This window comes from Halapricum hydrolyticum, from assembly GCF_025517535.1.
GTDB lineage: Archaea > Halobacteriota > Halobacteria > Halobacteriales > Haloarculaceae > Halapricum > Halapricum hydrolyticum.
Window position 1 is genome coordinate 170,908 of sequence record NZ_JAOPKC010000001.1, and the last position, 111,334, is coordinate 282,241.

The window sequence follows — 111,334 nt, forward strand, 5'->3', positions numbered from 1 at the left end:
GAAGTACGACGATCTCGCCTAACGCGCGCGGGAAAATCAACTCACCGTCGAGGTGGCTAACTACGGTTCGGCAAACGGGGGACTGTATGATGCTCTAACTGCTGTCTGGTGTGATCTGGCACGGTGGGACGACTTCTCGCCCCAATGGGTTCCGCGAACAGTTTTTATACCAGCGAATCTAAGTGACTGGCAGTAATCCGCATACGGCAGGACCCGGTGTACCGCGACGGTACAGTTGAGATTGGGTTTGACGGGGCTATATCGGCCCGGTAATCGAGGGGGGTTCCGTAAAAAGAATCGCCCGCTGTCTGTCCAATCTACCGCGACGAAGGAGCGGTATGGACTCGCCGGGATTTGAACCCGGGGCCTCTCCCATGCCAAGGGAGTGATCTACCGCTGATCTACGAGCCCGCGACGCACCTCAACGTACCCGAGGGGATTTCTTAAACCCATCGAACCGCACCGCTGCTCGTCGACTGGTCGCACGCCAGGCATCAGTTTTGAGAATCGGCCACAACAGCTAAGCGTCTTCACAGTCCAATGTGGCCCACGCAACGCGAACTGGCGTTCGACACCGGGGAAACCACTATGAGAGCCACAGTAGGACGACCGCACGACGATGACGAGTGACAGGACGGTGAGCCGCGAGTCTGCCCGTGGACAGACGACGCTCGATTTCACGATCGGCGTCGTGATCTTTCTGACCGTACTCGCTGGCGTGTTCCTGTTCGTTCCCGGGACCTTACAGCCGTTCGAGGAAGGCGGTCAGGAGGATCTCGTGACCGCCAATCGTGTCGCCGATCAGCTGGCCGAACAGTCGCTCGGTGAGCCGACGACACCGCACGTGCTCTCGGACGACTGTACCGTCGCGTTTTTCAATACCAGCGTGACCCCGCCAGCGGAGTGTGGCTACGATGGGGCGACCCTCTCGGAGCGGCTCGGCCTTGGGGACCGGCAGTTCGTGAACGTCACCATCCGTGAAGGTGGAACGGACGGCTCGGGAACTAGCGAGCCGCTGTGCTGGAACGGATCGGAGTTACCCGGCGAGCGACTGGAGTCCGCTGACGACTGCGATAGCAACACGACGACGCTGGCGATCGGCAGCACGCCGGTCGAGAGCCAATCGACGGTGACCGCGCGACGAGTGGTCGAACTCGACGGTCAAGACGTGTTCTTGGTGGTGGTGCTATGGTGAACCGGGCACAGGCCCACACGCTCGAGGCCGTCATCGCGGCACTGCTGTTGCTCACGAGCCTCGTTTTCGCGCTCCAGATCACGGCGGTGACGCCACTCTCGGCCAGCACCTCCAACCAGCACATCGAAAACCAGCAACAGGCCAGCGCCGCCGGCGTACTGTCGATGAGCCTGGAGAACGGTGAACTCAAACAGTCACTCCTGTACTGGAACGCGAGCGGTGAGCGGTTCCACAACGGAACGGTCAATGGATATTACACCGAGACGATGCCGACAGCGTTCGGTCGAATCCTCGAGCGGTCGTTCGGCAACCGTGGGATCGCTTATAACGTCAATTTGATCTATGCCACCGGAGACGGCAGGCTACAGACAGAAGAACTGATCTATCGCGGCGTGCCCAGCGACAACGCCGTCGTGACCAGTCGGTCAGTTGTCCTGACTGACGACGACCGGATCCGGTACGCGAATATGACAGCCGGCGATCGAGTCAGTGAGAGTGACTTCTACGCTCCGGATGTCGGCGACGGCGGGTACTACAACACGGTCCGCGTGGAGGTGGTCGTATGGCGGATCTGAGACGCGACGGCAGACAGCTGTTCGGCGGAGACGCCGAGCGCGAGGTCAGTCGCGGACAGGTGATGCTGATCGCTGGGTTCGTACTGGCCGTGGCGTTTCTCGCCGTCGCAGTGATGCTGAACGCGGTCATCTACTCGGAGAACCTCGCTACTCGAGGCGAAGACGCCCGCGGATCCGAAGCGATCGCATACAGAGCCGACGTCGTCGACGGCGCGGAGCAGCTAATCGAGTATGTCAACGTCGAATACGCCAGCGGGAGCGGGACACCGTTCGAGAATCGTACTGCGGAGTTCAATCGATCAGTTCGATCGATGTACAACAGCACGGCCCTGATGCAGTCGACCGACGGGATCGCCACTGACGTCACTGTCATAGGTGTGACTCAAGGGACGTTCATCGGCCAGTTCAACGCCTCGCGGAACTTTACAAGTGCTAATGGGATCGAAGACTGGGAGCTGGCGAACGACACTTACGGAACCCGAGCGTTTCGAATCAATATTACGGAGCCAGGCGCTGATGACTTCGTCGTTAGCGTGACCAACGGCTCCGACACGTGGTCCGCAGAGATTGACGGGAACAGCACTAACACGACGATCGACATCGACGGGGCCGGATCGTGTACTGTCGGTCCAACTCCGGAGATCGACCTAACTGCCGGAACAGTCGATGGCTCCCCGTGTGAGGCGCTTTCGTTCGGCGAGAATGTCTCCGCGCCCTACTCGATCAAGTTCGAGGACGCGAATGAAGTCGTCGGGAACTTCTCGCTGGTCGTGAACTCGACCAGTTACGACGCGACGAATTACGACAGCGAGCGGGATTCGCCGTTTGCCGACGACGAGGCAGTCTACGCGGCCACGCTGTATCTCCGCCACGAATCGCCGGATCACGTGTACGCGACCGAAGCCAGCGTCGTTCCGGGTGAGAACGATGCGTGACGACCGTGCCGGAACGATGCGTGACGACCGCGCCGTTTCGACGACAGTGAACTACGTGCTTGGACTGTCGATCGCGTTCCTGTTGATCGCCGGCCTGTTTCTCGCCGGTGGGGACTTCGTTCAGGACCAGCGCGAGACGAGCGTCGAGACGGAGCTTCGGGTCATCGGCGAACAGTTCGCAGCGGACATGGAATCCGCGGATCGGCTGGCACAGACCACCGAGAACGGAACTGTCGTCGTCGAACGGTCGGCCCCCTCGCGGGTCAGCGGGACGGGCTACACGGTCGCCATCGAGGGCGGCGACGATCCCCGGCTCGTGTTGACTGCACACGATCCGGACGTCGAAGTCACGGCACAGTTCTCGAACCGAACTGCCGTCCAGCCGACGCGGATCTCTGGCGGTTCGATACAGGTGACCGAGACGGGTGGACAGCTCGTCCTCGAACGGAGGGATCAGTGATGGACCGACACACGACGAGCGAGACGGATCGGCGCGGAACGACCGAGGCGGATCAGCGTGGGCGACCTGCAATGGATCGACGCGCGATTAGCGAGGTCCTCGGGTTCGCGCTCGTGTTCGGTCTCATCGTCTCGCTCGTGATACTCGTTTCCGTGGTCGGATTCGACGAACTGGAGGACACCCGGGACAGAGAAGAACTGAACAACGCCGAACGGGCATTCGACGTGCTCGCGGACAACATGAGAGACATCCACGCCGAAGGTGCTCCGAGTCGTGCGACCGAGATTAACCTCGAATCGGCACGTCTCGAGGTGGGTGAGCCAATCTCGATCAACGTAACGGGAGTCAATCAAACCGGTGCGTCGTTCGATAACGTGTTCACGTCACAGCCGATCGTCTATGCCAGTGGTGATTCAACGCTCGTTTACGCGGGTGGTGCCGTCTTTCGGACGCAAGGTGATGGCGGCTTCGCCGTCAACGAACCGCCGTTTGTGCTTAATTCCAAGCGCGTCGTCTTGCCGATCGTCCAAACACGACACCAGGGCGAGGTCACGAGTACGAGCGGTTCGACGGTCCGCGTCAGGGCTGAAAACCGTCAGCGGCAGCTGGTCCGCGGTTTCAACGAATCACCGACGTCGTTCGATAAGATCATTATCAACATCACGTCACCGCGAAGCAATCTCTGGCGGGACTATCTGACATCACAGAACGGTGTGACAAACTGCACCCAGCCACGTCCAAATAACATCCGCTGTACGATTGACAACCCTCAGTCAGTGTTCGCAAGTCGAACGCTGGTCAACTACGCGTTCGAATCGTGATCCAGGATCCGCTCATTGTGGCTATTGTGAGCCGATTTCGCATCTGCCCCCGTCAAAAGACGGATCTCCCGAGCCCTATTTTGTTTCGCTGATGAGGACACTAGCAGGCGACCGTCCGGTACGTAGGTACAACGGCCACAATCACATAGATATAGGTATCCCGAGCAGTGACGGTCCGGCGAAATATCAGTCGAGTCTGATCTCGATTTCGTTCTTCGTAACATGGAGGTACGTAACGTACTTGCTTCCGGCACCTTCTTCGTAGAGGAGACGCCCTTGAGAATTTCCCTCAAGGACTGGACCACTCTCGCCTGGACCATCCTTGGCAACTAGGTCTACCTCAGTGCCCATCAATCCGAGGTAGTGATTAGTCACTTCATTGAGCGTTTCGGTGTCGGGATTGTCTGTGTCGTTCTGGTAGTACGTCTTTCCATCACCCATCTCGTATGTGATTGAATCGTGTTGGTCCCAGACGGTAGGAGTACGAAGACTGTACGTATCCATGTCCTTGTTGAACGCCCACTTGTTACCAAGCGTGGTCCCCGTCGAGTCTCCGTTGTCGGGATCATCTATTTTTGGGTCGAAGTTTCCGTCTTTCCCGATCTGATCGTACGTCATAGTAATGTCGTCTGAGACGAAATCGACGTGAAGTTTTAAATCACCATCGGCACACACCCACTCCATGCCATCAGTATCCGCGGGATTGAGAGCATCTGACTCCCAGGACTCGTATTGTCCGCCACTGCCGTTATAATAATAGACGCTCACGTGGGCTTCTTTATCCGAGGGAACACAATCATCATTTTTATTGACGTCAGAGTAGACGTGGATCTCAAAATCTTTTCCGTCTTCTTCAGCGTAAAACGAGAAATGTGGTTTCGTCTTGTTGATGTCAAGCGTCACGTCGAAGTCAGTGATTGGGTGCCCGCCGTGGATGGCTCCTGCATTGACACTGTCGCCAGCAGGTGGTATCCTGAACTCGCCGGGCGCCCCCTCTGTCGTCGCCAAGGTTAGTGTAACAGTGTTCTCACCCACTCGTGTCGTGTTCCCAGTCGTACGCTTGCGGAAATATGACTCCCACCCGTCGGCGTACTCACTGTGGACTGTGACGTTGACAGTCCCCGATCGGACAGGATTGATATAGTCGCTGTCTGTCTCGTCGTAGGGTGCACCGGTGCCGTTTTCCGTGGCGTCTGTCGCGTTCGGATAGACCAGTCGAGCCTGCTGGCGCGGCGTGACAGTCAGGTCGACGCTCCCGCTCGCGGCACCGTCGCCGGTCACCTGGATCGCCGGCAGAGTAAGTGTCGCCCCGCGGTAGTGGAACTCGGGGGGCGAGATCATCTGTGCTTGCCCGGCCTGCTCGAGCTTCCAGACGCCCCCGCCCTGATACGCGATCGTCCCCCTGTCGCTCTCGTAGACGACGCTTCCGAGCGTCTCGTTGAAGATCACTTCGGTATCGCCCGTGCCGGAGTAGTTCGCGTGGGTGATCCGCATCCAGCCGGTCTCTTCGCGGACGGAGATGTCTCCGTCGTCATGTCCGAGCGAGACCCGCTGGGCGTTAGCGTCACCGAGCGCGACCATCGCCGCTCGCGAATCGAACAGCGTCATCGAGTTCTCCGCACGCTGGTACTCGTTGCTGTCCTGTGTATCCGCGATTCCGGCCCCGCCGATCGCGACTGTCAATCCCGCACCCGCCAGTACGAGCGCAAAGATGAGCACGAACCCTATCGTTTCCGACTGGGCGCGGGAAAGACTCGACATTGCGGAAATGTGTGTGCCACAGAAACAAAGTTCTACTGGCCGCGTTCTCAGAACTGATTTCTCGGGGTCGACGACCGCGCGGTCACTCCCCGTGTTGCTGGATGAACGTCACGTCGGTCCGCCGCTGGCCGACTTCCGTCTCGAGATGGGCGGCGAACGTTTCGGGATCGACGTCGTTGAGCTCTTGCTCCTTGCGGTCGCGGACCGAGATCGTCCCGGCGTCCTCCTCGTTCGAGCCGAGGATGAGCATGTAGGGGACGCGATCCTCGTGGGCCTGCCGGATCTTGCGTTTGACCGTCCAGGAGCGGTCCTCGATGGTGACGCGGTAGTCGTCGAGATATCGGTTCTGAATCTGCTTGGCGTAGGGAATCTGATCGTCGCTGATCGGCAGAATCCGGACCTGTTCGGGAGCGAGCCAGGGCGGGAACTTTCCGTTGTAGTGCTCGGTCAGTACCATGAAGAACCGTTCGTAGGAGCCATACAGCGCCCGGTGGATCATGACGGGGCGGTGCTCCTCGTTGTCTTCGCCGACGTAGGAGAGGTCGAAACGCTCGGGCATGTTGAAGTCCAGCTGCACGGTCGGTCCGTCCCAGCTGCGGCCCAGCGCGTCCTCGAAGGCGAAGTCGATCTTCGGCCCGTAGAAGGCACCGTCGCCGTCTTCGATCTCGTAGGCGACGTCCTGAGCTTCGAGAACGGATTCGAGCTGGTTTTCGGCGCGCTCCCAGATCTCGTCGCTGCCGACGGATTTCTCCGGTCGGGTGGCGAACTGGACGTTGTAATCCAGATCGAACGTCTCCAGCGTGTCGAGGATGATGTCCATGATCGCCTCGACCTCGTCTTCGATCTGGTCGGGCCGGACGAACAGGTGGCCGTCGTCGATCGTGAACGCCCATACGCGCGAGAGCCCGGACAGCTCGCCGCGCTGTTCCTTCCGATAGACCTTGCCGTCCTCGAAGTACCGGACCGGGAGGTCGCGATACGACCACTGCTGCTGGTCGAAGATCGTCGCGTGACCCGGGCAGTTCATCGGCTTGAGCCCGTATTCCTCGTCGTTGACGTCCAGCAGGAACATGTCATCCCGGTAGTTGTCGTAGTGGCCGGACTTCTTCCACAGTTCCGTCCGGAAGACGTGTGGGGTCTCGACCTCGCGGTAGTCGGCCTCGCGGTTGAGGTTGCCGACGTACTCGGAGAGTTCGTTGAGGACGGTCTTGCCGTTGGGGTGATACAGCGGCAGTCCGGGGCCGGTCGTCTCGTCGATCGAGAACAGGTCCAGCTCCTGGCCGATCTTGCGGTGGTCGCGCTCTTTGGCCTTCCGGCGCTGTTCGAGGAACTCTTCGAGGTCCTCGTCGCTCTCGAAGGCGGTCCCGTAGACGCGAGTCAGCATCTCGTTTTCTTCCTCGCCGCGCCAGTACGCCGAGGAGATCTGCAAGAGCTTGAACGCGCCAATCTCGCCGGTCGACTGGACGTGTGGTCCCTTACAGAGGTCCTGCCAGTCGTCCTGGACGTAGAAGGAAACCGGATCTTCCCCGGCGGCTTCGGTTTCGAGGATGTCCTGCTTGTAGGGGTTGTCCTCGTAGATTTCGAGTGCTTGCTCGCGATCCCGGTGGACGCGGCCGATCTCGTAATCGGCCTCGACGATCGCGTCCATCTCGGCTTCGATCTCCTCGAAGTCGTCCTCGTCGATGTCGACGTTCGCGATGTCGTAATAAAAGCCCTCGTCGGTCCAGGGACCGATCGCCAGTTTCGCCTCGGGATAGATCCGCTGGAGCGCCTGTGCGAAGACGTGTGCCGTCGAGTGACGGATCAGATTGCGGTAGTCGTCGCTGCCGGGCGTGACGATTTCGATTTCGGCGTCGTCGGTGATCTCGTACTCCGGTGGGACCAGTTCGCCGTCGATCCGACCGGCACGACAGTCCTCTCCCAGACCTGGGCCGATCTCGTAAGCGACGTCCTCGACGGTAACCGGTTCCTCGAAATGCAGTTGTGAACCGTCTGGCAGTTCGACCGATACGGATCGCTCTTGTTCTGATTTAGCCATGATGAATCACACCGCCACCGGGGGCGGAAAATCGCGGACCTGACGGTCGGTGATCATTCGGACCGCGGTGTAAATCGATCACCGACGTACATCGTGAGCGAAACGACGGCGTTGGCACGAATAAACCTTTTGAGAGACTGCGTATCACATGATCTGTGTGGTATAGTACCAACCCACTCACGGTGTATCAATCCACGTCTGCGGACGGCAAGACCTATATCCGTCATCTGTTTACGTAGTGGCACTCGATGGCACTCGGACTCGTCAACGCACTCGAATGGGCCCACCAGTGGTGGGGTCCGCTTTCGTGGCTCGTCCTGCTCGTCTTTCTGTCCGGGACGGTGATCGAGCTGTACGACCGCCGCCTCGCCCGGTACGTCCTCGTCGGTGGCTGGGGCGTGCTGGCGCTGTTCTGGGTCTCGGCGATCTATCAGTTCGTCTTCGACCAGAAGAGTATCACAGAAGGGATTGCCGTCGTGCTCGCGATTCCGCTCTCGCTGTACGTCGGCTACCTGCTCGCCAGCGGTCGCGATCGGCTGATTGTCGTCTCCCGAGCCGTCGCGGTCGGTTGGTTGATCTACTTGCCGTTCTCGACGCTCCCGTTCCTCCGGAACCCGCTGATCGCGATCGTCACCGATCAGACCGCGACCGTCCTTTCGTTGATCGGTGCCGACTTCGAGGTCATCGCCGGCAACAACTTCCCGGCGGACCTCGGCCCCGCCGAACCGGTCGAACCGTACCAGAAGACGTTCTTCTTCCACGTACCCGACGTCCGCGCCATCTCGTATACGATCATGATGGCCTGTACCGGCATCGGGAGCATGGCCATCTTCGGTGGACTCATCGCGGCCGTCCGCGCGCCGCTCGCGCGCAAGCTGAAGGCGCTGGCCGTCGCGGTCGGGATCATCTGGGTGCTCAATATCGCCCGGAACGTCTTCATCGCCTACTCCTTTGGCTACCAGCGCTTGCAGATCTTCCCCGAGTTCGTCATGTCCGTGTTCGGCATCGACAGCCGCCTCGAGGTGTCTTACATCGTCGCCGACCGGATCCTCGCACAGTTCCTGTCGGTCTTCGCGCTGGTCGGGATCACCTACGTCGTAATAAAGATCCTCCCGGAAGTGCTGACGATCGTCGACGAAGCGCTGTACGTTCTCACGCGAAACGAATACGACCTCCAGGACGCACTCGACGTCGAAGCGCGGGCCGACGGCGGGAGCGAGCGCCGGGACGAGACGGTCTAGGCATTTCCCAGCCGATCTAGACGAGCAGGTCTTCGCCGGCGTCGGCAGGCAAGCCGGCCAGTTCCACCAGTGCGTCCCGTTCGACGTAGTGCAACTCGCCGGGGATCACGAGCAGGTGTAACGGGTCACCGAAGTCCTCCCCTGCAAGTTCAGTGAGACGGTCGCCACGGACGAGCGGCTCGGGACTGCCAGCCCGTGCGACCACCACGGCCGGTGCGGTCGCCTCCCAGTCGGCCGCCAGAAGCGACGCCGCTTCGCCGCCTGTCATGTAGTCTTCGCGATCGTCGTCGACCTTGATGTCAAGGAAGACCAGCGTGTGCAACCCTCGTTCGCGGTTCGCCTCGATCGTCTCGATCACGCTGCCGGGAACGCCGTCGCCGCCGTGTGAGGATTCGAACGGCAGCGTCGTCGCCTTCCCGAAGCGGTAGTTCTGCAGGCCGGTCAGCGAGCTCGCCGCTGCGGCCGCGGTCGTGCCGTGGACGATCCGGGTGTCGATCCCTCGCTCGTGGGCGCGCAGGCGAAGATCAACATGTGTCGTCGAGATCATCGGATCGCCCGCGGTACAGAAGACCGCGTCGCCGCGCTCGGCAGCCGCGAGAATCGGTTCGGGATCTTGCTCGACGCCCTCCCTGGTTCGGAGTTCGATCCCGACGCCGTGAGCGGCCTCGACGTCCTCGAAACTCGCGCCGACGAGTTTGCTGGTATACCGCTCGGCGAAGACCCGATCCGCCTCCTGGAGGGCGTCCCGGCCCTGGAGGGTGATCGAACGCTCGTCGTACAGTCCCAGTCCGACGAAAGTGAGCATACCCGTACTGCGCGTTCCGGGTGAATAAGCCAACCGACACGCTTACCGCCGGCGCTGGGCGAATGACCGGTATGGAACGTCCGTGCGTTCGCGTCGCCCGCGAGGACGGCGAGGAGACTCGCCAGCGGCTCGACGAAGCCGACCTGCTGGATCACGACCACGAGATCGTCCACGAGGACGGCGAACTCTTCCTGCCGGTCGCCGATCCCGCGGCCGTCCCCGAGGACCTGTCGGTCGTGACTCGCGACGTGCCCGTCCGCGAGGGGCAGACCCTGCCTGTCGACATCCTGGGGTTCGAGCCGACCTACGAGCGACTGGGTGACATTGTCATCGTCGACGAGGACGACGACGAGCGCGCCCGCGAGGTTGCCGCGGCGATCATGGAGTCGTCAATCCCCGCGGAGACGGTCCTCAACCGCGCGTCGAAAGTGAAAGGCGAGCAGCGCGTCCGCGAGTGGGACGTGCTGGCCGGCGACGGCACCGAGACCGTCCACCGGGAGTACGGCAGCGAGTTCCTGGTCGACGTCGCCGAAATGTACTTCTCGCCGCGGCTGGCGACCGAGCGCCATCGCGTCGTCGAGCAGGTCGAGTCGGGCGAGCACTTCTTCGACATGTTCGCCGGCGTCGGGCCGTTCGTGATCCCGGCTGCCAGGCGCGGTGCGACGGCGGTCGGCGTCGACATCAACGAGACCGCTATCGAGCACCTCCGGGCGAACGCAGAGCGCAACGACGTGGCCGAACGCGTGACCGCGATCGCCGGCGACGTCCGAGAAACGACCGACAAGTACGCCGGCTGGGCCGACCGACTGGTGATGAACTTGCCCCACAGTGCCGACGAGTTTCTGGAGACTGCGGTCGAACTGGCCGGCGAGGAGTGTGTACTCCACTATTACGACATCCAGCACGAGGACGACCCCTACGGGCCGGGCGAGGCGGCGATCCGCGAGGCCGCCGAGCCGGCCGGGTACGACGTCGCCGTCGAGACCCGCCACACTGTCCGGTCGTACGCCCCCCACGAGTTGAACGTCTGTCTGGACGTGCGACTGTCTCGCTAAGGGCATCCGATTCGCAACCCTTATTTTGGTATTCGCTCCAACGAGTAAGTGCACAGCGCAGTGCCGGTGTAGCTCAGACTGGGAGAGCGATTCCTTCGTAAGGAATAGGCCGAGGGTTCAAATCCCTCCACCGGCTTGGCCCTAAAAGGCTAAAGCCGCCGGTCTCAGGCCCGTTTTCGGCAGGATTCTCGACGAGCGACCTCGCCCCGCCCGGCGACGGCCAAACCGACAGACTGCACCGCCGTCTCCCACAGGAGCGCCGAGAACGCCCGTCACGCCGTTTTGCTCGACTCACGGCCGATCATACGCGGGTCCGTCCTCCGGCGGCACACGCGGCCTGTGGCGGGACGAGGGTCGCACCGAGAGCGAGGTGGTTGGCGTGAGTGTCGAGGACGCCGACGAGTCCTCATGTCGGGGTCCCGCCTTATTGGGTCCTCCCTCTGTCCCTGTCCGCGAGCGGTGGGCCGACTGCGACTACGCGAGCGAGTACGACCGACTCGCCCGTTACGTCGCCGAATCGCCCGACGGCGTCCCGGTCCCGGTCGCGGCCGCCGTCGGCGAGGTCGTCGACGACCCGAGCGAGACCGACCGCCGTCGCGCTCGTCGGTTCTATCGGGAGTTCGACGACCTGTTTCGGGTGTTCGAGCCGACGAGCATGGTCGCGGTCCCGGTGGCCGAATCCGACGACCCGGACAAGAAATACGACTATGAAAACCGCGAGACGGACCCCGATTTGGTGTGGGTCGAGCCGCAAGACGGCGCGTCGCCCTCGATAGCAAGTATTGGTAACTCCGACACCGCCGATTCGGACGGGGCCGAACCACCGTCTCACGACGACTTGCCACGCGAGCGGGCGGCGTCGTTTCTGTCGTCCATGCCATGGCTCACGTCGGACAGACAACGCGCCCTGCTACTGCGATATTTCGCGGACCACAATCGACTGCACGGCCGCGGTGACGGTGGGACCGACGAGGACGCGGGCCGTGTGGTCGAGACGGCGGCCGGAACGGTCACTGTCGGCGACCGATTCACGTCGTCGGCACAGGCCGCAGAGACGGTCGAGAGCCTCGACGAGAATCTCGCGGGTCTTCGGGCCGTCGCCGTCGACGACGGCGTCGAGACCCTGACGCACGTCTCGCTCACGCTCCCGCGGGAAGCGGTCGACTCACCGGTCGACTCGGTCGAGACGCTCGGCGCGGCGATTGAGGCGCTTCATGCGCGGTGGCGTCGCCCGAAACAGGACGGGTCGAGGAACCGACCGGGCGAGGTCCCACCACACGTTATCGTGGTCGAAGCGCAGGGCGACCTGACGGCCCACGCTCATATCGTCTACGCCGGCCGGCCCCAACCGGAGGACGACCTGAAAGCGGAGTGGGGCGAGATAGTCGACGCGCCACCGTGGAAACCGCCGCAGGTGTCGGTCGAGTCGGTCTCGGTGGACGACGCCGCCGCCGTCGAGCGACTGTTCGGCTATTTCGGTGAGACGGCTCGGGACCTCGAACGGCTCGCGGCGATGTCGGCCGACCGGCTCGAAGGCCACGCGGACGATCTCGTGGCGAGGACGGCACCCGACGAAGTGCGCCGCCTTGCTCGGCTCGCGCTCCTCTTTGCGACGGAGTCGCGGATAGTGCGGGCGACGCCGGGACTTCGGGACGCGGCGGACGCGGATCCGGACGGCGACGAGTCGGACGGGACGAGGACGAGCGAGAGCCTTGCTCGACCGCTCTCGACGGGTGAATACAACTGGAAATCCGCACGCTCGGGCGCGAGGGTCCCGCCGCAGTCGGGCGATTCGGGACCGGCGTCATTCACTGTGCCCTCGCCTCGTCGACCGAAAGGGGTTGCGACTCGTGACCGGCCGCCGCCTGTTCGGCAGGGACCCCCATGACTAAGCACCGAGAACGACAACTGTCGAATAGCGATACGGCAAATGACGACACCACACACGACCGATTCGACCCGAGGCGACTCGATCACGCGGGACCACGCGGCCCTGCGTCGAACTGCACCCGAGACCGCGAGGATGGGGCCATGAGTCCTGAAATCTCGCGGTCGGGGTCCGGCGAGGAGGACCGCGACGACCTCCCGCGCTGGTGGGGAGAAACCGACGAGTTCGACATCGTCGTGTTGACTGACAGGAAACTCCAACACGGCGGGAATCACCCAGCGGCCCCTGAGGAGGCCGCCGCCGAGGATATGATTCGGTATCGCCGGGGCGAGGCACTTCCCGACGAGTTAAAGAAACCGTCGACGTGGCGGGCGTTCTCGGATACGCTCGCCGCGGTCGACCCGGATTCGGGGGAACGGCTCGACAGGCGGAGTATCCATGAGCGTCAGGGCGTCATCGACGCGACGCCGGCGCTCGACACCTACCGCGAGGACCACGATCTTCACTTCGAGAGGCGGGAGGTGTGGACCTGTGAGGAGTGTGGTAAGAAGTTCCCCACACAGGCCGCGCTCCACGGGCACCGCGGTAGTCACGGTGCGTCCCGCGACGAGAACGGGGAGTACGACGGGAAGGCGGACGCCGACGAGAGCGACGAGGACGCCGCACAGGCCGCCGCGGGCGAGGACGCGGGTGAGATCCCGTTCACGACTGAGGCCGTCGAGGACGCCGACGAGGCGGCCCTACGCGAGTTGGCGCGAGTCCATACGGATCTCGACCCTGACGGCTTCGGGGCCGACCGCCTGCGGGCGGAACTCCTCGCTCGCGTCGAGGACGCGGGGACTGCCGGCGACGCCGGGACCGTCGACGAGGCCGACGAGGCCACCGCGACTGATGGAGGTGAACCATGAGCCGGCGCGATCCGCCGGCCCCACACCCGTCGGCGGACGAGTACGCAGGCAACGACGAGGCGTATCGCCGTGAGCAGGAGATCGAGGAACTCAAAGAGGCTATCGGCCTCTTGAAGGACAAAATCGAGGATCTCGGTGGGGATGTGGATCTGGACGGGAACGCGAGCGCGAGCCGGCGGCGCTCGACGGCGGACGCGGACCTCGGATTCGTCGAGTCGGCGGGCGCACTCAACACGCTCGACGAGCGCCGAGACGGAACGAGCGACGGCGATAGCGCCGCTAATCCGACGAGCAACCGCGAGGACGAGGACGGCGACCTCGGGTATGTCGCGTCGGCGGGCGCTCTGGATCAACTCGACGAGTAAGCAGGAAAACGGCAGGAAAGCGGCCCGTGTCGGGGCCGCGAGCGCGGCAACTGCACTATGAAATTCAGGGCTTCGGCGGCTCGAACGCCTCTCGCCCCGTGTGAGTGTTCGGTCTCGCGGCTTCTAAAGCCTCGGCAACACCTCGGTGAAAGTGTTATCGGGCGACGCCGTCTCCATAACGCCCCGCGTTATCCTATCAGTTGACAATCAAGACTAAGGTCCCTGCGGGCGTGGCTTCTCGTACAGGCGCTACTCGACAGGAAAACTGCGAGGACGGGGACGTGACCACGCCCCTGTCGAGAACGACGCACACTCGTTTATGGCCGGTTGGTGAAGGCCATTCGAGGGTTGGGTCGGAGGGGTCAAATCCTTTCCGACCCCTTCGGTGTGTGCGTCGGTCTCGGCGTCGACCTTCGACGCATGACCGACACACGGCGACCGAAACCGACGGACGGCGACCCGCCGAGCGACCGCGTCGAGCGGGGCCTATTCGTCGTCGGTGTCGTCGTCAATCGGCGAGCGGTAGGTCTGGAAGGTGTTTATCGGGCCGGACTCGGCCGCCCGCTCGGCCAAGGCGTCGACGAGTTGGGTTTGCGCTTCCTCGTTTTCGAGGAGTTGCTCGACGAGTTCTTCGGGGGTGGCGTCGCCGCTCTCGATACCGGCCTCGTAGGCTTCTTTCGGGTCGAACGGCAGGCGGCAGTTTGCACACCGGCCTTTGTTCCGCGGGGTTTTCTTGCCACACCGGACGCACTCGACGGGACGCGGATCCTCGGCAGGGTCGGCGTTCTGCTCGACGCCGTGCCCGCCGAGGTACTGTTCGTCGGATTCGCGTCCGAACCGCCCGATATACCGAGCGACGGCCTCGCTCCCGCGCTTGCGACCCTGTCGGTCCTCAATCAGCGCCGCGTTGAATCCGCGCCGAGCGAGGTCGTAGGCGTTCGATTTACGGAAGTTCGTGGGCGTCACCGTCTTCGAGACGCCGGCTCGTTTCGCGGCCCGCTTAAAGTATTTGAGGAACGTCTGGTAAGATGCTCGCTCGGGTGTCCCGAGTTTCGACCACAGGGGCGCGTCGCCGTTGGTCGGCGCGGGGTGTTCGTGTTCGAGCCAATCGGCGAGGTAGGCCACGGCGTCCCCGATACACAGTACGTCGCGGGTGCCGGTTTTCCCGTTGTCGACGTGGATATAGACACCGTTCTCGTCGTCGACAACGTCCCCGACGGTGAGGTCATAGAGTTCCTGTCCCCGCAGGCCTGCTTCGTACTGCGTGGCGAACAGGGCCTTTTCGCGGAAGTTGCGAGCGCCCTGTTCAATCATGGCGTCCACGTCCTCGTCGTCGAGCATATCGGCCCGGCTCGGGGTCGGGTCGTGGTTCTTCGGCAGACCGGTCTTTATCCACGCGAGCGAGTCGGGCGGCCCGTCCTCGTCGGGGTCACGCTTCAACACACGCGTCCCGAACATCCGCAGGGCGACGCGGTAGTCGCGTCGCGTCTCGACGCTCTTGTAGGAGTTGGCGTAGGCGACGAGTGGTTCGGCGGCCTCGCGGTCGGTGAGGGCCTCGGTGAGGCCGCCGACCTTCTCGGCCATGATTGTGCAGTGGCGGAGCAGTTTCACGCGCCGGGCCTCGCCGTATTCGGAGTCGAGCAGGGCGAGTTGTTGGTCGAACTTGAGCAGGTTCTCGCGGTCGTCGTCGGTGAGTTCCTCGTCACTCCGGTCCTTACCGCCGAGGTAATCACCGTTCTCGTCCCGATAGTAGTGAGCGGCCCCACCGGCTCGGATTCGTTCGCGGAGGTCTTTGAGTTCTGTCGCGTAGTCAGAAGCCATAGGTCCCTGAGGCGGTCACCGGCTTTAACCTTCGCGGTAATAGCCCTCCACCGGCTTTCTCCTGCGAGCAGTTCGTGAGTAACAAACGCTATGGAGAGATTTGAGCCGGACGAGACGCTAGCGAGCAGTCTCGGCGTGGTCACCATCTGCTCCACCGGTTCTTTCCGTGACGAGCAAAATAGCGAGGCACGACAGCGCGGTATTCGAACCGGATGGAGACGTGCTCGTTCGCTTCGCTCACTCCGCGCGACTCCCAGGGTTCGAATCCGCTGACGATTGCAGTCGCTCGCGAGTTTGCGAGCGACAGAAATGCGTGGGACCGGATTCGAACCGGCGGACCCCTACGGGACAGCGCCCTCAACGCTGCGCCGTTGGCCTGGCTTGGCTACCCACGCGCGCCTTGCGGTTTTCCGCACCTGTGTATTCCCGAGGGGGAGTAAAATGACTGTCGGTTCGGCTCGCCCCCGGGACTCGATGCCGTGCCGGCGGCACGACCCAAGCCCTGGGCCAAAACGGTTGTTTCAAGACAACCAATCCACAATACAGACGCATGGCAAAATACTCGACCGGTGGCGGTTCCGGCGACACCGGCGGGAGCTGCGAGCTCTGCGGTGCGACCGACGCCTCGCTCGAGACGGTCAATATCGCTGGCGCACGACTCCAGGTCTGTGCGAGTTGCGCCCAGCACCGTGACGACGCGAAAGGCACCTCCAGCGGGGGCTCCGACGACTCTGAGCCCAGCAGGGAGAAACGTGCCGCCCAGAACGCGGCTCGAATCCACGATGCACAGCAGGCCGACGCATCCCACTGGGAGGACGGCGCCGACTACGACGACGACCAGCTTCCGTACCTCGTCTCCGATTACGGCCGACGCGTCACCGAGGCACGGCAGGACGCTGGCCTCCAGCGCGAAGAGCTGGCCGAAGACCTCGGGATCGACGAATCGGACCTGCTCGCTGTCGAACAGGCCCGGGCGACCCAGGCCGGTATCGGAGGGTCCGTCATCACCGCCCTCGAAGACCGACTCGACATCGAACTGGCCGACACCTGATAGTGACCACTGTCAGTCACTACCGGATCGACCACCGTCACGCAGGCGGCCGTACTGGCTCATCGTTACAACGGTCACTATGAAACCCATGACCGACGCATACGACGCTGTCATCTACGATCTGGACGGGACGCTGGTGGAACTGGACGTCGACTGGGCGCAAGTCCGCCGACGGGTCGCGGCCGTGCTCGAAGCGAGAGGTGTCGAGACCGGCGAGGCCACCCTCTGGCAGCTCTTCGACCGCGCCAGGGAAGCCGAGCACTACCCGGCCGTCGAGAACCGGGTCGCGGAGTTCGAACGCGAAGGGGCGCGCACGTCCAGCAAGCTGCCGCTGGCCGAGGAACTCCCGTGGGACGGGCCCACCGGCGTCGTCTCGCTGAACGCTGAATCCGCCTGCCGGATCGCACTCGAAGTCCACGGCCTGGACAGCGCGGTCGACGTACTGATCGGGCGCGACACTGTCGAGGAATCGAAACCGCACCCCCAGCCGCTGCGTGCTGCGCTCTCCGCTCTCGACGTGTCCCCGGATAACGCGCTGTTCGTCGGTGATTCGGCGTCGGACGCCGAGACGGCACGACGAGCCGGCGTCGACTTTCAGTCGGTCGCGGACCGGCTCGATCGACGGCGCGCGTAGCCGTATACCGCCAGGGCCGTCACGAACCAGACGACTGCGCCCACCCTGATGGCAAACGAGGCGCGCGCTCCCCACGACGCGAGATCGACGGACACCGAGGCGACCGCGACGATCGGCGCACCGACGAGAATCGTCACGACGAACGTGATCTGCATGACCCAGCCGTAATCGATCCCGTCGGGATCGGTCGTTTCGACGCGCGCTGGCATGCCCGTCGCTCGGGTCTCGGAACTCGAATCGGTTTCGGTTGCCACCGAGAGGATTTTCCTTGCCGCGCTCGAAGCACGGCACATGCGCGCGAAGGACGTCCGGGAACGGAAGGGCGACGACGAGCCGCTGACGATGCTCACTGCCTACGACGCGCCGACGGCCGAGGTTCTCGAGGCCGCCGGCGTCGATCTGCTTCTCGTCGGCGACTCGGTCGGAAACCTCCGACTCGGCTACGACTCGACGCTGCCCGTTACTGTCGATCAGATCGCCAGTCACACGGCCGCCGTCGCACGAGCGACCGACGAGGCGATGGTCATCGCGGACATGCCTTTTCTCTCGTTCGGCGCCGACCCCGACGAGGCGGTCGAACACGCTGGCCGCATGCTCAAGGAAGCCGAAGCCGACGCCGTCAAGATCGAATCTGGCCCGCACACGGTCGAACTCACCGAGCGTCTCACGCAACTCGGTATCCCCGTCCAGGCCCACCTGGGGCTGACCCCACAGCACGAAAACGAGACGGGGCTCTTCCGGCAGGGGACCGACGAGTCCGCCGCCAAGCAGATCCTCGATCTGGCGCACAAACACGAGCGGGCGGGGGCGTTCTCGCTGGTACTCGAGCACGTCCCGGCGAACGTCGCCGCCCAGGTGACGGAGTCGATCTCGATCCCCACGATCGGGATCGGGGCCGGCCCCGACTGCGACGGCCAGGTGCTGACGATCGACGAAGTGATCGGCCTCTCTGAGTCGGTCGCACCGTTCTCGAAAGCGTTCGGCGACGTCCGCGGCGAGATGCGTTCGGCCGCCGAAGCCTACATTGACGCCGTCGGATCGGGCGAGTTCCCGGCCGACGATCACAGCCACTACGAGGACGACGTCGACGACATCTACTGACGCATATCGACGTCACTTCTCGCCCTGTCTGTTCTTCTTCCGACCCGTCTCGGCGACACGGCTCGACCGCGGTGGGTGTGAACCGCAATTCAGTCGATAATCCTAAAACCCACCCCCGTACCCCGTCAAATTAGAGAAGGGTTTATATAGAATGACTACTAACTTGGAGTTAGCATGACTGTAACGCAACGGTTGGACGAAGACGTGTCGGTGAGTCGCTACGAGTACGAGGACAGCGTGGTTCTCGCGGCTGATCTGGGCACGACCGAGGCCACGGCGGAGATCGTCGGCGACACGGTGATCGTCGTCGCCGAGCCCGAGCAGTACGATCTGACCCTGCCCGAAGGCGAGGACGCACGAGCGTTTATCAGAAACGGCGTTCTCACTGTCGAGGTGAGCCGATGAAACTCACTGTCAAACCACTCAAGCAGAAAGACGCCGGTCGGGGACTCGCCGCGATCGACCGGGTCGCGATGGACGAACTCGACCTGGAGAACGGCGATTACATCGTCCTTGAGGGGCGCCAGGGCGGGCGCGCAGTCGCGCGTGTCTGGCCGGGCTATCCCGAAGACAGCGGCGAAGGAATCATCCGGGTCGACGGGCGGCTCCGTCAGGAAGCGAACGTCGGGATCGACGACACCGTCGAGGTAGAGAAGGCCGACGTCAAGCCCGCTCGGTCGGTTACCGTCGCGCTCCCGCAGAACCTCCGCGTGCGCGGGAACATCGGCCCCCACGTCCGCAATAAGCTCAGCGGACAGGCCGTCACGCAGGGACAGACGGTGCCGTTCTCGCTCGGGCTGGGACCGATCTCGAACGTCGGTGGCCAGAAGATCCCGCTGAAGATCGCCGAGACCGACCCCCAGGGAACGGTCGTCGTGACCGACCAGACCGAGATCGAGATCAGCGAACAGCCCGCAGAGCAGATCACCGAAGGCGCGCCCCAGGACGAGCGCGAGACGCCAAACGTCACCTACGAGGACATCGGCGGGCTTGACGACGAACTCGAACAGGTCCGGGAGATGATCGAACTGCCGATGCGCCATCCCGAACTGTTCCAGCAGCTGGGCATCGAACCCCCGAAAGGCGTCCTGTTGCACGGCCCGCCGGGGACCGGCAAGACGCTGATGGCCAAGGCCGTCGCCAACGAGATCGACGCCTACTTCACGACGATCTCGGGGCCGGAGATCATGTCGAAGTTCTACGGCGAGAGCGAAGAGCAGCTGCGGGAGATCTTCGACGAGGCCGAGGAGAACGCGCCGGCGATCGTCTTCATCGACGAACTCGACTCGATCGCGCCCAAGCGCGGCGAGACCTCCGGCGACGTCGAGCGCCGCGTGGTCGCTCAGCTGCTGAGCCTGATGGACGGGCTCGAAGAGCGCGGCGACGTCATCGTCATCGGCGCGACCAACCGCGTCGACGCGATCGATCCCGCGCTGCGCCGCGGCGGTCGCTTCGACCGGGAGATCGAGATCGGCGTGCCCGACCGCGACGGTCGCAAGGAGATCCTGCAGGTCCACACCCGCGGAATGCCCCTTGTCGACGAGATCGACCTCGATCACTACGCCGAGAACACCCACGGCTTCGTCGGGGCCGACCTCGAACAGCTGAGCAAGGAGGCTGCGATGAACGCGCTCCGTCGGATCCGCCCGGAGATCGATCTGGAGGCCGACGAGATCGACGCCGAGATCCTCGAAGCGATGGAAGTCTCCGAAACCGACTTCAAGGAGGCCCTGAAGGGCATCGAACCCTCGGCGCTGCGGGAAGTCTTCGTCGAGGTCCCGGACATTACCTGGGAGGACGTTGGCGGCCTTGAGGACACCAAAGAGCGCCTGCGCGAGACGATCCAGTGGCCCCTGGAGTACCCGCAGGTCTTCGAGCAGATGGACATGCAGGCGGCCAAAGGCGTCCTGCTGTACGGCCCGCCGGGGACCGGGAAGACGCTGCTGGCGAAGGCCGTCGCTAACGAGGCACAGAGCAACTTCATCTCCGTGAAGGGGCCCGAACTGCTCAACAAGTACGTCGGCGAGTCCGAGAAGGGTGTCCGCGAGGTCTTCGAGAAGGCTCGTGCCAACGCGCCCACGGTCGTGTTCTTCGACGAGATCGACTCCATCGCCGGCGAACGCGGCCGGAGTATGGGTGACTCCGGCGTCGGCGAGCGCGTCGTCTCCCAGCTGCTGACCGAACTCGACGGAATCGAAGATCTGGAAGACGTGGTCGTCATCGCCACGACGAACCGGCCCGACCTGATCGATCCGGCGCTGTTGCGTCCGGGTCGGCTGGACCGGCACGTCCACGTGCCCGTCCCCGACGAGGAGGCGCGCCGGAAGATCTTCGAGGTCCACACCCAGGACAAGCCACTGGCCGAGGACGTCGATCTGGCCGAACTCGCGGCAGACACCGACGGCTACGTCGGTGCGGACATCGAGGCGCTGTGCCGAGAGGCCTCGATGGCTGCCAGCCGGGAGTTCATCAACAGCGTCTCACCCGAGGAAGTCGACGACAGCGTCAGCAACGTTCGGATCAGCCGCGAGCACTTCGAAGCCGCGATGGACGAGGTCGGTCCGAGCGTCGACGAGGAGACGCGCGAACGCTACGAGCAGATCGAAGAGCGCTTCGACACCAGCGAGCGCGAACTCGCAGACAGCCGCGAGGTCAGCCGGACCTTCCAGTGATCGCCCCTCGGTCCGGATAGGACAGCGCGGCCTCGGTGTTTCTCGACGTCGTCGGCAGCGAATGTGTCGCCCGTGGCGGTGACCGCCGCGAAGCGGGAAAATATTGCTACTTTTGGTCGTCACACCCGCATTGAGACAGTAATCTTCAAAGGGCGTCCGGTCGGAGTGACCGGTAGTATGGTGTATGAGACACTCGCTTTTGCGCTGTTTGCCCTCGTCACGCTCGGGTCGAGTCTGGGCGTCGTGCTGGTGCGTGACGTGTGGCATTCGGCGCTGCTGCTGGGTGTGGCGCTTCTGAGCGTCGCCGTCCACTTCGTACTGGCACAAGCGCCGTTCCTGGCAGTAATGCAGGTCCTCGTGTACGTCGGCGGGGTCCTCATCCTGATCACGTTCGCCGTGATGCTCACGCGCAGACAGACAGACGCGGACGACAGTGAGGTGGTCGCATGAATCGCCCGCGGCTGGCCGAAGACCTCGACCTGCTCCCGGGCGTGGCCGCGCTTGCGCTGTTCGGCGTGCTCGCGGCCGTCTTCCTGACCGCCGGGTTCGACGCTCCTGCGGGGTTCGAAGCGGGAGCCAGCGTCATGGAGGGGATCGGTTACGCGCTGTTCGATCTCGTCGATCAGTCGCCGCTCGTGACCGAGGGCTTCCTGTTCGCGTTCCTCGCGATCGCGATCGTGCTCGACGCGGCGCTCGACGGTGCGATCCTGCTGGCTCGACGCGAGGAGGGGGGTGACGAGTCGTGATCGAGACCCAGTGGTACCTGTTGCTGTCGGCCGGGGTCTTCTCGATCGGCCTGCTCGGCATCCTCGTTCGGGAGAACGCCCTGATCTATCTGATGTCCGTCGAGTTGATGCTCAACGCCGCGAACATCAACCTCGTCGCGTTCTCGCTCCAGCACGGCAACCTCACCGGCCAGGTGTTCGCACTGTTCGGGATGGCGCTGGCCGCGGCCGAGGTGGCCATCGGCCTGGGGATCATCCTCGTGCTGTATCGCAACTTCGAGACGATCGACGTGACCGTCCCAACGACGATGCGGTGGTAACATGACATGGATATACGACCTCGTTCCGGCGATCGCGCTCTTGCCGCTGGTATCGTTCGTCGTCGCGCTGTTCGCGGGCAAGTATCTGCCCAAGAAGGGCGCGCTGGCTGGAATCGCCGCGACCGGCGGTTCGCTGGTGCTGTCGCTGCTCGTGGCGCTGACGGTTGCGACCAGTGACGGCGCCGACACGGGCTACAACGAGACGCTGTACACGTTCCTCGAGGGAAGCAGTTCGGCCCCGTTCTCGCTCGAACTCGGCGTGCTGATCGACCCGCTCTCTGCGCTCATGCTGGTCGTCGTCTCGCTGATTTCGTTCCTCGTGCACGTCTTCTCGCTGGGCTACATGAACGACGAGGGCGAGACCGGTCTCCCGCGGTATTACGCCGGACTCGGCCTGTTTAGCTTCTCGATGCTCGCGTTCGTGTTCGCCAGCAACATTCTGATGGCGTTCATGTTCTTCGAGCTGGTCGGGCTCTGTTCGTACCTGCTGATCGGCTTCTGGTTCCGCGAGGCCGGCCCGCCCAGCGCGGCCAAGAAGGCGTTCCTCGTGACCCGGTTCGGGGACTACTTCTTCCTCGTCGGCGTCGTCGCGATCTTCGCGACGTTCGGGACCGGCGCGTTCGCCGGCAGCGAGAGCTTCCCGCACCTCGCCGAGCAGGCGCTGCACGGCGAGCACTCCGTCAACACGTTCCTCGGACTCGGGGAACAGGCGTGGTTCACCGTCGTCGGCCTGCTCGTGCTCGGCGGCGTGATCGGCAAGTCCGCGCAGTTCCCGCTGCACACGTGGCTGCCGGACGCGATGGAAGGTCCCACCCCTGTTTCGGCGCTGATCCACGCGGCGACGATGGTCGCGGCCGGCGTCTTCCTCGTCGCCCGGATGTACGGCTTCTACGCGCTCTCGCCGACCGCGCTCGGCGTGATCGCTTTCATCGGTGGATTCACTGCCCTGTTCGCGGCGACGATGGGCGTCGTCAAACAGGAGCTCAAGCAGGTGCTCGCTTACTCGACGATCTCCCAGTACGGGTACATGATGCTCGCGCTGGGCGGTGGCGGTTACGTCGCCGCCGTGTTCCACCTGACGACCCACGCCGTGTTCAAGGCGCTTCTGTTCCTCGGTGCCGGGTCGGTCATCATCGCCATGCACCACAACGAGAACATGTGGGACATGGGCGGGTTGAAAGAGAAGATGCCCGTCACCTACTGGACGTTCCTCGCCGGTTCGCTCGCGCTTGCGGGCATCTTCCCGTTCGCGGGCTTCTGGTCCAAAGACGAGGTGCTCTACGAGACGCTGATCCACGGACTGGGTGAGAGCCCGCTGCTTCTTGGCGGGTACGCCATGGGGCTGCTCGCGGTCGTGTTCACCGGCTTTTACACCTTCCGGATGGTGTTTCTCACTTTCCACGGCGAGCCCCGGACTGACGTCGCCGAAGACCCCGAGCCGGTCCGCTGGAACGTCAAAGGGCCGCTGGTCGTGCTCGGCGTGCTCGCGACGGTCCTGGGCGCGATCAACATGGTCCCGATCAAGAAACTGACCGACGCGGACATCGACTTCCTCCATCAGTTCCTCGACGAAGCACCCAGCGGGTTCCTGACGTCGGTTCACCACTACGCGGAACTGCTCGAAGTGGAAGCCGGCTACGGCGCGGCCGACATCGGCACGACCGGACTGCTGGCCTCGGCGGCGCTCTCGCTGGGGCTGGCGCTCGCGGGCGCCGGGCTCGCCTACCGGCTGTACAACGTGCCCGAGCCGGTCGAACACACGGACAAACTCGGTCGCGTGAAGACGCTTCTCATGCACAACTACTATCAGGACGAGTACCAGGTGTGGCTCGCGACGGGATTGACGGTCCCGGTCGCGAAAGCCGCCGATACGTTCGATCAAGGCATCATCGACGGCGTCGTCAACGGGATCAGCAGCGTGAGTCGCTTCGCCGGCCGTGGCGTGCGACGGATCCAGACCGGCGTCGTGCGTAATTACGCCGCCCTGCTGACGCTGGCGCTCGTGTTGCTCGTTGCCTTCTTCGGCGTCACAGGAGGGTGGTTCTGATGTTGATCGAAGCACTGCTGGTCGCGACGCTGCTGGCTGCCGGCGTGGTGTTTTTCGCCCCCGACCGGTACGCCGGCAAACTCGCTGCCGTGCTCAGCCTCCTGCCGCTCGTCGGCAGTCTCTGGCTGTGGCTGGACTTCGAGGGTAGCGGGAACGCCCTGCTCGACGGCAGCGAGATCGCCTACGAGACGACGATCGAGTGGATGGACATCGGATACACGCTCCAGTGGCACGTCGGGCTCGACGGCGTGAGCCTGCCGCTGATCGTGTTGACGACGATCCTGACGACTGCAGCGATCGTCAGCGCCTGGACGCCCATCGACGAGCGACAGTCGCAGTTCTACGGGCTCGTGCTCCTGCTGGAGTTCGGGCTGCTGGGCGTGTTCGCGGCGCTGGATTTCTTCGTGTGGTTCGTCTTCTGGGAGGTCGTCCTCGTGCCGATGTACTTCCTGATCGCCATCTGGGGCGGTCCGCGCCGCAAGTACGCGGCGATCAAGTTCTTCGTCTACACGAACGTCGCGAGCCTGATCATGTTCGTCGGGTTCCTGACGCTCGTCTTCGCGATGGGCGACAGCGTGACGACGCTCGGTCTGCCCGAGGTCGCACAGGCGCTGCAGGCCGGCGGTGCCGTCGGCTCGATCGCCGGCTTCGCCCCGGAGACGGTCAAGCTGTTCGCGTTCGCGCTGATGTTCTTCGGCTTCGCGGTGAAGGTACCGGTCGTCCCGGTCCACACGTGGCTTCCGGACGCCCACGTCGAGGCCCCGACACCGGTGTCGGTGCTGCTGGCGGGCGTCCTCCTAAAGATGGGAACCTACGCCCTGTTGCGGTTCAACTTCACGATGCTTCCGGACGTCGCGACCGACTACGCCGAACTCATCGCGGTGATCGCCGTGATCAGCGTGATCTACGGCGCGATGCTCGCGCTGGCTCAGCAGGACCTCAAGCGGATCGTCGCTTACTCCTCGATTTCCTCGATGGGCTACGTTATCCTCGGCCTGGTCGCGTACACGACCTACGGGGTCGGCGGCGCGACCTTCCAGATGATCTCCCATGGGTTCATCTCCGGGCTGATGTTCATGGTCGTCGGCGTCATCTACAACGAGACTCACACTCGGATGGTCGGCGACATGTCCGGAATGGCCGACCGGATGCCCTGGACGGTCGGGATCTTCGTCGCCGCCGCCTTCGGCTACATGGGGCTGCCGCTGATGAGCGGGTTCGCCGCCGAGGTGTTCGTCTTCCTCGGATCCTTCGACGCGCCGTATCTCTCGCTGGCCCCGCTGTTCACGGCCGCGGCGATGTTCGGCATCGTCATCGTCGCCGGCTACCTGCTGTGGGCCATGCAGCGGACGCTGTTCGGCGAGTTCGACCTCGGTACCGACTACGAGGTCGGCCGTGCGCCGCTGCACGACGTCGCGCCGCTTGCGGTGTTGCTCGCCTGCGTGATCGTCCTGGGGGTCAATCCCGACCTCTTCATGGGGATGATCCAGGACGCGATCAATCCCATCGTCAATAGTCTCGGAGGTGGTGCCTGATGGATCCACTCGTCAACCTGCCCGACTGGGCCGGGATGGCTCCGATGCTCGCCTTTGCCGTGACGGCGCTGGTGTTATTCCTGCTTGACAGTATCGAACCGGAATCGGACTCGCTGAGCCTGACAGTCCTGACGGGCGTCGGCCTGATCGGCTCGCTGGCCGCTGTGGTTCTCTCGGGCTGGTTCCTCCTCGAGGCCGGCCCGGTCGAGCTGTTCGCTGGCGCGTACGTCGTCGACGAGATGAGTCTGTTCTTCACGGCGCTGATCGGCAGCGTCACCGCCCTGGTCGTGCTCGGCAGTCACGATTACATCGCCGAGACGGACTATCGGGCCGAGTACTACTCGCTGGTCTTCCTGGCGGCGACCGGGATGGCGATGGTCGCCTCCGCGAACAGCCTGGCCGCCGCGTTCGTCGCCGTCGAACTCGTCTCGCTGCCGTCCTACGCGCTCGTGGCCTATCTCAAGCACAATCGTGGATCCGTCGAGGCCGGGCTGAAGTACTTCCTTGTCGGGGCGCTGTCCTCGGCGATCTTCGTCTACGGGATCAGCCTCGTCTACGGCGCGACCGGGGCGTTGCAGTTCGATATGATCGCCACGGCGATCGACGGCGACGCCCTCACCGGTGGCCCGGGCATTCTCGGGCTCGGCATCCTGATGGTCATCGGTGGAGTCGCGTTCAAGACCGCCGCCGTGCCGTTCCACTTCTGGGCACCCGAGGCGTACGAGGGTGCGCCTGCGCCGATCTCGGGCTTCCTCTCCTCTGCTTCCAAGGCCGCCGGGTTCGTGCTCGCGTTCCGCGTGTTCACCGTCGCGTTCCCGCTCGACGCAGTGTCGGGGACCTTCGACTGGACGCTGGCGTTCCTGATCCTGTCGATCGTCACGATGACGCTCGGGAACTTCGCGGCCGCGACCCAGGAGAAAGTCAAGCGCATGCTGGCGTACTCCTCGATCGGTCACGCCGGCTACGTGCTGATGGCGCTGGCCGCGTTCTCCGGCACCGGGGCGGAGAGCCTGCTCGCGGACGTGAGCAACGACAGCCTGCTGCTCGGTGCCGGGATGATGCACCTGCTGGTCTACGGCTTCATGAACACCGGTGCGTTCCTGTTCGTCGCGCTGGCCGAATACTGGGGCGTCGGCCGACGGTTCGAGGACTACAACGGCCTCTGGCGGGAAGCGCCGATTGCCTCCGCCGCGATGACCGTCTTCCTGTTCAGCCTGGCCGGGTTGCCCGTCGGCGCGGGCTTCCTCTCGAAGTACGTCCTCTTCATGGGCGTGATCGGGGCCGGCCTGTGGTGGCTGGTCGTCATCGCGCTTGTCAACAGCGCGCTGAGCCTGTACTACTACTCGCGGCTCGTCAAGGCGCTGTGGATCGAGACGCCCGAGACGCCACACGAGATCGACTCCTACCCGGCCGGCATCTACGCCGCGGTCGTCGCTGCGGCCGTCGTGACGGTCCTGCTGCTGCCCGGGTTCGGCGTCGTCGCGGAGGAAGCGATCGCTGCTGCCGGCGCACTGCTCTGATCGCGTGGCACCCAACGCTGATATCGACGAGGACGAACGGGAGGCTCTGCTCACGATATCTCACGGTGCCGTCGTCACTTCGGGTGCCGTTTCGGCGCAGCGAGCTCTGTCGACCGCGACCGAGTTCGTCCTCACTCGCGGTCTCGGTCCCGTCGCCTACGGGGTGTACGCGCTGGCCTGGCGGATCGCCCAGGTTCTGACGCGGCTGGTCACGTTCGGGAGCGTCCCCGCTCTCCAGCGGTTTCTCCCCGCAGCCGACGACACACAGCGATCACGCGTGGCCGGACTGGCCTACCTGACGACGCTCGGGTTCGGCAGCGCCATCGCGGTCGCCGTCTGGGTGCTCGCTCCGCTGATCAACGAGCGCACCGTCGCCGAACCGGCGTTCACGCCGGCGATGCGTCTATTTGGGCTTCTTGTCGGGCTCTTCGGGCTCGTGATGATCGTCGCGGCGACGTTCCGGGCGATCGGCTCCGCACGTGGGGAAGTGCTGTTCAACAAGCTCTTGCGACCGTCGGCCCGGCTCGTCGGTGCGTTGCTCGCGCTGGCGCTGGGCTATTCGGTCGTCGGCGTCGCGGGCGCGATCGTCGCCTGCACGCTCGCGCTGGTCGTCGTCGGCGTGCCCGCGTCGATCCGTTCGACCGGTATCGTGCCCCGAGTTCGTGGGATCCGTAGCGAGGCTGGACGGTTCTACAACCACGCCGGGCCGGTCGCGATGAGCAGCCTCGGGAAGGTGTTCCAGAACCGGATCGACATCCTGCTGGTCGGCGCGCTGCTGACGGCTGTCGACGCCGGGACGTACAACGTCGTGCTCGTGTTGATCTCGATCACCTGGATCCCGCTTCTGTCGTTCAACCAGCTGTTGCCACCGGTCGCCTCGGACCTGTACGCCGACGACCGCATGGCGACGCTGAACGCCGTCTACTCGTCGGTGACGCGACTCATCGTGACGACGGTCCTTCCCTTCCTCGCCGTGCTCGGCGTCTACGGGGAGCAGTTGCTCGGGGTCTTCGGCCCGACGTACGCACGCGGGTACGTTCCGCTGGTCGTGTATCTCGGCGGCGTGTTCGTCGGCAGCGCCGTCGGTGCGACCGGGTGGCTGTTGATGATGACCGACCACCAGTACGCCCGCATGGTCCTGGACTGGCTGCTCGCTGTCCTGAACGTGGCCCTGACGTACGCGTTTACCGTCAGATTTGGACTGGTCGGCGCGGCCCTGGGAACCTCGCTGGCGATCGCCACGCAGAACGGGCTCCAGGTGCTACTGCTCCGCCGGTTCGAGGGACTGTTCCCGTTCGACCGGACCTTCCTGAAGCCGCTGGTCGCCGGCGGCGGCATGATTGCGACGATGCTCGTCGTGCGGGCGTCGCTGTCCGGCCTGATTGCCGTCGGAGCCGGTACGGCCGTCGGCCTCGCGAGCTACTTGCTCGGTCTGGTCGTGCTCGGTATCGACCCACGTGATCGACTCGTCGTCGCAGAACTGTCGGCCCGATATCGCGAAACGATCGCGGAGACGCTAGTAGCCTACGCTTCGATCTTCTTGTAGTCGACGTACTCGCCGCCGCGGAAGTCCTCCAGCAGGTTGATCGCGGCGGTCGTGCCCTCGCCGACGGAGACGTTGACCTGGCGCTGGCCGCCAGTGAGGTCACCGGCAGCGTAGACCCGATCGACGCCCGTGAACTGGTCGTCGTCGACGTCGAGGTACGACCCGTCTCGCGGGATGCCCAGCATGTCGGCGATGTCCGCGCCACCGGCCGCGCCGAGCGCGACGAACAGCCCTTCGAGTTCGATGACGTCGCCGTCCTCGAGCTCGACGCCTTCGACCATCTCGTCGCCGACGATGTGATCGACGGGTTCGGTGATGATCTCGATGTTCTCCTCCTGGAGCTGTTCCTGCAGGACCTCGTCCATCTCGACGTCGTTGCCGTTGGTCAGCACGCGGACGTCGTCGGTGTAATCCAGCATCATCATCGCCTCTTTGGCGGCGTAGTTGCCAGCACCGACGATGCCGACCGGCGAGTCCTTGTAGAAGAACGCGTCACATTCGACGCAGTAAGAGACGCCCTTGCCCTCGTAGTCGTCGACGTGGGGGATCGCCGGCGACTCGTAGGACGCGCCCGTCGCGAGGATGACCCCGCGTACCTCGTACTCGTCGGCCTCGGTCTCGACGAGGTAGGTGTCGCCCTCCTGGGCGACGCGAACGACCTCTTCCTGGACGATCTCCGCGCCGAACTTCGTGGCCTGCTCGCGGCCGACATCGACGAGTTCCGGCCCGGTCGCGCCCTCCGGGAAACCGTAGACGTTCTCCATGAAATCGACGTTCTCCGTCGTCCCATCGCCCTTGTCGAAGACCAGGGTCTCCTGGTCCGCACGCGCCGTGTACACCGCTGCACTCAATCCAGCCGGTCCGCCACCGATGATCGCTACGTCCGTCATTGTACCTAAAACACAATTCCGTACACGGATAAATTGCTCGGTCCCTTCAGGCCCTTCCCGGTTATGTTCCCCATTTCGGACGGTATATTGCCTTGTTCATCGCCCACATACCACATTTATCGTGACCTATCCCACGCGAGTATTGTCTGAAATTGAATTTCTATCTATGGACGAACCGTCACAGCCGGTCGTGATCGTCGTCTGAGTGGGCGCGCACCCACAGTTGTCCGATGCGCGAGAGGCGGGTCCGGTAGGACTTGCCGTGTGATTCCTGTTCGATGTATCCCTTGCCGCCGGGCCCGAGCCGGTCGACGTTGTACAGCACCTTCGAGCGGAAGCTGTCGGTGTACTCTTCGCCGAGTTCCTTGGCCAGTTGCTGGGCCAACTCGGAGACCGACTCGAACTCGCCGTGTTCGCCCAGTGTGAAGAGGATGACTTCCTCGAAGGGCTTGACGTTCGAGAACGACGCCACCGGTAATTCGACGACGTAGCTGCCGTCGATCTCCTTGGCACCGATGGTCGTCCCGCGCTCGTCGAACTCTTCGAGCAGGTCCCGAGCGCTCGTGAGCCACTCCTCGATTCGGTCGTCGTCGATCTGTTCACCGAGGTCGGCCGCAAGGTCGATCCCCTCGCGCAACTCTTCGGCCAGTTCCGTTTCGAGGTACTTCTCGGGGGCCGTGTAGTAGGTGTGGATCCGGTCTCGATCGCCCTCGCGCTCGACCATGATCGAGTTGGCAGCCGTCGCGAAAGCAAAGGACACCGGCCGGGGCATCGCGGAGATATTGACCCAGACTTCCGCCTCGGGACTGTGATCGAGCTCGGCGTTGATCAGCGCGTAGGCTTCCTCGAAGGCCGCGTCGTAGTCGTAGACGTCTGCGAGTGAGATACGCTCGGTCTCCGCACCCAGCAAGTTCTGGAAATCGGTTTCCAGCTGGGCGGCCAGTTGCTGTGAGTACTCGACGTTGGCCTCGCTGCCGACCGCGCCTTCCAGTAGAATCGCCCGATCGACGTCGAGTTGCTCGCGCACCAGCGGCGCGATCAACCGGTCGTAGTCGAACCCGACCGGGACGATGTGGGTGTGCATACGCGACACAACGGCCGGACGCTTATATAAATCACCAGTTCTGCAGCCGGTACGGAGCATACCCCTCACGGGTATCGCGGGCCGCATCTCGGGCGATGTGAGCGAGCGGAACGAGGGACCCCTCTTCCTCGATGCCGGGTCCTGCGACGCGCTCGGCTACGGGACCGGCGAGTTCCCGCTCTGATGACCGCCGGACCGCTGCGCCACGCTCGATCCCGCGAGTGTCGCGTGATCATACTGGTGGCTATAACATTTCGAAATGATCCGGCACGACGGTGTGCCGGATATCTTACGAACTTATAGCCACCAGTATCAGGGAGTCTCGAACGGCTCCCGCTCTACCAGAGTGACGTTCGTCGCCGCGAGCGACGCCTCGGCAGTGTACGATCCCGGCGTGGGGTCGTCCCAGTTCGCCTCGAAGACGAGCGTCTCGCCCGGCGCGAGCGTCTGCGTTTCGATAGCCTGGGTGAACATCCGACCGTCGCTCCAGCGCCACACTTCAACGCCGTCCTGGTAGACTGCGACGTCAGCGACCATGCCGGTCCGGAACGTTAGGTCGATAGGTTCCGTGTCGGGGTTCGTGACGCCGAACGCGAACGTGACGCCGGCACGTTCGACCGTGATGTCGAGGGTGGAATCAAGAGACATGTCCGAAATCACCGTGAGTACGGGCAGCCGGGCGATATCGTCAGATCGACCGCGGGTCGCTAGTACTGTTGCCGGCTTCGTCGGTGACAGTCAGTCTGATATCGCTCGCGCTCCCTTTCGATCTAACGGAGTGGGTGCCGGAGGCGGAACTGCCGCTGACCGAACTCGAATCGGAGTCGAGCACGTTGCCGGAGGAGTCGAGCATCTCCGATGTGACGCCGGAGAGGTCACCGTCGTCGTCCGAGACGGCCCAGTCGACGCCGTACCGCGTCCAGGCCGGGTTGCTGTCGTCCGTCAGATCGAACTGGTCGATGACCGGCCCACTGTCGGTATTCTCGGTCTCACTAACCGCGGTCGTGTCCGAGCCGGTATTGCCGTTCGAGTCCGTGACAGTTGCTGCAACCGTGTAGTCGTTCCCCGAACCGTCGTCGCCAGCGGCGACCAGTCGGTTCGTTCCGCTGGCGCTGTCGCCGCTGACGTCGATTGTCGCCGTGTCCTCGGTCTCCCCGTCGGTGTCGTCGGTCAGCGTCAGGTCGACCGTATCGAGGTTGCCGTCGTCATCCGAGACCCCCCAGTCGACGTCGAACTCGGCGTCCGAATCGCTGGTCTCCACCTCGCTGGCCGAGAGGCTGTCGACCGTCGGTGCGCTCTCGGTGTTGTCCGTCGTGACCGTGATCGACGAGCGGCTCGTGTTGCCTGCCGAGTCCGTCGCCGTCGCTTCGAGGGTGTGATCGCCGTCTCCGACGCCCGTCGTGTCCCAGTCGTCCTCGTAGTACCCCGACGTGGAGTTGTAGGACGTCGAACGCTCTGAGCCCCCGTCGACAGTGTAGGTCACGTCCAGGCTGTCGTCGCTATCCTCGCTGTCGCTGGCGTCGATCCGGACAGTCATCGTCCCGCTGACGGTTTCGCCGTCGTTCGGGTCCACCCACGAGACGCTCGGTGTCGAGTCGCTCCCTCCGTCGAGCACTGCCGCTTCGGCGTCCAGCAGGCCGGCGCCTTGCTCGCTGACGCTGAGACCGAGATCCTCGGCCGTGTCCTGAAGTCGCTGCCGGGCCTCGGTGTTCGTGTAGCCGTTGGCCATCAACTGCCCGCCAGCGCCGGAGACGTGCGGGCAGGACATCGAGGTTCCCGAGAACGTGTCGTAGCCGCCGATGACCGTCGAGTAGATGCTCCCACCGGGTGCGGCGAGTTCGACCTCCGGCCCCGTCGAAGAGAAATTCGACAGCGAATCGTCCTGGTCGGTCGAACTGACGGCGACGACTTCCTCGTAGGCCGCGGGATAGCCGACGCAGTCCGAACAGGGACCGTCGTTTCCAGCGGAACCGACCAGCAACACACCCTTCCCGTAGGCGTACTGGCAGGCGTCTTTGACCGTCTGGGATCCCGACGACGCTCCCAGCGACATCGAGCCGACATCCCAGCCCTGGTCAGCGACGTACTCGATTCCGGCCGCCACGTCCGAGAACGACCCGGAGCCGTTCTTGTCCAGTACCTTCACCGCGTGGAGCGTCGCTTCCATCGAGACCCCGACGACGCCCTCGCTGTTGTTCACGGCGTCGGCGATGCCCGCACAGTGGGTTCCGTGGTCGTCGTCGTCCGACCAGGAGTAGTTGCAGTTCGGCCCCTTGCAGTCGACGAAGGCCTTGCCTGCGCCGACGTTCGCCTCCAGGTCGGGGTGGTCGTCGTCGATTCCCGTATCGATGATAGCGACGTCCGCGCCGTTGCCGGTCTCGCCGTTGTCGTGGAGAACGTCCGCGTCGACGCGGTTGATTCCCCACGACAGCGTCTGGCCGAGCGCGTGCATCTCGCCGTTCTCCTCGACGTACCGCACGTCCGGACGCTTCGCCAGGTTCTCGGCGGCCTTCTCGGAGAACCGCCCGGTGAACGTCCGCTGGCCGTCCCCCCAGTCGAAGACGCGCTGGACGTTCTCGGCGGCCCGCTCCGTTGCCTCCTCGGCGGCCGGCGATTCCGTCCCGACGTTGTACTCGCCGTCCGGCGACGCGCTCGCGCTTCCCACTCCGGCACCGAGAGCGAACGCGCCTGCCCCCGCCGCTATCGACTCCCGAAGGACCTCTCGCCTTGATATCCCCGCGTCTTCGTGTTCACTATTTCCATCGTGGTGCATGTGATCATACACCAGGCTCGGGGATATAATAATACCGGCTCAGCCAGCGGAGAGTAGCAGAGCGAATGACCGGACGCCGTCGTGTCGACGCGGATCAATCCGCGTCGGCCGCCCGCAGATCGCTGAACCGGCTGGCGTTTTCTTCCGGAGCGGGAGTGGTCACCAGGGAGACGACGACTGTCAACACAACTCCGAAAACCATGCAGTACAGCGAGATCCCCCATCCGAGGTACGTCTCAGGCACGCCCAGCGGCATCGACCCGACGACTGGAACGGTGACCTCGACGACCGGCAACAATACCCCGGGCACGTAGATGGCCTGCGAACCCAGCAGGCCGGCGTACAGTCCCGGTCGGGTCACCCTCGACCAGTACAGTGCCAGCGCGACAGGCAGCGCCAGCTGGGCGAACCCGCCGAACGCGGTGTCCCCGATGTCGATGAGGACTTCCCCGACGACGCCGACCGAAGTCTCACCACCGACGATCAGACTGCCGATCAGGGCACTGGTCGCGAACACCGCGACGCCGATCCGGCCGAGCAACTCCTCCCTGCGATCGGAGATGTCGGCGTCGATCAGCGGCCGGTAGAGATCCCGCGTGAAGTACGACGACCCCGACAGGAGCATCGAGTCGCTGGAGGACATCATCGCGGCGATGGCACCGGCGATCACCAGCGCGGCGAACCAGCCGGGCGTGTACTCCGCGAGTACCAGCGGGAGGACGTTCTGTCCTTCACCGACCGCCGCTTCGACGCCGAGCCCTTTCGCCCACGCGCCGAGCAGGAACGCCGGGACGAAAAGCAGGAGAACCAGCACCGGCCAGAGAGCGAACGACCGCTTCAGGACGGTCTCGGAGTCACCGGCGAAAAACCGCTGGTTGACCTGCGGGAACATCGTCACCCCGAAAGCGATCGAGATCGCGAACGTGAGGATCCGCTGGGGCGTATAGAAACCACCGCCCAGCTTGAGAAACTCCGGGGCCGTCGCGGCGAGTCCGTCGGTTGCAGTCCCGATCCCGTCGATCGCTACCATCACCCACAGCAGGGCGGCCCAGACCGTCACCAGCATGAACGCCCCCTGAAGAGTATCCGTCCAGGCGATCCCGCGCATCCCCGCGAGCACGACGTAAATGACCATGAACACGGTAATCAGGGTCGCCCCGGCCCAGAACGGCACCGCGCCCTCTGTCAGCGCTGCCAGCGCCGTCCCGGCACCGATCTGCTGGAGCATCACGTAGGGGAACAGCCAGAAGAGACTGATCGCGGCTATCAGGACCCTGAGGTTCCGGGACCCGAAGCGGTCGCCGAGCATCTCTCCGAGCGTGACGTAGCCGTGTTTTCGCCCGATCAGCCACTGCTTGTAGCCGATCACGTACCACAGGATCGCGAAGATAATCCCGTCCATCAGTCCCATCACGAGGATCCACTCCGGACCGTACAGGTAGGCGATGTTTGGGCCGCCGAAGAAGGTAAACGCCGACAACAGCGTTGCGAAGGTCGTGAACAACAGGACGACAGTCCCGAGCGTCCGGCTGGCCAGGTAGTAGTCCTCGGCCGTGCGCTCGGTCAGCCGGTAGGCGACGAGCCCGATCCCCAGCGCAAGCAGGAGGTAGCCGACGACGACCCCCATCTGCATGCCGACGTTAGCCACGGTGACCACCCCGTTCGACGCCGAGTCCCCACGCCCGCTGCGCGAAGACGTAGAAGACGACGCTTGCCAGCGCGAGCCAGCCGATGTGCCACCAGATCCAGATCGGCAAGCCGGCGACGACCGCATCGGAACGCCACATGAACCACGGCACGGCCAGCCCGATCAGTACGAACCCGATCGCGCCCCACAGGATGATCTGTACTCGTTCGGTCACAGGTGGCTGTATTTGCTACTATATCGTCTTAACCGTTATCATTGGCCATCAGTATATCCGTTTGAAGGATTTTTTTGATCAAGACTGTTGTCCGATCGCATTCGGCTCTCGACAGGCATTTGCGATTGGATCTCGTACACATGGACCGTCCATGCGCTCAGTCATGGCACCATCACCGGGTCGTGAGGCCCAGATCACCAATGCAGGATTCATCCAAGTACCTCATACATGCACAGATCACCGCCAACGGGGTGGTAGAGCGGAGTGACGTCGTCGGCGCGATCTTCGGCCAGACGGAGGGGTTGCTCGGCGACGAACTCGAGATACGCGAACTCCAGGAGTCGGCCAAACTCGGCCGGATAGACGTCGAGATCGACTCCAAAGGCGGCCAGTCGGTCGGCGAAGTGACGATCGCCAGCGGCCTCGACCGCGTCGAGACGTCGATCCTGGCGGCAAGCCTGGAAACGATCGACCGGGTCGGGCCGTGTCGGGCGACCTTCGAGGTGACCGACCTCGAGGACGTCCGCCAGGCCAAGCGCCGCGAGATCGTCAAGCGGGCCACCGAGTTGCTGGAGCGGTTCGACGAGTCGGTCCTCTCCAGTCAGGAACTCGTCGAGGAGGTTCGCCGACAGGCCCGCGTCGAGCGGATCACCGACTTCGAGGGGTATCCTGCGGGACCACGCGTCGCCGACAGCGACGCCATCATCGTCGTCGAGGGACGTGCGGACGTGCTGCAGCTGCTGCAGTTCGGGATCAAAAACGCTATCGCAGTCGAGGGCACGAACGTCCCCGACGCGGTCGCCCGTCTGACTGACGAGCGAACGGTGACGGCGTTTCTCGATGGCGACCGCGGTGGGGAGCTCATTCTGCGCGAACTGGCGCAGGTCGGCGACGTGGACTACGTGGCGTTCGCACCCGACGACAAGTCGGTCGAGGACCTCTCGCGGGAGGAGGTCATGGCTGCCCTCCGCGAGAAAGTCGCCTACGAGGACGCTCTCGACGGCGCAGCCGGCAAACAGAGCGGCGACGTCGACGAACAGCCGACACTGGCGGACGGCGCGAGCGCACAGGCACGGACAGCGGCTGACGAATTGGCGGCGTCGTCCGAAGCCGACAGCAGGTCCGAATCGGCCGACGACGCCGAATCCGGCGACGAAGACGTTGAAGCAGACGAGAGCGACGTCGAGTCTCTGGACGACGGCGAGACGGGCGTATCGGCGGACACCGACGATACAGCCGAGGTCGAAGCCGGTGCCGACGAGGTCAGCGAGGGTGGGACCGAGACCGACGAGACGAGCCCGGACGGAGCCGAGGCCGAGTCGACAGCGGCCGAGCGTGAGCGAACGCTCGGCGACCACGTCGCGCACGTCATCAAAAACGGGAGCGGGCGAGTCCGGTTGCTCGACGACGGTTTGAACCCCCTCGACGAACGCGACGCTGGCGAGGTGTTCGACGCCGTCGCCGACGCCGAGACGACGCCCGCGACGGTCGTCGTCGACGGATCGGTCGATCAGCGCGTGCTTGACGTGGCCGCACAGCGCGGTGTCGGGCAAGTGATCGCGACCGAAGAAGGGCAGTTCGTCAAGAAGCCGACGTCCGTCCGCCTCCGAGTCGTTTCCTGATCACGGGCAGTCGTCGACGTCCCCGACCCGTCATTCGTCATCGATCCGACGCTCGTAGACGACTCCAGCGGCGTCGTCGTAGTGGTCTGGAACCCGCTCGACTGCCTCGAATCCCAGTTCCTCGTAAAACCGCCGTGCAGCCGAGTCGTCGGCGCGTGCCGTCAGCCGCACGGTCGTCAGGCCGCGGTCGTGGAATCGGTCGATCGCCGTCGTGAGCAGCGCGGACCCGTGCCCCTGGCGCTGGGCGTCGGCCGCCACCGCCAGTTCCGGTACGTACGCACGCGTCTCGCCGACCACTGCCAGCAGGTAGCCGACGACGATACCGGAGTCTTCGGCAACGAGGCCGAACAGCGGCCCGTCGAGTGCTGCCGCGAGCACGGACGGACTGGGATCGGAGAGCACTGCCTGCTGGATCCGTCGTAGTCGTTCGCGGTCGTCGGATCGGATCCCCCGAATACCGGTCATAGTGCGACAGTGCCCGAGACGATCGCGAGCCCTCCAGCAGCCAGTCCGGCCGAAAACGTCGCAAGGAAGTTGACTCCCTGATTGCCGACCAGCCGTCCCTCGAGGGTCGCCCCCAGGACGCTGTCGACGGTCATCCCGACGAGACCGGCAGCGACGACGACGCCGACGCCACGAGTGCCGAGGTCGAACGCCGCAGCGCCGATCCCGGCGATCAGTGCGGCTCCGATGAATCCGGCGAGCTCTCCCTGCCAGGTGACGCCGCCGTCGGTACCGGGGTCGACGACCTCGAGCGTCGTGATGAGCCGGGGATTGTCGTACAGCCCCCCGATCTCACTGGAGAACGTGTCGCTCATCGCCGCTGCGACCGATCCAGCGAAAATGAACAGGAACAGATCCTCGGGGACGGCTGTCACCTGCGAGCTGGCAGCGTGGGCAATGACGGCAAACAGCGCCACCAGAGAGTTCGCGAGGACGTTGCCGCTACCGCGTGCTCCCTCGTTCGGTTCGGCGATCCCGCGTTTGACTTTCTGTTCGTACCGGAGTTTCGAGGAGAGGCCGCCGAGGCCGAAGAAGGTGATCAGCATGGCGAACCAGCCCACGTCGCCGACGACGAGCGTCAGCAGACTCAGGAGGACACCGGTGAGCATGCCCGGCAGCGAAGCCGTCTCGAGCGCGTAGGAGACGTACCCGAGTGCGACGGTGACGGCGACCGCCGCGGTGATGCCGGTGGCCGTAACGTCGATCGAGAGATCGGAGAACAGCCACAGCAACAGTCCGATGGCGAGCAACACGACCAGATCGTCGCGCTCGAACAGCACCGATCGGACGAGCGCTCCGGTCAATGAGCCGGTCGCGGCCAGAAACACCACCTGCGGGAGTTCGAGAGCGATCTCGAGGATCGCGGCCGCAGCCAGATAGCCGCCGATCCCGGCCAGGAAGCCACCGGTGACGAACGCGGTCATCGCGCCGAACGGCTCGATCCCACGGGAACGGGCCGCGTGAGCGGCGAGGTTCCCCGTCGAGAGGACGACCACGCTCGCGACGAACACCGGGATACCCATTCCGAACTGCGTCGCGAGCAGCGAGAGCCCGGCAATCGCGAGCGCGAAGCCGGCCAGCCCGAAGAGGCGACCGTCCCGGCGATCTCCAGGCCGGGCGAACAACTCGAAGATCACGCTGTCGTCGGTCGCTACCAGTGCGAGGACGGCGATCGCCAGAAACGGCGCGGCCGCAGCGGCCGTCACGGCCGGGCCAGTGAACAGGCGATCCAGTACTGGGACCGCCAGCGACAGGACTCCGACGCCGGCGAACGCGCCCGCGCGCCGCACTGTCGATGTCACGCTACCGGGCGTTTCCCCGAGAGATACTTACTCTTTCCGAACCGTCCGGCAATCGTGTTAGGAGACGAGAACGACGTGGTCGCGACAACGGACAGTCGCGCGTCTGGGTAACGGTTTTATCCTCTGTCTGTGAATTGTCTCGTATGGCCGAATTCACGCTCTTCGAGATCCACCTCGACGACGCCTCGATCGAGGGGTCCGCCGACGGGATCGTGTCGCTCCCGTTCAGCTCCGTCACGCGCGACGATACGGACGACGACGGCGAGACCGAGGGGTCGACAGTGCCGGTGAAACTGATCCTCCTGCTCGTCCTGGCAGTCGCGATCGCTGCCCTCGTCCGCAGACGTCGCAGTGATCGGGAGTAGCGTCGCCGGTCGGAGAAATACCCGCTTCGACCGGGCGACGGATGCCGGTTTCCACAGAGAGATCCGGGATTTCGACGCCACTTCCTCTGAGTGACGCTCCCGGCAGTCCCGGAGCCGAAGTCCTTTACTCGCCTGTCTCCTACGGCGGGTATGGGACTCTATCGCAGCGTGCGCGCCGTCACCGAGGCCTCGGGGACGGGCCCGATCGACTGGGGGGCCGTCGCCGAGGCCTCGAAGGCCGGGACCGACCCCGGATCGCTCGACGTCAGCCCGGCCGAGCGTGACGGGTACGCGACTGACGTTGGTGACGCACGCGATCGCGTCCGTGAGGTCTCCGGATTCGAGTTCGACCTGCCGGAGACGATCGAGATCATCAACCGCCATCACTGGATCGACAACAACATCGAAACGTTCCAGCGAGTGATGGCGCCGCTCGAAGACCACGTCGGGATGTTCCCCGCCGCCGCCCGCGTGGTCAACACCGGCTCGATGACGGTCGCGCTCTCGTTTCTCGCGCGCAACGTCCTCGGACAGTACGACCCGCTGTTGCTGGCCGAGGGCGACGGCGCGGACGATCACGCTCTGTACTTCGTCTATCCGAACGTCACGCGCGTCGCCGACTCGCTTGAGGCCGACAGCGACCGGTTCCGGCGCTGGATCGCTTTCCACGAGGTGACCCACGCCGCGGAGTTCGGTGCGGCTCCATGGCTGCCCGGCCACCTCGAATCGCGGATGGAATCGGCGATCGAGAAGCTCGCGAACGGCGACATCGACCGGGGGACACTGGGCGAACTCGATACGACGATGACCGCTGTCGAGGGCTACGCCGAGTTGCTGATGGATCGGGCTTTCGACGAGGAGTATCGGGATCTCCGGGAAGAGATCGAACGCCGCCGCCGGGGTCGCGGCCCGATCCAGAAGCTGATCCGCCGGGCGCTCGGGCTGGGCATGAAGCGCCGCCAGTACGAGCGCGGCAAGGACTTCTTCGACGCGGTCGCCGACGCTCGCGGGATCGAGTTCGCCGGGAAGGTGTGGGACCGACCGGAGAACCTGCCGACCGAGGACGAGATCGAACGTCCGAGCGCGTGGATTCGCCGGATGGACGGGTGAGCGTGTTCCTCCCCTGGCCGGGCGATGATCGACCCCGTCGAGGCGGGCGTTTTTGTCGACCCGTTCCATAACCCGCGGGTATGACTGTCCTCGTGCTGGGCGATCAGTTGAACGCTCACGTCGGTCCGCTGGCCGACCGCCCCGACGATCCCGTCCTGCTGATCGAGGCGGCGGACCTCGCCCGGCGGCTGCCGTATCACCCGCACAAGCTCACGCTCGTGTTCAGCGCGATGCGACACTTTCGGGACCGGCTTCGCGAGTCGGGACGGACCGTCGAGTACCGACAGGTCGAGCGCTTCGCCGACGGAATCGAAGCGCACTTGGACGCCCACCCCGGTGACGACCTTGTCGTGATGCGGCCCCCGAGCGATCGGGCGGGCGAGCGATTGCGCGCCCTCGTCGAGCGCTACGGCGGACAGCTCACGGTCGTCGAGAACGAACTGTTCCTCTGCTCGCCCGAGCAGTTCGACGGCTGGGCCGGCGAGCGGTCGAGCTATCGCCACGAGGACTTCTACCGATTCATGCGCCGCGAGACCGGCTACCTGATGGACGGCTCGCAACCCGTTGGCGGCGAGTACAACTACGACGACCAGAATCGCGAGACGCCTCCTGAGGGATACGTCCCTCCGGATCCCCCGACCTTCGAGCCGGACGCGATCACTCGCGACGTGCGATCCCGGGTCGCCGAGACGTTCGACGGCGGCTACGAGGAGCCACCGTACGGCGGTGCGTGGGCCGATCCCGGACCGTTCCGGTGGCCGGTGACCCGCGAGCAGGCCCTGTCCGTGCTGGAGGCGTTCGTGACCGACCGACTCGAAGAGTTCGGCCCCTATCAGGACGCGCTGGTGGCCGACGAGTGGGCGCTGCACCACTCGCTGCTCTCACCCGCGATCAACCTCGGCCTGATCCACCCGCGGACAGCGATCGAACGGGTGATCGAGGCCTACCACGAGCGGGACGTCCCGCTGAACAGCGTCGAAGGGTTCGTCCGGCAGGTGCTCGGCTGGCGGGAGTTCATGCGCCACGTCTATCGCCGGGAGATGCCCGAGCTTGCCGGGGCGAACCAGCTCGAACAGACCGAGCCGTTGCCGCCGTTTTTCTGGACCGGAGAGACTGACATGGCCTGTCTCGCTGACGTGATCGACGGCGTGCGCACGCGGGGATACTCACATCACATCGAACGGCTGATGATCCTCTCGAACTTCGCGACGCTGCTCGGCGTCGAACCCCAGCAGCTGAACCGGTGGTTCCACGCGGCCTACGTCGACGCCTACCACTGGGTGACGACCCCCAACGTCGTCGGCATGGGGACGTTCGGCACGGACGCCCTCTCGACGAAACCCTACGTCTCCTCGGCTAACTACGTCGACAAGATGAGCGACTACTGCAGCGACTGTCCCTACTACAAGACCAAGACTACCGGCGAGGGCGCCTGCCCGTTCAACGCGTTGTACTGGGACTTCCTGGATCGCAACGCCGAACACCTCGCCGACAACCACCGGATGGGGCTGGTGTACAACCACCTGGAGAACAAAGACGACGGCGAACGCGAAGCGATCCGTGAACGCGCCGAGGCGCTCCGCGAGCGCGCACAGCGGAGCGAACTGTAGTCGAGCGTTCGTAGCCGACGGCACTGCAGGAGTCGAGCGTCCGCAGCGGCCGTAATTGTAGGTATCGTCTGCCTTTTGTCCGCGTACGCCAACTGTCGACCGATGACTGACTTCGATCCCGAGCGGTTCGAGGACAAGTACGAACACTACTTCACCGAACTCCAGCAGGCGTACAAGAGCGCGTTCGACGTGATGTCCGACCGCTACGACTCCGGACTGATCCACGCGATCGACCAGTACACGCTGGCCGAGAGCGAGCCCTTCTACGAGGGCGACGGGCAGTTCCGCATCGAACTCCCCGACGACGCGATCGAGCGGGTCGCCCCCGAAACGGAACTCGACAGGGCAGAACTGGAAGACGTCTACGCGGCGTACACGGACGAACTCGAACGGCAGCTACGAGACGTGTTCGATCTGTCCGGTTCATGATCGACCCATCAACAATCATCAGAAATCCGCACGAGCAGGGCTGAAACCGTTCGTTTCGGGACTGTCGGGAACCAAAGGTTCAAACGCCGTGCTCACGTACGCGGGAGTATGAGCACCGAAACGGAAGACGGACAGAGCGACCTCGAAGAGCGCGTCGCGAACTTCCTGCGGCGGAACTTCCCGCAGATCCAGATGCACGGCGGCAGTGCTGCGATCCGGGAGCTCGATCCCGAGAAGGGAGAGGTCACGATCGCGCTGGGTGGGGCCTGCAGTGGCTGCGGGATCTCGCCGATGACGATTCAGGCGATCAAGACTCGCATGACGAAGGAGATCCCCGAGATCAACACTGTTCACGCCAACACCGGTGCCGGCGGCGGCATGGGCGGCGCTGGCGACGGCCCGACGCTGCCGGGCGAGTCCCGCGGCGGCAGCATCGACGACGGCAACGACGACGACGAAGGTCCCCAGGCTCCGTTTTAAACCCCTATCGCACGTTTCGCTCGCGTTCCCAGGCTCTGACGAGCCCCGTGAGCGTCTCGTTTACCGGGACGGGGACGCTCGCCCGCTCGATGACGGCCCCGTTGATGGCGTCGATCTCGGTCCGTCGCTCGGCAACGAGATCCTGATACATCGACGAGCGGTTCGGTGCTGTCGTTTCGACGACGCCTTCGAGTGCCGAGACCGCGCGTTCGTCGGCCAGGTCGATCCCGCTCGCCCGGGCGACGCGTGCGACCTCCCGGGCCGCCCGTGCGGCGATCTCGCTCGCCGGCCCGTCCCGGAGGGCACCGTTTTCGACCCGGGCGAGTGCCGTGATGGCGTTGATCCCGGCGTTGATCGCGAGCTTCTCCCAGAGCCGTCGTGGCATGTCGGTCGCGACGGTCGTGTCGATACCGCCTCTCTCGAAGGCGCTGCCCGTCCGCTCGGCCGCGTCCGAACGCCCTCCCGATCTCGACCCGAGGGTTACCGTTCCCACGCCGGTACACTCGACGACGCCGGGTTCGACGAGCCGCGCTCCGTAGGTACAGGTCCCCGCCAGGACCGTCCCATTGAGCGTCCCGGCCAGCGTCTCCTCGTTGCCGAGCCCGTTCTGCAGCGAGAGGACGACGTCGGGATCGGCCGCCCACAGCGCCCGGGCCGCCTCGGCGGTGTCGTAGCTCTTGACCGTCACGATCGCCAGCTCGGCCGAGCCGGGGACGGTCGTGGCCGCGTCGGGACGGGTCGTCGTCTCGATCTCGCCGGTGATCTCGAGGCCGCGCTCGCGGACGGCCCCCACGTGTGGCTCACGGCCGACGAGGGTCACGTCGTGCTCGTCGGCGAGCAGCCCGCCGATCAAACTGCCGAGGCTTCCCGCCCCGAAGACGACGACCTGCATTCAATCCTGGACGTGATAGTAGATGGCTTCCTGTGGTGCACCGCAGTCGGGACAGCCCTCCTCCGGCAGGTCCTCGATGTTCCCGATCGCGCCACACTCGTAGCACCGCCAGGTCAGTTCCGCTTCGCCCGGGATCCCCGAGGCGACGTGCTCGCTGGACATCGCCGTGATCCCTTCGTCCGTGCTGACGTAGAAACCGTGTTCGTCGAACCCTCGCACCGCTCCCAGCCGGTTGCCATTCTCGTCGTATATCTCCGTGCCGAACGTGACGTCGACGTCGTCGATGTCGCTCATGCGTTGTAGTACCACGTCACGTCCTATAAACTTCGACCCGCGAGCGGGTAGCTGTTCTCGACGGTTCGATCGGCCGCCGAGAGCGTCAGCGTTACCGCCCCTCCCTCGGGCAACTCGATCGTTTCGACCGACGCCGTCGCGTTCGTGCCGACGGTGACCTCCGTCTCGCCGGTGGACGCCGGCGACTCCCAGGTGAGCGTGCCGGTAAGTCGCGTGTCGAGGTCGTTGTGGACGAGGACGTCGCTCTCGTCGCCGGCCGGATCGGCGAGCGTCGCCTGGATCGGTTCGAAGGCCGTCGCGAGCGCGTCGAACGCCGGCTTCGGCTCGCCGTCGACCCCGAGGACGCCCATCCCCGCGTCGCCGGTGTCCCGGAGCGCGTACGCTGCCAGGATCGACACGCCGTCGTTGCGGAGCCCTTCCGCGACGCGTTTGACGACGTGTGTCTGATACCGCTGTGACGCTTCGAGGCCGTCGCCGACGTGACTGTCGTGTACTCGCCGGTCGAACCCAGTGAGGTCCTCGGGATCGTCGGTCGCCAGCGACCCGGCCCCGAACTCGGCGACGACGTCGGCGTCGAGAAGTCGGTGCAGGTCACTGACGCCCCCGTAGCGCCAGCCGGGATACAGCGTCGCCGCGTCCGCGTCGATTCCGGGTGGGCCGATCACGGGAACGGAGAGCAGCGACGACGGGAGTGCCTCGGCTATCGTACGGGCGTTCGAGTCGTCGTAGCTCGCACGCCAGGCCCGCCAGCGGAACCGCAGCCAGTCGAGCAAGCCGGATCCGAGCGGCGTCTCGAACGGGTTCACGGGATCGTCGTGGACGCCGACCGCCGCGAGCGACGCCGCGCGGCCGTAGTGCTCGCCGAGTGCCGCCGCGAGTTCCCGCCCCCGGCCGACGTCCGGGACCGTATCGCCAGTCAGCGGCAGGTCGGCCCACAGCAGCATGCCCTCGGTCTCGCAGGTTTCGAGGACCTCTCGGGAGGGGACGTGTGCGTGTGTCCGCACGAGGTTCGCGTTTGTCGCTGCTGCGCGAGTGACGTCCGCTGGCGTGGCGTCGAGTAGATTCACTCCCCGTAGCGTCGTTTCCGTCCCGTTGACTGTCAGCGTCTCGCCGTCGTAGCGAACGTCCGAGAAACCGGTCGTGACAGTCCTCTCCATCCCTTCCAACTTCGCGACGACGTCGTAGCGGTTCTGTGGCCCGAGATCGGCCGGCCACCACAGCGCCGGATCGCGGGTTTCGACCGTGTGCTCGACGGTGACGCGCTCGCCCGCCGCGGCGTCGATCGGGACACGCTCCATCATGCCGCGTCCCCGGCTGCTCCCCGCGGGACGGACGGAAATCGTGAGGCGATCGTCGATCGGCTCGTCTGCGACGACTGTCGCGCGGACGTCGATCAGTCCCTTGTCGCCCTCCAGCCTCGGTGTCGCCAGCAACTGATTGATATACGTGCCCGGATACTGCCGGAGTGTCGCATCCCACCAGATGCCGGGAACGGACTCGGTCGCGGGAATCACATCGGTCTCGTATATCCCGCCGAACCCGTCGGTCGGCCGCCGGCAGACCACCCGCACGTCTGTCGTTTCGTCTCCGCTATCGAGCCACCGGTCCAGTGAAACCCGAAACGGTGTGAACGGAATGTCGTGCGTCGCGGCCCGCTCGCCGTCACACCAGACGGTCGTTTCGCCGTAACAGCCGCGCAGCTCCAGGACGGCGTGGGACATCGGTCCCGAGAGCGGATCCTCGAGGACGGTCCGATAGGCGACGGCTTCGGCTCCGGCGAACTGTGCAGGGCGCCCCGGCACGTCCACCGGTGCCCACGATTCCGGTTCTGGACGTGTCCCGTCGGGCTCGACTTCGGCACCACGCCATTCCATATGCTCGACAGTGACCGCCGGGCGTATAAAACGAACTGCCACGGGTGGCTCACGTGAACTGCCACGGGTGGCTCACGTCGCGGCGCGGTGGCGACGGCTGCGGCTCGACGGTACGTGAAAAGCACCGAACTGGAACGCCGGGGAGGCCAGAGGTTCCGGTTCGGCTGGGATGGCGGTCGCGGGTGGCATGTCCGGCGACCGCTGTAGAGTGGATGGCATCGCGTCGATCGATCGTGGGCGGGGCCCGACGCCGACCCCGGCCGGGGACGGATCCCCGTTGCAATATATTGTATTCACTCCACACTACTAAAGCCTTCTGTCTCTATTCATTCTGCTCCAATTCTCGTAATGTCGTGCCATGTACCGGCCCCACCAGGATCGAACCCTGGAATGGATTTTCGGCGATATTGCAATACAGATGTGTCGTGGCGGCTGGGCACCGCCAGGCCCGACGACCACCACTGTCATTGCCGGACCACCGGTATTCACCGTATGGACGATCGATCAGCTACGAGCCTATCGGCGAAATCTCGACGCCGTTCGACCGCGCCGAGGGGATGCCGATCCAGCCCCCGGTGGCTGCAGACACGACCGGTGTCGTCGAGCTCGACCCGGAGTACGCCCCGGCACTGCAGGATCTCGAGGGCTTTTCTCACTGCATCCTGCTGTATCACTTTCACGCCAGCGAACCCGACAGTGACCTGACCGTCACGCCGTTTCTCGATGCCACCGAACGCGGACTGTTCGCCACGCGAGCACCGCGACGACCGAACTCGATCGGGCTCTCGGTCGTCGCCATCGACGCCGTCGAGGACGCGACGCTCACCGTCACCGGAATCGACGTCCTCGACGGGACGCCGCTGCTGGACGTCAAACCGTTCGTCCCCGAGTTCGACGTGCCCGAACGGACCGAGAGCGGCTGGATCGCCGCTGCGGCCGACGAAGACGGGCGAGAATACGCCGACGACCGATTCGTCTAGGGAGCAACGTGCCGAAAACAGCCGGGCTGGCGTTACTCGAGCCCGAGATCCGCAAGCGAGTGGGTGTGCTGCCAGGCGCCGGTGACCTCGTCGACGTCGAACTCGAGGACGCCGTCGGTCAGCTGGAGCCGTACTGTCTCGTCGCCGATCTCGGCGTCGTGGAGGTGCAGCTCGAGTGGCTGGTCGAATTCGCTCACTGCGACCATCAGTTCACCGTTCCGTTCGAGCATCTCCTGGAGGTCTTCGGAATTCATAGTCCACCCTCCTCATTTGTTCGGCTCCAGCAAAAGCGTTCCTCTCCCGCCCTGTTTTTGGCGAGCCTAAAAAGAGGCAGAACCCGCCCGTTCTGTAAACTGTTTACGTCTCACTCCACTGGAGACAGCGTATGCAAGTGAAAGCGTACCACCGATGTCAGGAGTGTGAGCAGGAGCTCGATAGCCCCACCGTATACCGACGACACGCTCTCTGCAAGTCTTGCGCGTGAGGGTGACCGCTGTCAGTGGCTCTGTCGGCTAGCCTGTCTCGAGCGGACTCTGCACCTCGACGAGCCTAGCCGCCGTCCGAACGCAAAACAAGCAGCGTGACTCCCGTCTCGACCGACTGTTGTTGTACGATCACGGGAGCAGAAACCGGATCGCGTCGGGGAACCGCCGAGCCCACTCGGACTCGTGGTGGATCGCGTCGTCGTCGTAGACGTACCGAAGCTGTTCGTCGTATCCTACTGATTCCAGCGTTTCGACCAGCCGCTCGGCTCCGCTTTCGAACGCGTCTGACAGGTCGGGATCATCCGAGAACTCGTCGCCGCCGACGTCAACGTAGACGCGACCGTCGACGTATTCGGCGTCCTCGATACACTCGATCATCTCGTGCCAGGGACCGCCGACGGCGGGGCTCATCGCGCCGACGAACGCGAACGCCTCCGGGTCCCGGAAGAACGAATAGAGGCTGATCAGCCCACCCATCGACGAACCGAACACGCCGCGCACGTCCGAGACGCGAAACGTCGATTCGACGGCCGGTCGGACGGTCTTCAGGAGCCAGTCGGCGTACGCGTCGCCCATCGGTTCGGCGTCGTCCGGGATATCCACGTCGTCCGGGGCCGCAGCCGGGTCGTAGAACGGTGCGTACTCTATCGGCCGCTTTTCGCCCGCGTTCGGAATTCCGACGACGATCGCTTCGAGCTCCTCCTCGGCCAGTCGTTCCATCGTCTCGTCGACCTGCCACTCGCCGTCGTAGCTGGTCGCCTCGTCGAAGAGGTTCTGCCCGTCGTGCATGTACACGACCGGATAGTGCTCGTCGCCGTCTTCGTAGCTCGGCGGGAGATACGCCAGCAGTTCGCGTTCGATGTCGAGGTAGTCGGCCACTATCGGGTCGGAAACCCGAACGTCCCCGACGACGGTGCCGTCGGGGTCGCCGTCATATGGCTGCCAGGAAATATCCATGTGGCTCCAGTCGGTTGCTCCTACCTTAAGACTTACCAGAAGCGTTGCGCACGAAACGGATGACTGCTGAGGTGTCTGGTCAGAATACTGTGTTACCGCTCTAGCCCATAATGATTAATATTTAAGATTACCGCGCCGAGTTCGATCCTCTCATACCTGTTGACGTACAACATGTCTGGAGATATGTTCAGTCAATAGGGGTACTCACTCAATAATTGGGACGTTTTCGCACCACCCGCGGCTCATCTCCACAGGCGGTACTTTTAAATCTCACCCTGCCAATGAATTGCACAGGATGTCTGAAGACAACCAAATGAAGCGACGTCGGTTCCTGCAGGCCACCGGTGCGTCGGCCCTTACCGTCGGCCTCGCTGGCTGTAGCGGTGACGACGACGGCAACGGAAACGGCAACGGAAACGGCAACGGTAACGGCAACGGAACGCCCACTGGTACTCCCGGATCCAGCGTGTCGTATCCGTACGGTGCTAACGAAAATCTCATCAATGAAGCCCGGTCCGTAATGGAAGATGCCGGCTACGGCGAGGACAACCGCTTCCAGCTGGACTGGCTCCAGTATAATTCCCCGGCCTGGGAGGAAATGGCGACGACGATTGAGGCACGGCTGGAACAGGCCTATATCGACATGAATCGGTCCTCGGCCGACTTCGGGCAACTGCTCGATCGGACCGAGAACGGGGACATGCAGGCGTACACGCTCGGGTGGATCGCTGACTATCCAGCCCCGCGGAACTTCCTGCAGCTGGTCGATCCGGAGAACACGATCTACGGCGCCGAGGGTGCTACCCCCAACGGCGCCCGTCTGTTCTGGACCGAGGACGCCTACACCGACACCGAGGTCCGGGACGGCATGACCGAGCAGTTCGACAGGATTCAGAACAACCCGGGTAATTCCGACGACGCCGTACAGACCCGTGCGGAAGCGACCCGGCGGATGGAAGAACTGCTCTGGGACTCGGCTGCGTTGCTCCCGATTTACCACAACGTCGCCGACTCCTACTGGTACGACCGCGTCGACTACAACCCACCCGGCGGGATGGGCGGCTCCCGGGCGAAAACCAGCACCTCCGTGAACAGCCTGGAGGGCAGCGACACGCTCGGCCTGACCTCGCCGACGTTCAATTCTCTCGACCCGATCGCCTCCGGTAACACCGCCAGTGGCGACAAGGTCATGGACATGTTCGACGCCCCGCTGAACTACGTCAACGGGTCCGTCGAAGTCGAACCCCTCATCGTCGAAGACTACTCGGTCAGCGACGACCTCACCGAGTACGAGTTCACGCTCAAGGAGGGTATCCAGTTCCACGGCGATTACGGCGAGGTTACCGCCGACGACGTCGTCTACTCGATCCGGCGGCTCGTCGAGTCGACCAACTCCACGAACACGTACTTCCCGCTCAGCGTCCTCAACATCGATCGCGAGGAAAACGACGATGGCGGCGTCGTCCCCGGCTCGACCGCTGTCGAGGCGACCGGCGATTACACCTTCACGGTCACGCTCCGGGAAGCGTTCGGCTACACGCTCGAGGTGCTGGCGTACTCGGCGTTCTCGGTCGTCCCCGAAGGCATCGTTGGCGACATCGAGGGCTACGACGGCGACATGGACTGGCAGGAGTTCTCGACGAACCCCGTCGGCTGTGGGCCCTTCGTCTTCGAGAGCTGGGAACCCGGAATCGGTGGCGAGTTCCGGGCGAGTGCGTTCGAGGACTACCACGACGGCGAACCGGCGGTCGGCGAGATCCGGACGGGAATCCAGTCCGACCCCAACGCCATCTACAACCGGTTCCTCAACGAAAACGCGGACGTGTCGGCGATCCCGACCTCCCAGTACGACGAGAGTCTGGTCAACTTCCAGGACGAAGACGGTGTCACACAGCTGGGTGAGTACGGTCCGATCGGCGACGGCAAGACCGTCAACATGGCGCGGACGCCGACGATCGACACGTTCTACATCGCGTTCAACATGCAGGAGGTTCCCAAGCCTGTCCGGCAGGCGATGGCTTACGTCATCACTCGCGACCAGTTCGTCAGCAACGTCTTCAAGGGCCGTGGTGAATCGGCGTTCCACCTCACGCCGCCACAGGTTTTCCCCGACGGTCCTGAGGGGTACCAGGCCCACTGGCAGGAGTAACGACGCGCCCGCCGGATCAATATAGTTAAACCTCCGCACTTGCATTTCTCAGGTAAGCTTGCGTACCATGTGTCTAGCTCAGAGAGCATCCCTTCGTCTGCCCCCAGCGTTATCTCGTTCGCACAACGCGGTTCGAGCGTGTGACGAGGCGATTCCGGGCTGTGGCGTCGGCGGAGGTGGCACCGACCTTCGACGGATGAATCGGTCTGCATCAACAGTGGTGGTCGGCCGATGAACCGGGGACTCTACCTCATCAAGCGTCTCCTGCTGGCCGTCCCCGTCATGCTCTTTGGGCTGACACTGTCGTTTCTTATCCTCTATCTGGGTCCGATCGACCCGGTCGGGACTATCCTCGGCCGGCAGGCAACGCCTGAAGACATCAGGCAGCTCCGGATCCAGCTAAACATCATTTATCCGAACGGTGAACCGGTGCCGCTGTGGGATCAGTACCTGCGAGTAATGTGGGACCTGTTCACGCTCGAGTTCGGCCAGTCCTGGACGGTCCAGCGCCAGACGCCCGTCATCGATCTCATCGTCGGCCGCATGCCCGCGACCATCTGGCTCGGGTTCTGGTCGGTCTTGATCGCGCTGTTCGTCGGCATTCCGCTGGGCCTGTATGCTGGCCTGCGGGCGAACACGTACCGCGATTACTTCGCGTCCGGCTTCGGCATCATCTGGCGTGCCATGCCGAACTTCTGGCTCGCCGTGATCCTCGCCGGTCTGATCACTGCTGGTGGCGCCCTCGACTGGTACAAAGACTTCATCGTGACGACGACCGTCACCGGCACACCAGACGTCCTCAACAACCTGTTTACGTTATATCATGTCTTCGAGGGAATCCCGCTCCTCGAAGCGCTTGCGATTCCGGTTCCGAACCTCATACCGATGGCTATCGCGTTCAAGTGGATCCTTCCGGCGGCGCTGGTCCTCGGCTCGTCGTCGATGGGTAACGAGGTCCGGATCGGCCGAACGGCCGTCCTCGAAAGTATCAACTCCAAATACGTCGATACCGCCAAATCGAAGGGGGTCTCCGGCCGGAAAATCATCTACAAACACGTCGGACGGAACGCGATCATCCCGCTGTTGCCAGTTATCATGGGCGAGTTCTACCTGCTGATCGGTGGATCCGTCCTCGTCGAACAGGTGTTCGGGATCAACGGGCTCGGGAACCTGTTCTTCAGGTCCATCCTCGGGCCTGATATCCCGCTGGTGATGGCGCTCGTGTTCATCTTCGTCATTATCCAGGTCACCGTGAACATCGTACAGGACCTGCTGTACACGTATATCGACCCACGTATCAGTCTGGAGGATACCCAATAATGTCTGAGACAACGTCCAAATCGATCCGAGAGGATCTCACGCAACGCGACGAACTATCGCTGTATACCCGCATCGCGAACAACCCGAGGCCGTTCTTCAAATGGGCCGTCCCGATGCTGGTGTTGATCGCCGTCGAGTTCCCGACGTATGCTGGTGTCGCCTTCGGCATGCTCGACGCTGTCGTGATCGGCGTGACGGGCCTGTTGGACGCTGCGATCGGCCTGGTGTCGTCCGGTCTGTCACAGACAATCCGGGACGCCCAGTATGCGGTCGTCGGGGTACTTCGCGACGCTGGCGGGTTCGTGGACGGCCTTCCGACGCTGTTCAGCCGGGAAGTGATCCCGAATCAGGGATACCAGACCGGACCGAACGGGCCGTGGGAAGGGACGTTCCTGGGACTCGAACCGGCTTACGCGTGGGCACTCCGAGCGACGCTCATCTTCGCGTACGCGCTGTTCACGGCCTACTGGGTGTTCAGAGGCTGGCTCGTCTACCGTGATCACTACCGGGAGGCGGACTGGACGCCGACCGACGACATCGTCGACAACCTCAGCAACCACCAGTGGGGCAAGTTCGGTATCTTCGTGCTCATTCTGTTCTTGACGATGGCGGTGTTCGGTTCGGCGCTCGGTCCGACGACGGTCGAGCAGAACATCCAGAGCCCCTACAGCGAACGGATCAACTACTTCAACGAGGATACCGGGGAAGTCGATCAGGTGTTCCCGGGCGACGCTAACTTCAACTCCAAGTCGAAGGGATCTGCCGAGTTCAACGTGGGGCCGATGTCCTACGACGACTACGGTCGATTCCATCCGTTCGGGACGCTCACGAACGGCCGTGACCTGTTCACCTTCATGATGGGCGGCGCGAGGATTACGATGATCGTTTCAGCCCTGGCGATCGGCGGAGCGGCCCTGATTGCGGCCGTCTTCTCGATGTTTTCGGCGTATTACAGCGGCCGCGTGGACCTGACGATCCTGACGACTGCCGACGGCGTCGTCTCGATACCCCGGCTACTGTTGTTGATCCTCGTCAGCGCCGTCTTCGCGAATCACTGGATCGGGAACGTCCTCAACGGCGGTTTCCTGTTGGCGATCATCTTCGCGTTTACCACCTGGCCGTTCCTGTGGCGGGCGGTCCGTGGTCCGGCGTTACAGGTCGCCCAGGAGGAATGGATACTGGCCGCCAAAAGCTACGGACAGCAGCCCCGCACGATCATGCGAAAACACATGTTCCCGTATATCGTCGGCTATCTCCTCGTGTACGCGTCGATGTCGACAGGGGGTATCATCATCGGGCTGGCAGCATTGTCGTTCCTCGGCAATGGCCTCGGAATCTCGCCGCCCACACCGGCCTGGGGACGGGCGATCTCGATGGGCCAGGACTACGTGTCGGGTCCGTCCTGGCACATCTCGCTGCTTCCGGGACTGATGATCGTGCTCCTCGTCACGGGATTGAACGCACTCGGTGACGGGATCCGCGACGCGATCGATCCGGAGGCCGGTGGTAGTGCCGAAGGTGAGGAAGCCGCAGCCGGAGGTGGTGGCTGATGTCCTCGGAGACGCACGCAGACCCGACAGCGGGCGACACGGAGCCGATCCTCACTGTCGAGAACCTCCAGACGGCGTTCTATACCGATCGCGAGACTATCCGGGCCGTCGACTCGATCAGTTTCGATGTCAAACGCGGCGAGACGGTTGGCATCGTCGGCGAGTCCGGATCCGGGAAGAGTGTCACCGCACGCTCGATCATGGGTCTGATCGATTCGCCGGGTCGGATCATGCCGGGATCCTCGATCAAGTTCCAGGGGCAGGAACTCACGGAACTCTCCGACGCGGAGTACCGGTCGGTTCGGGGCAGCGGCATCGGGATGGTCTTTCAGGATCCCCAGCAGTCGTTGAATCCCGTCTACACCGTCGGCAACCAGATCCGAGAATCGCTGAAGATAAACCGCGGTATCACGGGCGAAGAAGCGGTCGAGGAAGCGACGGATCTGCTGGAAGCGGTCGGCATCCCCGACGCGAAACGCCGGCTCGACGAGTATCCGCACCAGTTCTCCGGCGGGATGCGCCAGCGGGCGGTCATCGCGATGATGCTGGCCTGTGATCCGGACTTTCTGATCTGTGATGAGCCGACGACAGCCCTGGACGTGACGATCCAGGCGCAGATCCTCGACCTGCTCAAGGACCTGCAAGAAGAGCGGAACCTGTCGATCCTGTTTATCACCCATGACATGGGCGTCATCGCGGACATAGCTGACCGTGTCAACGTGATGTACGCGGGCCAGATCGTCGAGCAGGCACCGGTGGAGGAGCTGTTTGCCAACCCGAAACACCCCTACACCCGGGCGCTCATCGACTCGATCCCCGGCGAGCACTCCCGCAAGGAGGGGCTGGAGACGATCGAGGGCGAGGTGCCGACGCCGAACGAACCGGCGGACCACTGCCGGTTCGCGCCTCGCTGTCCGAAAGCGTTCGACGCCTGTGAGAACGTCCCACCGCAGCATGTCTCGGTGAGCGACGAACACGATCATACCGCAGCGTGTCTGCTCTATCCGGAGGATCTAACCGAGTCGCATCGGGTCGAGAAGCATCTGTCGCTGGCGAACGACGACACGGAGGGAGACACATGAGCAAAACGACGAGCCGGCCGCAGTCAGCCGCCCAAGGGGACGAAGTACTGGTCGACGTAACTGACCTCAAGAAGTTCTACGGTGGCGAGGGCTTCTTCGCCGGGCCACCGGTAAAAGCAGTCAACGGGGTCGATTTCACGATCAAGCGTGGCGAGACGCTCGGGTTGGTCGGCGAATCAGGCTGCGGAAAGAGTACGCTCGGTCGCACGCTGTTGCAACTCGAAACCCCGACCGAGGGGTCGATCACATTCGACGGGACGGACGTGACGACCCTCTCGGGCTCGGACCTGAAAGAGTGGCGGCGCAACGCCCAGATGGTGTTTCAGGACCCCGAATCGAGCCTCAACGATCGGATGACCGTCGGTGAGATCATCCGCGAACCGCTGGACGCCCACGACTGGAAGACCAAGCAGGAACGACGCGAGCGTGTACTCGATCTGCTGTCCGCGGTTGGACTTCGTGACGAGCACTACTTCCGGTACCCCCACCAGTTCTCCGGCGGTCAGCGCCAGCGCGTCGGAATCGCGCGGGCACTGGCGCTCGAACCGGAGTTCCTCGTGCTGGACGAACCAGTTTCGGCACTGGACGTGAGCGTCCAGGCGAAGATCATCAGTCTGCTCGAAGACTTGCAGGAGGAGTTCAACCTCACGTACCTGTTCATCGCTCACGACCTCTCTGTCGTCCGCCACATCTGCGATCGGGTTGCGGTGATGTATCTCGGGAAGATCATGGAACTCGGCGAGACCGAAGAACTGTTCCAGGACCCGTCGAACCCGTACACGAAATCACTCATTTCGGCCATCCCTCGTCCGGATCCGACGGACACGACGCGCCGCATCACCCTCCCGGGGACGCCCCCGAGCCCGCGTGACGCGCCGGAGGGGTGTCCGTTCGCGACGCGCTGTCCCGCGAAGATCCGGCCGGAGGAGTATACTCATCTCGACGAGGACGTCTGGGACGGCATCGAGCGGTTCCGGGAAGTGATCCGGGAGCGGTCCCGGATGGACCTCGGCGTGACGGGCCTCGCCAGGCGTGGCGTCGGCCGGTTCTCGCGGTTCGACGATCTCGAGGAGGCGGTGTCAGATCTGTTCGAGGGAGTTGACGTCCCCGAGGAGGTGCGAGTCCACATCGAGCAGGCCGTCGAATACGCCAAGAAGGGCTATCCGTCGAAAGCGAGGGAATACCTCTACGAGGAATTCAGTAGCGTCTGCGATCGTGAGAAGCCGAAATTCTACGAGACATCTGGAACTGCCCGGTACAGCTACTGTCACCGCCACGCAAACGAATACGAGGATGTCGACCCGGTCATCTCCCGCCGTACCAGTGACGAGTAACACGCTCCGAATCGCCGAGTTGGCTGTCTGGGTGAGCACCGTCTCGACCGCTATCGTTGCCCTCAGTGCGCTGGGAGCTGTGCTCTTCGGGAGCGGGCTGTTGACGCTGAAGTATGTGCTCTTTGTCGTCGGCTTCCTGCTGTTCGGCGTGGGGAGCTTCGGTATCCAGCCGAAATCGCCGAGGCGCGAGAAAAAGCGGTTCACGGTCGACTCGGACGAACTCTGGGGGTTCGAAGAGAAACTGCAGCGGTTCCCTCCGTTGCGAGGCAACCCCATCCCGGCCGGCGACAGGGTGAACCGGGACGTGAAGGTGTTTCTGACCAGTCTTGTCGTGCTCGGCGTCTCGCTCGTGCTGGAGTACGGACTTGGCGTGTCCGCGTGACCGCTGCACCGATCCACCGCGACCACCGCAGGACGACGTTCGATACGGTACGGGCTTCCAGCAGTCTGTACGGGAGCGTCGACACCGCGTCTCTCCACCCTTTATCTGTCCGTAGCCCGATCTATCGGTATGGTTCGATCAGGGCCCGACGGGGCGGAGCCGGATCCGAGCGATCACCTGGCACAGGCAGGCGAGCAGGCACAGAGCGGCTGGGAGCAGACGATCTCCGACATGCGGCGGATGGCCGCTGACCGTGCGGATTCGGGGTATGAGGTACTCACGATCGCTGCGGGCGATACGACCCCGAAGCCACCATCAGCAGGCGAGACAGACGAGTGGGGACTGTCGTATATCATCCCGAGCAACTACGCGGACGATTTCACCGACGTTTACGAGCGGGCGACCTTCGAGGAGACCGGTGTCTATCAAGCCGATTCGACTGGATTCGCATTTATCGTCACGGAGTGCCTCGATCACGACGAGGAGATCGCGCTGTTCATCGCGGGAACCTATCAGTTGCAGTTCGCAGCGCCGCTGGTCCGGACAGCGATGGATCGCGGGCGGATGTACACCCACGTCAAGAAACTCGACGGGACGAATCTGGGCACGATCGAGCACGACGATCCCGAGGCGTTCTTCCCGCATCCGGAACGGATCTACGCCTACGAGATGTAGCGCCCCGGATCGAAACCGATTTTCCGCAGAGGAACCGAGTGTCGCTTGCGCGAGGGTGGCTGAGCCAGGCCAAAGGCGGCGGGCTTAAGACCCGCTCCCGCAGGGGTCCATGGGTTCGAATCCCATCCCTCGCATAGCGAGGCGCGACCATCGGGAGCGCCTCGAACAGGCGAACGGCGAGCGTGGCGAGCCGTGAGCCACTTGTCGCGAACACGCCGTGAGCCACTTGTCGCGAACACGCCGTGAGCGAGAGGTGCGTATGTTGGATTCGAACCACGCGAGTCGCATTATAGGGATTATCGTAGCCGGCCGGAGGCATCCTCATCTCCGACCGGGCGGCGGAGTTCGATGTCACGGGCGGAATCTACGGATTCCTATGATAATCCCTATCGTACTGTCGGCTGTACGTTCGTGGAGATCTTTGACATCCGGGGTGCCGAAATCCTGCCGAGATGTTACAGCCGACAGTATCATAGGGATTAGCGTAGAAATCCATAGATTTCGCCCGGGAACGATGATCCGGTCACCCGATCGGAGTGAGAGTTCCTCCGATCGGCTACGCTAATCCCTATCAGTAGGTTTCGACCGGCACACCCAGGATTTCGAAGTCATCGACGTTGTCCGTCAGGACCGCGTCGTCGAGGACATCGGCCATCGCAGCGATGTATCCGTCGTTCGACCCGACGCCGGCATCGCCTCCAGCACGGTCGTCTGCCGCTGCGAGTAACTCGCCGGCCGTCCGAGCGATCTCCTCGTCAACATCGACGCGTGGGTACCCGAGGAGACGGTTTCGTATCTCCTCGCTGGTCGTCTCGCTTCGGACCGTCGCAACGCCGTAGTAGGCCTCTGCGACTACCGGTGTCGGCAACCACTGCATCTCACCGTTCTCGACGAGTTCGTCACCCTTCGCGAACGCGTCCGGATCCCCTGCCATCAGATCGAAGAGGTACGAAGCGTCGACAATCATCCGTCCGTGTCTCCACGTTCGAAGGTGCTGCGTGCAGCATCGAGCCGGTCGCGGTCGCGCCCCCGGAGCCGGCCGACTGCCTCTTTGGCTTTTTCCGCCTCTTGTTCGGCCAGCAGCCCGGCGACGTCGTCCGGATGCGGACCGCGTGTCATCCGGCGTAACGTCTCTTCCATCGTTTCGTCGTCTTTCTTGTGGGCACTCAACCACTCGTGGTACTCTTCAGAGACTCGGATGGTTTTGACCATACGATATATTGGGATATATCGATTTAAAAGGGTTGTGCCGCCGATAACACCTACTTTGGACTGCGAAGCGCTTACCGGGTCATCGTCCACACGGAAGTATATATCATCAATTCGAAGATCGCGCAGACTGTTTCCCGATATATCATTGCAGAAATTACGTATACCCGACACGACGTACTTTTGCTCGTCCCGCCGTTACAGCGGTCAATGACACGCGAGTTGCCCGACGCGGTGCGGGATGCCTTCGAGACGCACGACGGCTATGAGGTCACAGACGAGCACGCACGCGTGACGACGACGGTGTTCGACGGACGAGTGACGGTCGAAGGGGCCGAGGCCGACTGGAACCGCCGGTACGTCGTGACCGTCGAGGTGCCAACGCTATCGGCGGTCGTCGAGGAGGTCGTCGGGCCGGCAGTCGAAGACGGATGGTTCGAGACGCTCGAACGCCGGCTCGAAGACGCTCCCATGGCCACCCGTGCGAACCTCGAACTGGACGCTTTCGAGGTCCAGCGCGACGACCAGCAGGTCGAGGTCACCTACGCTTTCACCACCGGGAGCGAATCACAGGCGGCTGACGTCGCGAAGACGCTCGTCGAATACGTCGAGGGGACTTACGTCGAAGGGATCATCCCCGGGTACGACTACCGACCGCCGGTGGCGGGACTGCTTAATCAGGCACAGTCCGGTAGCGCGCAGGGCGACCGCGGCGGGACGCCGCTGTAGCCGCGGGCGACAGTTGCAGTATCGGCTAGTCCATCGCGATATAGGTCTGCGTTCCTTCGACGCCGTCGATCTCCTGGATCTGGGTGGCGGCGATGTCTTTGACGTGTGCTGGCGACTCGACGTCGACCTTCGCGATGAGGTCGACGTCGCCGGCGACGATGTGTGCGTCGACCACGCCGTCGAGTCGTTCGATTTCCGATTTCAGTCGGTCCGCTTCGCCAGTGTGAGCTTTGACCATAACGTATGCGATGACCATATCAGGCACCTCCGGGAGCCGCACGGCCGGTTTCTCCGACGACGATGCTCCGGACGTCTCCGAGGACGTCGAAATCGGCGACCACGACCAGACTGTCGCCGTCTTCGAGCGACACGTCGTCCGTCGGAACAGTAAGCGGTTCGCCTTCCTTGCCGAACGCGAGCAGGCGAGTGTTGGCGGGCAGTTCGAGCTCGCTGATGCTGTAGCCCCGAACCGGCGAGGCCGCGTTGATCGTCAGTTCGACGAGTTGCACGTCCTGAGCGACGTCGGCGATCGCCCGGACGTTCCCGCCCAGCAGCGCGTTTTTCGTGGCGATCGCCCCCAGCCGCTCCGGATAGACCACTTCGTCGACTTCGTCCGCGTACTTGCGGTAGATCTCCTCGCGGTAGTCCTCGTCGATACGCATGACCGTCCGACAGCCGTAGTGATCGGCGATCAGGCACGCGACGAAGTTCGTGTTGAGATCGCCAGTCAACCCGCCGAGCGCGTCCGCCGATTCGAGGTCGGCCTCCAGCAGGATCTCTTCGAGCGATCCGTCACCCTCGATGACGGTGAACCCGTCGGCTCTGGCCCGCTCGGCCCGCTCGTTCGATCGCTCGACGAGCACGACCTCGTGGCCGCTCTCGCGTAGCGCACGGGCCGTCCGCAGCCCGACGCGTCCTGCACCCACGATAACGTATCGCATGTGGTAGGATATACTGACCCTGGGGAATAAAGGTATGCACCGCGGCAGGGGCACAACTTACTTGCTATGTGGTGTTGTATCATACGTCATAATGGTACGGGCGTTCGTCATGATCAAGACGGCGGCAGGGAAGTCAGAGGTGCTCCTGGAGTCGATTCGTGCAGTCGAGGGTGTCGAAGAGGCACACATCGTCGCCGGTCAGTACGACATCATCGCAGAGACTGCAGGCGAAGGAGTCTACGACGTCATGCAGTCGGTCTCCGGCGATATCCGTGCGCTCGATGGTGTGTCCGACACGCGGACGTACATCTGTCTGGAGTAGCGGGCCTCACCCGAGGCACACCGTCAGTACTCGCCCGGAGCACATTGCCTCCAGCGATACGTCAAAGAGTGTCGAGTCAGTATCCCAGGTATGGTCAGCGTCGCGGACGCGATCGGGCTCGCAATCATTCTTCTCCTCAACAGCATCGTTGCGGCGTTGCTGACCCGGTTTTTCAGAGTCCGGCTGGCGACCTCCTGGGGGAGTCTGGTGTACGTCGCGTTCGTGGGCTCGATCGTGCTGCTGGCGCTGACGCTCGTGCTCGGGGGTGCCCTGGGTCTGGGTCCGAACCTCGGTTCGCCGGCGGTAGTCGTCCTCGGCGTTGTCGCCCTGCCGCTGTCGCTCGGGGCGACCTTCGATTACTTCTGGATGCCCGCGCCCGAAGAGATCGAAGTGCCCGACCGGCGGGCGACGTGAGATCGGAACGGCCGGCGACGTGATCGGTACTTGGAAACACACTTTGTGCCCCGGACTGCAACGGACGGGTATGGTCACATCCAGCGCCCCCGGGAAGGTGTATCTCTTCGGGGAACACGCGGTCGTCTACGGTGAGCCTGCCGTTCCCTGTGCGATCGAACGTCGCGCCCGCGTCACGGCCGAACGCCGCGGGGACGACAAGTTGCGAGTCAACGCGACCGACCTGACGCTCGACGGGTTCACCGTCGAATACGACGGCGACGCGACCGGAACGCCGGACGTGGACGTCGCCGAGCCTCTGCTCGAAGAGGGGATGGGCTACGTCAACGAGGCGGTCGAGCAGGCCCGGGATGCGGCCGACGCACCCGACGCCGGATTCGACGTCACGATCGAGAGTGCGATCCCGCTCGGTGCCGGGCTCGGCTCCTCGGCAGCGGTCGTGATCGCCGCTATCGACGCCGCGACGCGCGAACTGGGCGTCGAACTCGACGCCGCGGAGATCGCCGACCGCGCCTATCGGGTCGAGTACGAGGTCCAGGACGGCCAGGCCTCCCGCGCAGATACGTTCTGCTCGGCGATGGGCGGTGCGGTCCGCGTCGAGGGCGACGACTGCCGTCGGATCGAGGACGTACCGAACCTGCCGTTCGTGGTCGGCTACGACGGCGGCTCGGGCGATACCGGTGCGCTGGTCGCCGGGGTCCGGGACCTGCGCGAGGAGTACGACTTCGCCGCCGACACCGTCGCCGCGATCGGTGACGTCGTCCGTCGGGGCGAGCAGGCGCTCGCCGCGGGGGACCTCGAGGAACTGGGTGAGCTGATGGACTTCAACCACGGCCTGCTGTCCGCGCTGGGCGTTTCCTCGCGCACGCTCGACGCGATGGTCTGGGCGGCCCGCGAGGGCGACGCGCTCGGGGCGAAGCTGACTGGGGCCGGCGGTGGCGGCTGTATCGTCGCGCTCGATCCCGACGATGGAACCGAGACGGCCCTGCGGTACACGCAGGGCTGTGAGTCTGTCTTCCGGGCCGAACTGGACACCGAAGGAGTCCGGGTGGAACCGTGACGACGGTGCTCAAGCTCGGCGGGAGCGTCGTCACCGAGAAGGACGAACCCGAGACGGTCGATCGGGCGACGCTGGCGGACGCGGCCGACGCCGTCGCCGACGCGGACGCGGACGAGCTGGTCGTGATCCACGGCGGCGGGAGCTTCGGCCATCCACACGCCGCCGCCCACGGCGTCACCGACACGAACGGGACCCACGACGCCGCTGGCGTCCGCGAGATCCACGACGCCATGGGGGCACTGAACGACGCCGTCGTCGAGGCGCTGCAGGACCGGGGCGTGCCGGCGCTCCCTGTCCGCCCGCTCTCGGTCGCCTACAGGGACAGCGACGGACGAACGGCGTTCCCGGGCGAACCGGTCGCGACGATGCTCGACGAGGGGTTCGTGCCAGTCACCCACGGTGACGTGGTCGTCCAGGCTGACAAGGGGGCGACGATCCTCAGCGGCGACGAGATCGTCACCCTGCTGGCCGAGCGACTGGGAGCCGATCGCGTCGGCGTCTGCTCGACGGTCCCCGGCGTCCTCGACGGCGGCGAGGTGATCGACCGGATCACTGATTTCGAGACGGTCGCGTCGGCACTTGGTGAGAGCGAGGCGACCGACGTGACCGGCGGGATGGCCGCCAAGATACGGGCGCTGCTGGAACTCGAGACGCCAGCGTCGGTGTTCGGTCCCGCGGACCTGCGGACGTTCCTGTCCGGTGGCCGTCCCGGAACGCTCGTCCATCGCGAGCGCTGATCGGTCGTAGCGGTTGACACTGACGACACTATCAGCAGGCACTTACCGACGCCAGCCGGAACGAGGGATATGCGAATCGCAGAGCGCCAGCCGGTCGAAGGTGGGGGCGAGCGGATCACCGTCGTCCCCGAGAGCCTCGACGACCTGTGGCACCTCTCGCACGTCATCGACCCCGGCGATCAGGTCGCCGGCGACACCACGCGGCGCATCCAGCGCAACGAGGAGGAACTGCGGGACACGGGCGGCGAGCGCGAACACCTGTGGGTGAAACTGGACGTTGAGGACGTCGAGTTCGCGAAGTTCGCCAACCGATTGCGCGTCTCCGGCGTCATCGCCGACTGCTCGCGAGAAGACCAGCTCGGCCTCCATCACACGATCAACGTCGAGGAGCACACCGAACTCGACATCGAGAAGGTCTGGAATCCGGACCAGCTCGACCGCCTCAAGGAGGCCGAGGAGGCCGCCGACAACCCCGACGTCGCCATCGCGACTGTCGAAGAGGGACAGGCCTACGTGCACACGATCGCTCAGTACGGGACCGACGAGCGCGCGAGCATCTCCGGTCCGACCGGAAAGGGCGATTACGCCCGGCCACGCGAAGAGCTGTTCGAGGAGTTGACTGCCGTCCTGACTCGCCTCGACGTCGACGCGATCGTCCTCGCCGGCCCGGGGTTCACGAAACAGGACGCCTTGGACTACATCGAGGACAGCGCCCCGGAACTGGCCGAGTCGATCACGACCGTCGATACCAGCGCCGTCGGGGATCGGGGCGTCCACGAAGTCCTCAAGCGCGGCGCAGTCGAGGAGATCCAGCAGGAGACCCGTATCGCGAACGAGGCCGAGTTGATCGACGAACTGACCGAACGGATCGCGACCGACGAGCCGGTCGCCTACGGACCAGACGAAGTCGCCGAAGCGGCCGACTACGGCGCAATCGAACACCTGCTCGTCCTTGACGAACACCTCCGATCCGAGCGGTCCGGCGGGGATCAGTGGGACCTGGACGCCGATCGGATCATCGAGACGACCGAACAGAAAGGCGGGGGCGTGACCGTCTTTTCGGGCGAGTTCGACCCCGGCCAGCAACTATCGAATCTCGGCGGGATCGCCGCGCTCCTTCGATATCGCATCTCCTGACAACCACGCGACGGCGACCGAAACGATTTTGTCGTCATACGTTGATGACAGAATAGTTGGACTGACAGCGAACAGATGTCATTCGAGGAACAGCCGGAATTCGCCCGCCAGGTCGCAGACCTGAACAACTACGGGCAGGCACTCAACAGCTGCGAAACGGTCGAAGAAGTCGTGTCGCTCACTCTTGAGGCGGTGTCACTGCTGTTCGATTTCGAGTCGACGACGTTTATCGAAGTCCGGGAAGGGGAACCCGAGATTATCGAGAGCACACGCCTGGACCGGAGTGCTGGGGATCAGCCAGGACCGGTCGCCCGGGCGGCCGTCGAGTCCGGTGAGACGACGACTGAGACCGACAGTGAGGCTGGTGTGCCTACCGATTCGGGCGCCGAGGCGGCGCTGGCCGTGCCGGCGACGATCGTCGACGACGTGGTGGTCGTGCTCGTTGTCAGAACGGCCACGAACGAGGACATCGGCGAGAGCTACGCCACGCCGCTGGAGATGCTCGCGTCACACGCCGCGACCGCGATCAGCAACATTCGATCACATCAGGAACTCGAGCGAGCGCGCACGGACCTCGCCAAGCGAAAGGAGATGGTCGAGCTGTACGACCGGCTGTTACGTCACGACCTCGGCAACGACCTGCAGGTCATCTCCGGGTTCGCCGATATCCTCGTCGAGGAGCTCGAGGGAGACCACGAGCGCTACGCGAGGAAGATATGTCGTGCAGCCGAGAGTTCGAGCGATCTCATCCAGCGCGTCGGTAACCTCGTTTCGAGGCTCGAAGCCGAAGCGGAACCCGTGCCGCGCGACCTCAGGGACGCACTCGCGTCCGTCGTCGAAACCACCCACTCACAGTACGAGTCACTCACTGTCGAGTTCGATCCGGCCGAATTCGACTATCGGGTCTACGGCGGCGACCTGCTGGACTCGGTCTTCCAGAACGTGCTCTCGAACGCGGCCGTGCACAACGAGGGGGGTGTCACGGTCTCGATGTATGCCGAGGCGACGCCGTCGAGCGTGGTCGTCGGGATGGCCGATGACGGCAGCGGGATCCCAGCGGAGATCCGTGACGAACTGTTCGAGATGGGTGAGAAAGGCCCGAGTAGCGACGGCACGGGGCTCGGCCTGGGGTTCGTGCGCACGCTGACCGAATCCTACGGCGGGGCAGTCGAAGTGACCGACAGCGAATACGGCGGGGCGGAGTTTCGGGTGACGCTCCAGCGCGTCTAGAGGCTGATCGTCAGCCCGTCGGACGCGAACCGGACGTCACCGTCGTAGTACTTGCCGATCGAGTCGAGCATTTCCTCGTGGTGCCCGTCCGTGTGCGGATAGAGATGGGTCAGATACACGCGCTCGAACGACGCGTCAGCGTCCCGCAGCGCACGTCCCAGTTGCGTCGGCGTCGCGTGATTATCCGTCTGGACGCTGTCGGGAAACGAACAGTCGTGGACGAGGACGTCGGCCCCGTCGGCGAACGCGAGCAGATCGCGCGCGGCCGCACTGTCGCCGCTGAAGACGAACGTGGCGTCGCTGTCGGGATGAGTGAGCCGATACGCGAAACACTGCATCGAGTGGGTGGTCTCGATCGTTCGACCGTCGAATCCGGCCAGCGAGAACGGCTCACCCGTCAGATCCCGGACCGCGAGATCGACGCGGCCGTCGAGGTATTCGTGGACGTCGAGCAGATCGTCCACGAGCGTCGACGTGCCAGGCGGGCCGGCGACCGAAAGCGAGTCGGCGCCGGCGAGCCAGCGCGCTTTCAACAGCGCCAGCAGGTCCGACACGTGGTCCAGATGGTGGTGGGTCAAAAGCACCGTGTCCACGCTTTCGTATCCCGCATCGGTCCGCCCGAGCGCGTGCAGGATGCCACTCCCACAGTCGAGTAGCAGTCGATCCGATCCGGCCTCCAGCAACAGGCCGGTCTGAAACCGGTCGCCGGTCGCCATCGCGCTGCCCGTCCCGAGAAACGTCACGTCCATAGTCTGGGTATCGTGTCGGTGGCGAAAAGGCGTGACGGTCGTCCCGCCGTCAGGCTGTTCGTGTGGTGTGTTACCGAATGCTTCCTCAAAGTTTAACAGGTTACCGGCCGATGATACAGACGGTGATATTCCGATGAGCGAGCATTCAGAACCCGAGCTACCCCCACTCCCGTACGACTACGACGCGCTGGAGCCACACATCTCCGAGCAGGTGTTGACCTGGCATCACGACACCCATCATCAGGGGTACGTGAACGGCCTCGAAAGCGCCGAAGAGACGCTCGCGGCGAACCGTGAGGCCGGCGAGTTCGGTTCGTCGGGAAGCGCGATCCGCAGCGTGACCCACAACGGCAGCGGTCACTACCTGCACACGCTGTTCTGGGAGAACATGGATCCCAACGGCGGCGGCGAACCGGACGGCGCACTCCGCGAGCGCATCGAGGAAGACTTCGGCTCCTACGAGGGCTGGAAGGGTGAATTCGAGGCCGCTGCGGGTGCCGCCGGTGGCTGGGCGCTGCTGGTATACGACCCCGTTGCCAAGCAGCTGCGCAACCTCGTCGTCGACAAGCACGACCAGGGCGCGCTGTGGGGCTCACACCCGATCCTGGCGCTTGACGTCTGGGAGCACTCCTACTACTACGACTACGGCCCGAAGCGCGGCGAGTTCATCGACGCGTTCTTCGAGGTCGTCGACTGGGACAACGTCGCCGAACAGTACGAGAAAGTCGTCAGCCGGATCGAGTAAGTCGGCTCAACTTCCTTCGTTTTTCGAACCTTCCGGAGTGACGTCTCTCTTCGCAGGGAGCGATAGGGATTATCGTAGCAATCCATCGATTTCGCTGGTGCAATCGATTTCCACCGCTCGGTCGGGCGTGGGGACTCCTCCAACCGGCTACGATAATCCCTACACTTCGGATCGACGGGCAAGATTCATACAATCGGCTGTGTTACCGGGAAGTAATGTCGCTGCTGCCCTCCCGACCGGACACGTCGGCTGCCGAGGCCGACGCCGAACCACGGGTGATCGGCGTCGACAGCGACGACGCTGACGACGTGATTTCGGCACTCTCTTCGGACACTGCCCGGCAACTGCTGGCCGAGCTACACGAGGAACCCGCGCCACCTTCCGAGCTGGCCGAGCGCGCGGACACGTCCCTGCAGAACGCTCAGTACCACCTCGAGAAGCTCCAGTCTGCCGGTGCGGTGTCTGTCGTCGACACGGCCTATTCCGCGAAAGGCCGCGAGATGGACGTGTACGCGCCCGCGGATCAGCCGCTGGTCATTTTCGCCGGCAACGAAGACGACACGACTGGTCTCAGAGCGGCCCTCTCGCGGCTACTCGGCGGGCTCGGCATCCTCGGAATCGGGAGCCTCGCAGTCCAGCGGTTGTACGGTGACGCCGGAACATCACCCGGCGAGGGCAGCGCGGTGCCGGGTGGCAACGAGACGGCGGCGCTAGACGGAGCCACCGGCACGACGTCGGGCGGCGAGACTGCGGTCAATGGGACGGAGTACGTCCTCCAAGCGACGAACGTGACAGACTCCATAACGACGACTGCGACGGACGTGACGACGACGGTCACGTCGACTCCGGAAGCGACCGACGCGGCGGCCGGTATCGAACCCGGACTGCTGTTTTTCGCCGGCGGTGCGGTCGTCCTCGCGCTGTGGCTGCTCGTCTGGCACCTCCGGTAGCTCAAAACGCTGTTTGACCTTCCGGTACACCCTTTATTATACCGTCAGTAGACGCCGGTGGCGACGGTGGCACAGTCACCCCGCTGCGTGCCCACGTGGTCATCGGGATCGGCTCTGGCCGCCTCCCCGCTGGCTCGTTTTCGGCCCTCCCTCACCGCCGGCTCGTTTTCGGCCCTCCCTCACCGCTGGCTCGCTTTCGGTCCGCCATCGGAGGTCAACGTGTCACTTCGCCCGTGACGGTGACGGGTCGGTCGGCATCAGTGATAACGGACTGGCTGACGCTGCCGAACAGGATCGCACCGACCGGGGACCGCTTGCGGCCGCCCAGGACGATCTGGTCGGCGTCGATCTCGTCGGCTGCAGCGAGGATCTCGATTGCCGGGTCGCCGACGCGGGAGGATTGCTCGACGGTAATGCCTGCGTCCCGTAATCGAGTTGCTGCTACTCGTCCGCCGTCGATCTCTTCGGGAGCAGTCGTCTCTTTTTCGTCTTCGTCGTCAAACACGTACAGTAGTGTCACGTGGACGCTCTCTGCCGCATCGGGAAACGCGGTGACTGCCTCGGCCTGTGCTTGCCCACGTGACTCGCTCCCATCGATCGGCATCAGCACCCGGTACATCTGTCAGTAAATTCTCACGCCAGAGATAATATAGCTACGGGAAGGTGGCAAGGAGAACGGAGTAGCTAATGTATCACTCTCTACTATTCGAAATTAGGATGCATTGATATTGCATACTATATTCGGGAGCCGTCGATCATCGACCCGAACGTTGACGTGACCCATCGACGAAATGCGGACAATGCTCTTGCAGGCCGGTCTGGAACTGACGCCCGGGATCGCCGTCGTGTTCGCGGTCGTCGCGGCGGCGGTCGTGCTGTTCGTCAGCGAGGCGATCCCGAGCGACATCACGGCGCTGTCGGTGCTCGTCTCGCTGGTCGTCCTGCAGGATTACACGGGCGTCGACGCCGAGGCCGCGCTCTCCGGGTTCGCCAGCACTGCGACGATCACGATCCTCGCGATGTACATCCTCAGCGCGGGCGTCCAGCGGACGGGCGTGGTCGACCAGCTGGAACACGTCGTCGCGCGGTACGCGGGCGACAGCCGAGGGCGACTGCTCGGCGCGACCGTCGGTATCACCGGGCCGCTGGCCGGCGTCGTCAACAACACGCCGGTCGTCGCGCTTTTCATCCCGATGATCACGGACCTGGCCGATCGGACCCACACCTCGCCCTCGAAGTTCCTCATCCCCCTGTCCTACGCCGCGATGCTCGGCGGGACGCTGACGCTGATCGGCACGTCGACGAACTTGCTCGCGAGTTCGGTCGCCGCCGATCTCGGTGTGGCCGGCACGCCGTTTTCGATGTTCCAGTTCACGCCGCTGGGACTGCTCGTGCTCGCGGTCGGCTCGGTCTATCTGCTGACGGTCGGGCCGCTGCTGTTGCCGTCCCGAATCGAGCCTCACGACCTCACCGAGGAGTTCGGTCTCGGGGGACGGCTCTCCAGGGTGTACGTCCCGGAGTCGTCGTCGGTGGTCGGTCTCACGCCGGCCGAAGCCCGGACGGACGCGGTCAAGATCCTGCAGCTGCTCCGTGGCGGGGAGACGTTCGTGGCCACCGGCTCTGACCGGGCGATCAAGGCCGGTGACGTGCTGACGATCCGGGCGGAAGCGCCGGCCGCCCAGTCGTTTGTCGACGTGGCCGGGCTGCGTCGGCTTCCGCAGGCCAGGGTGACCGAAGAGGAACTGGCGCTGGGTTCTGGCCGGGGGACGCTCGCGGAGGTGATCGTGCCGAGCAGGTCGGGACTGATCGGGCAGGCGGTCGGCGACGCTCGCCTGGAAGAGCGATTCGACGCGACGGTGCTGGCCGCTCGCCGCGGTGGGTCCCTTGTCGTCCAAGACGTTGCAGACGTGGGACTCTCTGAAGGGGACGGACTGTTGATCTACGCGACGCAGAGCGGGATCGACCACCTCGAAGAGACGGGCGAACTGCTCGTCACGGAAGCTGTCGGCGACGGACTCCCGGAGCCGGAGCCGATCGACTGGCGCGAGGCGGGGCTCGCGATCGGGATCGTCCTCGGCGTGATCGCGGTCGCCGCCGCCGATCTGCTGGCAATCTCGGTCGCGGCGCTCGGTGGCGTCGTGGCGATGGTCCTCGGCGGCATCATCGATCCGGAACGGGCCTACGCGGCCGTCAACTGGGAAGTCATCTTCCTGCTCGCGGGCGTGATCCCGCTCGGGCTGGCGATGGACCGGACCGGCGCGGCAGCGTATCTCGCGGCACACATCACCGACGTGTCGACGGTGCTGCCCGCGATCGGCACGGTCGCGCTGTTTTACCTGCTGACCGGATTGCTCGCGAACCTCATCACGCCGGTCGCCAGCGTCGCGCTGGTGTTGCCGATCGCCGTCTCGACGGCGGCGGATCTGGGTGCGAACGCGTTCGCGTTCGTGCTGGCGGTCACGTTCGCGGGCTCGACGGCCTTCATGACCCCGATGGGTTATCAGACGAACCTGATGGTCTACAGTCCGGGCGGGTATCGGTTCACCGACTACGTGCGGATCGGTGCGCCGCTGCAGTTGCTGCTCGCCGTGGTGACGACGCTCGGTATCGCGGCGATCTGGGGAGTCTGATCGAGACCGTCGGCGGGCATACCACTTTGTGATCCCAGTCCTAATTATCGACGATGACAATTCTGGTGCCAGTCGCAAGCGGCCCCCTCCGGGATCGCGTGCTCCAGACGGCGATCGAACTCGGGCAGGCGCTCGGGGAAGACCTCTACATCGTCCATCTGGTCGAAGAGGAGACGGCCGACGGGACCGCAAAGCAGATCCGCGACGAGATCCGCGAGCGCGTTCGATCCGCGGACGTCGCTGCGACAGTCTCGCTCGAATACGTCGGTCACGGGCTCGCGCGAACCGGGCCGCGCATCGGTCAGGACGTGATCGAACTGGCCTCCGACGTGACCGTGACGCACATCGTCATGGGCCACACGTCGAAAGGGCTGCTCGAAGAGATAACCCGAGGCAGTGCAGCCCAGGCCGTCATCGACGCCGCGACCGTCCCCGTCACGGTCGTGCCGGACACTACCGGGTAACTCCCGAGCCGCAAGAGGGACTTTGATCGGCTACGCAAGTGGCTCTGCGGGACGGTCCAGGTCGTACGTTTCCCGGAGCGTGTCGGCGAAGTGACCACCTTTCTCGAGGGCGATCGTCACGACGACGAACGCACTGTCGGCCGGGCGCAGGACGAACGCCTCGCGCGGGGCTGACCCGGCGTCGTTGACGCGGTCGACGAGCGGTTCGAGCGGTCGCGTCCCCTCGCGGAACTCCCGAAACCGGTCCCCCGCCCCGCTGTCAGCGAACACGTAGCAGACGCCGTTCACCTCACCGTCGGTGTTTCTGGTGACGCTGCTGTTCATTCCGTCCCCCTTTGCCTGTGCATCCCGCCAGAGGTCCGCCGCGACCTCGAAGACGGGATCGATCCCGTCGGCGAAGGCGTACAGCGTCGGCCGTCGCAACGAGAACGCATCGAGGCGCGCGGGCTCTGACCAGTCGAGACGTGCGTCGAGAAGATATCCCGGTCGCAGGTCGGCAGCGTCGTCGGCCCCGACCCGGACGTCGATCGGTTCGTATCGCTCCCGATCGAACACCCGGAGCGTTCGCTCGCCCCCGTCGCCGTCCTCGTCGGGGCCCGGCAGCACCCGGGCCACCAGTTCCTCGTCCATATCGCCAGTTCAGCCCCGACGGATAAAAGCAGTCGGTCCCGTACGCTTTTGCCCGGCCGCTCGATAGCGAGGGTATGGACGACATTCGATTCCGCGATCCTGCCGGGACTGTTCGAAACGGGCTCTTGCACGACGATCACGTCCACTTCGGCGACGACGCGTACGACCTCGAAGCGGTGGACGTCCTCGCACCGGCTGAGCCGACGAAGATCATCTGCGTGGGTCGCAACTACGCCAGACACGCCGCAGAGCGCGGCGAGGACGTGCCCGACCGACCGCTGCTCTTCCTCAAGCCGCCGAACGCCGTCGCCAGCCACGGCTCGACGATCACGCTCCCGAAGGGAAAAGCGCAGATCGAACACGAAGCCGAACTCGCCGTGGTCATCGACGAACAGTGCAAGCACGTCGATCCCGAGAACGCCGGGGACGTGATCCGCGGGTACACCTGCTTCAACGACGTCTCGAACCGCGACGACCAGTCCCGCGAACAGAACTGGGTCCGCGGGAAGGCCTTCGACAACGCCGCCCCGATGGGTCCCGTCCTGACCGAAGAGATCCCGGACGACGCCGCCATCGAACTCCGGGTCGACGGGGAGGTTCGCCAATCGTCCTCGATCGAGCACTTCATCTTCTCGATCCCCGATCTGATCGCCGAGATCACGACCTACATGACGCTCGAACCAGGCGACGTGATCGCGACTGGCACCCCTGAGGGGGTCGGCCCGCTGACCGACGGCGACCACGTCGAGATCGAAATCGAGGGGATCGGCACGCTCGAACACGACGTGCGACAGGACAGGTAGACGCGGGGCCGGGAGATGGAAACGCCTAAATTTAGGGTAGCCTAAACACGTCGCGAATGGATACTGATCGACGCCCGTCCGACCGTGTGGACGTCTGTATCGTCGGGGCCGGGCCGGCCGGAGCGCTGGTGGCCCACCGTCTCACGGCGGCCGGCTACGACGTCGTCGTGCTGGAAGCGGGGCCGCGGTTCGACCGCGAGCAGCGAATCGAGCGCATGGAGCAGTCGCTCCGACCATCGCACGCACCACAGTCGGTCTGGGACGTGGGCGGCGAGCGCGACGCCTACACGTCCGCCGGGCCGGACCACTATCCGCTGAACCACACTCGGACGAAGGGCGTCGGCGGAACGACCCTGGCCTGGCACGGGATGGTCGTGCGCCTCCACGAGCGGGATTTCGACGGGCGAAACGGCGGCGATCCCTGGCCGATCGACTACGCCGACCTCCGGCCGTACTACGCTCAGGCGGAGCAGGAATTTGGCGTCGCCGGAGCCGACGACAACCCGTTCGGGCCCCGGCGCGAAGAGCCGTTTCCGATGGCCGCGTTCCCGCCCTCCCACAGCGACTCGATCTTCGCGGAGGCCTGCCAGTCGCTGGAGATCGCGACCCATTCGGCACCGAACGCCCGCAACTCCGAGGACTACGACGGCCGCGGCACGTGCGTGGGATTTGGCACGTGCAAGCCGGTCTGTCCCGCCGGAGCGAAATACGAGGCGTTAGCGCACGTCGAGAAAGCCGAAGCGAACGGGGCGCGCGTGATCGACCGCGCGCCCGTCCAGCGTCTCGAACACAGCGCGGATCGGATCGAAGCCGCCGTCTACGCGACGCCCGAGGGAGTCGAACATCGACAGGAAGCCCGGCAGTTCGTGCTCGCCGCGGGCGGCGTCGAGATCCCGCGACTGCTGTTGCTCTCTGCGAGCGATCACTACCCGGACGGGCTGGCGAACTCTTCGGGACTGGTCGGTCGTTACTTCACCGAGCACCTCGGCGCGCGCGTCGGCGGCACGATCGATCGGCGAACCCGCCAGCACCACATCGAGTTTATCACGACCGAGTCCCACCAGTTCTACGACAGCGACGACCACCCGCCGATCAAGCTCGAACTGGTGAACTACGCCGGTCAGCCGCCCGTCGGGACCGCTCTTTCGGCCGACCACTGGGGTGACGAGTTGCTGGAGACGCTACGAGAAACCTATGGAAACACCCTCGAAGTCGCCGGCCTCGTCCAGCAGGAGGCCAGACCGGAAAACCGGATCACGCTCGATCACTCCCGCACGGACGACCACGGCAATCCCGTGCCGCAGGTCCACTGGTCGATCAGCGATCGCGACCGACAGGCGGTCGGGCGGGCGACCGAGATCCAGCGATCGATTCTCGAGGAACTCGACGCCGACATCGAGTGGGTCGTCGGTCGGGACGCGACGGGTCCGGCCGCTCACCACATGGGGACCACGCGAATGGGCGCGAATCCCGAGACGAGCGTCGTCGATCCGCAGTGTCGGACCCACGATCTGGACAACGCCTGGATCGCCTCCAGCAGCGTGTTCGTCAGCGTGGGGGCGATGAACCCGACGCTGACGATCGCAGCACTGGCACTGCGGGTCGCCGATCACCTCGCGGAGACGCTGTCTCAACAATAGCTGTGACGTCCGGGGTTCCTGCCCGACGAGTGTTCCAGTCCGCAGCTGACGCTGCGCGGCCACGTCGGGAAGTCCGCAATCCGACGGCGGTCAGAACCAGCGGGAGATCAGCGACTCTGTGCCGTTTCGATGGGCGACCAGGACGGGCTCGCCATCCCCGCCTTCCACGACGCTATCCGCCGTCGATCCGAAGAGAAACCGCCTGAGTTTCCCCTTCTCGGGTGCGCCGAGCACCGTCAGATCGTGCTGTTGGGACTGATCGATGATCGCCGCTGCCGGGTCGGCGTCGCGCAGCACGTGATACTCGACGTCGATCCGATCGTCGATCCGGTAGCTGTACGCGTCGAGCAGTTTCGTCGCGTCGTCTTTCCGGTCTTCGGAGGCGTCTTCGGGAATCACGTGAAACAGGTCGACGCGGCTGCCGTACGCGGTCGCGATCGCCTCGGCGATCCGGGTCGCGATTCCGGAGTGCGGCCCCCGATCGACCGGCACGAGGATTGTCGACGGCGACTCGAACTCGTCCATGCCCGTCCCGACGAGCGTGTGGCAGTCCAGCCCGTCGGCCTGGTCGGATCCGTTCCGGCTGAAGAAGCTCACCTCTTCCGTGTCGACGAGGACGCTGGTTATCGAGCAGGCATCGACGAACGTGTCCAAGAGTCCGGGCGAAAACTCCTCGCGACGCTCGACGATCGGGACCGGAAACTGCTGTTCGATCGCCAACCTCGTCTCCGCGTCACGCCGGAGTTCGTCCGGGTCGGGATTGCTGTCGGCCTCGACGGCGTGGAGCAGATACAGCTCACCATCCGTTCCGAACGCGATACTGGCCCCGAGCAGGCTCGTCTCCGTCTGGTTGGCGGCCTCGCGGAACGGAACCAGCAGACGCTGGTTCTCCGACGGCCACTCCATGTCTCTGTGATCGAGTGTCTGCGGCCACGGACACTCGTCCGAATTGACGCTCATTGGTCTCAGTCTCGAATACAGCTATATAAGTTGTTTCAAATCCGGCCTGGGATTCCCGCCAGTCGTGGCTGTTATACCGGAAAACGGTCGTCCGCGCCGTACAGTCGGGCCTGAAAAAGACGGCGGTGATCCGTATGCGCCCTCACACGGCGGCGAGCAGGCCGGCGTCGACGAGCAACAGCGCGGCGACGACCGTCGCCCCGAGGAAGAACGGTCGAGCGTTCCGGGCCGGTTCCCGCACCTTCCGCCGTCCGGTCCCGTCGGCCAGCTTGCTCGCGCCGACTTCGACGAGCCCCATCAAGACCAGCCAGAGGGCGATCATCCCGACGAGGAGATACCCGCGAGTCGTCTCGAAGAGCACTGCCGTCTCGGTGTAATCGAGCACCATCGCCATCCGGACGCCGGTCAGCGCCAGCAGGACGGCACTGACCCGTGAGAGCCGCTTCACCCGTCTCGTGATCGAGCCGAGCGGGTCGGCGTCGAGGCCGCCGTCACGAGCCACGGGCAGGACCGCCCACATCACGAAGACGACACCGCCGGTCCAGAGGCCGGCAAACAGCGTATGCAGCGCGTACAGCCCGGCGAGTTCAGGATCCATATTCGCGTTCGAGGGCGGCGCGCCCTTGAATGTGAAGGATCGAAGTTCTACAACTCGCCTGCGGACTCGGCCCGGTCGGAGATCTCATCGACGCTGAGGTGATCGAGCAGGTTGACGAACGAGCCGGGATCGGGGACCAGAAAGATCCGGATCTTGAACGCGGCGTCCTCGTCGGCCACGTCGATCATCGAATCGAGGACGATCGACAGCGCGTCCGTTCGGACGTGTGAGAGCGTCTTCTCGGCGACGACGTCGCCGTTTGAGTATTGCAACTCCGGCGTCTCCATGTCGATGGTCGTCCCGAGCGTGTTCGCGATCCCGTCGATGAACCCCGAGGTGAGGATGTTGCACATCTCCTGGAGGGCGCTTTTCTGGAGGCGATTGAATCCGTCTTCGACGGGTGAGCCGGTCATCAGCGTCGCAATCTCGACGGCCGTCTCGGGCGGAAACGTGAGCAGGAAGACGCCGTATGGCGGTTCGCGCAAGTCGATCGACGCGCTGTAGATCTCGTCGGTACCGATCTCGGCAGCGATGTCGCTCGGTTCGACGAACGAGAGGCTCTTGATCTCGACGTTCGCGTCCACGTCCGCAAGCGACGACAGCGATCGCGTGACGTTCTCGGTCCCGCGTTTCATCAGCGTATTAATGATCCGGAGTTTCCGGATGTCGATCAACAGTGGCATTCCCTACCTGAGGGTCAGGGCCGGGCGTCGTAGTCGTTTCGGTCAGGGCGCGGCTGGCGAAACGCCTGACGGAGGCGACTGCCCCTGGAACTCGTGACTGCAGTCCGCACCGGTGCAGAAACGTTACAATCGCTCGAACTGTGACGAGACGTATGGACCCTGCTGGCCTGGTAGTCCTTCCCGGCCTGCTCCTCTTTTTCGCTGTCTTGATCGCGGTCGGGACGTGGGTCGCGCTCGACGCCCGGGCACACGACAGCTCGCATCCGATCCTGTGGGCCGTATTTGCATCGATCCCGCCGGGGGTCATACTGCTGTACTACGCGTTCTGGTGGCGGCGTCACCGTGACCGCACACGACCGCGATCACGCCGAGAACGCTACGCTGCAGCGGTCGCGGTCGCCGGTCTCGGGGGGTTCGTTATCGCCTCGTTGGTCGCGCCACCCGATCCCCTCACACAACTTCTGGTGTGGCCGATCGTCTTTGCGGGTTCGCTGCCCGTCGCGTACTGGCTGCTCGGTCGTGGACACCGGCCAGAGTCACACACAGCCTGATACTGCCGACTGTGAGTCCGTACAGATATTCGCCACCTCGGGGTGGCGAATCATTTCGCAATGGTACAGCCGGCAGTATGGCGAGCACTGCCGATACGTGCAGCCTGCTTGGGCACGCTTAAGGCCCGCCGTCCGCTTTCCCCGAGTATGGAACCACGGGACCTCTCGATGCACTCCGTCTATCGGGCGGGGCGAGGGATCGAAGAAGTCGCCCGGGAGCTGGGACTGGACCCGGACGAACTGATCAAGCTCTCCTCGAACGAGAACTCCCTCGGGCCGTCCCCGAAGGCCGTCGACGCGATCCGTGACGTCGCCGAAGACGTCCACTACTATCCGAAGTCCTCACATACCGATCTGATCGCGAAACTCGCCGACAGGTGGGGAGTCAGCGACGAACAGATCTGGCTGGCCAACGGCGGCGACGGGGCGCTCGATTACCTCTCGCGTGCCCTGCTCGAACCCGGCCAGGCCGTTCTCGTGCCCGATCCGGACTTCACGTACCACGGGATGAGCGCGAAGTACCACCACGGGCGAGTCGAGACGTTCGAGCTCTCGAAGGCCGAGGACTTCCATCAGTCGCCCGAGCGCGTGCTGGACGCGTACGACGGCCACCGGATCGTCTACCTGACGAGCCCGCACAACCCGACCGGCTCCGAGGTCACGATCGACGAGGTCGAACAGATCGCCGAGGAGACCGACGAGCAGACGCTGGTCGTCGTCGACGAGGCCTACGAGGCGTTCACCGAGCGCGCGAGCAAGATCGACCTCGTCCGCGAGCGCGACGACGTGGCGCTGCTCCACTCGTTCTCGAAGGCCTACGGACTGGCCGGGATCCGTCTCGGCTATGCGATCACCCCCGAAGAGTGGGGCGACGCCTACGCCCGCGTGAACACGCCCTTCGCCGCCAGCGAGATCGCCTGCCGGGCCGGGCTGGCCGCCCTCGATGACGAGGCGTTCCTCGAGGAGACGATCGAGACCGCGCGCTGGGGCCGCGAGTACTTGCGTGAGAATCTGGAGGCCGAGACCTGGGAGAGCGGCGGGAACTTCGTCCTCGTGGAGGTCGGCGACGCCTCGGCCGTGGCCGACGCCTGCCAGCGGGAGGGCGTGATCGTTCGAGACTGTACGAGTTTCGGGCTCCCGGAGTGCATCCGCGTCACGACGGGCACGCGCTCGGAGACGCGCCAGGCCGTCGAGACGATCAACGAGGTGCTCGCGGATGTCCAGAGGTGATCGCGTGTGAGAGTCGCCGTCACCGGGACGCCCGGAACGGGCAAGACGACCGCGACGGAACTGCTTGCGTCCGACTTCGAGGTGATCCACCTCAACGAGGTCATCCGCGAGCAGGGGCTGACGACCGGCCACGACGACGAGCGCGACACCCGGATCGCCGATCTGGACGCCGTCGAGTCGTGGCTCGATGACCGCGAGAACGTCGTCGTCGAATCTCATCTCGCCCACGAGTTCGACGCAGACAGGGTGATCGTCCTGCGGTGTGCGCCCGAGGTGATCGAGCGCCGGCTGCGCGAGCGCGGCGAGTCGGCCGAGTCGGCCCGGGAAAACGCCGAGAGCGAGGCGCTAGACGTGATTTTGGGCCACGCCGTCCAGAATCACGGGGAAGACAACGTCTACGAGATCGAGACGACCGACCGCTCGCCAGAGGCGGTCGCGGCCGAAATCGACGCCGTGATCGCCGGCGAGCGCGAACCGAGCGCCGGCACCGTCGATTACACCGATTACCTATGACGCTGGACCGCCTTCATCGATCACCATGACGCCGGATAATCGACACAGACCACGATGACACTGGATAAATACCGCTCGCTCGCCGATCGCGCGCTCGAACCGTTCGTGACCGCTGCAGCGAGGCTCGGCCTCACCCCCAACGGCGTGAGCGTCCTCGCGATCGTCGTGGCCGGCCTCGCGGCGGGCGCGTTCTATCTCGGCGGGGACGAACCGCTGTTGTACGGCGTCGGCGCGCTGCTCGTGTTCGTCAACGGCTGGCTCGACCTGCTCGACGGCGCGCTCGCCCGCCGGCTTGAGGTCGCCTCCGAAGCCGGCGACCTGCTGGATCACGTCCTCGATCGATACGCCGACATCCTGATCATCGCCGGTCTCGCGGCCGGCATCGGTCGGTACGATCTCGGCCTGGCCGCAGTGACGGGTGTGTTGATGACCTCCTATCTCGGGACGCAGGCACAGGCAGTCGGTCTCGACCGGGTCTACGGCGGTCTCCTGGGGCGGGCCGACCGACTCGCGCTGATCGGCGTCGTCGGCGCGCTCGCGGTCGTCGTCACCGATCCGATTCAGGGGTTCACTATCGTCGGCTGGCTGCTGATTGTCTTCGCGGTTGTGGGCCACCTCACCGCACTCCAGCGGTTCTACTACGCGATGGGCGACCTGCGGTGACCGCGTTCGCTGGAGAGCCAGAGCGACCATAACGGGAGCCTTTATCAACGCCGGGCCAGTAGCCGTCGGGTATGCACGACCCACACGCGGGACCCGCGTTCTCGCAGCACCGCCAGCAGCCCGGCGGTCGACAGCTGGAGTCGCCCTACGAGCCGCAGCTCGGGTCGCTTCCCAGCAGCGACCGTGACGAGGAAACAGTCAACAAGACCGGTACGACGACTATCGGCATCGCGACCGAGGAAGGCGTCGTCGTCGCGACCGACCGCCGGGCCAGTCTCGGCGGGCGCTTCGTCTCGAACAAGAGCGTCCAGAAGGTCGAACAGATCCACCCGACTGCCGCGCTCACCCTCGTCGGGAGTGTCGGCGGCGCCCAGTCGTTCATCCGGACGCTCCGCGCGGAGGTCAACCTCTACGAGGCGCGCCGTGGCCAGGACATGAGCATGCAGGCGCTCTCGACGCTCGCGGGCAACTTCGCACGCGGTGGCCCGTTCTTCGCGATCAACCCGATCCTGGGTGGGATCGACGAGACGGGCAGCCACGTCTTCAGCATCGATCCCGCCGGCGGTGTCATGGAAGACGACTACACCGTCACCGGCTCCGGACTGACCGTCGCCTACGGGACTCTCGAGGACCGCTACGAACCCGACATGAGCATCGAGGAGGCCACCGAAGTCGCCGCTGTCTCGATCGAGGCTGCCGCCGAGCGCGACACCGGCTCCGGAAACGGGCTCTGCGTCGCCGAGGTCACCGAGGCAGGCGTCGACATCACGACTTACGACGACTACGACATCTAGCCCTCCGCGTTTCGACGCCCGATTTCTGCCGCGCTTCAGCCGACAGATGACACGCTGCAGCCGACAGCCTATTTATCGTCGGCAAAGCAACCACGGATATGGATCTGTTCGGAACGGCCGGGATACGCGGTCCCGTCAAGGAGACTGTCACGCCGGAGCTGGCGCTGTCGGTCGGCCGGGCCGTCGGCCGCGAGGCGGAGACAGTTGTCGTCGGCCGTGACGGCCGCCAGTCCGGGAGTGCGCTGGCCGCGGCCGTCGAGGCCGGCGTCGAATCGGCTGGCACTCGCGTCCGCAGACTCGGGACAGTCCCGACGCCGACGCTCGCGTTGGCGTCGCGCGGACAGCACGGCGTCATGCTCACGGCCAGCCACAACCCGCCCGAAGACAACGGGATCAAGCTGTTCGTCGACGGCGTCGAGTTCGACGGCGACGCCGAGGCTCGGATCGAGCGACGCGTCGAGGCCGGCGTCGAGCCGGCAGACTGGGCCGACTGGGCGAGTGCCGACCGCGCGGACGTGCTCGGGGTCTACCGCGAAACGATCACCGACTACGCACGCGAGCACGGCGCACCGCTGGAGGGGCTCCGAGTGACAATCGATTGCGGGAACGGGATGGCCTCGCTCGCGACGCCACAGGTGCTGCGCGAACTCGGGGCGGACGTGCGGGCGCTGAACGCGAACGTCGACAGCCACTTCGACGCCCGGGGGAGCAAACCGACGCCCGAGACGCTGACCGGGCTATGTGACTTCGTGGCCGAGCACGGCGCCGTCGACCTGGGGATCGGCCACGACGGCGACGCCGATCGCATCGTGATCGTAGACGGTGACGGCGAGATCGTCCACGAGGACACGGTGCTGGCCATCTTGGCCGAACACTACGTCAGGGAGAGCGACGCCGCCGATCCGGTCGTGTTGACGACGCCGAACGCGTCCGAGCGGATCGACGAGCGGGTCGAAGCTGTCGGTGGCCGTACCGAGCGTACGGGTCTCGGCGTTCTTCACGAGGGTATCGCCGAGATCCGGGCTGCAGCCACCGACGAGACGGCGATCGTCTTCGCCGCCGAGCCCTGGAAGCACGTCCATCCCGAACTCGGCGGGTGGATCGACGGCGTGGCCAGCGCAGCCGTGTTCGCCCGTCTCGTCGCCGAAAGCGGTCTCGACGCGCTGCGCGAACCGGTCACCGAGCGCCCCTATCGAAAGGATCCAGTGCGCTGTCCGGACGAGCACAAGTCGGCAGTGATGGACCGTCTCGAAACGCGGTTGCCCGAGGCCTTTCCCGATGCCGAAGTCTCGCTCGAGTACGGCGTACGCCTGTCGTTCCCGGACGGGTCCTGGACGCTGGTCCGACCGAGCGGGACCGAACCGTACGTCCGGGTCTACGTCGAGAGCGAGGACGTCGAGGAGATGCTCGCGGACGTGCAGTCGGCCGTCGAAGAAGCGGTGGCGGACGTCACTCAAAGATAGCGATCGAGCGCGTCCGTCACCGCGTCGACGTCGTCGATGTGTTCGACGTCGAACTGTATCGTCGATCGGTACCAGTCGGTCCGCGTTAGCCGGAGCGCGTCGCCGTCGCGCTCGTAGCCGTCGACCGTCTCCCACTCGTGGAGCGTGCCCTGGGCGAAAACCCCCTCGTCGGTAATCTCGACGGACTGTTTTTGCTCGCTGAACAGACTGAGCCATACCGGGAGCAGCGCCGGAAGCCAGACGTACGTCGTGAGTTCGACGTCGTCGCCCAGCACTGCCGTTCCGACGACGATAACAGCCGTCGCGGCGAGCAAGACGTCGACGGCGTATCTCGTCTGTCGACGAACCGTCTCGGGCGGCCCTGCCTCGAAGGTGGCGACTGGCAGCAGACGCTCTTGCAGTTGCTCCTGGCGGATTTCGTGGCCGAGCAGGAGGGCGACGATCCAGACGAGCACGGCCAGCGCACCGACGAACCACGGACTGACGAACAGCGAGACGACCGACTCGGCACGGACGATCGCCGGCCCGAGCCACGCCAGCGGGACGAGGATGCCTGCGATTCCCCGAGGGGCCGTGCTGACGAACGCCGTCGGGTCACGGACGTCCGTTGTGACCATCCCGGCGACTGCACCGACGCCGCCCCCGGCTACGAGCATCGCCCACTCGTTGCCCGGCAACAGCGACCCGACGGGCCCGATCAGGAGCGCCGCGTACGCCATCAGTGCGATCCGGAGGGCGAACCGCTTCATCCTTGTCGTGCTCGATGGCGCGTTGGAAGGAAAAACTAGTGGAACGAGTAGCGTCGGCCGGCAGCGCTGTATCGTCATACTGCCGGCTGTACGTTCGTACAGATATTCGCCACCTCGGGGTGGCGAATCATTTCGCAATGGTACAGCCGGCAGTATCAGCAACCAGGGCCAAAGTGAGGCGTGGCCCCCAGCGTATTTGCCGGCCGGCAACGAGGGAGGGGATATGGAACTGCTGGAACGCGCACGCGAGGCGATAGACACTTCCTACGCACCCTACTCGGAGTACCGAGTCGGCGCGGCAATCCGGACGGCCGACGGGACCGTCTTCACTGGCTGCAATATCGAGAACGCGAACTACTCCAACAGCGTTCACGCCGAGGAATTGGCGATCAGCAAGGCGGTCGAGGCCGGCCACCGCGAGTTCGGCGCGGTCGCCGTGGCCTCGAGCGAACGCGACGGCGTGACTCCCTGCGGGATGTGTCGCCAGACCCTGGCGGAGTTCTGTGACGACGACCTCGCGATCTACTGCGACGAGGGCGACGGCGAGCACAGCACGTACACGCTCGGCGAGTTGCTCCCGAACACGATCACTGCGGCCCACCTGGACCGATGACTTCCGACCCTGCCGAGGACCCCAATGACGGCGAGCAGTACCACCTCGAAGTGACGCCCGACGACGTCGCCGACAGCGTGCTCCTGCCGGGCAACCCCGAGCGTGTCTCGAAAATCACCGACGGCTGGGACGACGCAGCGGTGGTCGCCGACCACCGCGAGTACCGGACGGCGACCGGGACCTACGACGGGACGCCGATCTCGGTCACCTCGACGGGGATCGGGAGCCCCTCGGCTGCGATCGCGGTCGAGGAACTCGCGCGCGTCGGCAGCGAGACGCTGATCCGCGTCGGCTCCTGTGGCTCGATCCAGCCCGGGGTCGAGGTCGGCGACCTCGTGATCACGACGGGCGCGGTCCGCCAGGAGGGAACCAGCGACGAGTACGTCCGCGAGGATTACCCCGCCGTTGCCGATCACGCCGTCGTCTCGGCACTGATCGCCGCCGCCGAGCGACTGGACTACGAGTATCACGTCGGACTGACCTGCTCGACGGACTCTTTTTACGCGGGACAGGGACGTCCCGGATTCGAGGGGTTCGAGGCACGGGGCAGCGACGAACTGGTCGCGGAATTACAGGGGGCGAACGTGCTCAACTTCGAGATGGAAGCCAGCTCGATCCTGACGCTCGCGTCGCTGTACGGACTCCGGGCGGGCGCGGTCTGTACGGTCTACGCCAATCGAACCACGGGCGAGTTCCGCACGGCCGGCGAGCGAAAGGCCGCGGCGACTGCTACCGAAGCCGTCTCGATTCTCGCGGAGATGGACGCGACGGCCGACAGAGCGGGAGCGAGCCACTGGCACCCGGGATTGCAGATCGACGACCTGTAAGAAAATCAGTCAGAGAGTGCCTGTTCCGACTTGTCGGCGTCATCGATGGTCAGTTCGTAGAGGTTCTGTCGGGCGTCAGCGAAGTAGACGTCCTCCTCGACGACGCCGACTTCCTCGAGTCGCTCGAGGGCATACCGGACTGTCCGGGCCGAGAGCATCGATTCCTCGACGATCCCCTTCTGTGTGAGTGGTCCCTTGTATTCGAGAACCTTGAATACGAGCTTCGCACTCGGCGGCAGATCCGTGATATCCTCCCCGTCGGATTCTGTCATTAAGTGAAATCAGGGCCCCGTCCCGTATAAATATTGAGGCAATGGATTCCGGTGTTGAGATCGCGGTTTCGGTTCCCCGCGATCGAGGCTGTTCGTATCAAATCGCCGCATGGAGCCGCAGGTCACTCCTTCTCGACGGTCCGTTCGAAGCGGTTCTCGAAGTGACGATCCCAGCCATCGAGAACGAGGGATTCGGAGTCCTGATATCGGACGGCTGTGCCTGCTACGGACTGCTGTAACGATTTAGAGCGGGAACAGCGCGAAAGCCCACGACTTCAGTTGTTGGAGAGGTCAGTGCTCCGCCCCACGCGTGTGGTCGATGCGGAGTAGACCGACGGCAGTCCGTATGAGCCGACCCGTAACGAACGGCTTTTTAGTTCGGGTAGCCGACAGTGAGGTATGGCTACCGAGACGGCCGACGGGTTGACCGGTCACGTCCGTAGCGTGACAGTGACCACGCTGGCCTCCCTGATGGGGATCATCGCAGCACTGGTCTCCGAGTACGGCCTCGGGGCGTCTCCCTCGGGACGGATCAACGTGTTCGTCGTGCTGGGTGCGATCGCAGTTCAGATCCCGATCCTGCAGGCCCTGGGCGTCGACGTACAGGATTTCAGCACGAAGGACTACCTCTACGTCGCGTTTATGACGTTCTCGCTGTGGTTCGTCTCCTGGACGCTGATTCTCACTGCCTCGGCCGTCTGACCGGGTGACCCACAATGGCTGATGATAGCATCGCCGTCGTCGATCTTGACCGTTGCCAGCCCGACCGCTGCAACTACGAGTGCATGAACTTCTGTCCGCCCAACCGGACGGGCAAGGAGTGCATCGTCAAGCGCGGCGACACATACGAAGAAGACGAACCGTTCGAGGGCGAACCCGACCAGGTTCGCATCTCCGAAGAGATCTGTCTGGGCGAGACCTGTGGCATCTGCGTCGAGAAGTGCCCGTTCGATGCCATCGAGATCATCAACCTCCCCCAGGAACTCGAGGACGAGCCGATCCACCGCTACGGCGAGAACGCCTTCGCCCTGTACGGCTTGCCCGCCCCCGGTGAAGGGCGCGTGACCGGCATCCTGGGACCGAACGGAATCGGGAAGACGACGGCTGTCCACATCCTGGCCGACGAACTCACGCCGAACCTCGGCGAGTACAACGCCGATCCCGGCTGGGACGCCGTCCTCGAAGAGTACCGCGGAACCGCCCTGCAGGACTATCTGGAGGCACTGATCGACGGCGAGGTAACCGTCGCTCGCAAGCCCCAGTACGTGGATCAGATCCCCGATCAGTTCGACGGCACGACCCGCCAGTTGCTCGAACGAACCGACGAGCGGGGCGAACTCGACGCGCTGATCGAGCGGGTCGGGATCGGACCGGTCGTCGATCAGGACATCGAGACGCTCTCCGGCGGGGAGCTCCAGCGCGTCGCCCTCGTCGCGGCGCTGGCACGGGACGCCGACTTCTACTTCCTCGACGAGATCACTCCCTATCTCGATATCGGCCAGCGAATGACTGCCGCCCGGATCATCCAGGAACTGGCCGAGGAGGGCGACCGATCGATGCTCGTCGTCGAGCACGACCTGGCGATCCTGGATCTGCTTGCGGACGCCCTGCACGTCGCCTACGGTGGGCCCGGTGCGTTCGGTGTTATCACAGATCCCAAATCGACGAAAAACGGGATCAACGAGTACCTCAAGGGCTATCTGGAGAACGAGAACATGCGGATCCGCCAGGACGCGATCACGTTCGAGCAACACGCCCCGCGGTCGGTCGCCGGTGGCGAGGCCGTCGTCGAGTATCCGGCTCTGGCGAAGAGCTACGGCGAAGGCGAGTTCTCGCTGTCGGTCACCGGCGGCGAGATCCGCGAGGGCGAAGTCCTGGGTGTCGTCGGCCCCAACGGGATCGGGAAATCGACTTTCGCGAAGTTGCTCGCGGGCAGACTCGAACCCGACGAGGGCGAGATCGACGCGCGGCTCGACATCGCCTACAAACCCCAGTACATCGAGATCGACCAGCCGATGCGCGTCGACGCGTTCCTCTCTTCGATCACCGACGAGTTCGGCAGCTCCTACTGGAACACCGAGATCGCACAGCCGCTGCAGCTGGAGCGAATCATGGAACAGAGTCTCACTGATCTCTCCGGCGGGGAGCGCCAGCGCGTCGCGATCGCGGCCTGCCTCTCGAAGGACGCCGACCTCTATCTGCTGGACGAACCCTCCGCACACCTGGACGTCGAACAGCGCGTGCTGGCGACCTCCGCGATCCGCCGGTACGCCGAGAACCACGACGCCACGGCGATGGTCATCGACCACGACATCTACATGATCGATCTGCTGTCCGATCGGCTGCTGGTCTTCGACGGCGAACCGGCCGAACGCGGTTACGCGTCCGAGCCACAGGGGATGCGCGAGGGGATGAACGAGTTCCTCGCGAACCTCGACGTTACCTTCCGTCGGGACGAGCGCACCGGCCGCCCGCGGATCAACAAGCCCGGGAGCAACCTCGACCGCGAGCAGAAACAGGCCGGCGAGTACTACTATGCACCCGAGTGACCGCGGCATCTGACCCAGACATAACAGGTGTCATAGGCTAGTGCGCTTCTAGAGAATTCATATTATATATTGGATCTGAGATGGGCGGCACAGAGGATGCGTGCAGTCCGTGACAACGTGCTTCTAACCGACAGTAGCCTTATCAGAGCCCAGTGCACATTGGTCTCTATGCCCAATGGTTCATTCGGGGAGTCGACCGCAGTCTCGGTGACTGAGAACCAGATGAGGACTCTCCTGGAGGAAGAAGGAACCGGCATACTTGCATTCTCGACCGACGATCTCCCGTATATTCTTCCGATGTCGTTCGGCTACGACGGAGATTCAACGCTCTATAAATGAAAGCAGCGCGAGTACCACGGGCCACCGTGCCCGTGGATGAAGCGCGCCAAAAACACAAACATTCAACAGGAAACGAACCATATTGAAATCCAGTGCAGTCGTCCAAACTCACCCAAACGCTATCATTCGGTTTAGACATTCACACGGGGAGTGGCGACGACCTGCAACGTGGGTGTCTCGAAGCCCGACGCATCCGCAACGAAACCAACCGCCTCGACTGACACGACTGGGACTGGGAAGACATCAAACCAGTTGTCGTGGATAACGCGAACCACGTCAAAAACACCAGCCAACTCATCGTTGACAAAGCTCTCGGGGAACTCAAAACGCGACCCAAAGTAGTTGGCAAAACTATAAGTAATCGTAACTATCGGGAGACAGCAAATTTGATGGCAGAAAATAGAAGAAGTCAACTCAAACTCACCTCGTGAGTTGATGGAGGGTGTTGTCATCGTGTGGTTTTTAGCTACAGAGACAAATACGTATATATACATAATTATTTTTTATGTACGTACCGTACTTGCTTATGTGGGGGAACGGGTGTGGCACCTTGTGCCTCTGACACCAGATCGCCCATCGTACTACCGTTTCCCCGCATCTGACATTGGTGACTAGTTTGCTATTCTCCTACTGTGCTGTTGTCATAATCCAGGTGAACTACCCCTACCTACTCACTCGCGGCGTAGCCGCTCGTTCCTTGAGGCAGGGGCTTCCTGCTTCCACGACGCGCTTTGCAGACACAACCGCAGTGTCCGCAGGGAGCGCAGTCTCCACAGGCGTTCCTTCGGAGTGACTCACTCCTAAATGAGGCACTTGATTATGTTAGGTCGTCTCCCACGCGGGCGACTGCTTCCACGAACCTGCCCGATAGACGGTCACCGACTGCATTTCGGTCGACGTAGCGGTGCCGGCGGGATGACTCGAGAGGGAATTTTTCCACCTTATCGGACACTCATAGTGTATATGAACACTGACAGTGAACAGTCCATAGGATTGCACGTCTCCTTCCCCCTTCGCTGGTAGTCGAGGGTAGTTCGCAGCGCTCGAGCGGACGTACAGTTCTACGTGATCGACCGAGGGCTGGCAAAGACAGAGGATCTGATGAACCACGAGGAAACGTTCGAGTACGGGGTGCAGGCTGGCGTGTTCTCCAGGGCAACGAAAGACGAACTGATCGAACTCTGACAGAACTACCGCAACGGGATGTACTACAACAGGAGCGTGCAGCTGCGGAGCAGGCCGAAGCGATGCTGGCATACGCCGAGTGTATGCACGACAACGTCCCGGCGCTCTCCGGCCGGGCACACGACTGTATTTGCTGACGGAGAGAAACGGCTTATTGAACTACCTGCGGCAAACCTGACCGGGGAGTCATCTGCGACAGGATGGATTTGCTTCGTTGAAACCCTCAACTGCTGTCAGTTCCGCCCTGCTGAATATAGAGCGTGAGTTCAGCACGGCATTCGAACAGAGAGATCGGCCACCGGGATAGAGAGTTATCAGATAATGGGAATAGCCAGTAACAGCATTAACCCATCCAACCAATGGCCATCAATGAGTGGTGAGCATCGGCATCGTCAGGCCGGCCGTCTCGGACATGTAGCACACGCCGCTACGCCCTGGGGATTTCCGATCCTCTATTTGGGGTGGGCATTTCTATTCTGGGCTCCGATTGTGGTCTCAGACGAGTCAGTTTGGTCGTTCCCCAATGTCGGACTGTTTCTTGTCGGTGGTCTGAGTCCACTGTTGGCGGGCTTGCTGTTGGCTTGGCTCACTCGGGGTTGGGAGGGCCTCAGGGACCTCGGCACGCGACTGATCGAAGTCGGACGGATTGAGCCACGCTGGTGGCTCGTCATTGTCCTGTACTGGCCACTTTTCAATCTCTTGCTGGCGGGTGGAGCGCTGTTGTTCGGGGTCACGGCGGAGCCCCTGGAGTTCATTTCGACTGATCGCTTGTTCGATCCAGTAGCACTCTTCTCGCTCGTCGCGTTTGCCTTTGTTTTCCCTGTCGTCGAAGAGATCGGGCTACGCGGGTACTGGCTCGACCGGTTGCAAGAACGCTGGAGTGCGCTCGTTGCTGGAACTATCAACGGAACGGCGTGGGCAATCTGGCACGCGCCCTTTGTTCTCTTTTCCGGGTACTACGCCAATACGACCTTCGAGCCGGAACTGTCGTGGTTCGTACCGATGCTGGTGCTCGATACCATCATTCTGGTCTGGGTCTACAACAATACCCGTCGAAGCATTCTGGCAGTACTGATGTTCCACGCATTGGGAAATATGACCGGCGAGTTGATGGGATTTGCACCCGAGATGTATCCGTTTATCCTCTCGGGCTACGCCCTCGTCGCGGTGGTCCTCGTAGCTGGCTGGAGTCCCGAATCGCTTCGCGGATGGGGAGTCCAATCGCCGCTGGCAGAGACAACAAGCTGGGAGTTATGAGAGACTCTGTCCAGAACAGGCCGTATTGGCCACCTCATTCTGACAAATAAACTGGATAGAGGACCGAGTTGCTGAATATGCGCCCTCCATCTTGCACAGGCGCTATCGACCTACCTAGTCTCTGTCAGAATAGCCATGCAAGACATATGCCAGTCATCAGTTCGATGATTTGGGAGTCGAGCGGAGTCATGTGGCGATCCATAAGTGGGTTCACAAAGCCGATCTCCAGCCGATTTCGACGGTCACTGCGGATCAACTTGCAGTGGATGAGAAGATGATCCGCCTGCACGGCCAGGAGTTCTGGCTGTACGGCGCTGTCGATCCCGAAATGAGCGAAATCTTGCACGTGAGCCTGTTACCGACGGCGACAAAACGTGTCTTCTGGGAAGTAGAACGCAGAACATCATCGTTTGCCAATAGTTTCAGCCATGTCGAGCTAGAGACAGCTGAAAATTGGCTCGAAGCCTTCGCCGTCTACCACAACTCACGCCAAACTTAACGCGATGAGTTCGTCGTGACTGTCGTATTTCGGGCGTGCCGCGCGCTCGGCCAGCCACCACTCGAGTTTCTGCGTGGTGTCCTCGCGGAGGCTGACCGTCCAGTTTTCGCCGCCGCCAGTCGCCTTGCTGTCTTCTTCTTTCGGGATCCGCAGCACGGCGTTCTGCAAGTCTACCCACTGGACGCGAGCCCGCCTGACCTCGACGGGACGTAATCCGCCATCAAGGCTGACAGCAACGATACTAGGGAGCTTCCAGCTGACCGCATCCTCCCAGTCTTCGGGGGTCACTTCGTTCTTCGGCTTTTCGAGGCGCTGGGCGAGATAAATCTTCCACCGATCGCGCTCTTCCGGCGTCGCGTCGTTGTAGTTCGGCAACGACGCGTAGTTCAGCGTCGCGTTCCGCAGCAACTTGCGCTCGTCGAGGGTGAAGTAGTCTCGTGCGTGGTGAGTCTGCTGACCCGGCGAGAACGTCTCTTCGGGTTCCCACTCCTCCGCGCCCTTTTCGTGGGCCCGCCACCCGAAGTAGCGTTGCAGGGCCTTGACGTACTGGCTCTTATTTTCGTCGGCGGTGCCACGCGTGCGCAGTTTCTCGACGATGGCGTCGGCGTGGTCGTGGTTCAGCACCGTCGTGTATCCCTCGTTCTCCCAGATCCAGCGGTAGATCTTCGAGAGCCTGTAGGATGTGTTTTCGACGACGATGTCGCTGTATCCCTCGGCTCGGTCTGGGTCTTTCCCTTCCTGCCACAGCCACGAGAGCACTTCGAGTCGGTGGTCGCGGTACTCTCGCATCTGTAGCATATCTAACTCCGAATGGGCCGAATCGTGGACGACCGGCACGCAGTCTGGTAGTTTTTCGATTGTCATATTTTTATTAGCCCTGACAGTTTGGGGGGTGACCGCAAACGGCGGCGGGATGGCGGCTCAGATTACGTCCCAGTCTTTTCTGGGGGTGACTAACCTCGGGTGAACGCCAGAATACAGAACCCTCTTCAGAGGCTCTGAATCTGTGATAATCGAAGGAATTGGGAGACCGGGTGCGAGAATCGAACCCGACTGCGAGACTCGCTTCGCTCGTCTCGCGTGGTTCGATTCTCTGCGGACTTTCGGCTCCTCACGTCTGTTCGTCGCCAGAAAGGTCCGGGTGCGAGAATCGAACCCGCGTCCCAGCCTCCACAAGGCTGGAGGATAACCACTACCCCAACCCGGACACGCGTTGGGCATCCCAATGTAGCCGGAGTGCGATTGATATAGGTTACGTTCCCGTTCGGGTGCGCTATTCCGTCACGCGATTTCTGACGGGAGAAACCTCTATACGGTATCACGACACACATACAGACATGGTAACCACGACCGAAAAAGACGGCGAGACGTGGTATCAGTGCGAGGAATGCGAGATGCTGTTCGACAACCGGTCGGACGCCAAACAGCACGAACAGAACTGTGACGCGGAGGACCCGTCGTACATCCAGTGATCGCAGGACGCGCGCGCCGCTATTCGGTCGTCGAACGGTAGAAGCTGCGCGGTCGTTATACTGTCGGCCGTAACATTTCGGCAGGATTTCGCCACCCGGTGTGGCGGAAATCTCCACGAACGTACAGTCGGCAGTATTACTTGCCGCGACCTTTGCCGCTGTTGTTCGAGGGACGCGTGTGCTCGGTCCCTTTGCCCTTCTGCTGGAGACCACGGTTGGACTGGCCGGCACTGGTCAGCCCGCGCAGCGCGCGGTCGTCGTGGGCGTCGTCGCAGATCCAGTTGAGGTCGTCGTCGTTCTCGATCGCCGGGTGGTTCGGATCGACCAGGATGACTTCGAACCACTTCTGGCTGCCGTCTTCACCGACCCAGTAGGAGTTGAGCACGCGCAGATTGCGATACTTGCGAGTCGCGCGCTCCTCGGCGACGCGCTGGAGGTTCTTGCGGCGCGTGATCCGGGTGACGCCCTGTCGTTTCGAGCGTCGCCCGGCCTTGTGTCGAACCTTGCGGGCGCTGCCCTTGCGGACGCTGACGCGCACGAGGACGATGCCCTGCTTCGCTTTGTAGCCCAGCGATCGGGCCTTGTCCAGACGCGTCGGGCGCTCGATCCGCTCGATCGCGCCCTGATCGCGCCACTCCTGCATGCGCTGCCACTGCAGTTCCGCGACTTTGCCGTCGCCCGGATCTTTCCAGGCGTCCCGAATGTGTGAGTAGAAGCTCTTTGCCATGGTTTCACCGCGGGCGTCGAGTGGTTCAGTCGGTCGCCCGACCACATTCCAGCCTGCGACGCATCGATCACTCGACGTGACCGACGGCGGCAGGTGCCCGCTGGAGCCCGCCACCAGCGAGTTATCGAACGTTTTCCGTTGGCGCGCTTAAGGGCTTCGAACCCGATCGATCACGTCTGGACGACGACCGGGTCGACGTCCCATCGGTCGACGAACGCCGTCAGCTCGTCGGCGTTCTCGCGGACGCTCGCAGGCGTGTGGGCGTCCGTTCCGAGGGTAAACCGCACGTCGTACTCGGTCAGGATCTCGCGGAAGTCCGGCCCCGGATGGAACTGTCCGTACCCGTCAGTGACGCGCCCGGCGTTCAGTTCCGGGACCGTCCGGGAGGTCTCCAGGGCCGACGCGATCCGCCGGTAGTGGTCTTCGGTAAACAGCCCTCGCAGCACCTCGTTGCGCTGTGGGAGATCGACGTGTCCGGCGATCGCGAACAGCTCCGCGTCGATCATCGACACCACGCGGTCGACGTAGGTCTCGACGACGTCTCGGCGCTCCGCCTGTGATTTCGCCCCGAAATACGTCTCGTCGTGGAGGTTGTGTCCCTCGACGGTGTGGACGCTACCGATCGCGTAATCGAACGCGGCCGTCTCGAGAAATTCCGCGATGTCGGACTCGTCGGCCGGCCGGTAATCCATCTCGACCGCGTCGAAGATCGCGATATCATATCGCTCCCGGAGCGATTCAATCGCGTCCCGGCGACGCTCGTGGGTCAGATCGAGGTTGAACCCGAACTCCCTGGCGAACTGCTGCTGTGACGGGTCCGCCGAGACGTTACAGTGATCGGCGAACCCGATTCCGTCGAGTCCCTGCTGCTGGGCCGCCGCGAGCATGACTGCCAGAAAATCCCCGTCCGAGTAGTTCGAATGAGCGTGATAATCGTACATAGTGGTCGTCAGGTATCGCGCGGATTACGGGTTTCGGTCGGGCCCGGGGTTCCCCTCGCGAATCGGCTCGGTCTCGTGCAGGAACGTCTGCACCTCGAAGGATCTGCCGTCGGGATCGGTCCCGAAGAAGTTGTAGATGCGGTACGGCTCGTTCTCGCTCGGCGGATTGTCGGCCACGTCAGCGAGGTCGTCGTAGCGCTTGTCAACCTCGTCTCGCGTCTCCTCGACGACCGTGACGACGCCGCCTGTCTCGGCCCCGTCGCGCTCGCAGAACCCGACGAGCAGGTTCTCGTACTGCAGGATCGTGCACTCGGGCTGCTCCAGCCACTGTTCGAAGCCCAACCGCTCCCTGTAGAACTCGACGACCCGCCCGCGATCGGCCGTCCCGAAGAAAACGATACCGGACATGGACGAGCGAACGGCTGGTGTGGGCAAAAGGATCCCGACAGAGATTGAGAGGGCGACCCACGACAAGGAGACCCACGGCGGTCGCGTCCCGGAAAGTATTAGTACTCTTCTGGGAATACCAATGGCTACATGACGCGGACCGCGACGCCCGGCGTACGCGAGGTCGCCAGCGAGGGGTCCGCTTCCGTTTTCGCGACGATCCGACGACGGGGCTGGGCTCCGTCCAGCGGTCGGTCGGGTGTCGACGACATCCGACGACGACGGGGCCGTTAGGCCCTGCTACTATTCTTTCCCACGACGGACACGGTTTCACACACTCGATACCGCCCACTGTCGGGTTCCGGGCGGGAAAAACATTCCCGACACGACAACAATGCCAGGTGAACATTCAGGGACCGTCGCGCTCGCCTTCTCGGGCGGGCTCGACACCACAGTCGGCGTATCGCTACTGAAAGAAGAGTACGGATTCGACGAGGTCATCGGCGTCACCGTCGACGTCGGCCAGCCCGACTACGAGTTCGAGGAGGCCGAGGAGACTGCCGAAGCGCTGGGGGTCGACCAGTACGTCGTCGACGCTCGCGAGGAGTTCGCGGACCTGTGTCTGCGCGCGGTCAAGGCCAATGCGGACTACCAGGGCTACCCGCTGGGGACCGCGCTGGCGCGGCCGGTCATCGCCAAGGCGATCCGCGACGTCGCCATCGAGCAGGGCGCGAACGCGCTCGCACACGGCTGTACGGGCAAGGGCAACGACCAGTTGCGCTTCGAGGCGGTCTGGCGCGACACCGACCTGGAGGTCATCGCCCCCGTCCGCGAACTCGGACTCACCCGCGAGTGGGAAAACGAGTACGCGAAGGAGAAAGGGCTGCCCGTCGAGGGCGGTGACGGTGGTCGCTACTCCGTCGACACCAACCTCTGGAGTCGTTCGATCGAGGGCTCGGAACTGGAAGACCCCGCGACGATCCCCGACGACGACATCTACAAGTGGACCGACAACCCCTCTGGCAAGGCGGCCGAACTCGTCGAGATCGAGTTCAAGGATGGGATTCCCGTGGCGCTGGACGGCAACCAGCTGGGATCGGTCGAACTGATCGAACAGCTCAACGCCCAGGCCGGGTCCCACGGCGTCGGTCGCACGGACATGATGGAAGACCGCATGCTCGGACTCAAGGTGCGCGAGAACTACGAACATCCCGCTGCGACGGTCTTGCTGACCGCACACGAGGCGCTGGAGGGGCTCGTGCTCACCCAGGAGGAGCGCCAGTTCAAGACCCAGATCGACCAGCAGTGGTCCCAGAAGGCCTACGAGGGCTTGATCGACGCGCCGCTGGTCGACGCGCTGGAGGGGTTCATCGACGAGACCCAGTCACGCGTTACTGGTACGGTGACGGTCAAGCTCGAGGGCGGGCACTGCCGTGCGGTCTCTCGCAAGAGCGAGTACGCCGTCTACTCCGAGTCGGCAGCGAGCTTCGACGAGGAAGACGTCTCGGGAGGGATCACCCAGCAGGACGCTACCGGCGTCGCCAAGTACCACGGCTTCCAGTCGCGTCTGGCAAAGAAAGTCACGGCAAAACTCGAAGGCGACGGGGGGGAATAGGATGAGCGAAGAGGGACCCGGCGATGACCGCCTAGAGGACGACATCGAACAGACAGTCGTCCGCCGGGACCGCTTCAGCGGCGGGCCCGCCCGCGGGTTCCTCTCCTCGCTTGCGGACGACGCGCGGATCTTCGAGGCGGATCTGGCGGTCGATCGCGCGCACGTCGTGATGCTCGCCGAGCAGTACGTCATCGACGACGAGGTCGCGGGCGAGATACTCGCCGCGCTTGCCGAGATCGAAGCCGACGGCCACGACGCGTTGCCCGAGGGCGAAGACGTCCACGAGGCCATCGAGTCGGCCGTCATCGAGCGCGTCGGCGAGGACGGCGGCAAGATGCACACTGCCCGCTCGCGAAACGACGAAGTGGCGACCTGCATTCGCTACCGACTGCGCGAGGACCTGCTGGAGACGATCGCAACGGTCGTCGTAGCGCGCCGGCAGCTCGTCGAGATGGCCGCCGACCACCGCGAGGTGGTCATGCCCGGTTACACGCATCTCCAGCCGGCTCAGCCGACGACCGTCGGTCACTGGATCGCCTCCTACGAGCAGGCGCTCGCCCGCGACACGGGCCGTCTGCTCGACGCCTACGACCGGCTCAACCAGAACCCGCTCGGGTCGGCCGCGTTCGCGGGCACGCCCTTCGACGTGAATCGCGAGCGGACGGCCGAACTGCTCGGGTTCGAGGGGGTCGCGGAGAACTCGATGGACGCTTCGGCGACCCGGGACTTCCTCGTGGAGGTCACCGCGGCCCTCGCGAATCTGGCGACGACGCTCTCCGGGCTCGCTGAGGATGTAATCGTCATGGCCAGCAAGGGCCACGTCGAGCTGGCCGACGAGTACGCCTCGACCTCCTCGATCATGCCCCAGAAGAAGAATCCCGACACGCTGGAACTCGTCCGCGGCCGTACCGGCGACGCGACGGCGGGGCTGAACGGCCTGCTCACGAACCTGAAAGGCCAGCCGCGGGCGTACAACCGCGACCTCCAGCGGGCGGGACGCCACGCGTGGGACGCCATCGACAGCGTCACCGAGAGCGTCGAGGTGGCCGTGGGCGCGGTCACGACCGCCGAGTGGCCGGCTGAGACGCTCGCCGAGGCCGCTGGCGAGGGGTTCTCGACCGCGACCGGCATCGCGGACCTGCTGGCAATGCGTGGCGTGCCGTTCCGGACCGCCCACGAGGTGGTCGCGCGTGCCGCAGAGACCCTGAAACACGACGAGAACGCGCCCGACTACGCGACCCTCGATGCCGTTGCCGAAGAAGTCCTGGGAGACTCGCTCTCGGCGTATGTCGATCGTGACGCGGTCGAGCGCGCGCTCGACCCGGCCGAGTCTGTCCGGACGCGTAACTCCCGTGGCGGACCTGCGCCCGAGGCCGTCACCGATCAGCTTGAGGTGGCAACCGACCGCCTCGACAGCGACGAGCGCGCCCTGCAGGACCGACAGGACGCGCTTGCGACGGCGGCCGAACGCCTCGACTCGGAGGTCGCTACCTATGTCTGAGACTCGACCGCGAATCCGACGACCCCCCGGTGGGGGCTAAAATATCATATTACGTATACAGTATCAGATTATTTGCGTTAACAGCGCTTCTATAGCCGTTAGTCGGGGCTTTGATCAGTAATATATTTTGATAAGTTCGGTGGGTTTAAGTAGATGGATGCGTGAGTGAGTGGTACTATGACAACCTGCGTCGAGTGTGGGGCCGAGTTGACCCTGCACGAGAGCCTCGAAGTCGGAGAGATCGTCGATTGCTCGACCTGCGGCGGGGAGCTGGAGGTCGTCGGGACGGATCCCGTCGATCTCGATACCGCGCCCGAACTCCAAGAGGACTGGGGTGAGTGAGCCGTGATCGCGGGACAATCGCCCGGGGTGATCAGAGCATGAACGTCGGACTGCTGTACTCGCGCATCCGTCGCGACGAGAAGCTGCTGTTGAACGAGTTGCGCGAGCGCGACCACGAGGTCACGAAGATCGACGTCCGCAAGCAGCGCTTCTCGCTGTCGGAACCGCCCGAGGCGTTCGCGGACGTGGATCTACTGCTCGATCGCTGTCTCGCGACCTCGCGCAGCCTCTATGCGAGCAAGTTCGCCGAGGCCTACGACGTGCCGATCGTCAACGAGCCCGAGACGGCTGAAATCTGCGCGGACAAAGTGAAGAACAGTCTGGTGCTGGAAGAGGCGGGGATCCCGACGCCCGAGACGGAGGTCGCGTTCACCAAAGACGCCGCGCTGGAGATCGTCGAGGACTTCGGCTATCCGTGCGTGCTCAAGCCCGTCGTCGGCTCGTGGGGACGGCTGATGGCCAAGCTGGACACCCGCGACGCCGCCGAAGCGGTCCTGGAACACAAGGAGACGCTGGGCCACTACGAACACAAGATCTTCTACGTCCAGGAGTTCGTCGACAAGCCCGGTCGCGACATTCGCGTGCTCGCGACCGACGGCGAGCCGGTAGCTGCGATGGTCCGCTCTTCGGATCACTGGCTGACCAACGCTGCGAAGGGTGCCGAGACCGCCGAATTCGAACTCGACGACGAGGCGCTCGACCTCGTCGAGCGTGCGAGCGAGGCCGTCGGCGGCGGGTTGCTGGGAATTGACTTGATGGAAACGGGGGCGTCGCGCAGCGGCGCCCGGGACGCGAGCGGCGATGAGCCGCGAGCCGGTGGCTACACTGTCCACGAAGTCAACCACACGGTCGAGTTCAAGGCACTGAACGACGTGGTGGACGTGGACGTGCCTGCGGCGGTCGTCGACTGGCTAGAGACGAACGCAGGGGTGAAATCACAGTGACGTATACGGCAAGCGTCGTCGGTGGCACCGGCTTCACCGGCGGCGAGTTGCTCCGCCTGCTCGCCGGCCATCCGGAGTTCGAGATCGAGCAGGCGACGAGTCGTTCGAAGAAAAACAAGACCGTCGGCCACTCGCATCCGAACCTCCGGGATCTGGATCTGCGGTTTTCCGATCCCACGGATCTCGACTCGGTCGACGTGCTGTTCGCAGCGACGCCACACGGCGTCTCGATGGAGCGGATCGACGACTTTCAGGCGGCTGCCGACACCGTAGTCGACCTCTCGGCGGACTTCCGTCTCGAGACGGAGGCCCAGTACGACGAGTGGTACGACGGCCACAGCCGGCCCGAACTGCTGGCCGAAAGCGAGTACGCCCTGCCGGAACTCAACCGCGAGAACCTCGAGGGCGCGGAACTGATCGCCTCGGGCGGCTGTAACGCCACCGCGACGATCCTCGGGCTGTTGCCGCTGTTCGAGAACGACGTCCTCTCCGGCGACGAGCGGATCGTCGTCGACGTGAAGGTCGGGTCCTCGGAGGGCGGTGCCGGTGGCGGTCCAGCCTCGTCCCATCCCGAGCGCAGCGGCGTCGTCCGTCCCTACGCACCGACGGGCCACCGCCACGAGGCCGAGATCGAGCAGTTCCTGGGAACAGGGGTCTCCTTTACGGCACACTCCGTCGACATGATCCGCGGCGCGAGCGCGACCGCGCACGTCTTCCCGGACGAGCCGGTCTCGAAGGGCGACCTCTGGGGAGCGTATCGCGGCTCCTACGAGGACGAGCCGTTCGTGGAACTGGTCGCGGGCGGCGGTGGCGTCTACCGCTATCCCGAGCCCAAGGCCGTCGCGGGGACCAACAGGGCCGAGGTCGGCTTCGAACTCGACCCCGGAAACAAACGCCTCGTGATCTTCTCGGCCATCGACAACATGATGAAAGGCTCTGCCGGTCAGGCTGTCCACGCCGCCAACATCGCGCTGGGAATCGAGGAGACTGCTGGCCTGGAGTTCCAGGGGCTGCACCCCGTGGGGGCACCATGACGGGGTGGTCGCAGTGACCGTCGTCGTCAAGGTCGGCGGTGCCCGCGCAGTCGACCCGGAAGGAGCGCTGGCGGACGTCGCAACGCTGTCCAAAGCGGGTGAAGACGTGGTGGTCGTCCACGGCGGTTCGACGAAAGTCGACGACACGCTCGAACGCATGGGGATCGAGCCGGAATACGTCGAGACCCCTAGCGGGGTCGTGGGGCGGTTCACTGACGAGGAGACGATGGAAGTCTTCGAGATGGTCTTCGGCCACCTCAACACGCGACTCGTCGCCGGTCTGCAGAGTCAGGGCGTCGACGCAGTCGGCCTGAACGGCGTCGACGGCAAGCTCCTGTACGGCCCGCGCAAGTCCGCGGTTCGCGTCGTCGAGGACGGCAAAAAGAAGATTAGGCGCGGCGACCACTCGGGGACGATCGAGCAGGTCAACGCCGAATTGCTCGAGTCGCTGCTCGCGGATGGGTACACGCCGGTCGCCGGACCCCCCATGGCGGGCGAGGATGACGGTGAGGTCATCGCCGTCAACACCGACGCCGACCGCTCGGCCGCGGCCATCGCGGGCACACTCGAGGCGACGCTCGTGTTGCTGACAGACGTCGAGGGCGTCTACGAGGATCCGGACGATCCCGAAACGCTGATCGAGCGCGTCGAGACGCCCGAGGACTGGTCGACGCTCGAAGACGCGGCCGAGGGCTTCATGGGTCGGAAGATCATGGCCGTCGAGGAGGCGCTTGCGGGCGGCACGCCCGAGGCCGTGATCGCCGACGCCAACGCCGAGGCACCGATCACGTCGGCACTCGACGGGGCCGGAACACACGTGCATGCGAGTGCACTCGAAAGCGACACTGACGATTCAGCGGAGGAGAGACAATGAGCGGATTCGTCTTCAACGAAAAGCCGATCCAGATCGAACGCGGAGATGGACCGTACGTCTACGACGACACGGGGACGGAGTACCTCGACATGGGGGCCTCGTACGCCTGCGTCCCACTGGGACACGGCCACGACGCCGTCCAGGAGGCAGTCACCGAGCAGTTCGAGAAGATCACCTACGTGCAGGCCTCGTACCCGAACGCCCAGCGCACGGCGCTGTACGAGCTGCTCGCCGAGACCGCACCGGGCGACATCGACAACACCTGGCTGTGTAACTCCGGGACCGAGGCCAACGAAGCAGCACTCAAGTTCGCCCGGAGTGCGACCGGCGACTCGAAGATCGTCGCCACGATGCAGGGCTTTCATGGCCGGACGATGGGCGCGCTGGCGACGACCTGGAAGGACAAGTACAAGAAGCCCTACGAGCCGCTGATCGGTGACGTGGAGTTTGTCCCGTACAACGACAGCGAGGCGCTCGCCGAGACCGTCGACGAGGACACCGCGGCGTTCATCGTCGAGCCAGTCCAGGGCGAGGGCGGGATCAACCCCGCTACCCGACAGTTCCTGCAGGACGCCCGCGAGATAACCGAGGAAGCCGGAGCGGCGCTGATCTTCGACGAGGTCCAGACTGGCATGGGCCGGACTGGCACGCTATGGGCCGCCGAGCAGGTCGACGTCGTCCCGGACATGCTCACCTCGGCGAAGGGGCTGGGCAACGGCTTCCCGGTCGGCGCGACGCTCGTCCGCGACTGGGTCGCCGAGAACTACGGCAGCCACGCCTCGACGTTCTCCGGCGGGCCGGTCATCTCCGCCGCCGCGGGCGCGACGGTCTCGACGATGGTCGAAGAGGAGATTCCCGCTCACGCAGGCGATGTCGGCTCGTATCTCCGGGAGGAACTCGAAGCTGCGCTCGGCGACGACGTGCGCGAGGTGCGCGGCGAGGGGCTGATGATCGGCGTCGAAGTCAAGCGCGGTGCGAACCGCTACCTGAAGCAGCTGGCACTCGAACATCGGATCCTGGCGCTGCCGGCGGGCCGGACCGTGATCCGACTGCTCCCGCCGCTGACGATCACCGAATCGGAGGCCGATCAAGTGGTCGAGGCCCTTACTGATCTACTGACAGACGCATGAGCACGACCGTTCCCACCCCGACAGTCTCGACGACCGAGGCCCGCGAGTTGCTCGTCGATCTCGTGGAGACGCCGTCGGTCACACCAAACGAGGAGGTGGCCGCCGGTGTGCTCGTGGACTTCCTCGAGAGCCACGACCGGGAGGTCTGGATCGACGAAATCGGAAACGTCCGCGCGCCCGCCGACGACGGCGTATTGCTGACCAGCCATATTGACACCGTTCCGGGCGATATTCCCGTCCGAGTCGAAGAGATGCCCCGCTCGGAGGCGCGGTACGGCGGCGATCTGGTCGGCGAGGATCCCGACGAGGAGATCGAGGTCCTCTGGGGCCGGGGCAGCGTCGACGCGAAAGGGCCGCTCGCGGCGATGGCTGTCGTCGCCGTCGAGACTGGCGCGTCGTTCGTCGGCGTCGTCGGTGAGGAGGTCGACTCCCGCGGCGGCGAGCACCTGGTCGAAGACCGCGAGACCGAACCGGACGCGGTAGTCAACGGCGAGCCTTCTGGCTGGGAAGGGATCACGCTGGGCTACCGTGGCCTGCTGGGCGGCAACTACGTCGCCACCAGCGAATCCGGGCACACCTCCCGGCCGGACGACAACGCGATCCAGGACGCCATCAACTGGTGGCGTCGCGTCGAAGAGGAGTTCGGCCACGACGAGTGGGTACCCGTCTTCGAGCGCGTGACGCCCAAGCCGACCAGCATCGACGGCGGCATCTCCAAGGACGGGCTCTCGGTGGAGACGACGATGCGCCTGCAGTTGCGCGTCCCGCCGGAGTACACGACCGAGGAGATCCGCGAGATCGCCGGCGGCCACCTCGAAAACGGGACGGTCCACTGGGACGACCAGGTCGAACCCGTGATGATGAGTCCCCGGACCGAACCGGCGCGGGCGTTCCGGGCGGCGATCCGCCGTCAGGACGGTGAGCCGCGCCTGCTTCGCAAGACCGGGACCAGCGATATGAACGTCTACGCCGACGCCTGGGACTGCCCGATGGTCACCTACGGGCCCGGTGACTCGGACCTTGATCACGCGCCGAACGAACACCTTCCCCTCGAGGAGTACGACCGCTCGATCGACGTCCTCGCGGACGTGACCGAGACCCTGCTCGAACCATAACACACCTGACCCATGACACGCCACCTGCTCGACATCGACGACCTCACGCCCGACGAACTGCTGACCGTCCTCGAACGCGCGGCCGACCGCAAGGCCGCCCACGAGGCCGGAACCGCCGACGAACCGTTCGACAACCAGACGCTGGGAATGATTTTCGAGAAGCCGAGCACCCGGACCCGCGTCTCCTTCGAGACCGGCATGACGCAGCTCGGCGGCCACGCCATCTTCCTCGGACCGGACGACATCCATCTCGGCCACGGCGAGCCGATCAAGGACACTGCCCGGGCGCTCTCGCGGTACGTCGACGTCATCATGGCGCGGCTGTTCGACCACGAGGACGCCGAGGAACTCGCCGAGTACGCGACCGTGCCGTTCGTCAACGGGCTGACCGACGAGGCCCATCCCTGCCAGACGCTGGCGGACCTGCTCACGATCCGCGAACATTTCAGCGGGTTCGACGAGGTCCGGGTCGCATGGGTCGGTGACGGCAACAACGTCGCGCAGTCGTTCGCCCTCGGTGCAGCGATGGTCGGGGTCGATCTCACCGTCGCGACGCCCGAGGGCTACGGGATCGACGACGACGTGCTCGACCGGGCAGGGGAACTCGGCACGCAGCCGGAGACGACCCACGATCCCCAGGCTGCGGTCGCGGACGCGGACGTCGTCTACACGGACGTGTTCGTCAGCATGGGCGAAGAGGACGAGCGCGAGGAGAAACTCCAGGCGTTCGACGGCTTTCAGGTGACGACCGACCTCGTCGACGACCGGAAGCTGATGCACTGTCTGCCGGCACATCGCGGCGAAGAGGTGACCGACGAGGTCGTCGAGAGCGACAACGCGATCGTCTGGGACCAGGCGGAAAACCGGTTGCACGCCCAGAAAGGGCTGTTAGTGTGGCTGAGCGAGCAGTCGTGACCGGTCGCGAGGGAACGAGCGACCAGGGTTTTTTGGTCCAGCTTTTTCGAGAAGTGGTTCGCGAACGGAGTGAGCGAACCCGACGAGAAAAAGGTGGCTGTAGGATCGGTTGCACGCCCAGAAAGGGCTGTTAGTGTGGCTGAGCGAGCAGTCGTGACCGGTCGCGAGGGAACGAGCGACCGAATGACGTTGCGGTTTCACCTAATTCGAGGCGGAGGCCCCACCCTCAGGGAGCGCCGGGCTTCCGGCCCCGGCGGAAGCACAAGCGAGTAGGGTGGGGAGGACAGCGAGGGATCTGCGATCCCTCGGGCCGTGCGAGCGGGCGAAGCCCGCGCGCAGAAGCCGACCCGGTACTGACCACCCTCCAGACTATTGCCTACTAATCCCCACCTATTAAGCAACTACAAGAAGATATATGAAAACATCGTGGAGTACCGTCGTACCGCCGTTATCAAGCTCGACACGCCCGAAGGCGCGGATAAACACCTGCGGGAGACTATCGAGCAATTCAAATACTGTTCCAACACCGCGAGCGAGTGGTGCTGGCACGGTGACGACGGCTACCACGTCACATCCAAGGCGAAGGCCGAAGATGCGCTGTACGACCAGCTACGCGAGGACACGGAGTTGACCGCGAATCTCGTCCAGAAAGGGATTCATCAGGCCGTCGAATCCATCAAGAGCGGCGTCGAACGGCTCAAAAACGACCAAGATACGTCCCGTCCGAAATTCACGGCGGATACCGCCGTCTACGACAAGCGAAGTGCCACGTTCCACCGCGACCACGTTTCGCTATCGACACCGGACGGACGAATCGAGTGCGATTATATTCTCCCTGAAAATCCCAGGACACCGCCGACGAAGTACGTCGCCAACGAGGACTACGAGTTTCGGCGGGCAACACTACATCGGCGCGACGGTGACTGGTATCTCCATGCGTCGATGCTCAAAGAGGACGACGACACCGAACCCACCACCGGGCACAGAACAGTCCTCGGTGTGGACCTCGGTGTGAACCAACTCGCAGTCGCTTCGACCGGACGGTTCTGGTCGGCAGACGAGTTCAACCACTGGAAGCAAGAGTACGAACAGCGGCGGGGCGACCTCCAGCAGTGTGGAACACGGGCGGCACACGACGCGATAGCAGGTGTCGAGCGCAAGGAGGACGGACGCTTCGAGATATTCCTGCATCGTGTTGCCAACGAAATTGTAGCCGAAGCTGTCGAACACGACTGTTCGCATATCGTGTTCGAGGACCTAACAGATATTCGTGAGAACGTCCCACAGGCATCGTGGCATCATCTGTGGGCGTTCCGCCGCCTCTACGAGTACGTCGCCTACAAAGCCAGAGAGCAGGGCGTCGAAACCGTTCAGGTAGACCCCCGGAACACGTCGAAGCGGTGTTCGACCTGTGGGTTTACCCACGATGATAACCGCGACGGTGAGGACTTCGAGTGTCTGGATTGCGGCTACCAGAACCACGCCGACTACAACGCGGCGAAAAACATCGGCCTTCAGTATCTCCGGCGTCCCCAGAAATCTCCGATTTCTGGTGTGCGAACGAGACGTGAAGCGTCTCGTCACGTCGGCAAAACGCAGACGACGGAGGCGCACCTGTAGACGTGCGCTTGAATCGCGGGACGCTGAACGTGAGTGGGGAGTACAACCCTCCTGCCTCTGCTGAGGCATAGAACGGGAGTCCACGCGAAAGCCCTTCCCTCAACGAGCGAGCGGGGCCATTGCCCCCGAGCGAAGTAGGGGAGGGTAGTTTACATGTACATGCGGTCGTCTGGATAGTCTCGGCTTCCGAGCGGTTGCTCGCCGTCGCTGATTGACTGCATCCGTTCGGAGAGCTCGGTGTAGTACTGCTTGAGTTCCTCCGAGCGTCGTTTCAACTCCTCTGCGTCGACCGACACGTCGTAGATGTCCTGGATAGCGTCCAGCAGCAGGAGCGCGGCGTCGAGATCGGGGCCGGGCGGATGGGCCGGGGTGACGTATATTCCGACGGGTGGTGCGCGATCGTCGAGGCTGCGCGTGATGATCTCGCCGGCGACGCCATCGAGGATACCGCCCCCTAACGGCTGCACGTCTGTGTCGTCGAGCCGTCGCGTGCGATAGTCGGGCGTCGAGACGTGGAAGACGCTGTGTTCGTCCGGGCCATGTGGGTACGGGACCCCGTGGAGGATCGCGATCTCCTCGATTGGCTCGGAGTCGATCCAGTCTATGATCGCATCAGCGAACGCTTGAGCCGCCCAGACGGGGACGAACAGCTCGCCGACCAGCACCGAGATGTCCGCGTCCGGCAGGTGATAGAGCCGGGTGTGGTGGCGCGGCTCGCCGTTCTGAAAGGGCGCGATCGCGGGGAACTCGTCGGGCGAAATGTGCCCGATCTCCTCGGCGTCCGTATGTCTGACGAGGTAGTCGACGGCAGAAAGCCCGGCCATCCCGGAGTGGGACAGGCCGACGACGAGTGAGCGTCCAGGCTGTTGGTCTCCTGATACTGTGACTTCGAACGTGGGGTCTGGGACCATGTCGAAACTATCTCACTCAAAACATAAAATACCCAATGTAATAGAATATATATCAGCCGATCGAGAACGACATCAGCTCAGCCGGTCGGTGATATGGTTGGTTCGACACACAAAACAGTGTGTGAACGCGACAAGTGCACTCAGAAGGGACGTGATGGTTCCCGGCGGAAACTCGATTTCCCGGGCCGCACGTTCACGACAGGTTTTTGCGATGTCGTGGAGAATGAGTCGGCGATGACCGGCCAACAGTTCGACGTGATCGTCGTCGGGGGTGGCACTGCCGGTGCGTTCGCAGCCGCGACTGTCGCCCGCGAAGGCCTGGACGTGGTCCTTCTGGAACGGAAATCCGAAGCCGAAGCCGGCCATATCGCCTGCGGCGACGCGATCAAGGGGGCGAGTACGTTTCCGGACGTGATCGATCGGGAGCGCCTCCGCGCGGAGTCGTTCACTAACGAGGAGATCCAGCGGGCGCTGTTCGAACTCCCCGGCGGCGAGCAGATCGAATACTCGTTCGGCGACCAGTCGGGTGCGATACTCGATCGCAAGCGCTACGGTGAGGTACTGCTGGAAGAGGCCGACCGCGCCGGCGCGACGATCCACTACGACACACTCGTCCAGGATGTCATCCAGAACGAGGGCGTCGTCGAGGGCGTCGTCGCGACCCGGAACGGCTCGCAGCGTCGCTACGAGGCCCCGGTGACGATCGATGCGGCCGGAGCACTGTCGATCCTGCAGGACAAGGCCGACCTTTCGGACGCGACCTTCGATACGAACGTCGATTACACGCACTTCTGTTCGGCTTACCGGGAGATTCTCCACGTGGACGAGCCCGTCGAGTACGACGACGCGCTGGTGTTCAAGCCGACCGAAGAGCTGGGTTACCTGTGGTACTTCCCGCGGACGGGAACCGAGATCAATGTCGGGCTGGGCTTTCAGATGACCGAAGAACCGATGCAGCTGGTCGAGGCGCTTCGTCAGGACCTCCTGACGCGACCCGAGTTCGAGACCGCGACTGTCGAAGACAAATTCGGGGCCGCGCTGCCGACGCGTCGGCCGTACGACTCGGCGGTCGCGCCGGGCTTTCTCGCGGCTGGCGACGCCGCGGCGCACGTCAATCCGACGACCGGCGGCGGCATCCCCGGGGCAGCCAAAGCCGGCCACTGGGCCGGCGAAATCGCCATCGACGCCGTCATCGAGGAGTCGGTCGGCGAGGAGGCCTTGTGGGCGTACAATCACCGGATTCAGGCCGACTTCGGCAAGCGCTTCGCCGCGATGGACCTGTACAACATCTTCGGGACCGCACACTCGATCGACGAGTTGACCGACGTGGTCGCGTCGCTCCCGGCCCAGCAGTTGATCGACGTGCTCGGCAAGGAGGGGACGGCTTCGATGGACCTGCTCGGCAAAGTCAAACTCGCTCTTTCGACGTTCGGCCACTGGCGGACGCTGTACGACGCCTATCAGGTCAACGCGATGGCCGACGAACTCAAATCCATCTACGACGAGTTCCCGTCGACGCCGGCGGGCTTCGAACGCTGGCAACGAGATCGCGACCAGTTCATGGATCGCTTCTACGATCAGGTCGGAGCCGAGCCGAAATACTGAGCGCGGCTTCCACAGCGGATCCGACCGCTGGATGTGGTATTCGCCCACACGGTTCAGAACGACTTAGGGAGTTGAACTCGTCTGTTCGAACGATGTCATCCAGCGAATTGACACCCGAGAGCGTACCGCGTGCGCAGGGGATGCCGATGCTCGGTCTCGGCACATGGGAAAACGACAACCCAGACCAGTGTGTCGATAGCGTCCGGACAGCCCTGGAGATGGGGTATCGGCACATCGACACCGCACAGGCCTACGGTAACGAGGACGCCGTCGGCGACGGGATCGCCGCTGCCGACGTCGATCGAGACGAGATCTTCCTCGCGACGAAGGTCTGGATCTCGAATCTCGACTACGAGGACGTCCTCGAAACCACTCAGAAGAGCCTCGACAGGCTCGGAACCGATTATCTCGACCTGCTGTACGTCCACTGGCCGTCACGCACCTACGAACCCGCGGCGACGCTGGAGGCGTTCGACGAACTGTACGACGAGGGGACGATCCGGAACATCGGCGTCAGCAACTTCGAGCCGCGCCACATCGACGAGGCGCGCGAGCACCTCGACGCGCCGATCTTCGCCAACCAGGTCGAGACCCACCCGATGCTCCAGCAGACCGAACTGCGCGAATACGCCCGCGAACACGACGTCGAGATCGTCGCGTACTCGCCGCTGGCTCGCGGTGACGTCTTCGAGGTGGACGTGCTGACGGAGATCGCCGAGAAACACGGCGTCAGCGAGGCGCAGGTCAGTCTGGCGTGGCTGCGAGAGAACGACATCACGGCGATCCCGAAAGCGACCAGCGAGGCACATATCCGGGACAACTGGGAGAGTCTGAGCCTGGAACTCGACGACGAGGACCTCCGGAAGATCGATAATATCGACCGGACGCGTCGCAAGGTCGATCCCGGGTTTGCGCCCTGGTAGGACTGCGGCCGTCGTCGGACGCGACCCGAGACCTATAACTATTAACCAGCGGGCGTCCGAACCCGTGAGTATGTCGGCCGCTAATCGGACGGGACTCGTCGGGGCGATCCAGATCGATCTCAAGCGCCTCCACGAGACCTGGATGGAGCTGATCTATCCACGCCAGCTCGAAGCCGAGCAGACAGTCCTGGGCAAGTGGCGTCCACAGACGACAGGGAGTCGTATCGCGTATCAGTTGTGGGCGGCCATCGGCGCCCCGGTCGTCGGACTGTTCTACCCACTCGTGCTGCTGGGATACGTGTTGCGCTATCAGGCGAGCAAGATCGACTCGGCGGCCACCCGGGTCGGAATCCTCGGCGTGGTCGTTCTCTCCGTCGTCGTCTGGGGTGCCCTCTCCGTGCTCGCACAGTTCCAGCTCGAGATGAGTACCACCGGTGTCGTCGCCGTCGTCGCCGCAGGCGTCGTCGCGACTGTCTCGGCCGTGCTCGCGATCCTGACCAGTCGGGTCGGTGGTCGTGTCTCGACCGTACTGGTCTCCTATCCGCTGGCGATTACCGCGATCTTCCTCCCCCCTGTCGTGGCGGCACTGTACTCCCAGCAACTCGCCGAAGTCGTCTTCCCGCGCAGCGAGTCGCTGGCGATCTGGCTGCTCGACAACGTCCTGACCGTCGCCGACATCAACACCTACCTCCGGGAGAACTACACGCTGCAGGGTCCGGCGTACGTCGGGATGTGGTTCGGAATCGCGGTCCCCATCGGCTGGGTCCTCGGGACGCTCGTGACGCTGGCGAACTACGTCCGTCCGCGAGACTAACGTCTCTCTGACAGTTCGACTCTCCCGTCGCGTGCTCTGACTGTCGCTGTCGCCTCGCCACCGAGTGTGATCGTCGCGCTCGCCAGTAGCGGCGCGATCACACCGGCGACGACGGCCTCGGGATCCGAGAGAGACGTCTGCAGGCCCACGCGGTCGTCAGCCCCGAGACCGTACGCCTCGCTCACGTCTCGTCCGTCCGCAAGCAGCTCGGCGTGTGTGTATTCCTGGCCACCGGCCTCCAGCGCCGGATCCGACGGTTCGACGTCGGCGGGGAACTGGACCGGATTCTCGCTCCAGCGCTCGCCCTCGAAGTGCGCGACGGTCGGATCGTCGGGCGGATCACCGAACCCCAGTGCTTTGCAGCCGGGCGGCAGGTCTCGACCGTCGAGACCGTCTGTCGGCCCGACCACGGCGTCGACCCCGTCCAGGTCGGACGGGTTCGGTCGGACGGCCGCGCCGAGGGTCCAGGCACCGAAGAGCCCGATCAACGCCTGGGGGTCCGGCTGCTCGCCCCCGTCTAGAAGCGCGACAGCCGCCCCCTCGCGGACGCCGTAGTGGCGCAGGAGATTCCCGGCTTTCCAGGCGTCGACGCAGAACTGCTCGCCGCTCCAGGAGCGGCTTCGCGGCCCCGGACGATGGATCCACAGCGTGTCGTCGCCGCGTTCGGGGCTCACGAGGTCACCGAGTACGTCCATGGGTGGTGGTCGGTTCGGGCGGGACAAAAACACCCGGATGCGCGAGCGGGATCGCCCCGGGCCAGCGACGACGGTCGCGACGGCGAGTCACCGACCGAACCGGCGCTGGCGTGTCTGGTAGTCCCGCAACGCCCGGAGGTAGTCTCGCTTGCGGAAGTCACGCCAGTTCACGTCGGTGAAGTACAGTTCGGAGTACACCGACTGCCAGATCATGAAATCCGAGAGCCGCTCCGCTCCGGTCTTGACGACCAGATCCGGGGCCGTGGGGAACACCAGTCGTTTTTCGATCGCCGACTCGTCCACGTCGTCCGGATCGAGCTCTCCGGCAGCGACTTCTTCGGCCAATCCCTGGACTGCAGTCGCGAACTCGTGTTTGCCCCCCAGGCCGATACTCACCTGGATCGGTGCGTTTGCCTGCCGGTCGTTGTTGGGGCCGCGAACGGCGATCGAGCGCGGGGCGTCCACGTCGTCGAACTGGCGCTGTAACGTCGGGACCGCCTCTTCGTCGAGGACGCTAACGTACACCAGCACGTGCGAGGCACCGTATTCGAATGCCCAACGCCAGCATCGTTCGAGCGTCTCGTAGGCTCCTTTCTCGAGCAGATCCCGCTCGGTGAGGACGATCGCGACCGATTCGGGAAGTGACGCGTCACTCCAGCGGATGCGTGCAGCAAGATAGCGATCGTACAGACCCACAGACACGGTTTCGTATCGAGGAAATAAAACGCTTGGATAGTCCGCCGACACACGCTGATTACGGATTATTGTGCCAATTTATCGCTCCGACCGCCCTACATCGGGCGGTCGATACGGAACAGACGGACACTAATCCGTAGATGTCGGATCCGGTCGTTCGCGCTGGGCGTTCGAGTACACGTCTTCGCCGCCTGCGCGCACCTGTGACCCGACACGTTTAAGACCGCGAAGTCTGCGCATACGACTATGAGTGGACGACCGCTCGACGTGCTCGAAGCGTCGCTTGAAGAGACCGTGACAGTCCATCTGAAAGACGGCGAGGTCTACACCGGCGAACTCGCCGGGTACGACCAGCACATGAATCTCGTCATCGAGGAGGGCGAAGACACAACGATTATACGCGGGGATAACGTCGTCACAATTAGTCCATGACTGGCAAAGGAACTCCAAGCCAGGGCAAAAAGAACAAGACCACACACGTCAAGTGCCGACGGTGTGGAAACAAATCCTATCACGTCAAGAAGGGCGTCTGTGCGTCCTGTGGCTTCGGCAAGTCGGCGAAGCGACGGGACTACGAGTGGCAGAGTAAAGCCGGCGAATAACAGAAATGCACGAGAAGTGCGGCGTTGTCGGAATCTCTTTGCAGGATCGTGACGCCGCTCGTCCGCTATACTACTCGCTGTATGCGCTCCAGCATCGCGGCCAGGAAGCCGCCGGCATCGTCACTCACGACGGGTTCCAGCAGCACAGTCACGTCGAGACGGGACTGGTCGGCGATGTCTTCGACGAAGGGGACCTCGGTCAGTTGAACGGCGAGAACGGGATCGGCCACGTTCGGTATCCCACGTCCGGCGCGCTCGACAAGAGCTGTGCACAGCCGTTCTCTGTCTCTTTCAAGTCCGGCTCGCTCGGACTGAGCCACAACGGCAACCTCGTCAACGCCGACGAGGTACGGGACGAGCTTGCCGAACTCGGACATGCGTTCACCTCCGACGGGGACACCGAAGTCATCGCGCATGACCTGGCACGCAACCTGCTCGAAGAGGACCTGGTCCGCGCCGTCAAGCGAACGATGGGACGGATTCACGGATCGTATTCGCTGACGATCATGCACGACGACACCGTGCTGGGCGTGCGCGATCCAAAGGGCAACCGCCCGCTGGTCATCGGTGAACTCGAAGACGGCTACGTGCTGGCCTCGGAGTCGGCCGCGATCGACACGCTCGACGGCGAGTTGGTCCGCGATGTCGAGCCGGGCGAGCTAGTCGTGCTCCATCCGGATGGGACGGGCTATGACTCTTACCAGTTGATCGAGGAAGACTCGACCGCCCACTGTTTCTTCGAGCACGTCTATTTCGCACGCCCAGACTCGAACATCGACGGGACACTCGTCTACGACGCGCGGCGCGAACTCGGACGCAGGCTCTACGCGGAGGCCGGCATCGACACCGACGTCGTCATGCCGGTTCCGGACTCCGGGCGGGCGTTCGCCTCGGGATACGCCGAGGCCGCCCAGGACGCCGGGGTGGACGTCAACTTCGCGGAGGGATTGATGAAAAACCGGTACGTCGGCCGGACGTTCATTATGCCGACCCAGGACGAGCGCGAGCGGGCCGTCCGACTGAAGCTCAATCCGATCAAAAACACTGTCAAGGGCAAGCGTGTCACGTTGATCGACGATTCGATCGTCCGCGGGACGACTTCGACCCAGCTCGTGGAGTTGATGCGCGACGCCGGGGCCGAGGAGGTCCACGTCCGGATCGGCGCGCCGCCGATCGTCGCACCCTGTTACATGGGGATCGACATGGCCACCCGGGAGGAACTCATCGCCTCGGATATGTCCGTCGAGGAGATCCGCGAGACGATCCACGCCGACAGCCTCGCGTACCTCTCGGTCGACGCGATCGCCGAGACG

At 64.0% G+C, this 111,334-nt stretch carries 117 protein-coding genes, 5 tRNA genes and 3 pseudogenes (2 of these 125 running past the window's edge); 82 read left to right on the top strand and 43 right to left on the bottom strand.

The window, feature by feature from the left end; all coding sequences use genetic code 11:
* Positions 1-22: the 3' portion of a hypothetical protein gene (locus tag OB916_RS00815; RefSeq protein ID WP_315907377.1), read on the top strand. 170 nt of this gene lie to the left of the window's left edge; only the last 22 of its 192 coding nucleotides appear in the window; the start codon falls outside the window, past its left edge; the stop codon is at positions 20-22.
* 317 nt (positions 23-339) lie between these two features.
* Here OB916_RS00815 and OB916_RS00820 read toward each other — a convergent pair.
* Positions 340-411: transfer RNA gene (locus OB916_RS00820), tRNA-Ala, on the bottom strand.
* 208 nt (positions 412-619) lie between these two features.
* Between OB916_RS00820 and OB916_RS00825 the strand changes: the two genes are divergently transcribed.
* From OB916_RS00825 to OB916_RS00845, 5 genes are read left to right on the top strand one after another with little or no spacing between them, the layout of a single operon-like run.
* Positions 620-1,195 carry a DUF7287 family protein gene (locus OB916_RS00825; RefSeq protein ID WP_315907378.1) on the top strand — a complete coding sequence of 192 codons (576 nt, stop codon included), beginning with the start codon at positions 620-622 and terminating at the stop codon, positions 1,193-1,195.
* On the top strand, positions 1,189-1,770 hold the full coding sequence (locus tag OB916_RS00830; RefSeq protein WP_315907379.1) for a DUF7288 family protein: 582 nt from the start codon (positions 1,189-1,191) through the stop codon (positions 1,768-1,770). The genes OB916_RS00825 and OB916_RS00830 overlap by 7 nt, the downstream gene beginning before the upstream one ends.
* Positions 1,758-2,705 (top strand): DUF7261 family protein, encoded by a 948-nt coding sequence (locus tag OB916_RS00835; RefSeq protein WP_315907380.1) that lies wholly within the window; start codon positions 1,758-1,760, stop codon positions 2,703-2,705. The genes OB916_RS00830 and OB916_RS00835 overlap by 13 nt, the downstream gene beginning before the upstream one ends.
* Positions 2,698-3,165 (top strand): DUF7266 family protein, encoded by a 468-nt coding sequence (locus tag OB916_RS00840; RefSeq protein ID WP_315907381.1) that lies wholly within the window; start codon positions 2,698-2,700, stop codon positions 3,163-3,165. The genes OB916_RS00835 and OB916_RS00840 overlap by 8 nt, the downstream gene beginning before the upstream one ends.
* A complete protein-coding gene (locus OB916_RS00845) occupies positions 3,165-3,986 on the top strand; it encodes a DUF7289 family protein (protein WP_315907382.1) in 822 nt (273 codons plus the stop codon). The genes OB916_RS00840 and OB916_RS00845 overlap by 1 nt, the downstream gene beginning before the upstream one ends.
* 186 nt (positions 3,987-4,172) lie before the next feature.
* Here the strand turns inward: OB916_RS00845 and OB916_RS00850 are convergent, their stop codons facing one another.
* Positions 4,173-5,747 carry a DUF7289 family protein gene (locus tag OB916_RS00850; protein WP_315910500.1) on the bottom strand — a complete coding sequence of 525 codons (1,575 nt, stop codon included), beginning with the start codon at positions 5,745-5,747 and terminating at the stop codon, positions 4,173-4,175.
* Positions 5,748-5,829: 82 nt separating this feature from the next.
* On the bottom strand, positions 5,830-7,785 hold the full coding sequence (thrS, locus tag OB916_RS00855; RefSeq protein WP_315907384.1) for a threonine--tRNA ligase: 1,956 nt from the start codon (positions 7,783-7,785) through the stop codon (positions 5,830-5,832).
* A 248-nt stretch (positions 7,786-8,033) separates the two neighbouring features.
* Between thrS and artA the strand changes: the two genes are divergently transcribed.
* Positions 8,034-9,026 carry an archaeosortase A gene (gene artA / locus OB916_RS00860; RefSeq protein ID WP_315907385.1) on the top strand — a complete coding sequence of 331 codons (993 nt, stop codon included), beginning with the start codon at positions 8,034-8,036 and terminating at the stop codon, positions 9,024-9,026.
* A gap of 16 nt (positions 9,027-9,042) precedes the next feature.
* Here the strand turns inward: artA and dph5 are convergent, their stop codons facing one another.
* Positions 9,043-9,831: a diphthine synthase gene (dph5, locus tag OB916_RS00865; RefSeq protein ID WP_315907386.1), complete on the bottom strand. Its 789-nt coding sequence runs from the start codon at positions 9,829-9,831 to the stop codon at positions 9,043-9,045.
* A gap of 71 nt (positions 9,832-9,902) precedes the next feature.
* Between dph5 and OB916_RS00870 the strand changes: the two genes are divergently transcribed.
* From OB916_RS00870 to OB916_RS00890, 5 genes are all read left to right on the top strand, one after another.
* Positions 9,903-10,886 carry a class I SAM-dependent methyltransferase gene (locus tag OB916_RS00870; RefSeq protein ID WP_315907387.1) on the top strand — a complete coding sequence of 328 codons (984 nt, stop codon included), beginning with the start codon at positions 9,903-9,905 and terminating at the stop codon, positions 10,884-10,886.
* A gap of 62 nt (positions 10,887-10,948) precedes the next feature.
* Positions 10,949-11,022 (top strand) — tRNA-Thr (locus OB916_RS00875).
* Positions 11,023-11,313: 291 nt separating this feature from the next.
* Positions 11,314-12,774: a hypothetical protein gene (locus OB916_RS00880; RefSeq protein ID WP_315907388.1), complete on the top strand. Its 1,461-nt coding sequence runs from the start codon at positions 11,314-11,316 to the stop codon at positions 12,772-12,774.
* A 143-nt stretch (positions 12,775-12,917) separates the two neighbouring features.
* The gene (locus tag OB916_RS00885; RefSeq protein ID WP_315907389.1) at positions 12,918-13,682 is read left to right on the top strand and encodes a C2H2-type zinc finger protein; all 765 of its coding nucleotides are present in this window, start codon (positions 12,918-12,920) and stop codon (positions 13,680-13,682) included.
* Positions 13,679-14,047 carry a hypothetical protein gene (locus OB916_RS00890; protein WP_315907390.1) on the top strand — a complete coding sequence of 123 codons (369 nt, stop codon included), beginning with the start codon at positions 13,679-13,681 and terminating at the stop codon, positions 14,045-14,047. Before OB916_RS00885 ends, OB916_RS00890 begins: the two co-directional genes overlap by 4 nt.
* A gap of 486 nt (positions 14,048-14,533) precedes the next feature.
* Here OB916_RS00890 and OB916_RS00895 read toward each other — a convergent pair whose 3' ends face one another.
* Positions 14,534-15,868, bottom strand: coding sequence for a tyrosine-type recombinase/integrase (locus OB916_RS00895; protein ID WP_315907391.1), 1,335 nt, complete (start codon positions 15,866-15,868; stop codon positions 14,534-14,536).
* 310 nt (positions 15,869-16,178) lie between these two features.
* Positions 16,179-16,263: transfer RNA gene (locus tag OB916_RS00900), tRNA-Leu, on the bottom strand.
* Between the two features lie 155 nt (positions 16,264-16,418).
* On the opposite strand from OB916_RS00900, the gene OB916_RS00905 reads away from it, so the two are divergent.
* Both OB916_RS00905 and OB916_RS00910 read left to right on the top strand, forming a co-directional pair.
* The gene (locus tag OB916_RS00905; protein WP_315907392.1) at positions 16,419-16,919 is read left to right on the top strand and encodes a multiprotein-bridging factor 1 family protein; all 501 of its coding nucleotides are present in this window, start codon (positions 16,419-16,421) and stop codon (positions 16,917-16,919) included.
* An 88-nt stretch (positions 16,920-17,007) separates the two neighbouring features.
* A complete protein-coding gene (locus OB916_RS00910) occupies positions 17,008-17,553 on the top strand; it encodes an HAD family hydrolase (protein ID WP_315907393.1) in 546 nt (181 codons plus the stop codon).
* Here the strand turns inward: OB916_RS00910 and OB916_RS00915 are convergent.
* Positions 17,514-17,762 (bottom strand): DUF5822 domain-containing protein, encoded by a 249-nt coding sequence (locus OB916_RS00915; protein ID WP_315907394.1) that lies wholly within the window; start codon positions 17,760-17,762, stop codon positions 17,514-17,516. The two genes, OB916_RS00910 and OB916_RS00915, sit on opposite strands and share 40 nt — an antisense overlap.
* Positions 17,763-17,844: 82 nt before the next feature.
* Here OB916_RS00915 and panB point away from each other — a divergent pair, with 82 nt between their 5' ends.
* The 10 genes from panB (at position 17,845) to OB916_RS00965 (ending at position 29,019) form a co-directional block, all read left to right on the top strand.
* Positions 17,845-18,654 carry a 3-methyl-2-oxobutanoate hydroxymethyltransferase gene (gene panB, locus OB916_RS00920; RefSeq protein ID WP_315907395.1) on the top strand — a complete coding sequence of 270 codons (810 nt, stop codon included), beginning with the start codon at positions 17,845-17,847 and terminating at the stop codon, positions 18,652-18,654.
* A 174-nt stretch (positions 18,655-18,828) separates the two neighbouring features.
* Positions 18,829-19,059, top strand: coding sequence for a DUF7127 family protein (locus tag OB916_RS00925; RefSeq protein WP_315907396.1), 231 nt, complete (start codon positions 18,829-18,831; stop codon positions 19,057-19,059).
* Positions 19,056-21,326 (top strand): CDC48 family AAA ATPase, encoded by a 2,271-nt coding sequence (locus tag OB916_RS00930; protein WP_315907397.1) that lies wholly within the window; start codon positions 19,056-19,058, stop codon positions 21,324-21,326. Before OB916_RS00925 ends, OB916_RS00930 begins: the two co-directional genes overlap by 4 nt.
* Positions 21,327-21,503: 177 nt before the next feature.
* Positions 21,504-21,776 carry an NADH-quinone oxidoreductase subunit J gene (locus tag OB916_RS00935; protein ID WP_315907398.1) on the top strand — a complete coding sequence of 91 codons (273 nt, stop codon included), beginning with the start codon at positions 21,504-21,506 and terminating at the stop codon, positions 21,774-21,776.
* Positions 21,773-22,072 carry a hypothetical protein gene (locus tag OB916_RS00940; RefSeq protein WP_315907399.1) on the top strand — a complete coding sequence of 100 codons (300 nt, stop codon included), beginning with the start codon at positions 21,773-21,775 and terminating at the stop codon, positions 22,070-22,072. Before OB916_RS00935 ends, OB916_RS00940 begins: the two co-directional genes overlap by 4 nt.
* Complete coding sequence (gene nuoK, locus OB916_RS00945; RefSeq protein ID WP_315907400.1) at positions 22,069-22,371, top strand: NADH-quinone oxidoreductase subunit NuoK; 303 nt, start codon at positions 22,069-22,071, stop codon at positions 22,369-22,371. The genes OB916_RS00940 and nuoK overlap by 4 nt, the downstream gene beginning before the upstream one ends.
* A gap of 1 nt (position 22,372) precedes the next feature.
* Positions 22,373-24,418 carry an NADH-quinone oxidoreductase subunit L gene (gene nuoL, locus OB916_RS00950; protein WP_315907401.1) on the top strand — a complete coding sequence of 682 codons (2,046 nt, stop codon included), beginning with the start codon at positions 22,373-22,375 and terminating at the stop codon, positions 24,416-24,418.
* Positions 24,418-25,953, top strand: coding sequence for a complex I subunit 4 family protein (locus OB916_RS00955; protein WP_315907402.1), 1,536 nt, complete (start codon positions 24,418-24,420; stop codon positions 25,951-25,953). The genes nuoL and OB916_RS00955 overlap by 1 nt, the downstream gene beginning before the upstream one ends.
* Positions 25,953-27,473 (top strand): NADH-quinone oxidoreductase subunit N, encoded by a 1,521-nt coding sequence (locus tag OB916_RS00960; protein ID WP_315907403.1) that lies wholly within the window; start codon positions 25,953-25,955, stop codon positions 27,471-27,473. Before OB916_RS00955 ends, OB916_RS00960 begins: the two co-directional genes overlap by 1 nt.
* Before the next feature lie 4 nt (positions 27,474-27,477).
* Entirely contained in the window at positions 27,478-29,019 is a 1,542-nt protein-coding gene (locus OB916_RS00965) for a lipopolysaccharide biosynthesis protein (RefSeq protein ID WP_315907404.1), read from the top strand.
* On the opposite strand, the gene OB916_RS00970 is transcribed toward OB916_RS00965, so the two are convergent.
* The 6 genes from OB916_RS00970 to OB916_RS00995 form a co-directional block, all read right to left on the bottom strand.
* Positions 28,998-29,909 carry an NAD(P)/FAD-dependent oxidoreductase gene (locus OB916_RS00970; protein ID WP_315907405.1) on the bottom strand — a complete coding sequence of 304 codons (912 nt, stop codon included), beginning with the start codon at positions 29,907-29,909 and terminating at the stop codon, positions 28,998-29,000. The two genes, OB916_RS00965 and OB916_RS00970, sit on opposite strands and share 22 nt — an antisense overlap.
* A 178-nt stretch (positions 29,910-30,087) precedes the next feature.
* On the bottom strand, positions 30,088-30,993 hold the full coding sequence (locus OB916_RS00975) for an HFX_2341 family transcriptional regulator (protein WP_315907406.1): 906 nt from the start codon (positions 30,991-30,993) through the stop codon (positions 30,088-30,090).
* A gap of 312 nt (positions 30,994-31,305) precedes the next feature.
* Complete coding sequence (locus OB916_RS00980) at positions 31,306-31,641, bottom strand: BsuPI-related putative proteinase inhibitor (RefSeq protein ID WP_315907407.1); 336 nt, start codon at positions 31,639-31,641, stop codon at positions 31,306-31,308.
* Between the two features lie 40 nt (positions 31,642-31,681).
* Complete coding sequence (locus OB916_RS00985; RefSeq protein WP_315907408.1) at positions 31,682-33,766, bottom strand: S8 family serine peptidase; 2,085 nt, start codon at positions 33,764-33,766, stop codon at positions 31,682-31,684.
* A 94-nt stretch (positions 33,767-33,860) separates the two neighbouring features.
* The gene (locus OB916_RS00990; protein ID WP_390884005.1) at positions 33,861-35,399 is read right to left on the bottom strand and encodes a sodium:solute symporter family protein; all 1,539 of its coding nucleotides are present in this window, start codon (positions 35,397-35,399) and stop codon (positions 33,861-33,863) included.
* Between the two features lie 7 nt (positions 35,400-35,406).
* Positions 35,407-35,628: a DUF3311 domain-containing protein gene (locus tag OB916_RS00995; RefSeq protein WP_315907410.1), complete on the bottom strand. Its 222-nt coding sequence runs from the start codon at positions 35,626-35,628 to the stop codon at positions 35,407-35,409.
* 200 nt (positions 35,629-35,828) lie between these two features.
* Between OB916_RS00995 and dnaG the strand changes: the two genes are divergently transcribed.
* Positions 35,829-37,250 carry a DNA primase DnaG gene (dnaG, locus tag OB916_RS01000; RefSeq protein ID WP_315907411.1) on the top strand — a complete coding sequence of 474 codons (1,422 nt, stop codon included), beginning with the start codon at positions 35,829-35,831 and terminating at the stop codon, positions 37,248-37,250.
* A 30-nt stretch (positions 37,251-37,280) separates the two neighbouring features.
* Here the strand turns inward: dnaG and OB916_RS01005 are convergent, their stop codons facing one another.
* Both OB916_RS01005 and OB916_RS01010 read right to left on the bottom strand, forming a co-directional pair.
* Positions 37,281-37,715 carry a GNAT family N-acetyltransferase gene (locus OB916_RS01005; RefSeq protein WP_315907412.1) on the bottom strand — a complete coding sequence of 145 codons (435 nt, stop codon included), beginning with the start codon at positions 37,713-37,715 and terminating at the stop codon, positions 37,281-37,283.
* Complete coding sequence (locus OB916_RS01010) at positions 37,712-39,055, bottom strand: DUF92 domain-containing protein (RefSeq protein WP_315907413.1); 1,344 nt, start codon at positions 39,053-39,055, stop codon at positions 37,712-37,714. Before OB916_RS01010 ends, OB916_RS01005 begins: the two co-directional genes overlap by 4 nt.
* 143 nt (positions 39,056-39,198) lie before the next feature.
* Between OB916_RS01010 and OB916_RS01015 the strand changes: the two genes are divergently transcribed.
* The 5 genes from OB916_RS01015 to OB916_RS01035 all read left to right on the top strand — a co-directional run bounded on the left by OB916_RS01015 (position 39,199) and on the right by OB916_RS01035 (position 43,049).
* On the top strand, positions 39,199-39,420 hold the full coding sequence (locus tag OB916_RS01015; RefSeq protein WP_315907414.1) for a hypothetical protein: 222 nt from the start codon (positions 39,199-39,201) through the stop codon (positions 39,418-39,420).
* Positions 39,421-39,570: 150 nt separating this feature from the next.
* Positions 39,571-40,530: a zinc-dependent metalloprotease gene (locus OB916_RS01020; protein WP_315907415.1), complete on the top strand. Its 960-nt coding sequence runs from the start codon at positions 39,571-39,573 to the stop codon at positions 40,528-40,530.
* 80 nt (positions 40,531-40,610) lie between these two features.
* The gene (locus OB916_RS01025; RefSeq protein ID WP_315907416.1) at positions 40,611-42,140 is read left to right on the top strand and encodes a cryptochrome/photolyase family protein; all 1,530 of its coding nucleotides are present in this window, start codon (positions 40,611-40,613) and stop codon (positions 42,138-42,140) included.
* Between the two features lie 102 nt (positions 42,141-42,242).
* Complete coding sequence (locus OB916_RS01030; protein ID WP_315907417.1) at positions 42,243-42,569, top strand: DUF5783 family protein; 327 nt, start codon at positions 42,243-42,245, stop codon at positions 42,567-42,569.
* Between the two features lie 108 nt (positions 42,570-42,677).
* Positions 42,678-43,049, top strand: coding sequence for a NifU family protein (locus OB916_RS01035; RefSeq protein WP_315907418.1), 372 nt, complete (start codon positions 42,678-42,680; stop codon positions 43,047-43,049).
* 4 nt (positions 43,050-43,053) lie between these two features.
* On the opposite strand, the gene OB916_RS01040 is transcribed toward OB916_RS01035, so the two are convergent.
* From OB916_RS01040 to OB916_RS01050, 3 genes are read right to left on the bottom strand one after another with little or no spacing between them, the layout of a single operon-like run.
* Entirely contained in the window at positions 43,054-43,941 is an 888-nt protein-coding gene (locus OB916_RS01040) for a ketopantoate reductase family protein (RefSeq protein WP_315907419.1), read from the bottom strand.
* The gene (locus tag OB916_RS01045) at positions 43,942-44,235 is read right to left on the bottom strand and encodes a DUF7130 family rubredoxin-like protein (RefSeq protein WP_315907420.1); all 294 of its coding nucleotides are present in this window, start codon (positions 44,233-44,235) and stop codon (positions 43,942-43,944) included. It abuts the gene before it with no gap.
* Positions 44,236-44,258: 23 nt separating this feature from the next.
* Positions 44,259-46,109 (bottom strand): hydrolase, encoded by a 1,851-nt coding sequence (locus OB916_RS01050; protein ID WP_315907421.1) that lies wholly within the window; start codon positions 46,107-46,109, stop codon positions 44,259-44,261.
* A 425-nt stretch (positions 46,110-46,534) separates the two neighbouring features.
* Here OB916_RS01050 and tsaA point away from each other — a divergent pair, with 425 nt between their 5' ends.
* Positions 46,535-47,089 (top strand): tRNA (N6-threonylcarbamoyladenosine(37)-N6)-methyltransferase TrmO, encoded by a 555-nt coding sequence (gene tsaA, locus OB916_RS01055; protein WP_315907422.1) that lies wholly within the window; start codon positions 46,535-46,537, stop codon positions 47,087-47,089.
* Between the two features lie 32 nt (positions 47,090-47,121).
* Here the strand turns inward: tsaA and OB916_RS01060 are convergent, their stop codons facing one another.
* Entirely contained in the window at positions 47,122-47,343 is a 222-nt protein-coding gene (locus tag OB916_RS01060) for a hypothetical protein (RefSeq protein ID WP_315907423.1), read from the bottom strand.
* 360 nt (positions 47,344-47,703) lie between these two features.
* Positions 47,704-48,531 carry an alpha/beta hydrolase gene (locus tag OB916_RS01065; protein ID WP_315907424.1) on the bottom strand — a complete coding sequence of 276 codons (828 nt, stop codon included), beginning with the start codon at positions 48,529-48,531 and terminating at the stop codon, positions 47,704-47,706.
* 295 nt (positions 48,532-48,826) lie between these two features.
* Here OB916_RS01065 and OB916_RS01070 point away from each other — a divergent pair, with 295 nt between their 5' ends.
* From OB916_RS01070 to OB916_RS01105, 8 genes are all read left to right on the top strand, one after another.
* Positions 48,827-50,680: an ABC transporter substrate-binding protein gene (locus OB916_RS01070; RefSeq protein ID WP_315907425.1), complete on the top strand. Its 1,854-nt coding sequence runs from the start codon at positions 48,827-48,829 to the stop codon at positions 50,678-50,680.
* 231 nt (positions 50,681-50,911) lie between these two features.
* Positions 50,912-52,000, top strand: a complete 1,089-nt coding sequence (locus tag OB916_RS01075) for an ABC transporter permease (RefSeq protein WP_315907426.1) — start codon at positions 50,912-50,914, stop codon at positions 51,998-52,000.
* Positions 52,000-53,550 carry an ABC transporter permease gene (locus tag OB916_RS01080; protein WP_315907427.1) on the top strand — a complete coding sequence of 517 codons (1,551 nt, stop codon included), beginning with the start codon at positions 52,000-52,002 and terminating at the stop codon, positions 53,548-53,550. The genes OB916_RS01075 and OB916_RS01080 overlap by 1 nt, the downstream gene beginning before the upstream one ends.
* Entirely contained in the window at positions 53,550-54,632 is a 1,083-nt protein-coding gene (locus tag OB916_RS01085; protein WP_315907428.1) for an ABC transporter ATP-binding protein, read from the top strand. The genes OB916_RS01080 and OB916_RS01085 overlap by 1 nt, the downstream gene beginning before the upstream one ends.
* A complete protein-coding gene (locus OB916_RS01090; protein ID WP_315907429.1) occupies positions 54,629-55,966 on the top strand; it encodes an ABC transporter ATP-binding protein in 1,338 nt (445 codons plus the stop codon). Before OB916_RS01085 ends, OB916_RS01090 begins: the two co-directional genes overlap by 4 nt.
* 31 nt (positions 55,967-55,997) lie before the next feature.
* A complete protein-coding gene (locus OB916_RS01095) occupies positions 55,998-56,348 on the top strand; it encodes a DUF7555 family protein (RefSeq protein WP_315907430.1) in 351 nt (116 codons plus the stop codon).
* Positions 56,349-56,477: 129 nt separating this feature from the next.
* Positions 56,478-57,023, top strand: a complete 546-nt coding sequence (locus OB916_RS01100) for a DUF7529 family protein (RefSeq protein ID WP_315907431.1) — start codon at positions 56,478-56,480, stop codon at positions 57,021-57,023.
* Between the two features lie 49 nt (positions 57,024-57,072).
* Positions 57,073-57,157 (top strand) — tRNA-Leu (locus OB916_RS01105).
* A gap of 437 nt (positions 57,158-57,594) precedes the next feature.
* Here OB916_RS01105 and OB916_RS01110 read toward each other — a convergent pair.
* Positions 57,595-57,990 carry a PIN domain-containing protein gene (locus OB916_RS01110; RefSeq protein WP_315907432.1) on the bottom strand — a complete coding sequence of 132 codons (396 nt, stop codon included), beginning with the start codon at positions 57,988-57,990 and terminating at the stop codon, positions 57,595-57,597.
* Positions 57,987-58,235, bottom strand: coding sequence for a hypothetical protein (locus OB916_RS01115; RefSeq protein WP_315907433.1), 249 nt, complete (start codon positions 58,233-58,235; stop codon positions 57,987-57,989). Before OB916_RS01115 ends, OB916_RS01110 begins: the two co-directional genes overlap by 4 nt.
* Before the next feature lie 207 nt (positions 58,236-58,442).
* On the opposite strand from OB916_RS01115, the gene OB916_RS01120 reads away from it, so the two are divergent.
* Positions 58,443-58,961, top strand: a complete 519-nt coding sequence (locus tag OB916_RS01120; protein WP_315907434.1) for a DUF5813 family protein — start codon at positions 58,443-58,445, stop codon at positions 58,959-58,961.
* Positions 58,962-58,986: 25 nt separating this feature from the next.
* On the opposite strand, the gene OB916_RS01125 is transcribed toward OB916_RS01120, so the two are convergent.
* Both OB916_RS01125 and OB916_RS01130 read right to left on the bottom strand, forming a co-directional pair.
* Positions 58,987-59,217 carry an Lrp/AsnC family transcriptional regulator gene (locus OB916_RS01125; RefSeq protein ID WP_315907435.1) on the bottom strand — a complete coding sequence of 77 codons (231 nt, stop codon included), beginning with the start codon at positions 59,215-59,217 and terminating at the stop codon, positions 58,987-58,989.
* A 1-nt stretch (position 59,218) separates the two neighbouring features.
* A complete protein-coding gene (locus OB916_RS01130) occupies positions 59,219-59,902 on the bottom strand; it encodes a potassium channel family protein (protein WP_315907436.1) in 684 nt (227 codons plus the stop codon).
* Positions 59,903-59,993: 91 nt separating this feature from the next.
* Between OB916_RS01130 and OB916_RS01135 the strand changes: the two genes are divergently transcribed.
* The 6 genes from OB916_RS01135 to OB916_RS01160 all read left to right on the top strand — a co-directional run bounded on the left by OB916_RS01135 (position 59,994) and on the right by OB916_RS01160 (position 64,802).
* A complete protein-coding gene (locus tag OB916_RS01135; protein ID WP_315907437.1) occupies positions 59,994-60,224 on the top strand; it encodes an Lrp/AsnC family transcriptional regulator in 231 nt (76 codons plus the stop codon).
* A gap of 90 nt (positions 60,225-60,314) precedes the next feature.
* Positions 60,315-60,638 (top strand): hypothetical protein, encoded by a 324-nt coding sequence (locus OB916_RS01140; RefSeq protein ID WP_315907438.1) that lies wholly within the window; start codon positions 60,315-60,317, stop codon positions 60,636-60,638.
* A 70-nt stretch (positions 60,639-60,708) separates the two neighbouring features.
* On the top strand, positions 60,709-61,698 hold the full coding sequence (gene mvk, locus OB916_RS01145) for a mevalonate kinase (protein WP_315907439.1): 990 nt from the start codon (positions 60,709-60,711) through the stop codon (positions 61,696-61,698).
* A complete protein-coding gene (locus OB916_RS01150) occupies positions 61,695-62,435 on the top strand; it encodes an isopentenyl phosphate kinase (RefSeq protein ID WP_315907440.1) in 741 nt (246 codons plus the stop codon). Before mvk ends, OB916_RS01150 begins: the two co-directional genes overlap by 4 nt.
* Before the next feature lie 69 nt (positions 62,436-62,504).
* Positions 62,505-63,572 carry an mRNA surveillance protein pelota gene (locus OB916_RS01155; RefSeq protein WP_315907441.1) on the top strand — a complete coding sequence of 356 codons (1,068 nt, stop codon included), beginning with the start codon at positions 62,505-62,507 and terminating at the stop codon, positions 63,570-63,572.
* A gap of 75 nt (positions 63,573-63,647) precedes the next feature.
* Positions 63,648-64,802, top strand: a complete 1,155-nt coding sequence (locus OB916_RS01160; RefSeq protein WP_315907442.1) for a sensor histidine kinase — start codon at positions 63,648-63,650, stop codon at positions 64,800-64,802.
* On the opposite strand, the gene OB916_RS01165 is transcribed toward OB916_RS01160, so the two are convergent.
* A complete protein-coding gene (locus OB916_RS01165; RefSeq protein WP_315907443.1) occupies positions 64,799-65,551 on the bottom strand; it encodes an MBL fold metallo-hydrolase in 753 nt (250 codons plus the stop codon). The two genes, OB916_RS01160 and OB916_RS01165, sit on opposite strands and share 4 nt — an antisense overlap.
* 133 nt (positions 65,552-65,684) lie before the next feature.
* Between OB916_RS01165 and sod the strand changes: the two genes are divergently transcribed.
* Positions 65,685-66,296 (top strand): superoxide dismutase, encoded by a 612-nt coding sequence (gene sod / locus OB916_RS01170; RefSeq protein WP_315907444.1) that lies wholly within the window; start codon positions 65,685-65,687, stop codon positions 66,294-66,296.
* Positions 66,297-66,511: 215 nt separating this feature from the next.
* The gene (locus OB916_RS01175; RefSeq protein ID WP_315907445.1) at positions 66,512-67,246 is read left to right on the top strand and encodes an ArsR/SmtB family transcription factor; all 735 of its coding nucleotides are present in this window, start codon (positions 66,512-66,514) and stop codon (positions 67,244-67,246) included.
* Positions 67,247-67,460: 214 nt separating this feature from the next.
* On the opposite strand, the gene OB916_RS01180 is transcribed toward OB916_RS01175, so the two are convergent.
* The gene (locus OB916_RS01180; protein ID WP_315907446.1) at positions 67,461-67,865 is read right to left on the bottom strand and encodes a universal stress protein; all 405 of its coding nucleotides are present in this window, start codon (positions 67,863-67,865) and stop codon (positions 67,461-67,463) included.
* 181 nt (positions 67,866-68,046) lie between these two features.
* On the opposite strand from OB916_RS01180, the gene OB916_RS01185 reads away from it, so the two are divergent.
* Together OB916_RS01185 and OB916_RS01190 are read left to right on the top strand one after the other, a co-directional pair.
* Positions 68,047-69,876 carry an SLC13 family permease gene (locus OB916_RS01185; RefSeq protein WP_315907447.1) on the top strand — a complete coding sequence of 610 codons (1,830 nt, stop codon included), beginning with the start codon at positions 68,047-68,049 and terminating at the stop codon, positions 69,874-69,876.
* Positions 69,877-69,929: 53 nt separating this feature from the next.
* Entirely contained in the window at positions 69,930-70,340 is a 411-nt protein-coding gene (locus OB916_RS01190; protein WP_315907448.1) for a universal stress protein, read from the top strand.
* A 30-nt stretch (positions 70,341-70,370) separates the two neighbouring features.
* Here OB916_RS01190 and OB916_RS01195 read toward each other — a convergent pair whose 3' ends face one another.
* Positions 70,371-70,970: a DUF6663 family protein gene (locus OB916_RS01195; protein WP_315907449.1), complete on the bottom strand. Its 600-nt coding sequence runs from the start codon at positions 70,968-70,970 to the stop codon at positions 70,371-70,373.
* A 74-nt stretch (positions 70,971-71,044) separates the two neighbouring features.
* Here OB916_RS01195 and OB916_RS01200 point away from each other — a divergent pair, with 74 nt between their 5' ends.
* The gene (locus OB916_RS01200; protein WP_315907450.1) at positions 71,045-71,773 is read left to right on the top strand and encodes a fumarylacetoacetate hydrolase family protein; all 729 of its coding nucleotides are present in this window, start codon (positions 71,045-71,047) and stop codon (positions 71,771-71,773) included.
* 56 nt (positions 71,774-71,829) lie between these two features.
* Positions 71,830-73,413: a GMC family oxidoreductase gene (locus tag OB916_RS01205; RefSeq protein ID WP_315907451.1), complete on the top strand. Its 1,584-nt coding sequence runs from the start codon at positions 71,830-71,832 to the stop codon at positions 73,411-73,413.
* A gap of 90 nt (positions 73,414-73,503) precedes the next feature.
* Here OB916_RS01205 and OB916_RS01210 read toward each other — a convergent pair whose 3' ends face one another.
* The 3 genes from OB916_RS01210 to OB916_RS01220 form a co-directional block, all read right to left on the bottom strand.
* The gene (locus OB916_RS01210) at positions 73,504-74,373 is read right to left on the bottom strand and encodes a universal stress protein (protein ID WP_315907452.1); all 870 of its coding nucleotides are present in this window, start codon (positions 74,371-74,373) and stop codon (positions 73,504-73,506) included.
* 142 nt (positions 74,374-74,515) lie between these two features.
* A complete protein-coding gene (locus OB916_RS01215) occupies positions 74,516-74,971 on the bottom strand; it encodes a transporter (RefSeq protein WP_315907453.1) in 456 nt (151 codons plus the stop codon).
* Positions 74,972-75,018: 47 nt separating this feature from the next.
* Positions 75,019-75,654, bottom strand: coding sequence for a chemotaxis protein CheC (locus OB916_RS01220; RefSeq protein ID WP_315907454.1), 636 nt, complete (start codon positions 75,652-75,654; stop codon positions 75,019-75,021).
* A gap of 152 nt (positions 75,655-75,806) precedes the next feature.
* Between OB916_RS01220 and OB916_RS01225 the strand changes: the two genes are divergently transcribed.
* The 6 genes from OB916_RS01225 (at position 75,807) to OB916_RS01250 (ending at position 80,868) form a co-directional block, all read left to right on the top strand.
* Positions 75,807-76,205, top strand: a complete 399-nt coding sequence (locus OB916_RS01225; RefSeq protein ID WP_315907455.1) for a hypothetical protein — start codon at positions 75,807-75,809, stop codon at positions 76,203-76,205.
* A gap of 147 nt (positions 76,206-76,352) precedes the next feature.
* The gene (gene hisC / locus OB916_RS01230; protein WP_315907456.1) at positions 76,353-77,435 is read left to right on the top strand and encodes a histidinol-phosphate transaminase; all 1,083 of its coding nucleotides are present in this window, start codon (positions 76,353-76,355) and stop codon (positions 77,433-77,435) included.
* Between the two features lie 6 nt (positions 77,436-77,441).
* Complete coding sequence (locus tag OB916_RS01235) at positions 77,442-77,948, top strand: adenylate kinase family protein (RefSeq protein WP_315907457.1); 507 nt, start codon at positions 77,442-77,444, stop codon at positions 77,946-77,948.
* Between the two features lie 54 nt (positions 77,949-78,002).
* Positions 78,003-78,611, top strand: a complete 609-nt coding sequence (locus OB916_RS01240) for a CDP-alcohol phosphatidyltransferase family protein (RefSeq protein WP_315907458.1) — start codon at positions 78,003-78,005, stop codon at positions 78,609-78,611.
* Between the two features lie 71 nt (positions 78,612-78,682).
* Entirely contained in the window at positions 78,683-79,405 is a 723-nt protein-coding gene (gene psmB / locus OB916_RS01245; RefSeq protein ID WP_315907459.1) for an archaeal proteasome endopeptidase complex subunit beta, read from the top strand.
* Between the two features lie 98 nt (positions 79,406-79,503).
* On the top strand, positions 79,504-80,868 hold the full coding sequence (locus OB916_RS01250) for a phosphomannomutase (RefSeq protein ID WP_315907460.1): 1,365 nt from the start codon (positions 79,504-79,506) through the stop codon (positions 80,866-80,868).
* On the opposite strand, the gene OB916_RS01255 is transcribed toward OB916_RS01250, so the two are convergent.
* Positions 80,859-81,617 carry a DUF5673 domain-containing protein gene (locus OB916_RS01255; protein WP_315907461.1) on the bottom strand — a complete coding sequence of 253 codons (759 nt, stop codon included), beginning with the start codon at positions 81,615-81,617 and terminating at the stop codon, positions 80,859-80,861. The genes OB916_RS01250 and OB916_RS01255 overlap by 10 nt on opposite strands.
* A 223-nt stretch (positions 81,618-81,840) precedes the next feature.
* On the opposite strand from OB916_RS01255, the gene cdd reads away from it, so the two are divergent.
* Positions 81,841-82,230 (top strand): cytidine deaminase, encoded by a 390-nt coding sequence (gene cdd, locus OB916_RS01260; RefSeq protein ID WP_315907462.1) that lies wholly within the window; start codon positions 81,841-81,843, stop codon positions 82,228-82,230.
* Positions 82,227-83,057, top strand: coding sequence for a nucleoside phosphorylase (locus OB916_RS01265; protein ID WP_315907463.1), 831 nt, complete (start codon positions 82,227-82,229; stop codon positions 83,055-83,057). The genes cdd and OB916_RS01265 overlap by 4 nt, the downstream gene beginning before the upstream one ends.
* A 5-nt stretch (positions 83,058-83,062) precedes the next feature.
* Here OB916_RS01265 and OB916_RS01270 read toward each other — a convergent pair whose 3' ends face one another.
* Positions 83,063-83,329, bottom strand: coding sequence for an ArsR family transcriptional regulator (locus tag OB916_RS01270; RefSeq protein ID WP_315907464.1), 267 nt, complete (start codon positions 83,327-83,329; stop codon positions 83,063-83,065).
* Between the two features lie 399 nt (positions 83,330-83,728).
* On the opposite strand from OB916_RS01270, the gene OB916_RS01275 reads away from it, so the two are divergent.
* From OB916_RS01275 to OB916_RS01285, 3 genes are all read left to right on the top strand, one after another.
* Positions 83,729-84,031: an EMC6-like membrane protein gene (locus OB916_RS01275; RefSeq protein WP_315907465.1), complete on the top strand. Its 303-nt coding sequence runs from the start codon at positions 83,729-83,731 to the stop codon at positions 84,029-84,031.
* A 14-nt stretch (positions 84,032-84,045) separates the two neighbouring features.
* Complete coding sequence (locus tag OB916_RS01280) at positions 84,046-85,878, top strand: ribosome biogenesis/translation initiation ATPase RLI (RefSeq protein ID WP_315907466.1); 1,833 nt, start codon at positions 84,046-84,048, stop codon at positions 85,876-85,878.
* 168 nt (positions 85,879-86,046) lie between these two features.
* Positions 86,047-86,217, top strand: coding sequence for a pyridoxamine 5'-phosphate oxidase family protein (locus OB916_RS01285; protein ID WP_315907467.1), 171 nt, complete (start codon positions 86,047-86,049; stop codon positions 86,215-86,217).
* A gap of 131 nt (positions 86,218-86,348) precedes the next feature.
* On the opposite strand, the gene OB916_RS01290 is transcribed toward OB916_RS01285, so the two are convergent.
* The gene (locus tag OB916_RS01290; protein ID WP_315907468.1) at positions 86,349-86,669 is read right to left on the bottom strand and encodes a hypothetical protein; all 321 of its coding nucleotides are present in this window, start codon (positions 86,667-86,669) and stop codon (positions 86,349-86,351) included.
* A gap of 211 nt (positions 86,670-86,880) precedes the next feature.
* Positions 86,881-87,021: pseudogene (locus tag OB916_RS01295) on the bottom strand (RNA-guided endonuclease TnpB family protein); the annotation flags it as partial.
* A gap of 870 nt (positions 87,022-87,891) precedes the next feature.
* Between OB916_RS01295 and OB916_RS01300 the strand changes: the two are divergent.
* Together OB916_RS01300 and OB916_RS01305 are read left to right on the top strand one after the other, a co-directional pair.
* On the top strand, positions 87,892-88,659 hold the full coding sequence (locus OB916_RS01300) for a CPBP family intramembrane glutamic endopeptidase (protein WP_315907469.1): 768 nt from the start codon (positions 87,892-87,894) through the stop codon (positions 88,657-88,659).
* A gap of 295 nt (positions 88,660-88,954) precedes the next feature.
* Positions 88,955-89,158 (top strand): annotated as a pseudogene (locus tag OB916_RS01305) (IS6 family transposase); the annotation flags it as partial.
* On the opposite strand, the gene OB916_RS01310 reads toward OB916_RS01305, so the two are convergent.
* Complete coding sequence (locus tag OB916_RS01310; protein WP_315907471.1) at positions 89,144-90,022, bottom strand: site-specific integrase; 879 nt, start codon at positions 90,020-90,022, stop codon at positions 89,144-89,146. The pseudogene OB916_RS01305 and the gene OB916_RS01310 overlap by 15 nt on opposite strands.
* Positions 90,023-90,293: 271 nt before the next feature.
* Positions 90,294-90,365: transfer RNA gene (locus OB916_RS01315), tRNA-His, on the bottom strand.
* Between the two features lie 130 nt (positions 90,366-90,495).
* On the opposite strand from OB916_RS01315, the gene OB916_RS01320 reads away from it, so the two are divergent.
* Positions 90,496-90,630, top strand: a complete 135-nt coding sequence (locus OB916_RS01320; protein ID WP_315907472.1) for a DUF7128 family protein — start codon at positions 90,496-90,498, stop codon at positions 90,628-90,630.
* A gap of 136 nt (positions 90,631-90,766) precedes the next feature.
* Here the strand turns inward: OB916_RS01320 and OB916_RS01325 are convergent, their stop codons facing one another.
* The 4 genes from OB916_RS01325 to OB916_RS01340 form a co-directional block, all read right to left on the bottom strand.
* Positions 90,767-91,357, bottom strand: a complete 591-nt coding sequence (locus tag OB916_RS01325; RefSeq protein WP_315907473.1) for a 50S ribosomal protein L15e — start codon at positions 91,355-91,357, stop codon at positions 90,767-90,769.
* Between the two features lie 170 nt (positions 91,358-91,527).
* On the bottom strand, positions 91,528-92,298 hold the full coding sequence (locus OB916_RS01330) for a PHP domain-containing protein (RefSeq protein ID WP_315907474.1): 771 nt from the start codon (positions 92,296-92,298) through the stop codon (positions 91,528-91,530).
* 24 nt (positions 92,299-92,322) lie between these two features.
* On the bottom strand, positions 92,323-92,706 hold the full coding sequence (locus OB916_RS01335) for a VOC family protein (RefSeq protein ID WP_315907475.1): 384 nt from the start codon (positions 92,704-92,706) through the stop codon (positions 92,323-92,325).
* Positions 92,707-92,831: 125 nt separating this feature from the next.
* Positions 92,832-92,957 (bottom strand): hypothetical protein, encoded by a 126-nt coding sequence (locus OB916_RS01340; RefSeq protein ID WP_315907476.1) that lies wholly within the window; start codon positions 92,955-92,957, stop codon positions 92,832-92,834.
* A gap of 122 nt (positions 92,958-93,079) precedes the next feature.
* Between OB916_RS01340 and OB916_RS01345 the strand changes: the two genes are divergently transcribed.
* From OB916_RS01345 to OB916_RS01390, 10 genes and pseudogenes are all read left to right on the top strand, one after another.
* Positions 93,080-94,300 carry an argininosuccinate synthase gene (locus OB916_RS01345; RefSeq protein ID WP_315907477.1) on the top strand — a complete coding sequence of 407 codons (1,221 nt, stop codon included), beginning with the start codon at positions 93,080-93,082 and terminating at the stop codon, positions 94,298-94,300.
* Position 94,301: 1 nt separating this feature from the next.
* Complete coding sequence (argH, locus tag OB916_RS01350) at positions 94,302-95,801, top strand: argininosuccinate lyase (RefSeq protein WP_315907478.1); 1,500 nt, start codon at positions 94,302-94,304, stop codon at positions 95,799-95,801.
* A gap of 177 nt (positions 95,802-95,978) precedes the next feature.
* On the top strand, positions 95,979-96,143 hold the full coding sequence (gene lysW / locus OB916_RS01355; RefSeq protein WP_315907479.1) for a lysine biosynthesis protein LysW: 165 nt from the start codon (positions 95,979-95,981) through the stop codon (positions 96,141-96,143).
* Between the two features lie 38 nt (positions 96,144-96,181).
* A complete protein-coding gene (lysX, locus tag OB916_RS01360; RefSeq protein ID WP_315907799.1) occupies positions 96,182-97,087 on the top strand; it encodes a lysine biosynthesis protein LysX in 906 nt (301 codons plus the stop codon).
* A complete protein-coding gene (gene argC, locus OB916_RS01365) occupies positions 97,084-98,121 on the top strand; it encodes an N-acetyl-gamma-glutamyl-phosphate reductase (protein WP_315907480.1) in 1,038 nt (345 codons plus the stop codon). Before lysX ends, argC begins: the two co-directional genes overlap by 4 nt.
* A gap of 13 nt (positions 98,122-98,134) precedes the next feature.
* Positions 98,135-98,995 carry an acetylglutamate/acetylaminoadipate kinase gene (locus OB916_RS01370; protein ID WP_315907481.1) on the top strand — a complete coding sequence of 287 codons (861 nt, stop codon included), beginning with the start codon at positions 98,135-98,137 and terminating at the stop codon, positions 98,993-98,995.
* Positions 98,992-100,125, top strand: coding sequence for an aspartate aminotransferase family protein (locus tag OB916_RS01375; protein ID WP_315907482.1), 1,134 nt, complete (start codon positions 98,992-98,994; stop codon positions 100,123-100,125). Before OB916_RS01370 ends, OB916_RS01375 begins: the two co-directional genes overlap by 4 nt.
* A complete protein-coding gene (locus tag OB916_RS01380; protein WP_315907483.1) occupies positions 100,122-101,240 on the top strand; it encodes a [LysW]-lysine hydrolase in 1,119 nt (372 codons plus the stop codon). Before OB916_RS01375 ends, OB916_RS01380 begins: the two co-directional genes overlap by 4 nt.
* Positions 101,241-101,252: 12 nt before the next feature.
* Positions 101,253-102,155, top strand: coding sequence for an ornithine carbamoyltransferase (argF, locus tag OB916_RS01385; RefSeq protein ID WP_315907484.1), 903 nt, complete (start codon positions 101,253-101,255; stop codon positions 102,153-102,155).
* A gap of 426 nt (positions 102,156-102,581) precedes the next feature.
* Positions 102,582-103,846: pseudogene (locus tag OB916_RS01390) on the top strand (RNA-guided endonuclease InsQ/TnpB family protein).
* Positions 103,847-103,924: 78 nt separating this feature from the next.
* Here the strand turns inward: OB916_RS01390 and OB916_RS01395 are convergent.
* A complete protein-coding gene (locus OB916_RS01395) occupies positions 103,925-104,686 on the bottom strand; it encodes a proteasome assembly chaperone family protein (RefSeq protein WP_315907485.1) in 762 nt (253 codons plus the stop codon).
* A gap of 234 nt (positions 104,687-104,920) precedes the next feature.
* On the opposite strand from OB916_RS01395, the gene OB916_RS01400 reads away from it, so the two are divergent.
* From OB916_RS01400 to OB916_RS01410, 3 genes are all read left to right on the top strand, one after another.
* On the top strand, positions 104,921-106,291 hold the full coding sequence (locus tag OB916_RS01400; protein WP_315907486.1) for a geranylgeranyl reductase family protein: 1,371 nt from the start codon (positions 104,921-104,923) through the stop codon (positions 106,289-106,291).
* A gap of 92 nt (positions 106,292-106,383) precedes the next feature.
* Positions 106,384-107,214 (top strand): aldo/keto reductase, encoded by an 831-nt coding sequence (locus OB916_RS01405; protein WP_390884001.1) that lies wholly within the window; start codon positions 106,384-106,386, stop codon positions 107,212-107,214.
* Positions 107,215-107,284: 70 nt separating this feature from the next.
* Complete coding sequence (locus tag OB916_RS01410) at positions 107,285-108,028, top strand: hypothetical protein (RefSeq protein ID WP_315907487.1); 744 nt, start codon at positions 107,285-107,287, stop codon at positions 108,026-108,028.
* Here the strand turns inward: OB916_RS01410 and OB916_RS01415 are convergent.
* Entirely contained in the window at positions 108,025-108,723 is a 699-nt protein-coding gene (locus tag OB916_RS01415; RefSeq protein WP_315907488.1) for a hypothetical protein, read from the bottom strand. The two genes, OB916_RS01410 and OB916_RS01415, sit on opposite strands and share 4 nt — an antisense overlap.
* Positions 108,724-108,810: 87 nt before the next feature.
* Positions 108,811-109,419, bottom strand: a complete 609-nt coding sequence (locus tag OB916_RS01420; RefSeq protein ID WP_315907489.1) for an undecaprenyl diphosphate synthase family protein — start codon at positions 109,417-109,419, stop codon at positions 108,811-108,813.
* A gap of 246 nt (positions 109,420-109,665) precedes the next feature.
* Between OB916_RS01420 and OB916_RS01425 the strand changes: the two genes are divergently transcribed.
* The 3 genes in view from OB916_RS01425 to purF are tightly spaced (at most 5 nt apart) and all read left to right on the top strand, a layout consistent with a single transcriptional unit that may run on beyond the window.
* Entirely contained in the window at positions 109,666-109,851 is a 186-nt protein-coding gene (locus OB916_RS01425) for an LSM domain-containing protein (RefSeq protein WP_315907490.1), read from the top strand.
* Positions 109,848-110,021, top strand: a complete 174-nt coding sequence (locus tag OB916_RS01430) for a 50S ribosomal protein L37e (protein WP_229109077.1) — start codon at positions 109,848-109,850, stop codon at positions 110,019-110,021. The genes OB916_RS01425 and OB916_RS01430 overlap by 4 nt, the downstream gene beginning before the upstream one ends.
* A gap of 5 nt (positions 110,022-110,026) precedes the next feature.
* A protein-coding gene (purF, locus tag OB916_RS01435; protein WP_315907491.1) for an amidophosphoribosyltransferase crosses the window boundary here: on the top strand, positions 110,027-111,334 show its 5' portion. It continues 129 nt past the right edge of the window; 1,308 of the gene's 1,437 nt are visible here — the first part of the coding sequence; its start codon is at positions 110,027-110,029; its stop codon lies off the right edge, out of view.

Coding starts and splice junctions, on each gene's coding strand:
- OB916_RS00825 (WP_315907378.1), top strand. CDS start 620: ATGACGAGTGACAGGACGGTGAGCCGCGAGTCTGCCCGTGGACAGACG.
- OB916_RS00830 (WP_315907379.1), top strand. CDS start 1,189: ATGGTGAACCGGGCACAGGCCCACACGCTCGAGGCCGTCATCGCGGCA.
- OB916_RS00835 (WP_315907380.1), top strand. CDS start 1,758: ATGGCGGATCTGAGACGCGACGGCAGACAGCTGTTCGGCGGAGACGCC.
- OB916_RS00840 (WP_315907381.1), top strand. CDS start 2,698: ATGCGTGACGACCGTGCCGGAACGATGCGTGACGACCGCGCCGTTTCG.
- OB916_RS00845 (WP_315907382.1), top strand. CDS start 3,165: ATGGACCGACACACGACGAGCGAGACGGATCGGCGCGGAACGACCGAG.
- OB916_RS00850 (WP_315910500.1), bottom strand. CDS start 5,747: ATGTCGAGTCTTTCCCGCGCCCAGTCGGAAACGATAGGGTTCGTGCTC.
- thrS (WP_315907384.1), bottom strand. CDS start 7,785: ATGGCTAAATCAGAACAAGAGCGATCCGTATCGGTCGAACTGCCAGAC.
- artA (WP_315907385.1), top strand. CDS start 8,034: ATGGCACTCGGACTCGTCAACGCACTCGAATGGGCCCACCAGTGGTGG.
- dph5 (WP_315907386.1), bottom strand. CDS start 9,831: ATGCTCACTTTCGTCGGACTGGGACTGTACGACGAGCGTTCGATCACC.
- OB916_RS00870 (WP_315907387.1), top strand. CDS start 9,903: ATGGAACGTCCGTGCGTTCGCGTCGCCCGCGAGGACGGCGAGGAGACT.
- OB916_RS00885 (WP_315907389.1), top strand. CDS start 12,918: ATGAGTCCTGAAATCTCGCGGTCGGGGTCCGGCGAGGAGGACCGCGAC.
- OB916_RS00890 (WP_315907390.1), top strand. CDS start 13,679: ATGAGCCGGCGCGATCCGCCGGCCCCACACCCGTCGGCGGACGAGTAC.
- OB916_RS00895 (WP_315907391.1), bottom strand. CDS start 15,868: ATGGCTTCTGACTACGCGACAGAACTCAAAGACCTCCGCGAACGAATC.
- OB916_RS00905 (WP_315907392.1), top strand. CDS start 16,419: ATGGCAAAATACTCGACCGGTGGCGGTTCCGGCGACACCGGCGGGAGC.
- OB916_RS00910 (WP_315907393.1), top strand. CDS start 17,008: ATGACCGACGCATACGACGCTGTCATCTACGATCTGGACGGGACGCTG.
- OB916_RS00915 (WP_315907394.1), bottom strand. CDS start 17,762: ATGCCAGCGCGCGTCGAAACGACCGATCCCGACGGGATCGATTACGGC.
- panB (WP_315907395.1), top strand. CDS start 17,845: ATGCGCGCGAAGGACGTCCGGGAACGGAAGGGCGACGACGAGCCGCTG.
- OB916_RS00925 (WP_315907396.1), top strand. CDS start 18,829: ATGACTGTAACGCAACGGTTGGACGAAGACGTGTCGGTGAGTCGCTAC.
- OB916_RS00930 (WP_315907397.1), top strand. CDS start 19,056: ATGAAACTCACTGTCAAACCACTCAAGCAGAAAGACGCCGGTCGGGGA.
- OB916_RS00935 (WP_315907398.1), top strand. CDS start 21,504: ATGGTGTATGAGACACTCGCTTTTGCGCTGTTTGCCCTCGTCACGCTC.
- OB916_RS00940 (WP_315907399.1), top strand. CDS start 21,773: ATGAATCGCCCGCGGCTGGCCGAAGACCTCGACCTGCTCCCGGGCGTG.
- nuoL (WP_315907401.1), top strand. CDS start 22,373: ATGACATGGATATACGACCTCGTTCCGGCGATCGCGCTCTTGCCGCTG.
- OB916_RS00955 (WP_315907402.1), top strand. CDS start 24,418: ATGTTGATCGAAGCACTGCTGGTCGCGACGCTGCTGGCTGCCGGCGTG.
- OB916_RS00960 (WP_315907403.1), top strand. CDS start 25,953: ATGGATCCACTCGTCAACCTGCCCGACTGGGCCGGGATGGCTCCGATG.
- OB916_RS00970 (WP_315907405.1), bottom strand. CDS start 29,909: ATGACGGACGTAGCGATCATCGGTGGCGGACCGGCTGGATTGAGTGCA.
- OB916_RS00975 (WP_315907406.1), bottom strand. CDS start 30,993: ATGCACACCCACATCGTCCCGGTCGGGTTCGACTACGACCGGTTGATC.
- OB916_RS00980 (WP_315907407.1), bottom strand. CDS start 31,641: ATGTCTCTTGATTCCACCCTCGACATCACGGTCGAACGTGCCGGCGTC.
- OB916_RS00985 (WP_315907408.1), bottom strand. CDS start 33,766: ATGCACCACGATGGAAATAGTGAACACGAAGACGCGGGGATATCAAGG.
- OB916_RS00990 (WP_390884005.1), bottom strand. CDS start 35,399: ATGCAGATGGGGGTCGTCGTCGGCTACCTCCTGCTTGCGCTGGGGATC.
- dnaG (WP_315907411.1), top strand. CDS start 35,829: ATGCAGGATTCATCCAAGTACCTCATACATGCACAGATCACCGCCAAC.
- OB916_RS01005 (WP_315907412.1), bottom strand. CDS start 37,715: ATGACCGGTATTCGGGGGATCCGATCCGACGACCGCGAACGACTACGA.
- OB916_RS01015 (WP_315907414.1), top strand. CDS start 39,199: ATGGCCGAATTCACGCTCTTCGAGATCCACCTCGACGACGCCTCGATC.
- OB916_RS01020 (WP_315907415.1), top strand. CDS start 39,571: ATGGGACTCTATCGCAGCGTGCGCGCCGTCACCGAGGCCTCGGGGACG.
- OB916_RS01025 (WP_315907416.1), top strand. CDS start 40,611: ATGACTGTCCTCGTGCTGGGCGATCAGTTGAACGCTCACGTCGGTCCG.
- OB916_RS01030 (WP_315907417.1), top strand. CDS start 42,243: ATGACTGACTTCGATCCCGAGCGGTTCGAGGACAAGTACGAACACTAC.
- OB916_RS01035 (WP_315907418.1), top strand. CDS start 42,678: ATGAGCACCGAAACGGAAGACGGACAGAGCGACCTCGAAGAGCGCGTC.
- OB916_RS01040 (WP_315907419.1), bottom strand. CDS start 43,941: ATGCAGGTCGTCGTCTTCGGGGCGGGAAGCCTCGGCAGTTTGATCGGC.
- OB916_RS01045 (WP_315907420.1), bottom strand. CDS start 44,235: ATGAGCGACATCGACGACGTCGACGTCACGTTCGGCACGGAGATATAC.
- OB916_RS01050 (WP_315907421.1), bottom strand. CDS start 46,109: ATGGAATGGCGTGGTGCCGAAGTCGAGCCCGACGGGACACGTCCAGAA.
- OB916_RS01060 (WP_315907423.1), bottom strand. CDS start 47,343: ATGAATTCCGAAGACCTCCAGGAGATGCTCGAACGGAACGGTGAACTG.
- OB916_RS01065 (WP_315907424.1), bottom strand. CDS start 48,531: ATGGATATTTCCTGGCAGCCATATGACGGCGACCCCGACGGCACCGTC.
- OB916_RS01070 (WP_315907425.1), top strand. CDS start 48,827: ATGTCTGAAGACAACCAAATGAAGCGACGTCGGTTCCTGCAGGCCACC.
- OB916_RS01075 (WP_315907426.1), top strand. CDS start 50,912: ATGAACCGGGGACTCTACCTCATCAAGCGTCTCCTGCTGGCCGTCCCC.
- OB916_RS01080 (WP_315907427.1), top strand. CDS start 52,000: ATGTCTGAGACAACGTCCAAATCGATCCGAGAGGATCTCACGCAACGC.
- OB916_RS01085 (WP_315907428.1), top strand. CDS start 53,550: ATGTCCTCGGAGACGCACGCAGACCCGACAGCGGGCGACACGGAGCCG.
- OB916_RS01090 (WP_315907429.1), top strand. CDS start 54,629: ATGAGCAAAACGACGAGCCGGCCGCAGTCAGCCGCCCAAGGGGACGAA.
- OB916_RS01100 (WP_315907431.1), top strand. CDS start 56,478: ATGGTTCGATCAGGGCCCGACGGGGCGGAGCCGGATCCGAGCGATCAC.
- OB916_RS01110 (WP_315907432.1), bottom strand. CDS start 57,990: ATGATTGTCGACGCTTCGTACCTCTTCGATCTGATGGCAGGGGATCCG.
- OB916_RS01115 (WP_315907433.1), bottom strand. CDS start 58,235: ATGGTCAAAACCATCCGAGTCTCTGAAGAGTACCACGAGTGGTTGAGT.
- OB916_RS01120 (WP_315907434.1), top strand. CDS start 58,443: ATGACACGCGAGTTGCCCGACGCGGTGCGGGATGCCTTCGAGACGCAC.
- OB916_RS01125 (WP_315907435.1), bottom strand. CDS start 59,217: ATGGTCATCGCATACGTTATGGTCAAAGCTCACACTGGCGAAGCGGAC.
- OB916_RS01130 (WP_315907436.1), bottom strand. CDS start 59,902: ATGCGATACGTTATCGTGGGTGCAGGACGCGTCGGGCTGCGGACGGCC.
- OB916_RS01135 (WP_315907437.1), top strand. CDS start 59,994: ATGGTACGGGCGTTCGTCATGATCAAGACGGCGGCAGGGAAGTCAGAG.
- OB916_RS01140 (WP_315907438.1), top strand. CDS start 60,315: ATGGTCAGCGTCGCGGACGCGATCGGGCTCGCAATCATTCTTCTCCTC.
- mvk (WP_315907439.1), top strand. CDS start 60,709: ATGGTCACATCCAGCGCCCCCGGGAAGGTGTATCTCTTCGGGGAACAC.
- OB916_RS01155 (WP_315907441.1), top strand. CDS start 62,505: ATGCGAATCGCAGAGCGCCAGCCGGTCGAAGGTGGGGGCGAGCGGATC.
- OB916_RS01160 (WP_315907442.1), top strand. CDS start 63,648: ATGTCATTCGAGGAACAGCCGGAATTCGCCCGCCAGGTCGCAGACCTG.
- OB916_RS01165 (WP_315907443.1), bottom strand. CDS start 65,551: ATGGACGTGACGTTTCTCGGGACGGGCAGCGCGATGGCGACCGGCGAC.
- sod (WP_315907444.1), top strand. CDS start 65,685: ATGAGCGAGCATTCAGAACCCGAGCTACCCCCACTCCCGTACGACTAC.
- OB916_RS01175 (WP_315907445.1), top strand. CDS start 66,512: ATGTCGCTGCTGCCCTCCCGACCGGACACGTCGGCTGCCGAGGCCGAC.
- OB916_RS01180 (WP_315907446.1), bottom strand. CDS start 67,865: ATGTACCGGGTGCTGATGCCGATCGATGGGAGCGAGTCACGTGGGCAA.
- OB916_RS01185 (WP_315907447.1), top strand. CDS start 68,047: ATGCTCTTGCAGGCCGGTCTGGAACTGACGCCCGGGATCGCCGTCGTG.
- OB916_RS01190 (WP_315907448.1), top strand. CDS start 69,930: ATGACAATTCTGGTGCCAGTCGCAAGCGGCCCCCTCCGGGATCGCGTG.
- OB916_RS01195 (WP_315907449.1), bottom strand. CDS start 70,970: ATGGACGAGGAACTGGTGGCCCGGGTGCTGCCGGGCCCCGACGAGGAC.
- OB916_RS01200 (WP_315907450.1), top strand. CDS start 71,045: ATGGACGACATTCGATTCCGCGATCCTGCCGGGACTGTTCGAAACGGG.
- OB916_RS01205 (WP_315907451.1), top strand. CDS start 71,830: ATGGATACTGATCGACGCCCGTCCGACCGTGTGGACGTCTGTATCGTC.
- OB916_RS01210 (WP_315907452.1), bottom strand. CDS start 74,373: ATGAGCGTCAATTCGGACGAGTGTCCGTGGCCGCAGACACTCGATCAC.
- OB916_RS01215 (WP_315907453.1), bottom strand. CDS start 74,971: ATGGATCCTGAACTCGCCGGGCTGTACGCGCTGCATACGCTGTTTGCC.
- OB916_RS01220 (WP_315907454.1), bottom strand. CDS start 75,654: ATGCCACTGTTGATCGACATCCGGAAACTCCGGATCATTAATACGCTG.
- OB916_RS01225 (WP_315907455.1), top strand. CDS start 75,807: ATGGACCCTGCTGGCCTGGTAGTCCTTCCCGGCCTGCTCCTCTTTTTC.
- hisC (WP_315907456.1), top strand. CDS start 76,353: ATGGAACCACGGGACCTCTCGATGCACTCCGTCTATCGGGCGGGGCGA.
- OB916_RS01240 (WP_315907458.1), top strand. CDS start 78,003: ATGACACTGGATAAATACCGCTCGCTCGCCGATCGCGCGCTCGAACCG.
- psmB (WP_315907459.1), top strand. CDS start 78,683: ATGCACGACCCACACGCGGGACCCGCGTTCTCGCAGCACCGCCAGCAG.
- OB916_RS01250 (WP_315907460.1), top strand. CDS start 79,504: ATGGATCTGTTCGGAACGGCCGGGATACGCGGTCCCGTCAAGGAGACT.
- OB916_RS01255 (WP_315907461.1), bottom strand. CDS start 81,617: ATGAAGCGGTTCGCCCTCCGGATCGCACTGATGGCGTACGCGGCGCTC.
- cdd (WP_315907462.1), top strand. CDS start 81,841: ATGGAACTGCTGGAACGCGCACGCGAGGCGATAGACACTTCCTACGCA.
- OB916_RS01265 (WP_315907463.1), top strand. CDS start 82,227: ATGACTTCCGACCCTGCCGAGGACCCCAATGACGGCGAGCAGTACCAC.
- OB916_RS01270 (WP_315907464.1), bottom strand. CDS start 83,329: ATGACAGAATCCGACGGGGAGGATATCACGGATCTGCCGCCGAGTGCG.
- OB916_RS01275 (WP_315907465.1), top strand. CDS start 83,729: ATGGCTACCGAGACGGCCGACGGGTTGACCGGTCACGTCCGTAGCGTG.
- OB916_RS01280 (WP_315907466.1), top strand. CDS start 84,046: ATGGCTGATGATAGCATCGCCGTCGTCGATCTTGACCGTTGCCAGCCC.
- OB916_RS01285 (WP_315907467.1), top strand. CDS start 86,047: ATGCCCAATGGTTCATTCGGGGAGTCGACCGCAGTCTCGGTGACTGAG.
- OB916_RS01290 (WP_315907468.1), bottom strand. CDS start 86,669: ATGACAACACCCTCCATCAACTCACGAGGTGAGTTTGAGTTGACTTCT.
- OB916_RS01310 (WP_315907471.1), bottom strand. CDS start 90,022: ATGACAATCGAAAAACTACCAGACTGCGTGCCGGTCGTCCACGATTCG.
- OB916_RS01320 (WP_315907472.1), top strand. CDS start 90,496: ATGGTAACCACGACCGAAAAAGACGGCGAGACGTGGTATCAGTGCGAG.
- OB916_RS01325 (WP_315907473.1), bottom strand. CDS start 91,357: ATGGCAAAGAGCTTCTACTCACACATTCGGGACGCCTGGAAAGATCCG.
- OB916_RS01330 (WP_315907474.1), bottom strand. CDS start 92,298: ATGTACGATTATCACGCTCATTCGAACTACTCGGACGGGGATTTTCTG.
- OB916_RS01335 (WP_315907475.1), bottom strand. CDS start 92,706: ATGTCCGGTATCGTTTTCTTCGGGACGGCCGATCGCGGGCGGGTCGTC.
- OB916_RS01340 (WP_315907476.1), bottom strand. CDS start 92,957: ATGTCGTCGACACCCGACCGACCGCTGGACGGAGCCCAGCCCCGTCGT.
- OB916_RS01345 (WP_315907477.1), top strand. CDS start 93,080: ATGCCAGGTGAACATTCAGGGACCGTCGCGCTCGCCTTCTCGGGCGGG.
- argH (WP_315907478.1), top strand. CDS start 94,302: ATGAGCGAAGAGGGACCCGGCGATGACCGCCTAGAGGACGACATCGAA.
- lysW (WP_315907479.1), top strand. CDS start 95,979: ATGACAACCTGCGTCGAGTGTGGGGCCGAGTTGACCCTGCACGAGAGC.
- lysX (WP_315907799.1), top strand. CDS start 96,182: ATGAACGTCGGACTGCTGTACTCGCGCATCCGTCGCGACGAGAAGCTG.
- OB916_RS01375 (WP_315907482.1), top strand. CDS start 98,992: ATGAGCGGATTCGTCTTCAACGAAAAGCCGATCCAGATCGAACGCGGA.
- OB916_RS01380 (WP_315907483.1), top strand. CDS start 100,122: ATGAGCACGACCGTTCCCACCCCGACAGTCTCGACGACCGAGGCCCGC.
- argF (WP_315907484.1), top strand. CDS start 101,253: ATGACACGCCACCTGCTCGACATCGACGACCTCACGCCCGACGAACTG.
- OB916_RS01395 (WP_315907485.1), bottom strand. CDS start 104,686: ATGGTCCCAGACCCCACGTTCGAAGTCACAGTATCAGGAGACCAACAG.
- OB916_RS01400 (WP_315907486.1), top strand. CDS start 104,921: ATGACCGGCCAACAGTTCGACGTGATCGTCGTCGGGGGTGGCACTGCC.
- OB916_RS01405 (WP_390884001.1), top strand. CDS start 106,384: ATGTCATCCAGCGAATTGACACCCGAGAGCGTACCGCGTGCGCAGGGG.
- OB916_RS01410 (WP_315907487.1), top strand. CDS start 107,285: ATGTCGGCCGCTAATCGGACGGGACTCGTCGGGGCGATCCAGATCGAT.
- OB916_RS01415 (WP_315907488.1), bottom strand. CDS start 108,723: ATGGACGTACTCGGTGACCTCGTGAGCCCCGAACGCGGCGACGACACG.
- OB916_RS01425 (WP_315907490.1), top strand. CDS start 109,666: ATGAGTGGACGACCGCTCGACGTGCTCGAAGCGTCGCTTGAAGAGACC.
- OB916_RS01430 (WP_229109077.1), top strand. CDS start 109,848: ATGACTGGCAAAGGAACTCCAAGCCAGGGCAAAAAGAACAAGACCACA.